The 109,734-nt window shown below is 65.4% G+C and carries 104 protein-coding genes, 2 tRNA genes, 1 pseudogene and 1 riboswitch (1 of these 108 cut by a window edge); of the genes and pseudogenes, 40 read left to right on the top strand and 67 right to left on the bottom strand.

Features of this window, described 5'->3' with window-relative positions:
- The first annotated feature begins 41 nt into the window (after positions 1–41).
- Entirely contained in the window at positions 42–602 is a 561-nt protein-coding gene (locus tag AC3FKG_RS01030; RefSeq protein ID WP_483708936.1) for a DUF1439 domain-containing protein, read from the top strand.
- A 60-nt stretch (positions 603–662) separates the two neighbouring features.
- Entirely contained in the window at positions 663–1,544 is an 882-nt protein-coding gene (locus AC3FKG_RS01025; RefSeq protein ID WP_483708934.1) for an undecaprenyl-diphosphate phosphatase, read from the top strand.
- Between the two features lie 79 nt (positions 1,545–1,623).
- On the opposite strand, the gene trmB is transcribed toward AC3FKG_RS01025, so the two are convergent.
- The 5 genes from trmB to AC3FKG_RS01000 all read right to left on the bottom strand — a co-directional run bounded on the left by trmB (position 1,624) and on the right by AC3FKG_RS01000 (position 5,988).
- Entirely contained in the window at positions 1,624–2,406 is a 783-nt protein-coding gene (gene trmB, locus AC3FKG_RS01020) for a tRNA (guanosine(46)-N7)-methyltransferase TrmB (RefSeq protein ID WP_488742195.1), read from the bottom strand.
- 109 nt (positions 2,407–2,515) lie between these two features.
- Positions 2,516–3,850 (bottom strand): O-antigen ligase family protein, encoded by a 1,335-nt coding sequence (locus AC3FKG_RS01015; protein WP_488742194.1) that lies wholly within the window; start codon positions 3,848–3,850, stop codon positions 2,516–2,518.
- A gap of 54 nt (positions 3,851–3,904) precedes the next feature.
- The gene (locus tag AC3FKG_RS01010) at positions 3,905–4,894 is read right to left on the bottom strand and encodes a glycosyltransferase family 8 protein (RefSeq protein ID WP_488742193.1); all 990 of its coding nucleotides are present in this window, start codon (positions 4,892–4,894) and stop codon (positions 3,905–3,907) included.
- 182 nt (positions 4,895–5,076) lie between these two features.
- Positions 5,077–5,151, bottom strand: a tRNA-Gly gene (locus AC3FKG_RS01005).
- Positions 5,152–5,367: 216 nt separating this feature from the next.
- Positions 5,368–5,988: a hypothetical protein gene (locus AC3FKG_RS01000; protein WP_488742192.1), complete on the bottom strand. Its 621-nt coding sequence runs from the start codon at positions 5,986–5,988 to the stop codon at positions 5,368–5,370.
- A 580-nt stretch (positions 5,989–6,568) separates the two neighbouring features.
- Here AC3FKG_RS01000 and AC3FKG_RS00995 point away from each other — a divergent pair.
- The 3 genes and pseudogenes from AC3FKG_RS00995 to AC3FKG_RS00985 all read left to right on the top strand — a co-directional run bounded on the left by AC3FKG_RS00995 (position 6,569) and on the right by AC3FKG_RS00985 (position 9,006).
- On the top strand, positions 6,569–6,721 hold the full coding sequence (locus tag AC3FKG_RS00995; RefSeq protein ID WP_488742191.1) for a hypothetical protein: 153 nt from the start codon (positions 6,569–6,571) through the stop codon (positions 6,719–6,721).
- A 138-nt stretch (positions 6,722–6,859) separates the two neighbouring features.
- Positions 6,860–7,082 (top strand): annotated as a pseudogene (locus AC3FKG_RS00990) (plasmid related protein).
- Positions 7,083–7,407: 325 nt separating this feature from the next.
- Complete coding sequence (locus AC3FKG_RS00985; RefSeq protein ID WP_488742190.1) at positions 7,408–9,006, top strand: hypothetical protein; 1,599 nt, start codon at positions 7,408–7,410, stop codon at positions 9,004–9,006.
- Positions 9,007–9,627: 621 nt separating this feature from the next.
- On the opposite strand, the gene pgi is transcribed toward AC3FKG_RS00985, so the two are convergent.
- Positions 9,628–11,247 carry a glucose-6-phosphate isomerase gene (gene pgi, locus AC3FKG_RS00980; RefSeq protein ID WP_488742189.1) on the bottom strand — a complete coding sequence of 540 codons (1,620 nt, stop codon included), beginning with the start codon at positions 11,245–11,247 and terminating at the stop codon, positions 9,628–9,630.
- A gap of 191 nt (positions 11,248–11,438) precedes the next feature.
- On the opposite strand from pgi, the gene AC3FKG_RS00975 reads away from it, so the two are divergent.
- Positions 11,439–11,816, top strand: coding sequence for a DUF5594 family protein (locus AC3FKG_RS00975; RefSeq protein ID WP_488742188.1), 378 nt, complete (start codon positions 11,439–11,441; stop codon positions 11,814–11,816).
- Between the two features lie 27 nt (positions 11,817–11,843).
- Here the strand turns inward: AC3FKG_RS00975 and AC3FKG_RS00970 are convergent, their stop codons facing one another.
- Positions 11,844–12,746: an aldose epimerase family protein gene (locus AC3FKG_RS00970; protein WP_488742187.1), complete on the bottom strand. Its 903-nt coding sequence runs from the start codon at positions 12,744–12,746 to the stop codon at positions 11,844–11,846.
- Between the two features lie 73 nt (positions 12,747–12,819).
- The gene (locus AC3FKG_RS00965) at positions 12,820–14,034 is read right to left on the bottom strand and encodes a polyhydroxyalkanoate depolymerase (protein ID WP_483708924.1); all 1,215 of its coding nucleotides are present in this window, start codon (positions 14,032–14,034) and stop codon (positions 12,820–12,822) included.
- Positions 14,035–14,264: 230 nt separating this feature from the next.
- Between AC3FKG_RS00965 and AC3FKG_RS00960 the strand changes: the two genes are divergently transcribed.
- Positions 14,265–14,918 (top strand): glutathione S-transferase family protein, encoded by a 654-nt coding sequence (locus tag AC3FKG_RS00960; RefSeq protein ID WP_483708923.1) that lies wholly within the window; start codon positions 14,265–14,267, stop codon positions 14,916–14,918.
- 20 nt (positions 14,919–14,938) lie between these two features.
- On the opposite strand, the gene AC3FKG_RS00955 is transcribed toward AC3FKG_RS00960, so the two are convergent.
- On the bottom strand, positions 14,939–16,951 hold the full coding sequence (locus AC3FKG_RS00955; RefSeq protein ID WP_488742186.1) for an acetoacetate--CoA ligase: 2,013 nt from the start codon (positions 16,949–16,951) through the stop codon (positions 14,939–14,941).
- A 110-nt stretch (positions 16,952–17,061) separates the two neighbouring features.
- The gene (gene ubiD, locus AC3FKG_RS00950) at positions 17,062–18,591 is read right to left on the bottom strand and encodes a 4-hydroxy-3-polyprenylbenzoate decarboxylase (protein ID WP_488742185.1); all 1,530 of its coding nucleotides are present in this window, start codon (positions 18,589–18,591) and stop codon (positions 17,062–17,064) included.
- Positions 18,592–19,229: 638 nt separating this feature from the next.
- Between ubiD and AC3FKG_RS00945 the strand changes: the two genes are divergently transcribed.
- Positions 19,230–20,288: a transglycosylase SLT domain-containing protein gene (locus AC3FKG_RS00945; RefSeq protein WP_483708918.1), complete on the top strand. Its 1,059-nt coding sequence runs from the start codon at positions 19,230–19,232 to the stop codon at positions 20,286–20,288.
- A gap of 106 nt (positions 20,289–20,394) precedes the next feature.
- Here AC3FKG_RS00945 and AC3FKG_RS00940 read toward each other — a convergent pair whose 3' ends face one another.
- From AC3FKG_RS00940 to AC3FKG_RS00920, 5 genes are all read right to left on the bottom strand, one after another.
- Entirely contained in the window at positions 20,395–21,576 is a 1,182-nt protein-coding gene (locus AC3FKG_RS00940; protein ID WP_488742184.1) for a pyridoxal phosphate-dependent aminotransferase, read from the bottom strand.
- 106 nt (positions 21,577–21,682) lie between these two features.
- On the bottom strand, positions 21,683–22,186 hold the full coding sequence (gene nusB / locus AC3FKG_RS00935; RefSeq protein ID WP_483711527.1) for a transcription antitermination factor NusB: 504 nt from the start codon (positions 22,184–22,186) through the stop codon (positions 21,683–21,685).
- Complete coding sequence (gene ribH / locus AC3FKG_RS00930) at positions 22,179–22,685, bottom strand: 6,7-dimethyl-8-ribityllumazine synthase (protein WP_483708915.1); 507 nt, start codon at positions 22,683–22,685, stop codon at positions 22,179–22,181. Before ribH ends, nusB begins: the two co-directional genes overlap by 8 nt.
- Positions 22,686–22,750: 65 nt before the next feature.
- Positions 22,751–23,860, bottom strand: a complete 1,110-nt coding sequence (ribBA, locus tag AC3FKG_RS00925; RefSeq protein WP_483708914.1) for a bifunctional 3,4-dihydroxy-2-butanone-4-phosphate synthase/GTP cyclohydrolase II — start codon at positions 23,858–23,860, stop codon at positions 22,751–22,753.
- Positions 23,861–24,105: 245 nt separating this feature from the next.
- On the bottom strand, positions 24,106–25,158 hold the full coding sequence (locus tag AC3FKG_RS00920) for a methyl-accepting chemotaxis protein (protein ID WP_483708913.1): 1,053 nt from the start codon (positions 25,156–25,158) through the stop codon (positions 24,106–24,108).
- A 258-nt stretch (positions 25,159–25,416) separates the two neighbouring features.
- Between AC3FKG_RS00920 and AC3FKG_RS00915 the strand changes: the two genes are divergently transcribed.
- A complete protein-coding gene (locus tag AC3FKG_RS00915) occupies positions 25,417–26,253 on the top strand; it encodes an alpha/beta fold hydrolase (protein ID WP_483708911.1) in 837 nt (278 codons plus the stop codon).
- Between the two features lie 40 nt (positions 26,254–26,293).
- Here the strand turns inward: AC3FKG_RS00915 and AC3FKG_RS00910 are convergent, their stop codons facing one another.
- From AC3FKG_RS00910 to AC3FKG_RS00875, 8 genes are all read right to left on the bottom strand, one after another.
- A complete protein-coding gene (locus AC3FKG_RS00910; RefSeq protein ID WP_488742183.1) occupies positions 26,294–26,914 on the bottom strand; it encodes a riboflavin synthase in 621 nt (206 codons plus the stop codon).
- Positions 26,915–27,003: 89 nt separating this feature from the next.
- Complete coding sequence (gene ribD, locus AC3FKG_RS00905) at positions 27,004–28,119, bottom strand: bifunctional diaminohydroxyphosphoribosylaminopyrimidine deaminase/5-amino-6-(5-phosphoribosylamino)uracil reductase RibD (RefSeq protein WP_483708908.1); 1,116 nt, start codon at positions 28,117–28,119, stop codon at positions 27,004–27,006.
- A 47-nt stretch (positions 28,120–28,166) separates the two neighbouring features.
- A complete protein-coding gene (locus tag AC3FKG_RS00900) occupies positions 28,167–28,721 on the bottom strand; it encodes a GspH/FimT family pseudopilin (RefSeq protein WP_488742182.1) in 555 nt (184 codons plus the stop codon).
- Position 28,722: 1 nt separating this feature from the next.
- Positions 28,723–29,190 (bottom strand): prepilin-type N-terminal cleavage/methylation domain-containing protein, encoded by a 468-nt coding sequence (locus AC3FKG_RS00895; protein ID WP_488742181.1) that lies wholly within the window; start codon positions 29,188–29,190, stop codon positions 28,723–28,725.
- Entirely contained in the window at positions 29,187–31,034 is a 1,848-nt protein-coding gene (locus AC3FKG_RS00890) for a pilus assembly protein (protein WP_488742180.1), read from the bottom strand. Before AC3FKG_RS00890 ends, AC3FKG_RS00895 begins: the two co-directional genes overlap by 4 nt.
- An 11-nt stretch (positions 31,035–31,045) precedes the next feature.
- Positions 31,046–31,630 carry a pilus assembly PilX family protein gene (locus tag AC3FKG_RS00885; RefSeq protein ID WP_488742179.1) on the bottom strand — a complete coding sequence of 195 codons (585 nt, stop codon included), beginning with the start codon at positions 31,628–31,630 and terminating at the stop codon, positions 31,046–31,048.
- 8 nt (positions 31,631–31,638) lie between these two features.
- Positions 31,639–32,565 (bottom strand): PilW family protein, encoded by a 927-nt coding sequence (locus AC3FKG_RS00880; RefSeq protein ID WP_488742178.1) that lies wholly within the window; start codon positions 32,563–32,565, stop codon positions 31,639–31,641.
- Positions 32,562–32,933 carry a hypothetical protein gene (locus tag AC3FKG_RS00875; protein WP_488742177.1) on the bottom strand — a complete coding sequence of 124 codons (372 nt, stop codon included), beginning with the start codon at positions 32,931–32,933 and terminating at the stop codon, positions 32,562–32,564. The genes AC3FKG_RS00880 and AC3FKG_RS00875 overlap by 4 nt, the downstream gene beginning before the upstream one ends.
- Before the next feature lie 611 nt (positions 32,934–33,544).
- Between AC3FKG_RS00875 and AC3FKG_RS00870 the strand changes: the two genes are divergently transcribed.
- Complete coding sequence (locus AC3FKG_RS00870; protein WP_488742176.1) at positions 33,545–33,715, top strand: hypothetical protein; 171 nt, start codon at positions 33,545–33,547, stop codon at positions 33,713–33,715.
- Positions 33,716–33,725: 10 nt separating this feature from the next.
- On the opposite strand, the gene nrdR is transcribed toward AC3FKG_RS00870, so the two are convergent.
- The gene (nrdR, locus tag AC3FKG_RS00865; RefSeq protein ID WP_483708893.1) at positions 33,726–34,190 is read right to left on the bottom strand and encodes a transcriptional regulator NrdR; all 465 of its coding nucleotides are present in this window, start codon (positions 34,188–34,190) and stop codon (positions 33,726–33,728) included.
- Between the two features lie 141 nt (positions 34,191–34,331).
- Positions 34,332–35,579 (bottom strand): serine hydroxymethyltransferase, encoded by a 1,248-nt coding sequence (gene glyA / locus AC3FKG_RS00860; RefSeq protein ID WP_483708891.1) that lies wholly within the window; start codon positions 35,577–35,579, stop codon positions 34,332–34,334.
- A 126-nt stretch (positions 35,580–35,705) separates the two neighbouring features.
- A riboswitch (ZMP/ZTP riboswitch) is annotated at positions 35,706–35,807 on the bottom strand.
- 155 nt (positions 35,808–35,962) lie between these two features.
- On the opposite strand from glyA, the gene ybgC reads away from it, so the two are divergent.
- The 11 genes from ybgC to AC3FKG_RS00805 all read left to right on the top strand — a co-directional run bounded on the left by ybgC (position 35,963) and on the right by AC3FKG_RS00805 (position 46,667).
- Positions 35,963–36,367, top strand: coding sequence for a tol-pal system-associated acyl-CoA thioesterase (gene ybgC / locus AC3FKG_RS00855; protein ID WP_483708890.1), 405 nt, complete (start codon positions 35,963–35,965; stop codon positions 36,365–36,367).
- Positions 36,364–37,047, top strand: a complete 684-nt coding sequence (tolQ, locus tag AC3FKG_RS00850; protein ID WP_483708889.1) for a protein TolQ — start codon at positions 36,364–36,366, stop codon at positions 37,045–37,047. The genes ybgC and tolQ overlap by 4 nt, the downstream gene beginning before the upstream one ends.
- Positions 37,048–37,073: 26 nt before the next feature.
- Positions 37,074–37,511, top strand: coding sequence for a protein TolR (tolR, locus tag AC3FKG_RS00845; protein ID WP_483708888.1), 438 nt, complete (start codon positions 37,074–37,076; stop codon positions 37,509–37,511).
- A 19-nt stretch (positions 37,512–37,530) separates the two neighbouring features.
- Positions 37,531–38,667, top strand: a complete 1,137-nt coding sequence (tolA, locus tag AC3FKG_RS00840; protein WP_488742175.1) for a cell envelope integrity protein TolA — start codon at positions 37,531–37,533, stop codon at positions 38,665–38,667.
- 199 nt (positions 38,668–38,866) lie between these two features.
- Positions 38,867–40,231 carry a Tol-Pal system beta propeller repeat protein TolB gene (gene tolB / locus AC3FKG_RS00835; protein WP_483708886.1) on the top strand — a complete coding sequence of 455 codons (1,365 nt, stop codon included), beginning with the start codon at positions 38,867–38,869 and terminating at the stop codon, positions 40,229–40,231.
- A gap of 23 nt (positions 40,232–40,254) precedes the next feature.
- Positions 40,255–40,767 carry a peptidoglycan-associated lipoprotein Pal gene (gene pal / locus AC3FKG_RS00830; RefSeq protein ID WP_483708885.1) on the top strand — a complete coding sequence of 171 codons (513 nt, stop codon included), beginning with the start codon at positions 40,255–40,257 and terminating at the stop codon, positions 40,765–40,767.
- A gap of 23 nt (positions 40,768–40,790) precedes the next feature.
- Positions 40,791–41,549, top strand: coding sequence for a tol-pal system protein YbgF (ybgF, locus tag AC3FKG_RS00825; protein ID WP_483708883.1), 759 nt, complete (start codon positions 40,791–40,793; stop codon positions 41,547–41,549).
- A 123-nt stretch (positions 41,550–41,672) separates the two neighbouring features.
- Positions 41,673–42,353: a 7-cyano-7-deazaguanine synthase QueC gene (gene queC, locus AC3FKG_RS00820; protein WP_483708882.1), complete on the top strand. Its 681-nt coding sequence runs from the start codon at positions 41,673–41,675 to the stop codon at positions 42,351–42,353.
- 32 nt (positions 42,354–42,385) lie between these two features.
- Positions 42,386–43,507, top strand: a complete 1,122-nt coding sequence (locus AC3FKG_RS00815) for a YeeE/YedE family protein (protein ID WP_483708881.1) — start codon at positions 42,386–42,388, stop codon at positions 43,505–43,507.
- A gap of 62 nt (positions 43,508–43,569) precedes the next feature.
- A tRNA-Lys gene (locus AC3FKG_RS00810) sits at positions 43,570–43,645 on the top strand.
- A gap of 187 nt (positions 43,646–43,832) precedes the next feature.
- Positions 43,833–46,667, top strand: a complete 2,835-nt coding sequence (locus AC3FKG_RS00805) for an EAL domain-containing protein (RefSeq protein ID WP_488742174.1) — start codon at positions 43,833–43,835, stop codon at positions 46,665–46,667.
- On the opposite strand, the gene AC3FKG_RS00800 is transcribed toward AC3FKG_RS00805, so the two are convergent.
- The 3 genes from AC3FKG_RS00800 to AC3FKG_RS00790 all read right to left on the bottom strand — a co-directional run bounded on the left by AC3FKG_RS00800 (position 46,664) and on the right by AC3FKG_RS00790 (position 48,024).
- Positions 46,664–47,149 carry a DUF3318 domain-containing protein gene (locus AC3FKG_RS00800; protein WP_488742173.1) on the bottom strand — a complete coding sequence of 162 codons (486 nt, stop codon included), beginning with the start codon at positions 47,147–47,149 and terminating at the stop codon, positions 46,664–46,666. The genes AC3FKG_RS00805 and AC3FKG_RS00800 overlap by 4 nt on opposite strands.
- Entirely contained in the window at positions 47,146–47,526 is a 381-nt protein-coding gene (locus AC3FKG_RS00795) for a phage holin family protein (protein ID WP_488742172.1), read from the bottom strand. The genes AC3FKG_RS00800 and AC3FKG_RS00795 overlap by 4 nt, the downstream gene beginning before the upstream one ends.
- Before the next feature lie 171 nt (positions 47,527–47,697).
- Positions 47,698–48,024: an ElaB/YgaM/YqjD family protein gene (locus tag AC3FKG_RS00790; protein ID WP_483711525.1), complete on the bottom strand. Its 327-nt coding sequence runs from the start codon at positions 48,022–48,024 to the stop codon at positions 47,698–47,700.
- A gap of 233 nt (positions 48,025–48,257) precedes the next feature.
- Here AC3FKG_RS00790 and AC3FKG_RS00785 point away from each other — a divergent pair, with 233 nt between their 5' ends.
- On the top strand, positions 48,258–48,896 hold the full coding sequence (locus AC3FKG_RS00785) for a peroxiredoxin (protein ID WP_488673590.1): 639 nt from the start codon (positions 48,258–48,260) through the stop codon (positions 48,894–48,896).
- Positions 48,897–49,044: 148 nt separating this feature from the next.
- Here AC3FKG_RS00785 and AC3FKG_RS00780 read toward each other — a convergent pair whose 3' ends face one another.
- A complete protein-coding gene (locus AC3FKG_RS00780; RefSeq protein WP_483708862.1) occupies positions 49,045–50,238 on the bottom strand; it encodes an acyl-CoA dehydrogenase in 1,194 nt (397 codons plus the stop codon).
- Positions 50,239–50,456: 218 nt separating this feature from the next.
- Between AC3FKG_RS00780 and AC3FKG_RS00775 the strand changes: the two genes are divergently transcribed.
- Complete coding sequence (locus tag AC3FKG_RS00775; protein WP_483708860.1) at positions 50,457–51,269, top strand: IclR family transcriptional regulator; 813 nt, start codon at positions 50,457–50,459, stop codon at positions 51,267–51,269.
- Positions 51,270–51,290: 21 nt separating this feature from the next.
- On the opposite strand, the gene kynA is transcribed toward AC3FKG_RS00775, so the two are convergent.
- Genes kynA through kynB form a run of 3 tightly spaced genes read right to left on the bottom strand, consistent with a single transcriptional unit; the run spans position 51,291 to position 54,139 of the window.
- Entirely contained in the window at positions 51,291–52,175 is an 885-nt protein-coding gene (gene kynA / locus AC3FKG_RS00770; RefSeq protein WP_483708859.1) for a tryptophan 2,3-dioxygenase, read from the bottom strand.
- Between the two features lie 14 nt (positions 52,176–52,189).
- Entirely contained in the window at positions 52,190–53,446 is a 1,257-nt protein-coding gene (gene kynU, locus AC3FKG_RS00765) for a kynureninase (RefSeq protein WP_488742171.1), read from the bottom strand.
- Between the two features lie 33 nt (positions 53,447–53,479).
- Positions 53,480–54,139 (bottom strand): arylformamidase, encoded by a 660-nt coding sequence (kynB, locus tag AC3FKG_RS00760; protein ID WP_483708857.1) that lies wholly within the window; start codon positions 54,137–54,139, stop codon positions 53,480–53,482.
- 153 nt (positions 54,140–54,292) lie between these two features.
- Between kynB and AC3FKG_RS00755 the strand changes: the two genes are divergently transcribed.
- Positions 54,293–54,781: an Lrp/AsnC family transcriptional regulator gene (locus AC3FKG_RS00755; RefSeq protein ID WP_488742170.1), complete on the top strand. Its 489-nt coding sequence runs from the start codon at positions 54,293–54,295 to the stop codon at positions 54,779–54,781.
- A 30-nt stretch (positions 54,782–54,811) separates the two neighbouring features.
- On the opposite strand, the gene AC3FKG_RS00750 is transcribed toward AC3FKG_RS00755, so the two are convergent.
- Positions 54,812–55,372, bottom strand: coding sequence for a flavin reductase family protein (locus tag AC3FKG_RS00750; protein ID WP_483711524.1), 561 nt, complete (start codon positions 55,370–55,372; stop codon positions 54,812–54,814).
- Positions 55,373–55,701: 329 nt separating this feature from the next.
- Between AC3FKG_RS00750 and msrA the strand changes: the two genes are divergently transcribed.
- On the top strand, positions 55,702–56,244 hold the full coding sequence (gene msrA, locus AC3FKG_RS00745) for a peptide-methionine (S)-S-oxide reductase MsrA (protein ID WP_483708854.1): 543 nt from the start codon (positions 55,702–55,704) through the stop codon (positions 56,242–56,244).
- Positions 56,245–56,267: 23 nt separating this feature from the next.
- On the opposite strand, the gene AC3FKG_RS00740 is transcribed toward msrA, so the two are convergent.
- The 5 genes from AC3FKG_RS00740 to AC3FKG_RS00720 all read right to left on the bottom strand — a co-directional run bounded on the left by AC3FKG_RS00740 (position 56,268) and on the right by AC3FKG_RS00720 (position 63,301).
- The gene (locus tag AC3FKG_RS00740) at positions 56,268–57,326 is read right to left on the bottom strand and encodes a DUF72 domain-containing protein (RefSeq protein ID WP_483708853.1); all 1,059 of its coding nucleotides are present in this window, start codon (positions 57,324–57,326) and stop codon (positions 56,268–56,270) included.
- Positions 57,323–58,558: a class I SAM-dependent methyltransferase gene (locus tag AC3FKG_RS00735; RefSeq protein ID WP_483708852.1), complete on the bottom strand. Its 1,236-nt coding sequence runs from the start codon at positions 58,556–58,558 to the stop codon at positions 57,323–57,325. Before AC3FKG_RS00735 ends, AC3FKG_RS00740 begins: the two co-directional genes overlap by 4 nt.
- Positions 58,559–58,769: 211 nt before the next feature.
- On the bottom strand, positions 58,770–59,408 hold the full coding sequence (gene pdxH, locus AC3FKG_RS00730; RefSeq protein ID WP_488742169.1) for a pyridoxamine 5'-phosphate oxidase: 639 nt from the start codon (positions 59,406–59,408) through the stop codon (positions 58,770–58,772).
- 84 nt (positions 59,409–59,492) lie between these two features.
- Positions 59,493–60,698, bottom strand: coding sequence for an MFS transporter (locus tag AC3FKG_RS00725; protein ID WP_488742168.1), 1,206 nt, complete (start codon positions 60,696–60,698; stop codon positions 59,493–59,495).
- A gap of 248 nt (positions 60,699–60,946) precedes the next feature.
- Complete coding sequence (locus AC3FKG_RS00720) at positions 60,947–63,301, bottom strand: AsmA family protein (protein ID WP_483708848.1); 2,355 nt, start codon at positions 63,299–63,301, stop codon at positions 60,947–60,949.
- A 178-nt stretch (positions 63,302–63,479) separates the two neighbouring features.
- On the opposite strand from AC3FKG_RS00720, the gene tcdA reads away from it, so the two are divergent.
- Positions 63,480–64,352 carry a tRNA cyclic N6-threonylcarbamoyladenosine(37) synthase TcdA gene (tcdA, locus tag AC3FKG_RS00715; protein WP_483708847.1) on the top strand — a complete coding sequence of 291 codons (873 nt, stop codon included), beginning with the start codon at positions 63,480–63,482 and terminating at the stop codon, positions 64,350–64,352.
- Here tcdA and AC3FKG_RS00710 read toward each other — a convergent pair.
- A complete protein-coding gene (locus tag AC3FKG_RS00710; protein WP_488742167.1) occupies positions 64,349–64,927 on the bottom strand; it encodes a P-loop nucleotide/nucleoside kinase family protein in 579 nt (192 codons plus the stop codon). The two genes, tcdA and AC3FKG_RS00710, sit on opposite strands and share 4 nt — an antisense overlap.
- A gap of 157 nt (positions 64,928–65,084) precedes the next feature.
- On the opposite strand from AC3FKG_RS00710, the gene AC3FKG_RS00705 reads away from it, so the two are divergent.
- On the top strand, positions 65,085–65,528 hold the full coding sequence (locus AC3FKG_RS00705) for a bacteriohemerythrin (RefSeq protein WP_483708845.1): 444 nt from the start codon (positions 65,085–65,087) through the stop codon (positions 65,526–65,528).
- A gap of 2 nt (positions 65,529–65,530) precedes the next feature.
- Here AC3FKG_RS00705 and AC3FKG_RS00700 read toward each other — a convergent pair whose 3' ends face one another.
- Together AC3FKG_RS00700 and trxA are read right to left on the bottom strand one after the other, a co-directional pair.
- Positions 65,531–65,914: a cupin domain-containing protein gene (locus AC3FKG_RS00700; protein WP_488742166.1), complete on the bottom strand. Its 384-nt coding sequence runs from the start codon at positions 65,912–65,914 to the stop codon at positions 65,531–65,533.
- A gap of 70 nt (positions 65,915–65,984) precedes the next feature.
- Entirely contained in the window at positions 65,985–66,830 is an 846-nt protein-coding gene (trxA, locus tag AC3FKG_RS00695) for a thioredoxin (protein ID WP_488742165.1), read from the bottom strand.
- Positions 66,831–67,029: 199 nt separating this feature from the next.
- Between trxA and AC3FKG_RS00690 the strand changes: the two genes are divergently transcribed.
- Entirely contained in the window at positions 67,030–68,742 is a 1,713-nt protein-coding gene (locus AC3FKG_RS00690) for a long-chain fatty acid--CoA ligase (protein ID WP_483708841.1), read from the top strand.
- A 25-nt stretch (positions 68,743–68,767) separates the two neighbouring features.
- On the opposite strand, the gene AC3FKG_RS00685 is transcribed toward AC3FKG_RS00690, so the two are convergent.
- Both AC3FKG_RS00685 and AC3FKG_RS00680 read right to left on the bottom strand, forming a co-directional pair.
- Positions 68,768–69,568: an ankyrin repeat domain-containing protein gene (locus tag AC3FKG_RS00685; protein ID WP_488742164.1), complete on the bottom strand. Its 801-nt coding sequence runs from the start codon at positions 69,566–69,568 to the stop codon at positions 68,768–68,770.
- Positions 69,569–69,584: 16 nt separating this feature from the next.
- Positions 69,585–70,373, bottom strand: coding sequence for a gamma-glutamylcyclotransferase (locus AC3FKG_RS00680; RefSeq protein ID WP_488742163.1), 789 nt, complete (start codon positions 70,371–70,373; stop codon positions 69,585–69,587).
- A gap of 225 nt (positions 70,374–70,598) precedes the next feature.
- Here AC3FKG_RS00680 and AC3FKG_RS00675 point away from each other — a divergent pair, with 225 nt between their 5' ends.
- Entirely contained in the window at positions 70,599–70,919 is a 321-nt protein-coding gene (locus tag AC3FKG_RS00675) for a hypothetical protein (protein ID WP_483708836.1), read from the top strand.
- A gap of 45 nt (positions 70,920–70,964) precedes the next feature.
- Here AC3FKG_RS00675 and AC3FKG_RS00670 read toward each other — a convergent pair whose 3' ends face one another.
- From AC3FKG_RS00670 to AC3FKG_RS00640, 7 genes are all read right to left on the bottom strand, one after another.
- Entirely contained in the window at positions 70,965–71,312 is a 348-nt protein-coding gene (locus AC3FKG_RS00670) for an FKBP-type peptidyl-prolyl cis-trans isomerase (protein WP_488742162.1), read from the bottom strand.
- A gap of 85 nt (positions 71,313–71,397) precedes the next feature.
- Positions 71,398–71,946: a YaeQ family protein gene (locus AC3FKG_RS00665; protein ID WP_483708835.1), complete on the bottom strand. Its 549-nt coding sequence runs from the start codon at positions 71,944–71,946 to the stop codon at positions 71,398–71,400.
- Positions 71,947–72,072: 126 nt separating this feature from the next.
- Positions 72,073–72,381 carry a hypothetical protein gene (locus tag AC3FKG_RS00660; protein ID WP_211948713.1) on the bottom strand — a complete coding sequence of 103 codons (309 nt, stop codon included), beginning with the start codon at positions 72,379–72,381 and terminating at the stop codon, positions 72,073–72,075.
- Positions 72,382–72,491: 110 nt separating this feature from the next.
- A complete protein-coding gene (locus AC3FKG_RS00655; protein WP_488742161.1) occupies positions 72,492–73,079 on the bottom strand; it encodes a YceI family protein in 588 nt (195 codons plus the stop codon).
- A gap of 13 nt (positions 73,080–73,092) precedes the next feature.
- Entirely contained in the window at positions 73,093–73,479 is a 387-nt protein-coding gene (locus AC3FKG_RS00650) for an MAPEG family protein (protein ID WP_483708832.1), read from the bottom strand.
- 61 nt (positions 73,480–73,540) lie between these two features.
- Complete coding sequence (locus AC3FKG_RS00645) at positions 73,541–73,783, bottom strand: RNA-binding S4 domain-containing protein (protein WP_483708830.1); 243 nt, start codon at positions 73,781–73,783, stop codon at positions 73,541–73,543.
- Positions 73,783–75,543 carry a glutamine--tRNA ligase/YqeY domain fusion protein gene (locus AC3FKG_RS00640; protein ID WP_488742160.1) on the bottom strand — a complete coding sequence of 587 codons (1,761 nt, stop codon included), beginning with the start codon at positions 75,541–75,543 and terminating at the stop codon, positions 73,783–73,785. Before AC3FKG_RS00640 ends, AC3FKG_RS00645 begins: the two co-directional genes overlap by 1 nt.
- A gap of 257 nt (positions 75,544–75,800) precedes the next feature.
- Here AC3FKG_RS00640 and AC3FKG_RS00635 point away from each other — a divergent pair, with 257 nt between their 5' ends.
- On the top strand, positions 75,801–77,240 hold the full coding sequence (locus AC3FKG_RS00635) for a CoA transferase (protein WP_488742159.1): 1,440 nt from the start codon (positions 75,801–75,803) through the stop codon (positions 77,238–77,240).
- 25 nt (positions 77,241–77,265) lie between these two features.
- Here AC3FKG_RS00635 and AC3FKG_RS00630 read toward each other — a convergent pair whose 3' ends face one another.
- From AC3FKG_RS00630 to AC3FKG_RS00615, 4 genes are all read right to left on the bottom strand, one after another.
- Positions 77,266–77,883: a pyridoxamine 5'-phosphate oxidase family protein gene (locus AC3FKG_RS00630; RefSeq protein ID WP_483711523.1), complete on the bottom strand. Its 618-nt coding sequence runs from the start codon at positions 77,881–77,883 to the stop codon at positions 77,266–77,268.
- Between the two features lie 29 nt (positions 77,884–77,912).
- Positions 77,913–78,773 carry a PhzF family phenazine biosynthesis protein gene (locus AC3FKG_RS00625; RefSeq protein ID WP_488742158.1) on the bottom strand — a complete coding sequence of 287 codons (861 nt, stop codon included), beginning with the start codon at positions 78,771–78,773 and terminating at the stop codon, positions 77,913–77,915.
- A gap of 168 nt (positions 78,774–78,941) precedes the next feature.
- On the bottom strand, positions 78,942–80,567 hold the full coding sequence (gene ggt, locus AC3FKG_RS00620; protein WP_483708826.1) for a gamma-glutamyltransferase: 1,626 nt from the start codon (positions 80,565–80,567) through the stop codon (positions 78,942–78,944).
- A 56-nt stretch (positions 80,568–80,623) separates the two neighbouring features.
- Positions 80,624–81,601 carry a Bug family tripartite tricarboxylate transporter substrate binding protein gene (locus AC3FKG_RS00615; protein ID WP_483708824.1) on the bottom strand — a complete coding sequence of 326 codons (978 nt, stop codon included), beginning with the start codon at positions 81,599–81,601 and terminating at the stop codon, positions 80,624–80,626.
- A 194-nt stretch (positions 81,602–81,795) separates the two neighbouring features.
- On the opposite strand from AC3FKG_RS00615, the gene AC3FKG_RS00610 reads away from it, so the two are divergent.
- A complete protein-coding gene (locus tag AC3FKG_RS00610; RefSeq protein ID WP_488742157.1) occupies positions 81,796–82,680 on the top strand; it encodes a LysR substrate-binding domain-containing protein in 885 nt (294 codons plus the stop codon).
- A 108-nt stretch (positions 82,681–82,788) separates the two neighbouring features.
- Here the strand turns inward: AC3FKG_RS00610 and AC3FKG_RS00605 are convergent, their stop codons facing one another.
- Complete coding sequence (locus AC3FKG_RS00605) at positions 82,789–84,291, bottom strand: tripartite tricarboxylate transporter permease (RefSeq protein ID WP_488742156.1); 1,503 nt, start codon at positions 84,289–84,291, stop codon at positions 82,789–82,791.
- A 13-nt stretch (positions 84,292–84,304) separates the two neighbouring features.
- Positions 84,305–84,766: a tripartite tricarboxylate transporter TctB family protein gene (locus AC3FKG_RS00600; RefSeq protein WP_483708821.1), complete on the bottom strand. Its 462-nt coding sequence runs from the start codon at positions 84,764–84,766 to the stop codon at positions 84,305–84,307.
- A gap of 347 nt (positions 84,767–85,113) precedes the next feature.
- On the opposite strand from AC3FKG_RS00600, the gene AC3FKG_RS00595 reads away from it, so the two are divergent.
- Positions 85,114–86,865 carry a potassium/proton antiporter gene (locus tag AC3FKG_RS00595; RefSeq protein WP_488742155.1) on the top strand — a complete coding sequence of 584 codons (1,752 nt, stop codon included), beginning with the start codon at positions 85,114–85,116 and terminating at the stop codon, positions 86,863–86,865.
- A gap of 4 nt (positions 86,866–86,869) precedes the next feature.
- Here the strand turns inward: AC3FKG_RS00595 and AC3FKG_RS00590 are convergent, their stop codons facing one another.
- The 3 genes from AC3FKG_RS00590 to AC3FKG_RS00580 all read right to left on the bottom strand — a co-directional run bounded on the left by AC3FKG_RS00590 (position 86,870) and on the right by AC3FKG_RS00580 (position 89,732).
- Positions 86,870–87,871 (bottom strand): tripartite tricarboxylate transporter substrate binding protein, encoded by a 1,002-nt coding sequence (locus AC3FKG_RS00590; protein WP_483708819.1) that lies wholly within the window; start codon positions 87,869–87,871, stop codon positions 86,870–86,872.
- A 38-nt stretch (positions 87,872–87,909) separates the two neighbouring features.
- Entirely contained in the window at positions 87,910–88,365 is a 456-nt protein-coding gene (locus AC3FKG_RS00585; RefSeq protein WP_483708818.1) for a DUF2214 family protein, read from the bottom strand.
- A gap of 146 nt (positions 88,366–88,511) precedes the next feature.
- The gene (locus tag AC3FKG_RS00580; protein ID WP_483708817.1) at positions 88,512–89,732 is read right to left on the bottom strand and encodes a CaiB/BaiF CoA transferase family protein; all 1,221 of its coding nucleotides are present in this window, start codon (positions 89,730–89,732) and stop codon (positions 88,512–88,514) included.
- A gap of 291 nt (positions 89,733–90,023) precedes the next feature.
- Here AC3FKG_RS00580 and alaS point away from each other — a divergent pair, with 291 nt between their 5' ends.
- On the top strand, positions 90,024–92,648 hold the full coding sequence (alaS, locus tag AC3FKG_RS00575) for an alanine--tRNA ligase (RefSeq protein WP_483708815.1): 2,625 nt from the start codon (positions 90,024–90,026) through the stop codon (positions 92,646–92,648).
- A 98-nt stretch (positions 92,649–92,746) separates the two neighbouring features.
- On the opposite strand, the gene AC3FKG_RS00570 is transcribed toward alaS, so the two are convergent.
- The 3 genes from AC3FKG_RS00570 to AC3FKG_RS00560 form a co-directional block, all read right to left on the bottom strand.
- The gene (locus AC3FKG_RS00570; RefSeq protein ID WP_483708814.1) at positions 92,747–93,520 is read right to left on the bottom strand and encodes a slipin family protein; all 774 of its coding nucleotides are present in this window, start codon (positions 93,518–93,520) and stop codon (positions 92,747–92,749) included.
- 2 nt (positions 93,521–93,522) lie between these two features.
- The gene (locus AC3FKG_RS00565; RefSeq protein ID WP_488742154.1) at positions 93,523–94,980 is read right to left on the bottom strand and encodes an NfeD family protein; all 1,458 of its coding nucleotides are present in this window, start codon (positions 94,978–94,980) and stop codon (positions 93,523–93,525) included.
- Between the two features lie 93 nt (positions 94,981–95,073).
- Positions 95,074–95,967: a LysR family transcriptional regulator gene (locus tag AC3FKG_RS00560; protein ID WP_488742153.1), complete on the bottom strand. Its 894-nt coding sequence runs from the start codon at positions 95,965–95,967 to the stop codon at positions 95,074–95,076.
- Positions 95,968–96,112: 145 nt separating this feature from the next.
- On the opposite strand from AC3FKG_RS00560, the gene AC3FKG_RS00555 reads away from it, so the two are divergent.
- From AC3FKG_RS00555 to AC3FKG_RS00530, 6 genes are all read left to right on the top strand, one after another.
- Positions 96,113–97,372 (top strand): YbfB/YjiJ family MFS transporter, encoded by a 1,260-nt coding sequence (locus AC3FKG_RS00555; RefSeq protein WP_488742152.1) that lies wholly within the window; start codon positions 96,113–96,115, stop codon positions 97,370–97,372.
- A gap of 91 nt (positions 97,373–97,463) precedes the next feature.
- Positions 97,464–98,237 (top strand): class II aldolase/adducin family protein, encoded by a 774-nt coding sequence (locus AC3FKG_RS00550; RefSeq protein ID WP_488742151.1) that lies wholly within the window; start codon positions 97,464–97,466, stop codon positions 98,235–98,237.
- A gap of 54 nt (positions 98,238–98,291) precedes the next feature.
- Positions 98,292–98,480 (top strand): 4-oxalocrotonate tautomerase, encoded by a 189-nt coding sequence (locus AC3FKG_RS00545; protein ID WP_483708808.1) that lies wholly within the window; start codon positions 98,292–98,294, stop codon positions 98,478–98,480.
- A 28-nt stretch (positions 98,481–98,508) separates the two neighbouring features.
- Positions 98,509–99,543, top strand: coding sequence for a threonine aldolase family protein (locus AC3FKG_RS00540; protein ID WP_483708807.1), 1,035 nt, complete (start codon positions 98,509–98,511; stop codon positions 99,541–99,543).
- Positions 99,544–99,610: 67 nt separating this feature from the next.
- Positions 99,611–100,195: an NUDIX domain-containing protein gene (locus tag AC3FKG_RS00535; RefSeq protein ID WP_483708806.1), complete on the top strand. Its 585-nt coding sequence runs from the start codon at positions 99,611–99,613 to the stop codon at positions 100,193–100,195.
- A gap of 27 nt (positions 100,196–100,222) precedes the next feature.
- Positions 100,223–100,450 (top strand): sulfurtransferase TusA family protein, encoded by a 228-nt coding sequence (locus tag AC3FKG_RS00530; protein ID WP_071014635.1) that lies wholly within the window; start codon positions 100,223–100,225, stop codon positions 100,448–100,450.
- Positions 100,451–100,526: 76 nt separating this feature from the next.
- Here AC3FKG_RS00530 and galU read toward each other — a convergent pair whose 3' ends face one another.
- On the bottom strand, positions 100,527–101,423 hold the full coding sequence (gene galU, locus AC3FKG_RS00525) for a UTP--glucose-1-phosphate uridylyltransferase GalU (protein WP_483708805.1): 897 nt from the start codon (positions 101,421–101,423) through the stop codon (positions 100,527–100,529).
- Between the two features lie 111 nt (positions 101,424–101,534).
- The gene (locus AC3FKG_RS00520; RefSeq protein ID WP_483708804.1) at positions 101,535–104,402 is read right to left on the bottom strand and encodes a valine--tRNA ligase; all 2,868 of its coding nucleotides are present in this window, start codon (positions 104,400–104,402) and stop codon (positions 101,535–101,537) included.
- Positions 104,403–105,059: 657 nt separating this feature from the next.
- Between AC3FKG_RS00520 and AC3FKG_RS00515 the strand changes: the two genes are divergently transcribed.
- The gene (locus AC3FKG_RS00515) at positions 105,060–107,420 is read left to right on the top strand and encodes a UvrD-helicase domain-containing protein (protein WP_488742150.1); all 2,361 of its coding nucleotides are present in this window, start codon (positions 105,060–105,062) and stop codon (positions 107,418–107,420) included.
- Between the two features lie 87 nt (positions 107,421–107,507).
- On the opposite strand, the gene AC3FKG_RS00510 is transcribed toward AC3FKG_RS00515, so the two are convergent.
- From AC3FKG_RS00510 to AC3FKG_RS00500, 3 genes are all read right to left on the bottom strand, one after another.
- Entirely contained in the window at positions 107,508–108,296 is a 789-nt protein-coding gene (locus AC3FKG_RS00510) for a BPSS1780 family membrane protein (protein WP_483708802.1), read from the bottom strand.
- A 5-nt stretch (positions 108,297–108,301) separates the two neighbouring features.
- Positions 108,302–109,297 (bottom strand): homoserine kinase, encoded by a 996-nt coding sequence (locus tag AC3FKG_RS00505; protein ID WP_483708801.1) that lies wholly within the window; start codon positions 109,295–109,297, stop codon positions 108,302–108,304.
- 113 nt (positions 109,298–109,410) lie between these two features.
- Positions 109,411–109,734: the 3' portion of a hypothetical protein gene (locus AC3FKG_RS00500; RefSeq protein WP_483708800.1), read on the bottom strand. The gene runs 78 nt beyond the window's last position; the window shows 324 of its 402 coding nt (coding positions 79–402); its start codon lies beyond the right edge, outside the window; it ends in the stop codon at positions 109,411–109,413.

The raw sequence follows: 109,734 nt of genomic DNA, 5'->3' as shown, positions 1-109,734 counted from the left end.
GCTGCCCGCCGGTCGGCGCAAACCACTCCATCGGAGGCAATATGATCGGGATTTCACGGCGGCGCTGGACAGGCGCCATCGCCGCTGCCGTGGCGACTGTCTGGCTGGGCGCCTGCGGTTCGTTCGGCAACGAATACACCTTCTCGCAGAGCCAGTTGCAATCGGCGCTGGACCACAAGTTTCCGTTCAGCAAGCGCTACCTGGAGCTATTCGATATTCAGTTGTCGAACCCGCGCCTGACGCTCGATCCGGTACGTAATCGTGTCAACCTGCAGTTCGATGCCACCGTTGACAACAAGTTGTTCTTCCGCCAGGCGCTGGCGGGCCGGTTCGCGCTGGATAGCGGGCTGCGTTACGACGCGCCGAGCCATTCAATCGTGCTGCAGGATCCGGAAGTCCAGCAGTTCGACGTGCAGGGACTGCCTGGCCAGTTTTCGCGCCAGGTGAACGCGCTCGGTGGAATCGTGGCTGAGCAGTTCCTGCAGGGCTACGCGCTGTACACCTTCCGGCCGGACCAGTTGCGCCTTGTGGGACGAGAAGTCGAGCCCGGTACAATCACGGTCTTGTCGGACGGCATCAACGTCAAGATCAATCGCCCCTGAGCCATAGAGAGGCATTGCCCGGCCAAGCTCGGGCATGTCCCCGCCTAAACGACCTCATCCATGGATATCGTACTTGCCCTGAAAGCCGTGATACTCGGCATCGTCGAAGGACTGACCGAGTTTCTGCCTATATCGAGCACCGGCCACCTGATCCTGGCCGGCCAGTTGCTCGACTTCAATGATGAAAAGGGCAAGATCTTCGAGATCGTCATCCAGTTCGGCGCCATCCTGGCGGTCTGCTGGGAGTTTCGCCGGCGCATCGGTAACGTATTGGCCGGTCTGACGACGGACCCGAAGGCACAGCGTTTCGCCATCAACGTCATCGTCGCGACGGTGCCGGCTATCGTGCTGGCGCTGGTGTTCGGCAAATGGATCAAGGCCCATCTGTTCAACCCGATCACGGTGGCGTTGGCCTTCATCGTCGGCGGCGTGGTGATCCTGCTGGCCGAATGGCGCGAGGGCCGCCGTGCCGTAGTGAGCAGTCCGCGCGGCAATGCATTGCTGCAAGCCGCCAAGGCCGGTGCGCCGCGCATCGAATCGGTCGATGACCTGAACTGGCGTGATGCCCTGAAGGTCGGTCTTGCCCAGTGTTTTGCGCTGGTGCCGGGCACGTCGCGCTCGGGCGCGACCATCATCGGCGGCATGCTGTTTGGCCTGTCGCGTCAGGTGGCGACCGAGTTCTCGTTCTTCCTTGCCATCCCCGTCATCTTCGGGGCGACGGTGTACGAGCTGTACAAGGCCCGCGCGTTGCTGTCTGCTGACGACCTCGGCATCTTCGGTATCGGTTTCGTCTTCGCCTTCCTGTCCGCATTCCTGTGTGTGCGCTGGCTTCTGCGCTTCGTTGCCACGCACGACTTCAAGCCGTTTGCCTGGTACCGGATTGCGTTCGGCATCATCGTGCTGGCGACGGCGTACACTGGGCTCATTTCCTGGCACGCCTGATACGGTGGAGGCAGGAAACAAAAAGGCGTGGCACTTTGGCCACGCCTTTTTGTTTGTGCCGATCGAGTCGTCGAGTCGTTCAGCCGCGCTTGCGGAACACGACATCCCAGACGCCATGCCCGAGCCGCACGCCGCGGCGCTCGAACTTGGTGATGGGCCGGTATTCCGGCCGCTCCGAAAAGCCATCGGCCGCCGAGGAGGTGTTCTCCAGGGTCGGCTCGCCAGCCAGCACTTCCACCATCTGGTGTGCGTACTCTTCCCAGTCGGTTGCGCAGTGGATGTAGCCTCCCGGCTTCAGACGCCCGGCCAGCAGCTTCACCAGCGGCGGCTGCACCAGCCGGCGCTTGTTGTGGCGCTTCTTGTGCCACGGGTCGGGGAAGTAGATATGCACGCCATCGAGGCAATTCTCGGTGAGCATGTGCGCGATGACTTCCACGGCATCGTGCTGGATGATCCGGATGTTCTCGATTGCGCGTTCGCCGGCGAGCTTGAGCAGGGCACCCACGCCGGGTTCGTGCACTTCGCAGCCGAGGAAATTGTCCTGCGGGCGCAGTTGGGCAATATGCGCGGTGGTCTCGCCCATGCCGAAGCCGATTTCCAGGATAGACGGGGCCTGGCGGCCGAATGCGGCTTCCCAGTCCAGCGGTTCAGGGACGTACGGCACTAGCAGGCGCGGGCCGACTTCATCAATGGCGCGCTGCTGGCCGGTGGAGGTGCGGCCGGCGCGCCGGACGAAGGAGCGGATGCGGCGGGGGTGGGCTACGCCTTCTGGGTCGTTCGTGGACGGCGCTTCAACGTTATGGGCACGCGGAACGCTATCTTCTGGAATCGGTACGGTACTGGTGGTATTTTTGGGAACCATAGCAACAATAAAGTTGACGCGCGAGTCGCAACAGATGATGACCATCAGGCAATTGACATTTGCGGCGCCGCTCAGCTTAAGGGACGGGATACTGAATGTGGGCGGTCGCCTACCTTGATGGCGTCTGCATTGTTGTCAGCGCGGCCTTTCTTTTATCGATGAGTGCTAGGAATGTGGCGATGCCCACTGCATAGAAAGGAAAGATCTCCCACCAAAGGAAGACCACGTCGGTCAGGCCGAGTATAAATATGCCAGCGCACAAGGAGGCGCCCATGCAGGCCGCGGTTCGAACTTCCTTGTCCTGATGTCGGAGTTCTCGCGCAAAGTAATATGCGGGCACCAGGTACAAGGCAAGCAGTGCGGCAATGCCAAATATGCCTAGTCTTGCGGCATTAAACAAGAACTCATTATGCGAGTGGGCAAATTCGGATGCTGCTGGAGTAATGATCCCCCGATTCTTCAGGTCCGCCAGTGCGTCTCGATAATTTTCAACGCCTACGCCGAAAATCGGATGCTCGCGGAAAATCACGACTGAACCGCGCCATAGCTGAAAGCGGAAGCCTATAGAGGTATCGACGTTGGTCCCGCTTACATACTGCTGGATATCGGTGCGAGCGACGGCAATTCGGTCCTTGACCAGTTGGGCCTGGCTCATTGCACCGACAAGCGCAAGCGCTATCAGAAATGCCATGGTCAGCCTACGGCCCTTCGTTAGAATACCGCTGGAGAAAAGTGCGATTCCGCAGAATACCGGTATGGTTATCCATGCTCCGCGTGACTGGGAAAGGTAACTGCCATATAGAATAGCCGTTGCCGCCAGGATTTTCAGTAAGATCTGAACCCTTTCATGCCTTGAATTCCAGGAGAGGGAAAGTACGCTGTATGTTCCCAGCAGCAATGCCATTTCAATGAAAATGGTGATGGGGATGAAGTCGGTCCCATATCTCAACTCACCACCATGGGAGAGTTGGTAGATCTTAATGGTGGATAAGATCGCGCCAGCTATAAACCCCCACTGCACGTGTCGTAGATAACGGGCCGGGATGATGGAAACAGACCAGAGGACCAAAGCAAATAGCGCGAGTCGAGATGGCGCGTCAAGGCTTCGGCTTACGAATCGAAGTCTCGAAATTTCATTTGCGAGTACCGCAAACATTGGACCGCTCATTGCCAGTGCAAGTGGCCAGTAACGCCTGATCTGACTGGCAAGTAGTGCGCTCTGTGATTTCCACCGATAGACGAGTGCCACTAGGCCAAATACAATTAGAAAGCCGTAGAGCACTCCGGCCGCGCGATCGATGATCAACGCTAGGCCGTAAAACGCCACAAGAACGAATGCGGCAAGTCGGGTTATGAGGCGGAACCCCGCGGTGTCCCTTTCCATGGAAACAAAGCCCGACAATGAAGCCGTTGAAGTGAGGCTTTGATCAAGTTGTTGAGTCATTCTCTTCTTGGTCTGCACTGACTTGCGCAAAACTGTAGTTCGTCGGCAAGAGCCTTATGTGGATTTCCGTTTCTGCATCAGCCGCGATTTCAGGTAACGGCAATGCCAGTAGATGCCTTCGGCAATACGGTGTTGTGTGATCAGAAATCTGGAGAACAGTTTCAGTTCCCGCGTGGTTCCGGGATCGTCAAGTGGCGATTTCGCCCATGGCGAACGGGACTGGATTTCCGTGAACAATTCCCGGATGTCATGCAGGCACCAGCTGTGCCACGGCTTTACCGGGCCGGTGAAGTGCATGAAGACGTAAGGCTGTGCAACGTTCAGCTTCGTCTCGCCACGTGTCAGGTAGTCCACGAGGTGATAGCGATAGTTCCACTTCATATCAACATACCTCACCCGGCCATCGAGCGCGATATTGAGGGCATCCTGGTCCGCAAATCGCATGTCCAACGTTGTGAGCGCTTTCAGCGCAACCTGTTGGACGTCAGCGGCAATCCAGTTCTGCACATCGATGTACATGACGCCTGCATTGAAGTAGTGGCCATGTTTGAGACCCAGCGTCGGAATCTGCGTCCTAACAGTCGTGTCCTTCTCATCGGCGACCGCTGCGGCGATGCAGTCTCCGAGGTCGATCGCAATGAGGTCGGACAGGTCGCCAAAGCAAAGCAGATCGGCATCCAGGTACAACACTTGATCCGCAATACTTCTCAGCATGGACGGAATCAGCAAGCGGATAAAGGTACCAAGGGAGTGCTTGCTGAAACACGGGAACTGGCGAAAATCGTCGAGCGTGGCCGTGTCCAGTAGGTGGAGCTGGACGGTGATGCCATACTGCTTCTCTAGCTTCTCTAGCTTCTCCTCATTGTCTGCTGTGATGGAGAAGGCGAAAACATGGAAGACAAAATCCAGTCCGGGGTTGTTTTCCACGACGGACGTGATGGTTACGCCCATGCCGCGATAGTAGCCAGCATCCACGCCGAATGCCACGTGGACCGGCTTCTTGCGGGCGTGCAGGACAGATACATCTTGCAGTTCAGATGGCACTTGGCATCCTTTGGTAATGGACGAGCCGTGTGAAGTATGGGTAGCCCCGATGGGGCGCCCGAGGCTGCGAATGCGGGGAAAAATCACCGCGAGTGAATGAACCGGCAGCAAAGTGGGGTCCCCAACTCTCTGCTACCAATCGGCTTGTCTGGGGCCTGTGACGCACGCCATGGGCTTGGCGGTGGAGCGGGCGATGGGAATCGAACCCACGTCTTTAGCTTGGGAAGCTAAGGTAATAGCCATTATACGACGCCCGCGAACCCGCAATTCTACGCGGGATTCCAAGGGGAATGCAAGCATGTGATGTGTTCGCTGCATGCGAAAGTGTATCCACTACTGCCGTGCATGCTGCATTCGCTTCGCCCGGCAGCGCCCCGTCGTGATCGCGCCGTGCGAAGCGGGTGCGCCTTCGGATGCGCTGCCTCGTCCAGTCCTTCCGGACACCAATACGCTATCGGAGGGCGTCTATCCCGTCATCTCTTATTAATCTCAAGGATGTCATGAACGATGTATCGTTTCACGACACCGTGAGCACTAATGACCTTTGAAACAAGCAGATTCATTTTTCCTTTGCTTTCCTTCTCGTGCTCTTGCATCGACTTGATGGCAAGATCTCGGACTCTGCGATTTTCTCCATCGGCAAAACTAAAAGAAATGACTCTCTCTTCTTCGTCAGAAAACAGTCGCCCAAATACACTGAGTACATTTGATTTGGTTATATTTCCGACTATGTACTCTGTTTCGGTGGATTCCTCTCGCGTCGTTACGTAGTCCAATGTTTCTTTATCAAATGTCAGAATATCGCTAACTTTTGGTCTGTTAATAAATATCTTTACGGTGCTATCGCTGGCTATTGCTTTGTGGAGATGCTGCATGGGAGTTTCCAGAGCATCGGAAATCTCGTCAATCAATACATCCTTCCTTTTTGCCAAAGCTTTAACGTATGCCGTTGTTGGTTCCCATTTAATACCCACGGCACCGTTCCATGTCCACCTCAAATAATCCCAAAAGACATTAGAGAATACTGATGGCCCAACGCTGTTAACAAACTGCTCTTCAAATTTAATGCCAACTTGCTCTTCAAAACATCCCAAGCATCTGGCTGCTCAAAGGAATCATTGCCAGCATCCTCCTGGTGTAATTGTGTAATTTTTTCGCTCATATTATTTTTTGGTCTATCCTATCTGTGCTGAAGCGATATTGCCCCCGCATACGCTACGAGATTTGCTTTGCCTTTAATGCAAGGTCTCTCTTCAGTGAAATGCTATTGCGGGAGGGAACGACCCAATTCTGATACCGTGGCTCCCACTTTCCGAAGTGCTGGCCAGCAACACTGCAAGCCAAGCTTACTCCGCTGGGCAGGGAGCCCACATGGATCTCACCCCCCCCGGAATCGTGTAGATGCTCATCGCTTTTTTCTTTGCGGTTTGACGGATGGGCGTTGACGGGCCCTGCAGGCAGGGGCGGCAGCAAATGCCCGGACTGGACACTGGCTTTTCCTGCAGTGATTCTGCGGTACTACGCACTGTGTTCTCTTCCCCTCGACGGTGGGGCTACACGCTGTGGTTGTTGTGCTGTCCGGTGTGGTCGTAGGAAGGTGCCCGGATGGCTACCTCATCCAATTCCCGCGTTCCCGCATTGTCCGCAGGCCAACAATAGGCGCTTGCGGAGATTGTGAGCGAACACTTCGGGGTCTATCTCTCCTGCGCTGAGTTCATTGACCGGCTGCATTTGCTGTGCGAGGACATCGCCGGCTTCGAAAGAGGGGAACTGGCCGGAGAAATGGTGCAGCGGATCTGGATTGCCTACAGCCGGCAAGGGCAGTAGGTACCCGTGTGAGTGGCCAATCTCACAAGGACGAGTACATCATGTCTTCCGCCAAAAATCCACCATCGAAGATTTCGCCGAAGTCCGGCGGCAGCCGAGTTCCTTCCCCTCGGGCAGATTGTTGCCACACAAGGTGTGATGTCCCACCTGGCTCAGTGCTCAATCCGCCCGGTTCCGTATCTCGCACGGCACGCCCGCGGTGATTGGGGCTTGGTGCCTGCCGAGGACGTGAAAGCGAACGACTTGGCAGTCGCACGGCTGGCGCATCCTATCCGCGTATGACATCGCCGGCGTGCGGGTCTGGATCATCACGGAAGCAGATCGGAGCGTTACCACATTGCTTCTGCCTGATGAGTATTGATGGGCGGCATATCACGGACCTGTACTACCAGCGGTAGAACCCATTAAGGTTTCACGTGAGCATTCACTTGCGACGCTGACCGCGCGCAGTGTGTTTGGATCGCAGTAGTTCCGTGAACTGCTGGACAAAGCTGATCACAAGGGCCCGCTCATCGGCTTCCAGGCCCTCGCAGTGCCGGCTGCATCAGCTTTTTGCCGCTCTCGCCAACCAGCAGGTAGTGCAGGAGCTGCCAAGATGTTCTTTCCGAGCTGCGGTTCGATCCAGCAGGGCAGAAAGTTCCCCTATTACTGCTTGCGACTGGACGGCGCCTATCCACAAGGCGGATGTGCTGACCGAAGATGCCGCTCGCGCAATCCTCGCGCACAACCGTGCCGGCGCGAAGGATGTGCGGATGGCAGCCGAAGGGAAATCCAACGCCATAGTTATAATCCGGCGCATGAAAAATAAGAACGCCCACTATCAGGCCGCCGTCCTGTTCATTCTAAGCACGGCTTTGTTTTCCGTCGCCTTTGGCCTGTACTGCCGCCACCTCGGCATCTCTATTGCATTCCTCCGAGCGGAGAGTGGTTTCTATCTCGACACCGTTTTCTCGGGGTGGAGGCGCATCAAGGTCTTCTGCGACCTATACGTCTTCCGGTCATACAACGGGCACTTTACCCCTCTGGCCTTTCTTGCAGAACTAGCCCAGGCTCGCCTATTCGGAAGCAATGAGACTGCTTGGTTCTGGCGTCAGATCATCGTTTGCGGAACATTGGGCACCGCAGCTGGATGGTTCGCCTTTCGCATCTCCATGGCGGCAGACATCGGGCGGGTGTGTGCCGCTTGGATTGGCGCGTGTGCTGCGGTGTTCCTGCTGTGGCAGCCGCTCATGATCGAGTTGGTGACTTGGCCTTTTATGGTGTTGCAGTTCATCATGCTGGCCGGGATGCTGCTGGCGGCGGCCGCCATGCTGCAGTTTATCCGGACGCCCCAGACGTTCCACTTTGCCGCATTCCTGATGCTGTCCTACGGGACCATGCACGTCTTCGGCGTGGGGGCATCCACCAGCGCCAGTGCGCTAGCAACGGGTGCCGCGCTGCTGTGGTTGCTGCGTGACGATCCGGCGATCAGCACGCGCAACGCGCTGCGCTGGCTGGCCATCTCGACGGCGCTGACGGCAGTGCATGGCGTGATCATGGTGATTGGTGCTAAGACGCCATCACCTACCGGCGCACCGCTCCGTATCGCGGATAACCTGATCCGGTTCGGCTGGATCTTCATGGACTCGGTCTACGCCGGCGCCCGCGCGCTGTGGGCAAACGGCGGTTTCCAATGGCCCGACCTGCGGACCGGCCGCATTGAGTCGGCGTATGGGTGGGGCCTGTTGCTGACTGGCATGTGGGGTGTCGGCGCCATGGCTGCACGGTATCGCGCCACGAAAGACCGGCGCTTCCTGACGGCCTTCGCGTTGCTGGCTTTCCCGTTCTTTGCGCTGGTAATCTACGTTGCACTGGTGACGTTCCGGATGAGGACTGAGCAAAACGATGCGTCGCTGCTGGCTTACTTCATCGGCAATAGGTATGTGATTTTCCCGGCTTTCTATCTCTTCATGCTAGGGGGCGCCGGCGTGTTCGGGTTGGCCATGCTGTTGCGTCGCGGCGTCGCGCCATTGCTCAGTCTAGCGGCGGCCGGGGCTGCTGCAGGGACAACGGTCTTTGTCCTGACCTTCATGCCCCAACTCTGGCCGCACATCAAGCTCAGCACGGAAGACAAATGGACCGCGGCAGTTGAAGCGACTCGGGCTAGCGTGGTATCAGGCGCGGTCGCAAAAGACGCTCAGTTTGCTGATGTGGATCAGGAATTCAAGTTCCCGTTGTCCATGCGCCGCCACCTGCTGGAGCACGATCTTGGCTGCAAGGGATGCGTGCGATTCGAGGGCGAGTGAGGTTCGCGAGAATCGACAGCAAAATAATGATGTGCTTCAAGTTCGACTCCTTCGGCTTTGGCAAGAGCCTATGAGCTGGCGAGAAATATTTTTGATTTGCGGCGGGTGGGTTGGCATCTGCGCGGCGGCTGGCTGGTTTCTGACGACTGCAGTCAACATGCTCGGCTGAGCGGAATCGCCGGAATATCGCGCCCCACCCCGCGAGGCCAGTCTCTACGGAGCATACAAACTCCAAGTCGAAGTCGCCCTCAAAGGGGGCATACCCGATTCCAGTAGACCTCAGTGGCTTCCAAAGGCTTCTCGCGGAAGTAAGCTGTGCGTTGGGAGTGCTCGCGGTGCTGCCACTCTATTGAACGGGCTGGGACCGTCAATGTCACAAAGTATTACAAGCGCCGAACCTGCTTATCCACGCTTCAGCACAAGGGCCCGCCAAAGCCCGCTTCATCCATTTGAGATTGGGGGCGCCCATGGGCAATTATCGACCTCAGTTGGGTGATCGCACAGCCAAGGCTCACTTGAGGTGCTGGCAGTCTTGCTGGTTCTGGGATTGAATGCGCGCAGCGAGTCGACGTAGTTCTAGTCCCATGCTTTTGCCAGCGATGAATGGATGGCGATCGAGGTTTATCCGTCTCGCGCCAGCACGCCGCGGGCCCTGGCAATCAGGGCGGCCGTGGACTCATCGTGCTGACCGGCTTCGGCGCCGTTCAATTCGGCTTCGATAGGGCGAGCCAGGATCTTGCCCAACTCCACGCCCCACTGGTCGAAGGAGTTGATATTCCAGATCACGCCCTGCACGAAGGTCCTGTGCTCATAGAGCGCAATCAGAGCACCCAGCACGTGTGGCGTAAGGTCTTCCATCAGCAGCGTATTGCTGGGGCGATTGCCCTCGAAAACCATATGGGCGATGCGCAACTCGTCGGTCACGCCGGCCACGCGCAGCTCCCCGGCGGAACGGCCGCGCATCAGAGACTCGGCCTGGGCGAAGCAGTTGGCCAGCAGCTTGGCATGATGGCCGGGCAGTTCCCGAGGCGCCATCAGCGGGGCGACGAAATCGACCGGCACGATCTGCGATCCCTGGTGGATCATTTGGAAGTATGCATGCTGGCCATTGGTGCCCGCAGTACCCCACACCACCGGCGAGGTATGCGTAGGCACGCGCCGTCCGTTGAGCTGCACGGACTTGCCGTTGCTCTCCATTTCCAGCTGCTGCAGGAACGCCGGGAATAGCTCCAGCGAAGTGGAGTAGGGCGCCATGCAGCTGGTCGGCAGGTCGAAGAAGTTGCGGTACCAGATGCCGATCATGCCCAGTACGACAGGCATGTTGCGTTCGAGCGGCGCGGTGCGAAAGTGCTCGTCCATGGCGCGGCCACCCGCCAGCAGGTCGGCAAAGGCATTGAAGCCTGCTGCCAGCGAAATCGACAGACCTGCCGAGGACCAGAGGGAGAAGCGGCCGCCAATCCAGTCCCAGAACTCGAACATATTGGTCGGGTCGATCCCGAACGCGCGTACGGCTTCCACGTTCGTCGACACCGCAACGAAGTGTCGAGCCAGCTGGTCTTCGGCCATGCCATCGGCGAGATACCATTGTCGTGCGCTGTGCGCATTGGCCATAGTTTCCAGCGTGGTAAATGTTTTCGAACAGACGATCGTGAGCGTCCGATGCGGATCGAGGCGCTCAAGGGTTTCAGCTAGTTCGGTACCGTCGACGTTCGATACGAAATGCATGCGCGGCCCAGAATGGCCTTTTAGCGCACGGCACACCATCTTCGGGCCCAGGTCAGAGCCACCGATGCCGATGTTCACGACATCTGTGATGCGCTCGCCGGTGGTGCCGGTCCACGCGCCACTGCGGACCGCCTCGGAAAACGTGCGCATGCGGACCAGGACGCTCTGGATGCGGGACATCACAGGTACGCCGTCAACTTTAAAGCCGGCACCGGCGGTAGCGCGAAGTGCAACATGCAATGCGGCGCGGTCCTCCGTCGAGTTGATATGCTGACCGGCGAACATGGCATCGCGACGAGCCGGGACACCTGCCTCATCGGCCAGTTGCAGCAGCAACTGCATGGTCCGCGGGGTGATCCGGTTCTTGGAGTAATCCAGATACAGGCCGGCCGCTTCCAGCGAAAACTGCCTGACGCGACTTTCGCCGCCCTTGGCAAACCAATCTCGCATCTGGTGATCGCAAATGGCATCGTGATGCTGCAGGAGGGAGTTCCAGGCGTGAAGGTTGGTGGGCATGCGGGGCACAGATTCGTTGCAGGAGCTTTGATGCCCGGGAATCTCCGAGCCTTGCAAGTATAAAGCGTGTCATGTTTCGATCACGCCTAGTCGCGGCGTTATCGTGACGCCGGCTGGCGTATAGTTGCTGACATTCGGCACGTGGGTGGCCTATGCCATTGCCGTCAACCCTCAACGCCAGGACCCCTACCTTGACCCCGGACGTCTTCGCCCGCTTCGAAGTCGAATGCCTGCCGCGCATCGTCGGCACCATTGGAGGGCTGTACAGGCGGGTGCAACTCCACACCTTGCCCGCCGATTCGCCCGATTGCCCCGCGCGACTGCAATTAACGGGCGAAGGGCCTCCGGAGTTGCAGCGCCATCGGTTTACGCTTGATATCACGCTGGCCTGGGACGGACTGGAAGTCCAGCGCCTGTTCGGTGCCGGGGGCGAGGCGCGCTTTCTCGCCTACCTGGCGGCGCTACCCGGCAAGCTGCGAGCCTGGCAGGAGCCGCGCGGCATCGACTTTGACTCGCTGTCGCAGGTGGAGCTTTCGATTCTGATTGGCGGCCTGGACTTCGAGCATTGAGCGCCGTCGCCGCCGGGGCCTGGCCTGTCATCCGGTCACGCGCAACCGGCAAACCGCGTTTTCTGTCTGCCCGGGCTCGATCCAGCGCAGAGCCTGCCGATGGTGGATCGCATCGGGCAGTCCCACCCACGGTTCGACGCAATAGAAGTCTGAGTCCTCGCTTTCGGACCAAGTCGTCACGGCGTGCCATGGTGCGCCGCCGGATAGATCGAGTTCGAAGGCGATAGTGCGGCCAGAGATTGTCATCGTGGCGCCAGCGGTGCCATGGAATACGTGGAAGGTGTCCTGCAGGCGCGGATCGTTGAGCCGGTATGTGGCCTCGCCGGCTTCGGCCGGACTGGGCCGGCCATCGGGCAACTGCCGCACGCGGTCGGCCGGTGGCAGCGTCAGCGAGGCTGAGGCGCGCTGCGTGTGCGGCAGCGCGAAGTAGAAGTGGTGGCCGGGGTAGCACGGCAGCCGCTGGGTACCTGTGTTGGTGGTGCGCAGTGTGACTTCCAGTCCATCGGGCAGCAGGGCATAGATTGCGTCGAAGGCGAACGCAAAAGGAAATCCAGCCCGTGTTGCATCGCTGTCGCGCAGCGTCATCGTGATCGCGGTGTCTGCATCGATGGTGGTGATGTCGAAGGGCAGATCGCGTGCGAAGCCATGCTGGGCGAGCATGTGCAAGGTGCCGTGCGAATCGCGCCATTGACCGGGACTGCCATTGACAAAGTGCCGCCCGATAAACGGAAACAACAGCGGATTTCCGCCGCGGATCTTCGCTGCGCGGCTCCAGTCGGCCTGGTCTGGCCAGTACAAGATGTCCTCCCCGCACAACACCCAGCGCACCAGCCGTCCGCCATGCCGCGGCGCGAGCAACAGGTAGTTTTCATCTTGCCCGATGCGGACCAGGTCCTGGTCCTGAAAGCGTTCGATGGGTAGCGAGGCCATGCTCTTGTCCGATGTTGGACTGCGCATTGTATGCGCCGTGGCTGCCCGCCGTGCTGCGGCGCCCCTATCCGCTTCAATCCCGCATATAGATCGTGTCGCGGACCAGCGGATAGACCTGGGTCTCCCACCGCCTGCCATTGAATACGCCATAGTGCCCCACGCCGGTTTGCACATGGTGCATGCGCAGGGTCGGGCGCAGGCTGCTACATAGGTCCTGGGCGGCCATGGTCTGGCCGATGGCGCAGATGTCGTCGCGCTCGCCTTCCACGGTCAGCAGTGCCGTGCGGCGGATGGCGCGCGTGGATACGAGGCGTCCGCCCACTTCCAGCAGTCCCTGCGCCAACAGGAAACGCTGGAATACCAGACTGACAGTCTCAAGGTAGAACTCCGCCGTGAGGTCCATGGTGGCGAAGTACTCAACGTAGAAGTCCTGGATAGCGTCAGCCTTTTCATGTTCGCCGCGCGAGCGCAGCGCGTGCATCTCGCGCAGCGCCTGATCGTGCCGTTCCAGGTTCATGCTCATGAAGGCCAGCAGTTGGACAAAGCCCGGGTAGACGCGGCGCAGTGCGCCGGCAAAGCGCAGCGGGACGAAGCCGATCAGCCTGCTCTCGAACCACTCGATCGGGCGGGCCATGGCCAGTTCGTTGACCTTGGTCGGATTGACGCGCGCGTCGATCGGACCCGCCATGAGCGTGAGGCTGGGCGGCTGGTCCGGGTCGTCGTCCTCGGCCATCAGCGCGGCAGCGGCCAGCGCGGCGACGGTTGGCTGGCAGACGGCGACCAGGTGCGTGTGTCCGCCAAGTGTGTGCATGAAGGCAATCAGGTGCCCGACGAACTCGTCGAAGCCAAAGCGGCCGGCAAGCAGCGGGATATCGCGCGGATTGTGCCAGTCGGTAATGTAGACGTCATGGTCGGCCAGCATAGTCTGCGCGGTGCCGCGCAGCAGGGTGGCAAAGTGGCCGGACATCGGCGCAACCAGCAGCACGCGGGGCTGCCCGCCGATGCCGTGGCGGCGGAAATGCAGCAGCGAACAAAATGGCGTACGCGCGACGACTTCCTCGGAAACCTGCACGGGCACGCCATTGACGACTACGCTGTCAATACCGAAGTCGGGACGGTGGTGGGTCAGGCGTGCCAGCGCCAGGATCTCGCAGGCTGCCCATAGCGAACGCATGGAATCGGTACCGGCGGCACTCGGGTTGGTGGCAAGGATGGATGCAGTGAGACCGGCCAGCGTACAGCCTGGGTGCATCATGTCCGCGTAGGTCTGGTACGCCTGGTACAGCATGGCTCGCCTCCCGTGAATCCGTGGCCCCGCTATGCGCAATATATATGCCATCCGCATCAATGGTGGCACAAGCTTTGCACGCCGCTTGGCCAGGTTGACCCGAATGGAATGCTGGTGGCGTGGCAGGCGCATAGGCTTCACGCTGGTGCTGGTCCGCTGCACTGCATGGGTGCGTAGAGCCGGATGGCCGGTATCGTGCTGATCGCCGCGACGGGCGACAAGGAGGCGAGATGGGCAAGACCACACTCACCATCAGCAGCAAGACCTACTCTTCATGGTCGCTGCGCGGATGGCTGCTGGCGCGCTTTGCAGGCCTGGAGTTCGAGGAGGTGCTGGTGACGCCGGACGACCCGGCCGTGCGCGCGGAGATCCTGCTCCTCTCGCCATCGATCCTGGTGCCGTGCCTGCGCCATCAGGGCGTGACCGTTTGGGACACGCTGGCGATTGCCGAGTACCTTAACGAGATCTCTCCCAAGGCGGGGCTGCTGCCAGACGACCGCACCGCGCGCGCACATTGCCGCGCGATCTGCGGCGAGATGCATTCAGGGTTTGCCGCCATGCGCGCGGCATTGCCAATGAACCTCAAGGGGCAGTTCCCCGGCCTGAAAGTCTGGTCGCGCGCGCAGGCCGATATCGACCGCATCACCGCAATCTGGACCGAATGCCTGGAGCGGTATGGCGGCCCTTACCTGTTCGGCACCCGCACGATGGCCGACGCCATGTATGCGCCGGTGGTGACGCGCTTCGTCACGTATGGGGTCATGCTGGACCCGGTGCCCGTTGAGTACTGCAAGCAGATCCTGGCCATGCCGGAACTCCAGGAATGGATTGCCGCAGCCCGCGAGGAGCCCGACGAAATCAGCGAACTCGATGTCGAGTTCTGAGTTCGGCGGGCTCGTGCGGGTCAGGCGGCGGCCTCCGCCTGCCGCGCCGCCAGGTATCGCGCGGCGTAGCCGAAGTACCAGTCCAGGCTGTCCGGGTTGGCCATGGCGTCGCGGTTCGCGATGCTGTCCGGCGCATGTCCAAGCAACAGCTTCTTGATCGGCACTTCCATCTTCTTGCCGGACAGCGTGCGCGGCACGGCCGGCGCCTGGAGAATCTCATTGGGGACGTGGCGGGACGACAGCGCGTCCCGGATGCGGCCGCGCAGCGTTTCGCGCAGCGCATCGTCCAGCACAACCCCGTCGCGCAGAACCACAAACAGTGGCATGTACGACTCCCGCCCCAGGTACTCCAGGTCGACCACCATGCTGTCCAGCACCTCGGGCAGTTCTTCCACCACGCGGTACAACTCGCTGGTGCCCATGCGGATGCCGTGCCGGTTGATGGTGGCGTCCGAGCGGCCGTAGATGATGGCGCCGCCGCGCGCCGTGATTTTGATCCAGTCGCCGTGCCGCCAGACACCGGGATAGGTGTCGAAGTAGCTGTCGCGGTAGCGCTTGCCATCGGCATCGCCCCACAGGAACAGCGGCATCGACGGCATGGGCTCGGTACAGACCAGCTCGCCGACCTGGTCGATCAGCGCCTTGCCGCTGTCGTCGAAGGCTTCCACCCTGGCGCCGAGGCAGCGGCACTGCATCTCGCCCGAAACCACCGGCAGCAACGGGCAGCCAGCGACGAAGGAACCGGCGAAATCGGTGCCGCCCGACATCGGTGCCAGCCAGATATCGCTGCGCACGTGGCGGTAGATCCAGTCATAGGCTTCCACCGGCAGCGGCGAGCCGGTCGAGCCCAGTCCGCGCAGCCGCGACACATCGACGATGCGCGCCGGCTCGACACCGGCCTTCATGCAGTTGGTGAAGAAGGCGGCGCCGGCGCCGAAGACGGTGACGCGCGCGTCGTCCACGAAGCGCCACAGCACGCCCGCATCGGGCCACGCCGGATTACCGTCATAGAGCGCGATGGTGGTGCCCAGCAGCAGCCCGGCGACCTGCGCATTCCACATGATCCAGCCACTGCTGCTGTACCAGTGGAAGACGTCGTCGGGGCCGAGGTTGTTATGGAACGCCATCAGCTTGAGCTGCTCGATGACAATGCCGCCGTGGCCATGCACGATCGGCTTGGGCATGCCGGTGGTGCCCGACGAATAGACGATCCACAACGGATGGTCGAACGGCACGGACTCGATGGCCAGCGGGACGCCATGGGACAGCACGTCGTGCCAGGCATGGGCGCTTACACCGTCGCGCGCCCGGACCGGGTTGCCCGTGTGCGGGACGATGACCACGTCTGTGAGCGACGGGAGGGCGGCAACGAGGTCCGCCACGACCGGCGCGCGGTCATAGTGCTTGCCGCCATAGCCGTAGCCATCCACCGCGATCAGCACCTTCGGTTCGATCTGGCGGAAACGGTCGATTACGGCGACCTGGCCCATGTCCGGCGCGCAGCCCGACCATATCGCGCCTAGACTCGCCGTGGCGAGGAAGGCAATGATCGTCGCGGGAATATTCGGCAGGTAGCCCGCCACGCGGTCGCCACGGCCGACGCCCATCTCGCGCAGGGCATGTGCGAGCGACGCGACTTGTGCTTCAAGCACATCCCAGCTCATGTCTTTAAGCGGACGATTCTCGCCCGCGTGGCGGATGGCTGCACGCTGGCGGGCCGGTCCGCTGCCGGCGTGGCGGAACACCTGCTGCACATAGTTCAGGCTGGCGCCTTCGAACCAGCGGGCGCCGGGCATGACGCGCCGGTCCAGCACGCGCTGCGCGGGCGTGTCGAAGCGCACGTCGAAGTACGCGCGCACCGCTTCCCAGAAGGTTTCGATCTCGGTGACCGACCACTGCCAGAGGCTGGCGTAGTCATCGAACGCGAGTCCTCGCTCACGCTGCAGCCAGCGCATGAACTGCGCGAGCTGGCTGCCGTCGCGGAATGCGGCGGGCGGCGTCCACATCAATTTCCCTTCTGCGAGGGTGGTCATGTCTCCTCCTGGCACCGTCTGTCGCGGGCATCGGATGGTGAGGTCGATCGGGGGCGGGTGCATCTCGCGCCTCCCCGAGGTTCAGCCTGACAGGATACTCGCCCCCGGCGTCATGCGCCGGCAGGGCGGTCGAAGAGGGTGGCCATCATGCCGTCCACCCTGGCCTTGACGGCCGGGTCCATGCTGATCGTGCGGCCCCATTCGCGCGTGGTTTCCCCCGGCCACTTGTCGGTGGCGTCGATGCCCATCTTGGAGCCCAGCCCGGACACCGGCGACGCAAAGTCCAGGTAATCGATCGGCGTGTTCTCCACCATGACCGTGTCGCGCGCCGGATCGACCCGCGTGGTGATGGCCCAGATCACCTCCTTCCAGTCGCGCACGTCGATGTCGTCGTCGACGACCACGATGAACTTGGTGTACATGAACTGCCGCAGGAAGCTCCACACGCCGAACATCACGCGCTTGGCGTGGCCGGCGTACTGCTTCTTCATGCGCACCAGTGCCATGCGGTAGCTGCAGCCTTCGGGCGGGAGGTAGAAGTCGGTGATTTCCGGGAACTGCTTTTGCAGCAGGGGCACGAACACCTCGTTGAGCGCTACGCCGAGCACCGCCGGTTCGTCTGGCGGCTTGCCGGTGTAGGTCGAGTGGTAGATCGGATCGCGCCGCATCGTGATGCGATCGATGGTGAAGACCGGGAACCAGTCCTGCTCGTTGTAATAGCCGGTGTGGTCGCCATACGGTCCTTCGAGGGCGTGCTGATAACCCGACGGATGCGCCGGATCTGGCTGGATATGGCCTTCCAGCACGATCTCGGCCGAAGCCGGCACGCTCAGTTCGGACAGCGTCGGCGTCAGGCATCCGGCCAGCGCCGTGCGGCTGCCGCGCAGCAGGCCGGCAAACTGGTATTCGGATAGCGTGTCCGGTACCGGCGTGACCGCGCCGAGGATCGTGGCCGGATCGGCGCCGAGCGCCACGGCGATCGGGAACGGCTTGCCGGGATTGGCCAGCGCGTGCTCGCGGAAATCGAGCGCGCCGCCCCGGTGGGCCAGCCAGCGCATGATGACCTGGTTGCGGCTGATTACCTGCTGGCGGTAGATGCCCAGGTTCTGCCGCTTCTTGTGCGGCCCCCTGGTGACCACCAGCCCCCACGTGATCAGCGGCGCGGCATCGCCCGGCCAGCAGGTCTGGATCGGCAGGCGCGCCAGGTCCACGTCATTGCCCTCCCAGACGATCTCCTGGCACGCGGGGCTGCCGACGCGCTTGGGCGCCATGTCCCAGACGGATTTGGCCAGCGTGAAGAGCTTGCCAGCCTCGCGCAGTCCGCGCGGCGGCTCTGGCTCCTTCAGGGCCGACAGCACCCGGCCGATGTCGCGCAGGTCTTCCAGTGATTCCGCGCCCATGCCCAGTGCCACCCGTCGCGTCGTCCCGAACAGATTGGCGAGCACCGGAACGCTATAGATACCGTCCTGGCCGCCCGCGCCTGCCGGGCGCTCGAACAGGACGGCCGGCCCGCCGGCACGCAGCAGGCGGTCGCAGATCTCCGTCATCTCCAGGTCGGGAGACACCGGCGTGCCGACGCGCCGCAGTTCCCCTTGTTGCTCAAGCTGGTTGATGAAATCGCGCAAGTCTTTGTATTGCATAGTGAATTCTGGTCCTGATGCGGCGTCGCCGCGGCGCCGGTGGCGGCATGCGATGTGTGCCACGATACACACGCACGGGCATCACGGCAAAAAAAACGATTGTTTGCGTCAACGCAAATTGTAAGTTTTTTGCCTGCCCAAGCGTCGTCAGAATCGGGGCAGGCCTAGGCGTGGCCTACGAATCCCGGCATTCGGGTGGCGTATGCGCGGCCTCGCATGGCTTGTTACTAATAACTGAAAGTATGGTTATAAACAATCGTTATGCTTGACTGGTTATAAAACGGTTCCTACAATCGCGTCTGCTCGATGGAATGTTGTGTTGCAACATGGAATCTGCCCTTGTGTCAAGGGGCGCACATAAAAATTTGTGAGCAAAAGATTCCTCCATCCAGACCGGTTGCGCGGGCCCGCGAGGCCTGACCGGTCGCCCTCTGGCGGCTCGCCGGAGCGTTTGAGTTGTCCGTGGCAGGGCGTGCTCCCCCAAGAGCGTGCCCTGTTTCTAGTTGGGCGCATGGGGAGCGCCCACCAACAGGTGCTGGTTGCCACTGCTAGGCAGCGCAGCATCCTTACTTGAGTACGTTGAGATCGGGTGCGTGCCGCTGTCTGGCGCGCGCAGCGGGCAACGGATGGAGGTAAGCATGAGCGGTTGGAAAACCCTTCATCTTCCCGGCATCGGGCGGGCATTGCAGGTCCGCCTCCGAACGCCGGTACCCGGAGTGAATCGGGCATTTCAGTTCCGATTTGCGCATCCGGTCGCGGGCCGCGCCTTGCGCGGGGGCCGCACAACTTTGAAGTACGCCCTGAACTGTCTGGGCGTGGTATCGGTCGTTTCGGCCGTCTCGCTGTCGCTGAGCCAGGAATGGCGCACCACGCTGGCGGCCATGCTGGCCGGCGACGAAGCGCCGGCCGTGCTGGTGGGTGCCGCGGCTCCCGCGCCTGTGCCGGTCATCGCCAGCACTGCCGTGCCTTCGAGTTCGGCGGACGTGGCGGCGGCCAAGCTCGGTCGCGGCCGCGTTGGCCTGCCGAGCGTCTCGGGCGTGGATGAATGGAGCGTGGCGTCCGCCGCCAAGGTGCCATCCGTGGCCCACCTGGCGGCCCAGATCCCGGTGACCCGCGTGGCGCTCGACGCCCGCAGCACCAGCGCGCTCGGCACCGCGCGCGAACAGGCGGCCGTGGCCGACTACATCGCGCGCAAGTACCGCGTGGCGGCGCAGGCCACCGCGCAACTGGTCAAGGCCGCCTACATGACCGGCCGCGAGGTCGGCATCGACCCGCTGCTGATCCTGGGCGTGATCGCGATCGAGTCCAGCTTCAACCCGTATGCCGAAAGCGGCGTCGGCGCGCAGGGCCTGATGCAGGTCATGACCAAGGTGCACCAGGACAAGTACGAAGCCGTCGGTGGCGTGGCCGCCGCACTGAATCCGTACGCCAATATCAAGATCGGCGCGCTGGTGCTGAAGGACTGCATCGCCCGTGCCGGTTCGATCGAAGGCGGCCTGAAGTACTACGTGGGCTCCACTACCAATACCGACGGCGGCTACGGTGCCAAGGTGCTCGCCGAGCGCGCGCGCCTGCGCCAGCTGCTGGGTGTGCGCGTGGCTGACACGCAGGCCGAGAAGGCTGGCGACGGCAAGGCGGAGCACCGCCCGAACGGCGATAAGCTTGAGGCGGCGAGCAATACGCAGCAGAGCGCCTGAGGCGTCGTTTGCCCTTCACATGAAAAAGCACCCCGCGGGGTGCTTTTTCTTTTGCCGGCGTCGTCGGAGCGGCGCCGCTGATCCGAGGGATCAGCGGGTCAGCGGATCAGCGGAACAGCTTCTGCAGCCTTGCGATGGCTTCCTCGATGTTCCGGCGCGAGGTTGCGTACGAGATCCGGATGTAGTCGCGCGCTGTATGGGGCCCGAAATCCTGGCCCGGCACCAGGACCACGCCGGCGTCATGGAGCATCGCCTGCGTCAGCTTGTCGGCATCGCCGGCGGCCGCATGGTTGACGCCACGGCAATCCGCATAGACATAGAACGCGCCGTCGGGCATGACCGGCACGTGCAGGCCGAGCGATTCCAGCGCCGGCACGATCAGGTCGCGGCGGCGGCGGAATTCGGCCTTGCGCTCGTCATAGATCGCCATGGCCTCGGGCGTGAAGCAGGCCAGCGCGGCATGCTGGGCCACGGCCGAAGCGCAGATGAACAGGTTCTGCGCCACCTTCTCGAAGTCGGCCACGAGCGCGTCCGGCACCACCAGCCAGCCCAGGCGCCAGCCGGTCATGTTGAAGTACTTCGAGAAGCTGTTGACCGTCACCACGTTGTCGTCGAGGCTCAGTGCCGATACCGGCGGCGCGTCATAGGACAGGCCCTGGTAGATCTCGTCGAGGATGGCAAAGCCCTGGCGCGCGCGCACCGCCTGCAGGATGCGCGACAGTTCGTCGGGCAGGATCGAGGTGCCGGTCGGGTTTGACGGCGACGCCAGCAGCACGCCGCGCGTGCGCTCGTTCCAATGCGCTTCGACTTGCGCGGCCGTCAGCTGGAAGCGCTCGGCCGGGCCGCTCGGGATCATGCGCGCGGCGCCATTGAACGCCGCGACGAAATGCCGGTTGCAGGGGTAGCTCGGGTCCGGCATCAGCACCTCGGCGCCGATTTCCACCAGCACCGCGCAGGCCAGCAACAGCGCGCCCGACGCCCCGGCCGTGACGATCACGCGCCGTGCGGGGATGTCCAGGCCGTACATCGTCTTGTAATAGCCGGCGATCGCCTCGCGCAGCGCATGGATGCCCAGCGCGCCGGTGTATTGCGTGACGCCGCGCCGCATGGCGGCTTCCGCGGCGCGCACGACCGGCTCGGCGGCGGTGAAGTCGGGCTCGCCGATCCCCATGTGGATGATATGGCGGCCGGCGCGTTCGAGCTCATTGGCCTGCTTGGCCAGCTCCATGACGTGGAAGGCCTCGATATTGGCAAGGCGGGAGGCGGTGGCGAGGCGCTGCAGGTCCATGGCGGTTTCGGCGGAGCCCTTTTCGGGCAGGCAGTGGTTGGAAGCAAAAACACCCGCGTGAGCGGGTGTCGTTTCGAAGCAGGGCAGGGCCCGCGGGCCCGATGCTTCAGCGGCGCGCGGCGACCTCGGTCGAACGCACCTGGGCGGCGAGCTTGTCCAGTACGCCGTTCACGTACTTGTAGCCCTCGACACCGCCAAAGGTCTTGGTCAGTTCAACGGCTTCGTTGATGACGACCTTGTAGGGGATGTCGATGCAATGCACGAGTTCATAGCTGCCGACCAGCAGGGCAGCGCGCTCCACCGGCGACAGTTCATCGACCGTACGGTCCAGGAACGGCTCGAACGCGGCGGTCAGGCGGGCTTCTTCGCGCACGGCGCCGTTCAGCAGCGCGTCGAAGTGCTCGCGGTCTGCCTTGTTGAAGCCCTGCGCATCATGCAAGTGGGCCTGGATCGCGCCGATGTCGTTGCGGTTCAGCAGCCATTGGTAGAGGCCCTGCAGGGCCAACTCGCGCGAACGGCGGCGCGCGCTCTTGGGCGGTGCCTTGGCTTCGGTGCGGGCGGCGGGCTTGGCGCCAGCTGCCGGCTTGCCGGTTTCGGGCGTGTCACTCATCATCGTCCTCGTCTGCATCGCCGCCTTCGTTTTCGCGCAGCGAATCGAGGGCGACCACCAGGTTGGCCATTTCCACGGCGGTGCGGGCGCAGTCACGGCCCTTCTCGCGCGTGCGGGCATGGGCCTGCTCGTCCGTGTCGACGGTCAGGATGCCGTTGGCGACCGGCACGTTGAAGTCCAGGCCGACGCGAGTGATACCGGCGCCCGACTCGTTCGAGACCAGCTCGAAATGGTAGGTTTCGCCACGCACCACGGCGCCCAGCGCGACCAGTGCGTCGAACTGGCCGCTTTCGGCCATCTTCTGCAGAGCCAGCGGTACTTCCAGCGCGCCCGGCACGGTCACCACCAGGGTGTCTTCGCCTTCGACGCCGAGCTTTTCCAACTCGGCCACGCAGGCTTCGAGCAGTTCGGCGCAGACCGGCTCGTTGAAGCGGGCCTGCACGATGCCGATACGCAGGCCTTCACCGTCGAGGTTGCTGGGGTAGAAGCCGTGATCCATTGTTCAGTTCTCCAGAGTTCGGGGTTGGCGGCCACGGCCAGGCGCGGCTGCCAGGGTATTCAGTCTCAGTCGGCCAGCCCGTTCATGGGCTGGTAGCCGGTCACTTCCAGGTCGTAGCCGGTCATGCTGGGCATGCGCTGCCGGGCCGCCAGCACGCGCATCTTGCCCACGCCCACATCTTTCAGGATCTGTGCGCCCATGCCGTAGGTGCGCAGGTCCGGCTTGCGGCGCGGACGGTTTTGCGGTTCGTCCAGCGCGGTGAACTGGGTGAACAGCTGTTCGGCCGAGTCGCCGCAGTTGAGCAGCACCATCACGCCGCTTTCGGCCTGGGCGATTGCCTCGAGGGCGGCCGGCATGCTCCACGAGTGGGTGGTGCGGGACACTTCCAGCAGGTCGAGCACGGACAGCGGCTCGTGCACACGCACCAGGGTTTCCTGCGTCGGCGTCGGCGTGCCCTTGACCAGCGCCAGGTGGGCGTTGCCGGTGGGCTTGTCGCGGTAGACGATGCTGTGGAAGGTACCGTAAGGCGTTTCCATCGACCGCTCGCCCACGCGCTCGACGATGCTTTCGGTGCGGCTGCGGTAGTGGATCAGGTCGGCGATGGTGCCGATCTTCAGGTCGTGTTCCTGCGCGAATTCGATCAGGTCCGGCAGGCGTGCCATGGTGCCGTCGTCCTTCATGATCTCGCAGATCACGGCGGCGGGCGTCAGGCCGGCCAGGGCGCCAAGGTCGCAACCGGCTTCGGTGTGGCCGGCGCGGATCAGCACGCCGCCGGGCTGGGCGGTCAGCGGGAAGATGTGTCCCGGCTGCACCAGGTCGGACGGCTTGGCGTCGCGCGCGACGGCGGCTTCGACGGTGCGGGAGCGGTCCGCCGCGGAAATGCCGGTGGTCACGCCTTCGGCGGCCTCGATCGATACCGTGAAATTGGTGCCGTGCTGGGTACCGTTGCGGCTGACCATCGGCTGCAGGTTCAGCTGGCGGCAGCGTTCGGCGGTCAGCGTCAGGCAGATCAGGCCGCGACCGTGTTTGGCCATGAAATTGATGGCCTCGGGTGTGACGAAATCGGCAGCCAGGACCAGATCGCCTTCATTCTCGCGGTCTTCTTCATCCACGAGGATGACCATGCGGCCGGCACGGATGTCGGCAATGATGTCTTCGGTACGGGCGATTGTCATGGCTGCTGGGCGGCAAAAAGGGGCGGAAAAGCGGCCAGCCGGCGGGCGGGCGGCTCAAACATGCGCGGACTGCTGCGAGGTGTGCGCCAGGCCGGCCATGGGGCGACAGCCAGGGGCTCGCATCGTCAAACCGGATATTGTACGCCAAGGCAGGCAATGCGGGAGCGTGACCGTACCCAGGAGGCGGACAGCCGGGTGCCGGCGCGGCGCCTGCGGCACCGCGGCCGCGGATTGGCGCCTGCGCTTCAGTGGCGGGCAGGCTGCCCGTCGTCGTGGACGATCACGCCATACCACCCCATGCCCGGGTAGGTCTCGTAGCCCGGCGTACGGGCGAAAGCGATCAGCCGGCCGGCCTTGTCCGTATAGAAGCCGGACGGTGCGTTGCCATCCTGCAGCGGGAACACTTCATCGAGCACGCCGGCACCGTCCGAGGCGGCGATAACACGGCGCCCGGAATCCAGCAGCAGGCAACGGGTGCCACGCCATTCGTCCTGCGACAGCCGCACGTTTTTCACCACCGCGGCGGCCTGTGGCGCCCAGTCGAAGAAGATGGCCAGCACGCCGATCGGCTCGCCATCGGCCTTGCCGTCGGCGCGGATGGCGGTGGCATAGGTGGCCACTTCGGACTGGTTCAGGAAGCGCGACACGGCAACATCGTGCGCGATATAGTCCTGGCCCGACGCGGTGCCCATGGCGCGGCGGAACCAGTCCACCCCCGACACCATGCGCCCGGCCACGCCGCCGTAGGTGCCCGGGCGGCCGTTGGCCAGCACGCGGCCTTGTGCATCGATGACCCACAGGTCCAGGTAAACCGTGTAGCTGTCCAGGATAATGCCGAGCCGCTTGCTGGCCCAGGCGCAGGCCGCCACATCTGCCTGCGCGGCTGCGGCGACGATGGCCGCATCGGTGGCCCACCAGCGCACGTCGCACGAGCGCTCGTACAGGTTGCGGTCGATCAGTTCGATCATGTTCAGCGCCATGTCGGCGAGGCGCTGGCCCTGGTGATCGCGCATCTGCCGGATCATGGCATCGCCGAGCTGCGTGAGTTCGGCGATCGAGCCAGCAAGTTCGCTGTTGAGTTCCCCGGTGATGGCCGAGATGCGCTCGGACACCTGCTTGACCTGACTTGCCACCACACTGAAGCCGCGTCCGGCATCACCGGCACGCGCAGCCTCGATCAACGCATTCAGGGCGAGGAATTTCGTCTCGCGGTTGATCTCCGCAATGCCCGAGATCTTGTGGTCCGCTACGCGGCCGACATGGTGGGACAGTTCAACGATGCGGTTCGCGCTTGCCAATTCTTCTTCCTCCGGTTCATTGTTTTCGCGGGTGCCGGGGATAGGGGCCGTGCGCCCGGACTTGCATCCCGGTCTTAGCAAGATTTGTGCCAATAATCGTGCACTTTCTGGTGCATGGAGGCTGGCGCTATGCGTTATAGGGTGCGTGGCGGGCTATAGTCTGTCTGTCTGTCTGTCTGTCTGTCGGCCGCGCCATCTGCTGCAAGCGCCGCGTGCCGACGCCACTCCAACAAGCAAGAAGAAGGGCGGAGAATGACAATGAAAGCACTCGTGGCAGCCCTGATCCTTGGTGCGGGAATTCCAGCCGGCGCGCAGGACGCCGTCGGGCTGGAGGAATCCGTCTCGACCGTGGCCCTGCAAGGTGGCTCAGAACTGAGCGTGGTGGTCAGCCAGCAACCCGGCAGCAAGCCGGCGGTGGCCGCGCTGTTGTTCCCCGGCTATCCGGGCGTGCTGCGAGTCCAGAGCGATGCCGGCAAGCCGACCTATCAGCTGCGTGGAAATTTCCTTGTGCGTGCCCGCCGGCACCTGGTCAGCGACAGGATACTGACCGTCATGGTGGACTGCCCGAAGGCGCGCTGGGAGAACTGTGACGATGCTTACCGGATCTCTGACCAGTACGCGCAAGACATTGGCGCGGTGATCGACAAGGTCAAGGCCGACTACGGCGTGAGCAAGATCTACGTGGTCGGCACCAGCTATGGCACCGTGTCGAGCGCTTTCCTTGCGCTCAGGCTGGGCGGGCGCATTGATGGCGCCGTGCACACGGCCACCTTCACCGATCCGCGCATCGGCCGCCTGGCGCACGGCATGCCGATGCGCGACTTCAACTGGAGTGCTGTGACGGTGGACCAGCTCTTTGTCCATCACAAGGACGACCCGTGTCCGCTGACGCAGTACCGCAGCATTGTTGCGCGCAAAGGCAACGCGCCGCTCGTGACCGTGCAGGGCAGCAAGGGCGCGCGCGGCGAGCCGTGCGAAGCGTTCTCGGCACACGGCTTTGTCGGGCGCGAGCGGCCGGTGATGCTGGCGATTTCCGACTGGATCCTGGAGCGGAAGGTGCAAGAAGCGGTCGGCGCTGAGAACAGTGAGGATTAGATGCCGGAAAAAGGGGCGCTGAGCGCCCCCACAAGCAACCTTACTGTTCCGACGCCGATGCCGACAGCATCCGCTCCACATACCGCGCGATCAAATCGATCTCGAGGTTCACGCGGCTGCCCGGCTTGAGTTCCTGCAACGTGGTGACTTCCACCGTGTGCGGAATCAGGTTGATCGAGAACACGCAGCCATCGGCCTCGTCGTTGACGCGGTTGACGGTCAGCGACACGCCGTTGACCACGACAGAGCCCTTGTACGCCAGGTAGCGGCCCAGTTCCCGCGGGGCGAGCACGCGCAGTTCATGCGATTCGCCGACCGGGGCAAAGTGCACGACTTCGCCGAGGCCGTCGACGTGGCCCGAGACCAGGTGGCCGCCGAGCCGGTCCGCGAGTCGCAGCGCCTTTTCCAGGTTGACGCGGCCGGTGCGTTCCAGGCCGACGGTCTTGTCCAGCGACTCGCGCGAGACGTCCACGTCGAAGCTGTCGGCAGTCATGGCGATCACCGTCATGCATGCGCCCTGGATGGCGATGCTGTCGCCAATGACCACGTCCGTGAGGTCCAGCCCGCCGGCGGCTACGTGCAGGCGCACGCCGGCATCGCCAGCGCCGAGCGGGGTGATGGTCTCGATGCGGCCGACGGCCGCCACAATGCCAGTAAACATGATGCGTTCTCGAAAGTTCGGGGTTTGGTATCCGGCGCGGCAGCTGCGCCGTCGGCAAATGTCAGGTTGTCAGGCGAAGTCAGGCGAAGTCAGGCGTCGTTGCGGCGCGCGATCAGGCGCAGGTCCTCGCCGATCTGGCGCACGTCGTGCCAGCGGAACGTCGCGGCATCCTGCAGCCGGGGCAGTGGCGGCAGGTTGAACATGCCCTGGGCGTCGCCGAGTAGCTTGGGCGCCAGGTAGATCAGCAATTCGTCGGCGCAATGCTCGCGGATCAGCGAGCCATTGAGTTTGAAGCCAGCTTCGACATGCAGTTCGTTGATGTCGCGCCGGCCCAGTTCTTCGATCATCTTGCGCAATTCAACCTTGCCGTGCGGATTCGGCAGTACCACCACCTCGGCGCCGCGGGCCTCGAGCGCCTGGCGTCGTTCGCGGTCGTCCACTGCGCAGAACACCAGCACCGGCTTGGCAAAGTCGCCGCTGTCCGGCGTCAGGATGCGCGCGTCAAGCGGCACTTCCAGGCGCGAGTCCACCAGCACGCGCTGTGGCTGGCGCGGCGTCGGGATGGCGCGCACGGTCATCTGCGGATTGTCATCGCGTACCGTGCCGATGCCGGTCATGATGGCGCAAGCGCGCGCGCGCCAGGCGTGGCCGTCGTCCCGCGCAGCCTGCCCCGTGATCCACTGGCTGGTGCCGTCATGCAGGGCCGTGCCGCCGTCCATCGATGCCGCCACCTTGACCCGCACCCACGGCAGGCCGCGCGTCATGCGCGACACGAAGCCGATATTCAGGTCGCGCGCCTCCTTTTCCAGCAGTCCGCACCGCACGTCGATGCCGGCATCGCGCAGTCGTTGCAGGCCGCGGCCCGATACGGAGGGGTTGGGGTCTTCCATCGCCGCCACCACGCGCGCAATGCCGGCCCGCACCAGCGCGTCGGCGCAAGGGGGCGTGCGGCCGAAATGGCTGCACGGCTCCAGCGTCACGTAGGCGGTCGCGCCGGCCGGGTCGATGCCGCGCGTCTGCGCGTCTTTCAGCGCCTGGATCTCGGCATGGTCCTGGCCTGCTGGCTGGGTAAAGCCCTGCCCGATGATCTGTCCGTTCTTGCTCAGCACACAGCCGACGCGTGGATTTGGGGTGGTGGTGAACATGCCTCTCGCGGCGAGCGCGAGCGCTTGCTGCATGGCGGCGTGGTCGGAATCGGAAAACATTTGGCCGGTGACTCTTGTTCGCTGGGCGTTTGGTGTGCGTGCCGCTGTCAGGGCGGGGCGGGTTCGCCCGATGCCTCGCAGTCCTTGTCATGCCCAGGCGTGCAAAGGCGGATGCGTCCTTGCGCTCCCATGCGAACCTGGCGCTGCTCGCCGCGGCAGCTGAGCGTGAAAGTGGCGGCCTGAAAACCGCCCTGCTCAGACCGAGAGTATCCCACAGCTGCGAATCGCAGGACGTTGCTGGCGCGCGTGGTCTGGCGCAGGGCGATGGACAGGCACGGCGCATCGAGCTGGACGACCGACAGGACGGCGTCCTGCCCCGATCGTCGGAGCTCGCTTGTGGTCGTCAGCTGCCACCCGGGGTCCAGCGCGAGGTGACCGTCGAGCGGCTGCAAGGCGACTTCCACCCGTCCAGCCATGGCCGCGCTGCGCGCCAGGGCGAGCGACGCGGCCAGCCGGTCGGCGGCAATCGTCACCTGCTGGCGGGCCATCAGGACGGCGGCGGCGTGATAAGTGAATGCCCCCACCGCCGCAATGACTGCCAGGCAAACCAGCAGTTCAGCAAGGATGATGCCTTTTTGACGGAAAAGTGCTGATTCGAGCATATCAACATTCCGATCCCGATTGGGCGGCTTGCGTCGTGTCCTCCGGTAGGTTCAGTCGCTGACCTGTGCTGCGCAGGATGAGCACGCCGCAGCGATGGTCCGGCACCACCGGCGTCGCCCGGATTTCGACGCAGGCATCCAGGCTGGCTTGCGGGCAGGCTGCAGCCGTGAGGAGGTGGCGGGGACGGGGGCCGGGCGGCACTGGCCGGGGCCAGTTCCCGGCGGCGATGTCACTCCCCGGCTGCCGGGCGAATGTCGTGGCCGCCATCGCGTGCTGCTCAAGCTCCAGCATCGCCGCGACCAGTTCCGCGCGCGCCTGCGCGCGCCAGCCGCGAGCAAGGTACTGGTCCCATGTCGGTACGGCAATGGCTGCAAGGATCGCCACGATGGCGAGCGTGATCAATAGCTCGACAAGGCTGAAAGCCCGTTGCGCCGAGGTTTTGTGCTCCGGGGCAAGTGCGGGCTTCATGGAGCCTCCTGCTGAATGGGCGCAATGATCTCCCGCCAGCTGATGCGGCCCGTTCGGCGCGTTGCGACGGTTGTGGACAGCGGCCGGGCGGACGACCGGTCCACCGACCACAGCGTGACGGTGTGAGCTTGCGCGCCACTGGTGCCAGCGGACTGGCGCGGGCCCGGTCGAGGGGTACTCGTCAGGACGAAGTCGCCTTCAGGGGCGCTGGCCTGTCCGGTCACGTATGCCTGCAGAGGCCCGCCTTCCCGGGTACGGCCCGCGGATTCGCCTGTCGACGCCAGCACAAGGTAGGCCCGCTGAAGACCGTCGGCGGCACGGGTCGTGAAGTGGAGATAGCCGGGAAACACGTCACTCAGCACCTCAAGCTTTTCCCCGGCATTCGGCAGCGTCAGCTGCCAGCCGGCCTGGCCGCTCGTGCCGGCCTGGCTTTGGGACGCGCGCAGCAGGAATCCTCCGTTCGCGGGCTCGGCCACGATGCGGGTCGGGATTCCGCCCGGTCGGGCCGGGATGGCCACGATGTCGCTGCCCTGGCCATATACGATAAGCCCAGACGTGGACCCGCCCAGCAGCAACGGAGGCTCCGCGTGGTCCGTCCTGATCGTCACCGGCAGCCTGTGCCGGCAACTCGGGGTTCCCGGCCTGGGACGTCGCGTGGCATCGGCCAACGGGAAGTGCCAGAGCTGGCCACTGTCGTCGGTGGCATAGATGGCCAGCGTCCCGCCGGTCATGTCGCTCAGGACGCTGACGCCCGCAAGTGCCGACGTCACGGGTGCGCCGGTGCAATCGCGTTCGGGCAGCGGCCAGGTCAGCGCGGAATCCCCGGCGGCCCGTTCCAGCGGTATGAGGGCCAGGCCCGGACGGGATGCCGGGCTGTCGGCGCGCGCTTCGACGGTCGTGACGGCGAACCACCGGAGCCCTTCGTCCCCGGCAAAGGCCGCGGCGCGAACGGGCCCACGGGCGGAAAGCGGCAAGGCAGCCGTTGCCGTCATTTCCCACAGAAGAGCGATTGGCGCGAGGTGCGTTGGCGCGGTGATATCCAGCGCGAATATGCCGGGCGCGCTATCGCTATCACCTTGGGTGGTGACCGGGATGGCGCACAGCAGTACGGTGCGCCATTCCCGATGGATCATGACGTCGGCGGCCTCCGGGCGTGGGCAGGGTACGGGTGCGAGCGCAGCCTTCGGGTCGGCCAGGGCGACCGCCTGCGACAGCAAGGTCCGCGGCAGGTAGGCGACAAGTTCCTCGCCGTCGATGGCATTGAATCCATGCAGCCACGCGTCCGTGGTGCCAAGCCAGACCATGTGTGGCCGCGTGCGATATCGCTCCCGGAACGCGGCATGGCCGGCCTTGCCGGGTTGCCATGCCGGCGGGGGAACTACGAGAACGCGTGCACCGCGGGCGTTGGCCATGCGGGTCTCGCGCGGACGCAAGGCGGCGTTGGTGCGCTCGCCGCGCAGCCACGCCAGCTTGTCCTGTCCGGATACGCCGTTTCCCGAGTCCGGTGCCGCCGCTGGCTGGCTTGCCACATCGAGTGCGGACCACTGCAGCGGTACCAGGCGTTCCGAATCCGGGCCGGTTGGGGCGATTGAGGTGTAAAGACGCCGGGAAGCCACCGGGTTCGCGTCGAGCAATGCGCCGGCCTCCCAGAGCGCGAGGGGTGCCGTATCTGTGGCCGACTGCTCGGGGCTCCATCCGATCGCGTACAGGCGGCCGGTCCAGGGGAAATTGCCGCCCTGGGGCAGATATGCCAGGGGGAGGTTGCCGGCGGGGACGTCCACAGTCGTGCCGGCCCATGCTGCCCAGGACAGCGGCAGGATCCAGGCCAGGACGAAGGTGATCATGCTTTGCGGGCTCATGGTTGGATCACGCTCTGGACCACGGCCGTCGTATCCCGGCTCCGGCCAAAGCCGATTGCCGTGATGCGGAAGCGCGGGGCGGCCGGCGGCAGGCCATATCCGCGGGGGGAGGCTGCTATGTCGCCGATCATCTCGGCGACATAGCGCGGCGCGACGGATGTACCGGCAATGCCCTCCGGCAACCTTGGCATGGCATTGCCGGTGAACGTGCCGAACGGCACGCCGACATCATCAATGGGCCCCGTGCCCGACAGCCACGCTTGCCATACGGGCATGTTATCGGGGGCCGGAACGCAGACCCCGGCCTGCGTGCCTGTGCCGCAAGTCCCGCTTGCCGGAAGCGGATCGAGTCGGCCGGACGGGCCGCTGCCCGCGGCTGCAGTCAACAGGTCCGCCTCGCCATCCAGCAGCGCCACTTCGGCAGCCCGGAAGGCGATTTCGCGATCGAGCTGCAAGGTGGCGAGCTGGCGGGTGGAGAGCAGGAACTGCAGCACGGCGGCGGTGGTGAAAACCGCGAGCAGCAGGAGCGTCGCGGCGAACAGCAGCGTCGCGCCGCCATGCGTCCTGCGGATGCGGGCCATGGGCGGGGCTAGCACAATGTCTCCTGGCAGAGCGGGATGTTTCGCAAGCGGATTGTCGTGGCGAAGATCCGCCACGTGTGCCGGCTATCTGCAGGGAGCCTGTCGACAAGGTCGGCCATGGCATTGTCGACGCGAGCAGCAGTAGTCTGCATGCCGGCCGGTGTGGCGCCGCGCCGTGTCAACCGGAAGGCCAGCGCTACCTGCACTGCCACCACACGGTGCCATGCGTCTTCACCCATGGCGTTGACCTGGTCCGCACGCAGGAACGTGTCGGGTTGCCTGCCGTCGCGCTTGTCCATGCCGTAACGAATCTGCATCGACTCCACGCCTCGCACCATCGCGCCGGATGTCCAGCCGCTGCCGTCGATGCGCCCGTTGCGGCGCGCCGGGTAACGGCATAGCAATTGGGGCTCGCCGTCGCTGGCGGTGGCCGCGTAGACGAGATTCGCCGCAACGTAGTTCGCATCGGCGGAAGCGTCCAGGTTCCGTGCGGCAACGGCATGGCCGCTGCAGTCGATCATCGTCTGGTCGGGCATCGTGGCTTCGCGCGCGTGGCTGCTGCCGCTGAAGCGGACCAGCAGAGCGTCACTGCCTGCAATACCGGGTTTGGCGCAGCCTGGTATGGCTGCTATCGATGGCTGGCCGCAATCGTCCGCACCGCTGATTGCGGGCTGGGCCGGCGCCTTGGCTGCCGGATCGGGACGCCAGCCGCCTTGTCGGATCAGCAGGGAAAGAATACTCAGTGCGCGCTGTCCGCGTTCCTCCAGCATGACCCGCTCCGCGGCGGCGAGATAGGCTGCGCGGCATAGCAGGAACGCAGTGCCGGCAATGGCTGTGACCACCAGCCCGAGCGCTAGGCCGACCATCATCTCCGTCAGCGTGAAGCCATTCGCTGGCAGATTGTGGAAATGGCCACGTGCAAGGCGGGATCTCATGGCTGCATCCACAGAGCGATGCCGCGCAACGTGGCCGCCGCACCCGGCTCTCCAGTCGCCAGTCTGGCAATAGCCAGCTTGCCGCCAACCGGGCAAGCTGGTTGCCCCGTGTCTTGAAGCAGGGAACAGCCTTCGGCCGAGACCGGATCGGACCGGTTCATGGGCGCAACGCCCAGCTCCTCGATCTCCGTGAATTCTCCGGCGGCTCGCATTGCATGCGCGAGTTGCTCATGGCCGCGCAGCCGCGCCAGTGCTGCGGTCCCCCCGCTGGCCAGGGGGATCAGGCCGACGCTGACGATCAGCAGGGCGCAGAGCGACTCGGCCAGGGCATGGCCGCAAAAATGGACAGAACGAAAGCAAGGCTGCATGGCAGGCGGAGATGGTGGCGGTGAGGCCATCAACGTAACGTGCTACAGGTCGCCGATCCGTGGGCAAACGTAGCGAGACTGGCAAATTTGGTTGCGCGACGAAGGCGTTGCATGAAATGGGCAGCGGGCAGCGGCAACGCGCTCGGCAGTCCGGAATTGGTGTATGACACCAATCTCACCATCCAGGCGGCTTACGCGGCGCGTCGCGCACGCTGTACACGCTCACCGGCAATATGGTGGACTACACCAGTCAGAAGGGTTGGCGTATCGACCCGCTGACGCAGGGCGAGCGCGTGGTCGTGAAGCCGAAGGCGGATGCGGAGCACCCGGTGATCACGAGGCTGACGCCGTCCACGGACGAGTGCCCGGCAGGATCAGTTCCAACCTGCTGGACTTTTCCGCACTGAATGGCTCGGCATTGAGCTACTCGGTGCCCGGCGTCAACAGCGACGGCAAGATCGATGCCTCGGACAAGGTGACTGGCACCAACGACAAGGTTCTTGTCGTATCGGGCGTGTCCCGCCAAGGCAATTTCGGCTCGACCATCTTCCCGGGCGTTGGTGGTGGAGGGGGAGGCAACCACCTGAAGGTTGCCAGCGCGACGACCCGCGATGTCATCAGCGATTGCCAACTCGCTGACTGCAAATGGCTATGTCCTGCAAGCCGTTCCCGTGGATGCCGCAGATGCCTGCGGCACCTGCACGCTGGACCAGGCCGGCACGCGCCTGAATACCGTCGGCGCGAACCCGGCGGCGTATCTGCAGAACTGCCGGGAACGCTGAGCGTGTGGCGCTAGCGCTTGCTGTTTCCTGCCGTTACCTCGGCCAGCACATCGGAAAACTCGGCGACGTCCTCGAAACTCCGGTACACCGAAGCAAAGCGTATATAGGCGATCTTGTCGAGCTTGCGCAGTTCGCGCATGACGAGTTCACCGACCTGGCTGCTCGGAATTTCCTTCTCGCCGAGCGCCAGCAGCTTTTCTTCAATGCGGGTGATGGCTTCGTCGATGGCTTCGGCGGAGACCGGGCGCTTGCGCAGCGCCAGGCGCATCGAATCCTTCAGCTTGGCGCGGCTGTAGTCCACGCGCGAGCCGTTCTTTTTGACGATGGCCGGGAAGAACAGTTCGATCCGTTCGTAGGTGGTGAAGCGGCGGTCGCAGGCTTCGCAGCGTCGGCGCCGGCGCACGGCGTCGCCGTCTTCCGACATGCGCGTGTCGAGCACCTGGGTATTGGAATGTCCGCAAAAGGGGCATTTCATGCCTGACCACCTTCAGAGTAAAGCCCCGTCGCCTTGGTATCTTGTCCTTCTGCGGCAACCGGGCGGGTTGGCGAGGCCCGCAAGCGGCACGATGGCGCGCCCGCGGGGCTGCCGGCCGCCCTCGCGGGCGGCCTTGCGTCATCAGCCGTAGACCGGGAAACGCTTGGTCAGTGCCGACACCTGTTCGCGCACGCTGGCGATGTTGCCGGCGTCGTGCGGGTTGTCCAGCACGTCGGCGATCAGGTTGCCGACAATGCGCGCTTCTTCTTCCTTGAAGCCGCGCGTGGTCATGGCCGGCGAGCCAACGCGGATACCCGAGGTCACGAACGGCTTTTCCGGATCGTTCGGGATGGCGTTCTTGTTCACGGTCAGGTGCGCTTCGCCCAGGATGCGCTCGGCTTCCTTGCCGGTGATGTTCTTGGCGCGCAGGTCGACCAGCATCACGTGGCTTTCGGTACGGCCCGAGACAATGCGCAGGCCGCGCGCGATCAGCGTTTCGGCCAGCACGGCGGCGTTCTTGACCACCTGTTCCTGGTAAGCCTTGAATTCCGGCGTCAGCGCTTCCTTGAACGCCACGGCCTTGCCGGCGATCACGTGCATCAGCGGACCGCCCTGGATGCCCGGGAAGATCGACGAGTTGATGGCCTTCTCATGCTCGGCCTTCATCAGGATCACACCGCCGCGCGGGCCGCGCAGGCTCTTGTGCGTGGTGGTGGTGACGAAGTCGGCGTGCGGCACCGGGTTCGGGTAGACGCCCGCGGCGATCAGGCCGGCGTAGTGGGCCATGTCGACCATGAAATAGGCACCGATCGCCTTGGCGACCTTGCTAATGCGCTCGAAGTCGATGCGCAGCGCGAAAGCGGAGGCGCCGGCGATGATCAGCTTCGGCTTCTTTTCGTGGGCGAGCTTTTCCAGCGCGTCGTAGTCGATGTCTTCCTGTGCGTTCAGGCCGTAGCTGACCACGTTGAACCACTTGCCGCTCATGTTCAGGGCCATGCCGTGGGTCAGGTGGCCGCCTTCGGCCAGGCTCATGCCCATGATGGTGTCGCCCGGCTTCAGCACGGCGAAGTACACGCCCTGGTTGGCCTGCGAACCCGAATTCGGCTGCACGTTGGCGGCTTCGGCGCCGAACAGTTCCTTCACGCGGTCGATGGCGAGCTGTTCGACGATGTCGACGTACTCGCAGCCACCGTAGTAACGCTTGCCGGGATAGCCCTCGGCGTACTTGTTGGTCAGTTGCGAGCCCTGCGCGGCCATCACGGCCGGCGAGGTGTAGTTTTCTGAGGCGATCAGCTCGATGTGGTCTTCCTGGCGCTGGTTTTCCTTCTGGATAGCGGCAAAGACCTCGGGGTCGATCTGGTCGATCGTATAGCGGCTGCGTTCGAACATGGCGAAACTCGTCTGAAAAAAGGGAATCCGATTACTGCATCGGGGTAGGGCGCGCGGGGAAAGCGATTGGCGGCCGGCACCGGCGGAACCCAACGAACCGTCGGCGCAGGGCGCACCCTGCTTCCCATTCGCTGCCCAGGCGAGCGGCAGGCGCTTGAAACTTCACGCCAGAGAACTTGCGCTTCCTCGTGGTAGTACCCACTGACATCGCCAGTCGCGCAAGATGGAATGGTTGGGCGCAGTGTAGCGTGAGGCGGGGATTTGCCGCAAGCCGCGCCCCATGGCCCGTAACGCCGCGCCCGGCGCGGCCCGCAACTTGCTGTTGCAAACTCGTCCTGCGGGTTAACACCGAAGCTGTCTCGCTGTCCGTTACAATCCCGGCCATGACAAACTTTGCCTGGACCCTGCGGGTGTACTGGGAAGACACCGACGCCGGCGGCGTAGTGTTCTACGCCAACTATCTCAAGTTCTTCGAGCGCGCCCGGACCGAGTGGTTGCGCTCGCTTGGCATCGAACAGCAGGCGCTGGCCGATGAGGCCGGCGTGGTCTTTATCGTCCGCAGCACGGCAGTGGACTACAATGCGCCCGCCCGGCTCGACGACCAGCTTGAGATCCGCACGCGCATTGAACGTGTAGGGCCGGCCTCGGTGCAGTTCGCGCAAGAGGCCTGGCGCGCCGAGACTTTGCTCGCCAGCGGCCAGATTCGCGTTGGCTGTGTCGATCGAAGCACTTTCCGTCCGTCTCCCATTCCCGCCCCTGTCCTGGCAACCATCAAGACCGCCCGATGAATCCCGTGACCGTCACGCAAGACCTGTCGATCATTACGCTGGTGCTGCACGCCAGCCTGCTCGCCCAGGCCGTCATGGCGCTGCTGCTCGTCATGTCGCTGTTCTCCTGGACATATATCTTCCGCAAGCACCTGGCGCTGCGCTCGGCGCGCACGCAGACGGAAGGTTTCGAGCGCGACTTCTGGGCCGGCGGCGACCTGCAGGCGCTCTATAACAGTGCGGCGAACAACCGGCACAACACCGGCGCGCTCGAGCGGATCTTCGAATCGGGCATGGGCGAGTTCCTCAAGGCACGCGAGCGCGGTAATGAAGCGAGCGCGCTGCTCGACGCCGCCCGCCGCGCCATGCGCGCGGCCTATCAGCGCGAAATGGACGTACTGGAATCGCACCTGCCGTTCCTGGCCTCGGTCGGCTCGGTCAGCCCCTACATCGGCCTGTTCGGTACCGTGTGGGGGATCATGAACGCGTTCCGCGGCCTGTCGAATGTGCAGCAGGCGACGCTGGCATCGGTGGCGCCCGGCATTGCCGAAGCGCTGGTGGCCACCGCCATCGGCCTGTTCGCGGCGATTCCGGCCGTGATTGCCTACAACCGGTACGCCACCGAGATCGATCGGCTGGCGATCCGGTTCGAAAGCTTCATGGAAGAATTCCTGAACATCCTGCAGCGGCAGACCCGCTGACCGACTGAACGACCAGGAGCCCAGCAATGGCAGCCATTCAGCGCCGCGGCGGATCCCGCCGCCGGGCCAGCGCCGAGATCAACGTCGTACCGTATATCGACGTGATGCTCGTGCTGCTGGTCATCTTCATGGTGGCGGCACCGATCGTCAGTCCCGCCGTCGTCGACCTGCCCACCGTGGCCAACGCCACGCCGCAACAGAAGGCGCCGCCGATTGTCGTGACCGTGCACGAGGACGGTGCGCTGACGGCGAGCGGAAAAGACAACGCCGGCAATTCGTTCGAGCGCAAGCTCGACAAGAACGGCTTGCTCGATTTCGTCCACCAGCGCCAGAACGAGAACCCGGACCAGCCGGTGGTGATCGCCGCGGACCGCTCGGTCAAGTACGAGTCCGTACTCGATGTCATGTCCGTGCTCAAGGCCGACGGCATCAAGCGTGTCGGCCTGATGGTGAAGTCCAAGTAGAACGCGCCCGCTGCGTGAAATGCCTGTCCGAATGCCGCGCCCCATGACGACCGCTGCCGCCATTCCTTACCAGCCGGTGAAGGAGCGCGGAACCCTGCGTTCCTTCCTGCTCGCGCTCTTCATGCACCTGCTGCTCGGCATCGTGCTGTACTACGGCGTGCATTGGCAGAGCAGCACCCCGGTCGGCTCCGAAGCGGAGCTCTGGGACGAGATTCCCGCCACCCCCGCACCGCCGCCCGCGCCACCGGCACCACCTGAGCCGGTGGTCCAGCCGCGCCCGGTGCCGCCGGCGCCCGAAGTGAAGAGCAAGGTCGAGGAAGACGCCGATATCGCGCTCGAACGCCAGAAGCGCCGCGCCGCCGAGCAGGCCGCGCGCGAAGAGACTGCGCGCAAGGACGCCGCCCGCAAGGAAGCCGAGCGCAAAGAGGCGGAGCGCAAGGAAGCCGAGCGCCAGGAGGCGCAACGCAAGGACGACGCCAGGAAAAAGGCCGCCCAGCAGGAGCAGCAGCACCGCGAGCAAGCCGAGCGCGAACGTGAACGCGAGCGCAAGGAAGCCGATGCCAAGGCCAGGGCGAAGGCCGATGCCGAGGCGAAGGCCAAGGCCGACGCGCAAGCCAAGGCGAAGGCTGAGGCGGATGCCCGGGCCAAGGCCGAAGCTAAAGCCGAAGCCAGGGCGAAGGCGGAAGCGGATGCCAAGGCGAAAGCCGAATCGCAAGCGAAGGCCAAGGCGGACGCCGATGCCAAGGCCAAGCGCGAAGCCGCGGCCAACGCGCAACGCAAGGGCGAACTGGCGCGTCTGCAGGCCATGGCCGGTGGCGGCGCCGGTGGCCAGGGCGGTGGCGGCGTGGGCAGTTCTGCCGGTGCGGGCGCCGGCGGCGGTGGCAAGGCCTCGCCGGGCTATGCCGATCGGGTGCGCCGCAAGGTCAAGCCAAACATCGTGTTCACCGAAGACGTGCCGGGCAACCCGACCGCCGTGGTATCCGTGCAACTGGCGCCGGACGGATCGCTGATGTCGGCGCGGCTGAGCAAGTCCAGCGGCGATTCGGCCTGGGACAACGCCGTGCTGCGCGCCGTCGAGCGCTCGGACCCGCTGCCGCGCGACGAGAACGGCAAGGCGCCTGCGAGCTTCACCATCACTTTCCGTCCTAAGGATTAAGTGACGCAGGCACCATGACTTGCAACATAATGCAACCTTCATTAACCGGTGCCAGTCCCACCGCTACCATGACAGGTTGCCTGAGGCGGCCGGCAGCGTGCCATGCGCGCGCGGAACGGATATGCGCCATGCGCATCGACGCCTGTTCTGCTGTCTGCCTGCCGTGCCCGACGAAACCTGAAATCGACTGAGGAGCAGCATGCGAAAGCTTTGGGCCCCCAACTGGCTGTCCGCGAAGCGGCACCAAGCAAACCAGGCCGCAAACCGGGCGGCGAACCGGCTCATCGGCCGCCATGCGCTGATGGTCTGGCTGGCCGCCGCGCTGGCCATGTCCGCCGGTGCCGCACAAGCACAACTGAACGTAGAGATCTCCGGGGTCGGCTCGAGCCAGTTCCCGGTCGCCACGGCTAATTTCCAGGGCGAGGCGCAGGCCCCGCAGAACCTGACCGCGATCATCCGCAGTGACCTGTCGCGCAGCGGCCGTTTCCGCAACGTCGACCCCGGCGGCGCCACGGTGGCCGAGTCGGCCAACGTCGATCTCGGCAGCTGGAAGAGCCGCGGCGCCGATGCCTTCGTCGCCGGCAGCGTGACCCCGTCCGGAAACGGACAGTACGAAGTGCGCTTCCGCCTGTACGACACCGTCAAGGGCCAGAGCCTGGGCGGCCTGGCGTTCAACGTCAACCAGGGCCAGCTACGCGTGACGGCCCACAAGATCGCCGACTACATCTACGAGAAGCTGCTGGGCGAGCGCGGCGTGTTTGCCACGCGCCTGTCCTACGTGTCGCGCGTCGGCGGCCGCTACCAACTGCTGATCTCCGACTCGGATGGCCAGAATTCACAGGTCGCGCTGACCAGCAACGAGCCGATCATCTCGCCGTCGTGGTCGCCGGATGGCCGTCGCGTGGCTTACGTCTCGTTCGAGAGGAAGAAGCCGGTGGTGTACGTGCACGATCTGTCCACCGGCAAGCGCACCATGGTGTCCGACCAGAAGGGGAACAATAGCGCGCCGTCGTGGTCGCCGGACGGTCAGCGCCTGGCCGTGGCCTTGTCGAAGGACGGCAACACCCAGATCTACATGATCAATGCGGACGGCTCCGGCCTGCGCCGCCTGACCCGCAGCAGCGCGATCGATACCGAGCCGCAGTTTGCGCCGGACGGCAAGAGCATCTATTTCACCAGCGACCGCGGCGGTGCTCCGCAGATCTATCGCATGCCGGCGGGTGGCGAAGAGGCGGGCGGCGCGCAACGCGTGACCTTCAAGGGCAGCTACAACGTCAGTCCGCGGATTTCGTCGGACGGCAAGTACCTGGCGTACATCACGCGCTCGGGTGGCTTCAAGCTGCAACTGCAGGACCTGACCAACGGCGACGTCACCTCGCTGACCGATACGTCGAATGACGAGGCGCCAAGCTTTGCCGCCAATGGCAAGTACATCCTTTACGCCACGCGCGTGGGCGGCCGCTCGGTGCTGGCTGCGGTATCCACTGACGGGCGTACCCGGCAGGTTCTGTCTCTCCAGTCCGGCGATGTCCGCGAGCCGTCCTGGGGTCCTTTCATGCAATAACGCAATCACAGGAGTCTCTCGCCATGTCCCAACTGATGACCAAAACCCTTGCCGTTGCCGCCCTGCTGGCCCTGGGTGCCTGCAGCTCCGGCGTGAAGCTGGACGATGCCGCCAATGCCGGCGCCAACAAGGGTGGCACCGGTGCCGATGCCCGCACTGTCCAGCCCGTTGACGTTTCGCGCGATCCGCTGAACGATCCGAACAGCCCGCTGGCCAAGCGCAGCGTGTACTTCGATTTCGACAGCTACAGCGTCAAGCAGGACTACCAGGGCATGCTGGGCGATCACGCCAAGTACCTGAGCGCCAACAAGGGCCGCAAGATCCTGATCCAGGGCAACACTGACGAGCGCGGCACCAGCGAGTACAACCTGGCGCTGGGCCAGAAGCGTGCCGAGGCCGTGCGCCGTTCGCTGGCGACCATGGGCGTGCCCGACAACCAGATGGAAGCCGTGAGCCTGGGCAAGGAAAAGCCGAAGGCAACCGGCCACGACGAGGCTGCCTGGGCTGAGAACCGCCGCGCCGACATCAACTACTGATCTGATCCGCGTACAGGCCATCCATGAAAGCACGCGTTTCCACCCTGTTGTGGCTCGCCGCCGTTTCGGGCGCGGCCATGCTGCCCCTTGCGCAGGCCCGTGCCGGCGTGTTCGATGATGACGAGGCGCGCAAGGCGGTCCTCACCCTGCGTGACCAGTTCAACGGTTTCCAGGCGACCGCCACGCAGCGCATCGAGCAGAACAGCCGCACGACGATCGACATCCAGAACCAGCTGGAAGGCCTTCGCCAGGAGGTGGCTCGGCTGCGCGGCCAGAACGAGGTGCTGCAGAACACGGTGGATTCGCTGCAGAAGCAGCAGAAGGACTACTACGCGGACCTGGATGCGCGCCTGAAGAAGTTCGAGCCGCAGCAGGTCACCGTCGATGGCCGCGAGGGCACGGTGCAGCCGAACGAGAAGCCCGAGTACGACGCTGCGCTCAAGCAGTTCCAGGCCGGCGACTTCAAGAGCGCTGGCAATTCCTTTGCCTCGTTCGTGAAGAAGTATCCGCAAAGCCCGTACCTGCCGCTGGCGCAATACTGGCTTGGCAACTCGCTCTATGCGCAGCGCGACTACAAGGGCTCCACCGCGGTGCTGCAGAACATGCTGCAGGCGAACCCGACGCACCCGAAGGCGCCCGATGCCATGATCGCCATCGCCAACAACCAGCTCGAATCCGGCCAGAAGGCTGCGGCCAGGAAGACGCTGGAACAGGTGGTGTCGAAGTATCCTGGTACCGAAGGAGCGCAGGCCGCCACCAACCGGCTGAAGACGCTGAAGTAAGCCGGCCGCAACCGGACTGAGATTGCAGGGCCCGCGGAATGCGGGCCCTTTTCGCTAGTCGCGCTAAAATACGCGATTCGCCTGCAATTTCCTTGCGCCGCGTGTGCGGCGCCACTGCCACTCATGACCAAACGCGCCATTGTCCTGCTTTCGGGCGGGCTTGATTCCGCCACCGTTCTCGCCATGGCCAAGGCCCAGGGTTTCGAGACCTATGCGCTGTCGATGCGCTATGGCCAGCGCCATTCGTCCGAACTTGAGGCCGCCCAGCGCGTGGCGAGCACGCTTGGCGCCGTCCGCCATGAAATTGTCGACCTGGACCTGCGCCGCTTCGGCGGTTCCGCGCTGACCGACGACAAGTTCGACGTGCCGACTGACGGGGAGTCGTCCGGTATCCCGATCACTTACGTGCCGGCGCGCAACACCATCATGCTTTCTCTGGCGCTTGGCTGGGCCGAAGCCGTCGGCGGACGCGACCTGTTCTTCGGTGCCAATGCGGTCGACTATTCGGGCTACCCCGATTGCCGGCCCGAGTATGTCGCGGCCTACGAGACGCTGGCCAACCTCGCCACCAAGGCGGGCGTGGAGGGCGATCGGTTCCGCGTGCATGCGCCGATCATCGACATGACCAAGGCCGAGATCATCCAGGCTGGCATTCGCCTGGGCGTGGACTACAGCCTGACGGTGTCGTGCTACCAGGCCGACGACAAAGGCCGTGCCTGCGGCGTCTGCGATTCCTGCCGCATCCGCCGCGCCGGCTTCGAGGCGGCCGGCGTTGCCGACCCGACCCGCTACCAGAACGCCTGAGCGCGCCCCCGCCTCCCATTACCGCCCCCGACATGCCAGAGATCGATATCGCCGCGCTTTCGCGCACCGTGCTGCTGAGCACGTTTGCCCTGACCTTCCTGTTCGGCGCCATCCTGCAGCGCACGCATTTCTGCACGATGGGTGCGGTCTCGGACATCGTCAACATGGGCGACTGGAGCCGCATGCGCATGTGGGGGCTTGCTGTCGGCGTGGCGATGATCGGCACCGGCGTGCTGGCCTCGGCCGGGTTGATCGATCCGACCAAGACCATCTATACGGCCAGCAAGCTCAGCTGGCTGTCGGCGCTGGCCGGCGGGCTGATGTTTGGCTTCGGCATGGTGCTGGCCTCGGGCTGCGGCAGCAAGACGCTGGTGCGCATCGGCGCGGGCAACCTCAAGTCGCTGGTGGTGTTCGTCTTCCTGGGGCTGTCGGCCTACATGACGCTGCGCGGCCTGTTCGGCGTGGTGCGCGTCAATACCGTCGATGCCGTCTCGATCACGCTGCCGGCCACGCAGGACCTGCCGTCGCTGCTGTCGCAGGGTACCGGTGCGGCCCGCGGCGCGTTGCAGCTCGGCCTCGGCCTGCTGCTCGGCGGGGCGCTCGTGGTGTGGGCGCTGGCCGCGCGCGGCTTCCGTACGTTCGACAACCTGCTCGGCGGCATCGCGGTGGGCCTGATCATCGTTGGCATGTGGTACGTCTCTGGCCATCTCGGCTACGTGGCGGAAGATCCCAATACGCTGGAGGAATTGTTTGTCGCCACCAACAGCGGCCGCATGGAAAGCCTGAGTTTCGTGGCGCCGTATGCCTACACGCTCGACTGGCTGATGATGTTCAGCGACAAGAGCAAGGTACTGACCGTCGGCATCGTCAGCGTCTTCGGCGTGATCGCCGGTGCGGCGGTGTACGCGCTGGCCACGCGCACCTTCCGCTGGGAGGGGTTTGGCAACGCGGAAGACGTCGCCAACCACATGATCGGCGGCATCCTGATGGGCGCCGGCGGCGTGACCGCGCTCGGCTGCACGGTGGGGCAGGGGCTGTCGGGGGTTTCGACGCTGGCGATCGGCTCGTTCATCGCGCTGGGCGGCATCGTGGCGGGCGCGGTGCTGGCGTTCCGCTACCAGATATGGCGCCTTGAGCGCATGGCATTTGCCTGAGATGGCGCCTTACGCTTGACACAACGGGAAGCGTCTCACTATAATCGCGGTTCTGTTTTTTCGGGTCGTTAGCTCAGTCGGTAGAGCAGCGGACTTTTAATCCGTTGGTCGCGTGTTCGAGTCACGCACGACCCACCAGCATTTCGAAGGGCCTGTGGCGCAAGTCACGGGCCCTTTTTGTTTTTTTTCGCGCGGGCTGCCGCTGCAACGGTCCGTATTAACCACTTCGAGTTAGAGACATCACCGGGGCTGCAACGGACAATGAATCCGCTCCCGGTACTGCTGGCGCCGCCACGCCGGCAGCGCTCCAACCGTCGGAAGTCCTATGCGGCAAGCAGGCAGGTCTTTGCCGGGCGATGTGCATGCACTGCGCGTTATCTGGCCGTTCGTTCCCGTGGTCGTTGCGCTGGCGCTGTTCACCATCGCCAGCGTCGACGTCCTGTCGGCCGTGCGTGCGTTTGTCGCGGGCGAGAGCGCATGGTCCAAGGGCCAGAAAAACGCAGTCATGCACCTGCTGCGTTATGGCGAAGACCGCAACGATGCCGATTTCCTGGCCTACCTGGCGGATATTGCGGTGCCGATGGGCGACCACCGCGCCCGTATCGAACTCGACCGCGAGACGCCGGATGACGAGCGCGCGCGAGCGGGCTTCCTCGCCGGCGCTATCCATCCCGATGACATCGCGGGGATCATCCGTCTCTACCGCAACTTTCGCCACGTCGAAGAGGTCGATGCCGCGATCCGGATCTGGGCGGAGGGGGATCGCGAGATCGCCGCGCTCCATGAGCAGGCGATGGTGCTGCGGCAACTGGCCGTCCAACCGGGCTGCGGCGTGGCGTGTACAGAGCCGGTGCTGCAGGGCATTCTCGCCATCGATGCGCGGCTGACGCCGCTGGAGTCCGCGTTCTCGCACGAGTTGGGCAAGGCATCGCGGCGCGTCACGCAAGCACTCATCGTGGGGGCCATGGTGGTGGCGGTCGCGTTGCTGCTCTGCGCCATCCTGCTGTCACACCGGCGGCTGCGCCGCGAGCGCCGCCTGCGCGAGGCGCTGGCCGGGAGCGAGGAGCGCCTGCAACTAGCCGTGGGCGGCAGCAACGACGGCCTGTGGGACTGGGATGTGCACAGCGGCCGGCTGTATTTCTCGCCGCGCTGCGCGCAGATGCTCGGCTTCGCGCCGGACGCGTTGCCGCAGGCGCGCGAGACGCTGCTGGGCCTGCTCCATCCGGCTGACGTGAATGTGCTCGACGACAAGCTCTCGGCCCATCTACGCCGTAGCGAACCTTACGATGTCGAGTTCCGCCTGCGTACGCGCGGCGATGGCTACCTGTGGGTGCGCGCGCGCGGGCGGCTGGTCCGTGGCGATAACGGGCGGGTCAGGCGCATGGCCGGTTCGCTCACCGACATCTCGGAGCAAAAGCGCTACGAGGCCCAGCTGTTCGCCGAAAAGGAGCGTGCCCAGGTTACGCTGCAGGCGATCGGCGATGCCGTGGTCACCACCGACGTCTGGGGCCGCATCGAGTCGCTGAATCCCGCGGCCGAAGCCCTGACCGGCTGGAGCGAGGCCGAGGCCTGCGGACGCCCGCTGGAACAGGTATGCGCCTTGTGCGAGGAGGGAAGCCAGGCACCGCTGCGCAAGCTGGTCGCGCTGGCGCTGCAGCAGCGCTGGCCCGGCGTGACGGCGTTGCTGACGGGCCGTGGCGGCCGCACGGTGGCCGTCAAGCCTTCGGTGGCGCTGATCCGCGACCGCGCGGCGCAGGCGAGCGGTGTCGTGGTGGTTCTGCATGACGTCAGCCAGGAGCGCGAGCATGCGGCCCGGCTGGCCCATGAGGCCAGCCATGACGCGCTGACCGGGCTGGTCAACCGGACCGAGTTCGAGCGCCGCCTGACCGCCGCCATCGCGCGATTGCGGGATGCCGGTGGCACGCACGTGCTGATGTACCTTGACCTGGACCAGTTCAAAGTCGTCAACGACACCTGCGGACATGCAGCGGGCGACGAACTGATCCGGCAGATCGCCGCGATCATGCGCGGCCAGTTGCGCCAGGGCGATACACTCGCGCGCCTGGGTGGCGACGAGTTCGGCATCCTGCTGGAACGTTGCGCGGCGCCCGATGGCGAGCAGCAGGCCGAGGCCTTGCGGCGCGCGGTGGCGGGGTTTCGCTTCACGTATCGCCAGCGCACGTTTGCCGTCGGGGCCAGCATCGGGCTGGTGGCGCTGGACGCCGGCACTGCGGGCGTGGCGGAAGCGCTCAGCGCCGCCGATGCCGCCTGCTATGTGGCCAAGGAAAATGGCCGCAACCGCGTCCAGGTCTACCATCCGAGCGACAGCGTGGTACAGGCGCGGCATGGCGAGATGGAATGGGTCAGCCGGGTGCATGCGGCGCTGGCGACGGGCCGGTTCTGCCTCTACGCGCAGGACATCATCCCGCTGCGGGGCGAGTTGCGTGGCGGGCGCCATATCGAGTTGCTGCTGCGCATGGTGGACGAGCGCAACCAGCTGGTGCCGCCGATGGCATTCGTGCCAGCTTGCGAGCGCTACAACCTCATGCCGATGATCGACCGCTGGGTGGTGGAAACCGCGTTTGCCGCGCTGGCGCGCCGGCGGGCGGAACATGGCGAGTCCATTGCGCAGTGCGCGATCAACCTGTCCGCGTCGTCACTGGCCGATGTCCGGTTCCCGGCCTTTGTCCGCGAACAGGCGCAACGTGCCGGTATTGCATTGAGTGGGATCTGCTTCGAGATTACCGAGACTGCGGCGATTGCCGACCTGACGCAGGCCACGGCGTTTATCGAGCAGATGCAGCGGTTGGGGTGTGCATTTGCGCTGGACGACTTTGGCGCGGGGATGGCGTCATTCCCCTACCTGAGGCACTTGCCGGCAACGTATCTGAAGATCGATGGCAGCTTCGTGCGCGATATGCTCGAAGATCCCGTCAAGCAGGTGATGGTGGAAGTCATCCAGCGCATCGGCCAGGCCACGGGCAAGAAGACGATCGCGGAATATGTGGAGAGCGAAGCCGTCCTTGCGCGGCTGCGCGAGCTTGGCGTGGATTTCGCGCAAGGATTTCACATTGCGATGCCCAAGCCGTTCGCTTCAGGATCGCGGCAGGGCGGTGCGATGATGATCGGCCAGGGCCAGGCGGCCCTGATGCCAGGCTAACGTACGAGTGGGTCGCGGAAGCCGGTGTCCTGCGGCCCCTGGGCGCCACCGGTGTCAGGCGGGGCCACTGCCTCGCTCTTGGCCTGGCGCCACGTCTTGTAGACCCAGTAGGCAGCGCCGGCGATGACGCCAAGCTTGGACGCCTTCCATGTCCAGCGCAGCAGTGGCGTGCGCCGCAGCAGGGGCAGGGCAAGCGTGGCGGCCGTGCTCAGCAGCGGATAGTCCTGGGCCAGGCCCAGCACCTTCACCCACGAATGGGGACGGACTGCGCGCGGCAGCCAGTTGGCGAAGCTGCCCAGGCGCCGGGCGCCGCCTTTGACCTCGTGCAGGGCCTTCAGCAGGTCATGGCGCTCGAGTTCGGCGCGGGTCAGCAGCAGCTCCTTGCGGACCTCGAGCGGCAGGCGTATTTCACGCGCGTAGCGCACGGGGCGTGGATGTTCGCGGCGGGGAGCCTTGCCGGCGTCGGATTCCGGAGTAGTCATCGGCGCAGGGTCTCCCGGTCTTTGTCGATTTCCGCCAGCGTGGCCTCGAACATGGGCGGGGCACTGCGCACCATGTGACGGGCGGTGGCCAGGCAGCCTGCGGACAGTACCAGGTAGGTGACCACCAGCGCGACCAGGGCCTGCCAGCGGTAGGTGTCCCAGAACAGGATGGCGATCAGGGCGGTGAAGGTAACCAGCGCAATACCGAAGAAGACAAGGCCGAAGCAGGCCAGCAGGCCGACCTTCATTAGCCGCGAGCGTTCCTCGGCAAATTCGACACTGGCCAGTTCCAGGCGCGTCTGGACCATCGCAACCAGCGAACCGAACAGGTTGCGCACGGACTCGAGCAACTTTGGTGAGGAAGGGGATTCGCTCATGCGGCTCCGGCGAGGAAGCGGCGCGGCGGCACTGGACCGGCCGCGCCTTTCAGCGTGCAAAGCCCGGTAGGCACAATCCATCGTGCCCGCGCCGGGCCAACGGCATGCCCGTACGCGATGACAGGCAATGCCAGCGTTGTGGCGGCGCAGGGCGCCGCGACCGGGGCAGTCTTACTTGCGGTTAAGCAGCAGACCGATCAGCAGGCCGACGCCGGCGGCTGCGCCAACGGCGCGCCACGGATGGTCGTGCACGTAGTCATCGGTAGCGCGTGCGGCGGCCTTGCTCTTGGTAACCACGGCGTCTTGCAGGTCCTGGGCTTTTTCCTTGGCTTGCTTCAGCAGGCCCATGCCACGCTCGCGCAGTTCGGCAGCCTTTTCGCCGGTGGTCGACGCCGCTTGCTTCAGCAGTTCTTCGGCGTCGGACAGAACGGTCTTGACATCGCTCATCAGTTTCTCCTGTTTGCGGGCGGTTGGTTCGGTTTGTGCGGTTTCTGACATTTTGCCTTCTTGCGAGAGTAACGGCACGCGTTGTCTGTTACTTAGCATATGTGGCGGGTACCTGTGGTTTCAAGACCACGACGGCGATAAGGGCAAAATCGCGTCATATTTGCAGCGCCCGCCCTCGGCACCGCGCTATATGACTTGGAGTGATTTTGTAGTGACTTTATATTCGTTTGGGTTCGATCGCAATGCGGATACTCTGGTTCCACGCATTTTTCAGGAGACAAAGCATGGCATTGCGCCTGGGCGATCTCGCCCCCGACTTCGAGCAGGATTCCAGTGAAGGCCGTATCCGTTTCCATGACTGGCTCGGCGAAAGCTGGGGAGTGCTGTTCTCGCATCCGGCGGACTACACGCCGGTGTGCACCACGGAACTGGGCCTGACCGCAAAGCTCCGGGACGAATTCGCGCGCCGTGGCGTGAAGGCCATTGCACTGTCGGTGGACGGTGTCGAGTCCCATAAAGGATGGATTCAGGACATCAACGAGACGCAATCCACCACGGTCAACTTCCCGATCCTGGCCGATGGCGACCGCAAGGTGTCCCAGCTTTACGACATGATTCACCCGAACGCGAACGAGACCCTGACGGTGCGCTCGCTGTTCATCATCGACCCGAAAAAGAAGGTACGCCTGATCATCACGTATCCGGCGAGCACAGGGCGCAATTTCAACGAGATCCTGCGCGTCATCGATTCGCTGCAGCTCACGGACAACCACAGTGTGGCCACGCCCGGCAACTGGCAGGACGGCGATGACGTGGTGATCGTCCCGTCGCTGAAGGACGAGGCGGTGATCCGCGAGAAATTCCCGAAAGGCTACAAGGCCGTGCGGCCCTATCTGCGGCTCACGCCGCAACCGAACAAATGAACCCGGCCCCGCTTGAGGCGGGGCCGCGGTTCAGGACAGGTGTTTTATCGACGGGGGCAGCCTCGTCGTCTCCTTGGTAGTGTGTTTCGCCCGGCCTCGCAGCCGGGCTTTTTTTATTATGGAGTGCCTGTCGGGCGTGAGGCTTCGATCAGAAGAAGGCCTGCAGGCCGGTCTGGGCACGGCCCAGGATCAGCGCATGGATGTCGTGCGTGCCTTCGTAGGTGTTGACCACTTCCAGGTTCACCACGTGGCGGATCACGCCGAACTCGTCCGAGATGCCATTGCCGCCGAGCATGTCGCGCGCCACGCGGGCGATATCGAGCGACTTGCCGCACGAGTTGCGCTTCATGATCGAAGTGATCTCGACCGCCGCGGTGCCTTCGTCCTTCATGCGGCCCAGACGCAGGCAGCCTTGCAGGCCCAGCGTGATCTCGGTCTGCATGTCGGCCAGCTTCTTCTGCACCAGCTGGGTCTGCGCCAGCGGGCGGCCGAACTGCTTGCGGTCCAGCGTGTACTGGCGCGCGGTATGCCAGCAGAATTCCGCGGCGCCCAGTGCGCCCCAGGCGATGCCGTAGCGCGCCGAGTTCAGGCAGGTGAACGGACCCTTCAGGCCCTTCACGCCCGGCATGAGGTTCTCTTCCGGCACGAAGACCTGGTCGAGCACGATTTCGCCGGTGATCGAGGTACGCAGGCCGACCTTGCCGTGGATGGCCGGGGCGCTCAGGCCCTTCCAGCCCTTTTCCAGGATGAAGCCGCGGATGTCTTCCTTGCCGTCTTCACCCATCAGCTTGGCCCAGACCACGAACACGTCGGCGATGGGCGAGTTGGTGATCCACATCTTGGCGCCGCTCAGCTCGTAGCCGCCGTCGACCTTCTTGGCGCGGGTGACCATCGAGCCCGGGTCGGAGCCGTGGTTCGGTTCGGTCAGGCCGAAGCAGCCGATCCATTCGCCGGTGGCCAGCTTGGGCAGGTACTTCTGCTTCTGGGCTTCGCTGCCGAATTCATAGATTGGCACCATCACCAGCGACGACTGCACGCTCATCATCGAGCGGTAGCCCGAATCCACGCGCTCGACTTCGCGCGCGACCAGGCCGTAGCTGACGTAGTTCAGGCCCGGGCCGCCGTATTGCTCGGGGATGGTCGGACCGAGCAGGCCCAGTTCGCCCATCTCGCGGAAGATTTCCACGTCGGTCTTTTCATTGCGGAACGACTGCAGGACGCGCGGCATCAGCTTGTCCTGGCAATACGAGGCCGCGGCGTCGCGGATCATGCGCTCGTCGGCGGTCAGTTGCTGGTCCAGCAGCAGGGGATCGGCCCAGTGGAATTCGGCGTTGGCAGCCATGCAGGTCTCCTTCGGTAGAGCAGGGCACCGCTGCCAGGCGCTGTGTGGCGCGCCCGTCCCAGCGGTAATCCGGGGAATCGGTGGAATTTTCAGGTTCCGCATTGCGGAACTGTGTTCCGTTCGATTAGTATATCGCAATGCGTTCGCCATGCAAGCGGCTGGAACACTAGGGTGTTCGATTGTCGCGCGTTGCGCCGGACCTCCAACAGGAGCCAGCCTTGAGCAGCCTTTCTCCCGACATCCCGCCCGCTGTGTCCGCCCCGGCGGCGCGCGACAGCGATCCCAATTTCGTCACCGCACTGGCGCGCGGCCTGGAACTGCTGCGCTGCTTCCGCACTGGCGAAGCCATGCTGGGCAACCAGGATTTCGTGCGCCGCACCGGCTTCCCCAAGGCTACGGTGAGCCGGCTGGCCGGTACGCTGGTCCAGCTCGGCTACCTGCGCTATGACGAAAGCCTGGGCAAGTACGCGCTCGATGCGGGCGTGCTGGCGCTGGGCTATGCCTACCTGTCGGCGTCGGACGTGGTGATGCTGGCGCGTCCGCACATGCTGGCATTCGCGCAGTCGTATGGGGTGTCCGTGTCGCTCGGCAAGCGCGAGCGCATGGAGGTGATCTACCTGGAGTCGATCCGCAATGATGCCGGCGTGATGCTGGGGCTGGGCGTGGGGTCTCGGCTCTCGCTGGTCTCCAGCTCGATGGGGCGCGCGTATCTGTCGGCGCTCCCGGCGGGTCGGCGGGAAAGGGTGCTGGCGGAGTTCAGCCAGGCCTTTCCCGAGCAGTGGAAGCTGCAGGAGGCGCCTACGCGCGCGGCGCTGGAGGAAGCGGAGCGCCGCGGCTATTCGTCATCGTTCCGCGACTGGCATCCGGCCATCCATGCCTGTGCGGTGGCTTTCCGGCCGGTGGGGGAGAAGGAGCTGCATATGCTGAGCTGCAGCGCGTCCTACGGAACCGTGGAGGAGTCTGTTTTCCACGCGACCCTGGCGCCCGCATTGAAGGCGCTGGCCGCGCGGCTGTCGGACCCGGCCGGTTGAAGCGGGGGTCGGCGGATCGTTTCAGAGGTCCGTGCGCAGCTTCCACAGTTCCGGGAACAGCACCACGTCGAGCATCTTGCGCAGGTAGCTCACGCCCTCGGTGCCGCCGGTGCCGCGCTTGAAGCCGATCACGCGCTCGACCGTGGTCACATGGCGGAAGCGCCATTGGCGGAAAGAGTCCTCCAGGTCGACAAACTTCTCGCCGAGTTCGTACAGTTCCCAGTGCGCGTTCGGATTGCGGTAGACCTCGAGCCACGCCGCCTCGATCGAAGCGTTGTAGGCAGTCGGCCGGCTCCAGTCGCGCTCGACGCAGTCGGCGTCGATGGCAAAGCCGCGGCGTGCCATCAGGCGGATCGCTTCATCGTACAGCGAAGGCGTCTTCAGCGCCGTCTCCACCAACGCCAGGTGTTCAGCGCGGTGCGCATGCGGACGCAGCATGGCCGCGTTCTTGTTGCCCAGGATGAATTCGATCTCGCGATACTGGTACGACTGGAAGCCTGACGACATGCCCAGGTAGGGCCGCATCGCCGAGTACTCCGGCGGCGTCATGGTGGCCAGCACGTTCCACGCCTGCACCAGCTGGTCCATGATGCGCGACACGCGCGTCAGCATCTTGAAGGCCGGCGGCAGCGTGTCTTCCCGCACCGAGGCACGCGCCGCGCGCAGCTCATGCAGCATCAGCTTCATCCACAGCTCGGTGGTCTGGTGCTGCACGATGAAGAGCATCTCGTTGTGGTCCGGCGAGAGCGGATGCTGCGCGCTCAGGATCTGGTCCAGGCCGAGATAGTCGCCGTAGCTCATGTCCTTGGCGAAGTCCATCTGCGCGCCATGCCATCGGTCGCCTTGCTTGTCCTGGGCGTCCCGCCCTGCGGTGCCCGACATCGGGCATCCCTTGAATTCGCTCATGGTTGGCTCCGCTTTCAGGTCACCGCGCCGCGCGCATGGAAGCGCGCATCGCGGTAGGTTTCGGTATCGAGGACGTCGCGCAGCGTTTCCACCGCGTCCCACACCTCGGTAAAGCTCGTGTACAGCGGCGTGAAGCCGAAGCGGATGATGCGCGGCTCGCGGTAGTCGCCGATCACGCCGCGCTCGATCAGCGCCTGCATCACGGCATAGCCTTCCGGATGTTCGAAGCTGACCTGGCTGCCGCGGCGTGCATGCTCGCGCGGCGTGACCAGCGTCAGCGGATGGTGGCGGCAGCGCGCTTCCACCAGTGCGATAAACAGGTCGGTCAACTGCAGCGACTTGGTGCGCAGGGCGGACATATCGGTCTGCGCGAAGATGTCCAGGCCGCATTCGACCATGGCCATCGACGTGATCGGCTGCGTGCCGCACAGGAAGCGGCGCACGCCGTCGACGGGGCGGTATTGAGGATCCATCGCGAACGGCGCGGCATGGCCCCACCAGCCCGACAGCGGCTGCCAGAAGGCATCGCGCAGCGCGGGTGCGACCCAGACGAAGGCCGGCGAGCCCGGGCCGCCGTTGAGGTACTTGTAGGTGCAGCCGATCGCGTAGTCGGCCTTCGACGCGTTCAGCGCCACCGGCACGGCGCCGGCCGAATGGCACAGGTCCCACACCGTCACCGCGCCGCGCGCATGGGCCAGCTCGGTGAAGGCCGCCATGTCGAGCATCTCGCCGGTCTTGTAGTTGACGTGCGTGAGCATCAGCACGGCGGTGTCGGCGCCGACGGCCGCTTCGATCTCGGCCGGCGAATTCACCAGGCGCAGCGAATAGCCGTCCTGCAGCAGGTCGGCCAGGCCCTGGGCGATGTACAGGTCGGTCGGGAAATTGCTCGCTTCGGACACGATCACCTTGCGCGACGGATCGCATGCGGCCTGCACGCGCAGCGCGGCGGCCAGCACCTTGAACAGGTTGATCGAGGTGGTGTCGGTGACGACCACTTCGTTCTCGCCGGCGCCGACAAGCGGCGCCACCATATTGCCCAGCCGCTGCGGCAGCTCGAACCAGCCGGCGGTGTTCCAGCTGCGGATCAGGCCGGTGCCCCATTCCTCGCTGACGACTTCGGCGGCGCGCGCGGCGGCGGCACGCGGACGTGCGCCCAGCGAATTGCCATCGAGATAGATCACGCCATCAGGCAGCGCGAACTGGTCGCGCAGGGCGCGCAGGGGGTCTTGCTGGTCGAGCAACAGGCATTGCTCGCGGGTGAGTGCGGTCATGTCGGCGTGGGGCAAGGGATTGCGGAAAGGTGTTTAGTCAAGGCTGCGCAGCACGGCGCGCACCGGGCTGGCGTCGAGCCCGGCAAAGCGCAACGGCAGCGCGATCAGTTCGTAGTCGCCTTCGGCGACGGCATCGAGCACCAGACCTTCGAGGATGGCGAGCCCGTGGCGGCGCACGGCACGGTGCGCGTCCATGGTCTTGGATTCCTGCGGGTCCAGCGACGGCGTGTCGATGCCGATCAGCTGCACGCCGTGCGCGGCAAGTAGTGCGATGGTTTCCGGCGCGACGGCGCAGAAGCCGGCGTCCCATTGTTCAAGCGGAGCGCGCGCGTAGGTGCGCAGCAGCACGCGTGGCGGCAGGGCGTCCAGCGCGTGCTCCAAGTGGTGCGGCGCGACCACCGGCGTGGCGCCCACGCAGTGAATCACGCGGCAGCGTCCGAGGTAGGGCGTCAGCCCTACGGCCCCGATGGGCGCGCCATCCGCGGCATAGTGCAGCGGCGCATCCGCATGCGCGCCGGTGTGCGGAGACAACGTGATGCGGCCCACGTTCACGGGGCAGTGTTCATCCATCTGCCAGGCGGCTTCCTGCTGGAACGGCGTGTCGCCCGGCCAGACAGGCGTGGCGGGCGAAAGCGGTGGGCTGATGTCCCACAGCCTGCGGCTGTCGGCGGGCGGGGCGGGGCGGTTGGTCATGTCTGCACGGCTGCCGCTGCGCGGTGCCTGTGTCGTCGTCGATGACGGCATGATAGTCAAAAAAACCGGCAAGAGGCTTGCGAAATCACGGTAGAATCCGCGTGATTTCGCATAAAATTCGATTTAAGTGAGAAATAACGCTGGAATATTCGAATGAATCTCGATCCCATCGATCTGCGCATTCTCGAGTGCCTTCAGGAGCACGGCCGCATCAGCAACCAGGACCTGGCCGACCGCGTGGCGCTATCGCCGTCGGCGTGCCTGCGGCGCGTGCGCTTGCTGGAAGATTCGGGGGTGATCGGCGGCTACCGGGCCTGGTTCGATGCCGAGCGGCTGGGACTGGAACTGGAAGCGATCGTGCAGGTCTCGATGCGGCACGACGTGGAAGGCTGGCATGACACCTTCATCGCGGCCGTGCAGGCGTGGCCCGAAGTGCTGTCGGCCTACATCATCACCGGCGACAGCAATTACATCCTGCGCGTGCAGGCGCGCAACCTGAAGCACTACTCGGATTTCATCGTGAACCGGCTGTACCGCACGCCCGGTGTGATGGATATCCGCTCCAACATCGTGCTGCAACGGATCAAGACCGACAGTTCGCCGCTGGCCGTGCTGAAGTCCGCGGATACTGCGGGAACCTGAGCGGGCAGCGCCAGGGCGGCGCCGCTGCCGTCAGTCTTCGAGGGGCGAGGTGGTCGAAAAGGCGCCGTTCTGGAACACCAGCGGCGGTTCGTGGCTGCCGAGCACGCCGCAGCGCTCGACTTCGCCGACGAAGATGATGTGGTCGCCTTCGTCATAGCGGCTGCGATTGTGGCATTCGAACCACGCGAGGGCATTGCCAAGGATCGGCAGGCCATTCTCCGACAGCCGGTAATCAACGCCCGCGAAGCGGTCGCCCTTGAGCGTGGAGAAGCGTTTGCACAGGTCGAGCTGCGAGGCTGACAGCACGTTGACGATGTAGTGCGAGCCGTCGCGGAACATCGGCAGGCTGTTGGCGCGCGTGGCCATGCTCCACAGCACCAGCGGTGGATCCATCGACACGGAATTGAAGGAACTGGCCGTGATGCCGATGAACGGCGGCGCCCCGGCGGCCACGGATGCGGCGCTTGCGCGCGTCGTGATGACCGTCACGCCGGTCGCGAACTGCGACAGCGTGCGGCGGAAATGGATCGAATCGAAATCCGGCGATGCGGCCTGGCCGGTCTCCCGCGGCGGGGCTTCAGGCATGCCCATCGCAAGGGCTCCACTGGCGGTCATGATGATTCATAGTTGGGGTCGCGGCGACAGGGACAAGATCCGCCCGGCTGTGCGCTGGCGTCGGTGTGGCAGGCAACGTTGGCGGCAAGGAATTTAGGGGCTGCGCCTCGATGTCGCGCTGCGCAACGATGTGCCCTATCGTTGGCAGATTCTTGAGAATTGTAGCGGGTTTGGCCATACGCTGCGTCGCGAGGGCCGCAATACGGTTCGCCCGCTACGGAGAAGCCGCAGGCAGATTGCCTTATCTGCGCTTATGCTTAAGACCGTCAGGTCGACAAACGCATGGATCCCGGGGGGCGGCGAACATGGAACACGAACTGGAGACGGCGACGCTGGGTGGAGGGTGTTTCTGGTGCCTTGAGGCGGTGTACCAGCTAGTGAACGGCGTGCGCGCCGTGGAGTCCGGCTATACCGGCGGGCATGTCAGCCATCCGACCTATCAGCAGGTCAGCGAGGGCGATACCGGTCATGCCGAAGTCGTTCGGGTGACCTTCGACCCCGCCGTCATCAACTTCCGCGAGATCATCGAGATCTTCTTCGCGATCCACGATCCGACCACTATCAACCGGCAGGGCAACGACGTGGGGCCGCAGTACCGCTCCGTCATCTTCACGCACTCCGAGGCGCAGCGTGCCGTGGCCGAGTACGTCATGCGGGAACTGGTCGCCAACAAGACCTTCGACGCACCTATCGTGACGCAGATTGAGCCGGAACAGCCTTACTGGCGTGCCGAGGCCAGCCACCAGAATTATTTCCAGGACCATCCGAGCCAGGGGTACTGCGCCTTTGTCATCTCGCCGAAGCTGGCGAAGTTCCGCGAGCGCTTCGCGGACAAGCTGCGCCGCTAGCGTTCGTTTAGCGGCTGGCGGCTTCACAGGCGCTCAGCGATCGCCTCGGCCAGCCGCGCGCATGTCAGGGGCGCCGAGCCCTCCGCCTTGTTGCTGATGATGACGGTCGCGCTCTGGCCGGCACGCAGGGTCCGCACGACCAGGTCCGCGATGGCCTCGCGCGTTTCGGGGTCTTCATCCACCAGGCGATTGAACGGCGAATAGATCGATTCAGCGACTTCGTACGGGCGGCCGGCATGCAGCATCCAGCGCAGCACCAGCGGGCCGGGCGCGTCGGCATCCATCAAGGCTTGCGCCGAGGCCTGGCGATGCACGGGCGGGAGCCGGTCGCGCGCCGAGAGGCAAAAACGCACGCCGTGCCGGCGCAGCAGCTTGATGTAGCGCGGCGTCAGCAGGACCGGGTCGCGCATCTCCACCGCATAGCAGGCATGCGGCGTGATGGAGGGGTCCAGCCGCGGCAACGCGCCAAGGAAGCTGTCGAGCCGTTCGAGGAAAGCCGCGCCGTCATTGGCCAGGCTGCCCAGCGGCGAAAGCTGGAACAACAGCGGGCCGCACCTGGCACCTAATCCGGTGGTGGCTGGCGTGATGAAATCACGGATGGCGATTTCGGCGTCCAGGAAGGCGGCATTGGCCAGCCGGCCGACACCGTCCGACCCGCGCAGCCACGCATCGCACACGCTGGCGGGCGCCTTCACCAGGAAGCGAAAGGACTCGGGAACCTGCGCGGCGTAAGACAGGTAGTCCGCCAGCGGGATCGGGCCGTAGAAGCCGCGGTCGATGCCGGCTGCGCGCAGCAGCGGATGTTTCGAGTACGCGGCCAGGCCCTTGCGCGAGAGCAGGCTGTCGCCGTACTCGCCGTCATAGACCAACCCGTTCCAGCCGTTGTAGGACCACGACGAGGTGCCGAGATAGAGATTGGACGGCAGCTGTTTTCCGAGTGCATCGAGCGCGGGATCGGGCCGTGCCGGCAGGACGGATTTGCCGCGGGAGGGCTTGCTTGCGGTGTCCGCGTCACCGCCGTCGGCGGCGCGCGGGGGCGGCGAAACTGGCGGAAGCAGCTCGCCGAACAGGTCTTCAGTCAATCGTTCAGGCCAATCGGATGGTCATAGATATAGCGGCGCGACCACGGTATCGCGGACGAGGCCTCGCCCGCCTTGTGGCACACGACCTGGTAGATCGACATCTGGTCCGCATCGAAGGCGTGCGCGCAGCCAGCCAGGTAGACGCGCCAGATACGGTACTTTTTCTCGCCCACCATGTCGCGGATGGCGCCGGAATGGGCTTCGAAGTTCTCGGCCCAGTGCCGCAGCGTCTGCGCATAATGGCGGCGCAGCAGCTCCACGTCAAATGCTTCGAGGCCGCCTTCCTGCATGGTCTTCAGCACCAGCCCGATATGCGGCAGCTCTCCCTGCGGAAATACATAGCGGTCCATGAACTCGGACCCGTCCATCGGCGCATCGCTGGGATCGGGCACCGTGATGCCGTGGTTCATGGCGACGCCGTGGTCGGCCAGCAACTCGCGCATGCGACCGAAATAAGCGGGCAGGTTCTTCTTGCCCACGTGCTCGAACATGCCGACGCTGGTGATGCGATCGAACGTGCCCGTGATATCCCGATAGTCCTGCAGGCGGATCTCGATCCTGTCGGACAGGCCTGCCGCCTTGACGCGCGCGGTAGCCAGGTCGAACTGGTTCTGCGACAGCGTGATGCCGACGCATTGCGCGCCGAACTTCTGCGCGGCGCGTAGCACGAGCGCACCCCAGCCGCAGCCGATATCCAGCAGCGTCTGCCCCGGTTGCAGGCGGATCTTGGTCAGGATGTGATCGATTTTCTTGCGCTGCGCCGTGGCAAGATCTTCATTGCCGTGTTCAAAGTACGCACAGGAATAGACCATGTTCGGGTCCAGCCACTGGCTGTAGAACTCGTTGGACACGTCGTAGTGGTACTGGATCGCGTTCTTGTCTTCCTGCTTGGTGTGCGTGAAATGATGCGCCACCTTGGCCAGCGCGCCGCCGGCGCGCCGCTTGGCCGCCGCCGAGAAGCGGTAGCCGACGTCGATGATGTCGGTGAGCTTGCCGTCCAGGTCGATCTTCTCCTGGACATAGGCTTCGCCCAGGTTGTCCAGGCTGGGTGTGAGCAGCAGGGGCAGGGCACCTGCCTCGCGCACCGTCAGCGTCACGTCGGGCTTGTCGTAGCGACCCAGCGGATATTCGCTGCCATTCCACAGGCGTAGCTTGACGGGCAGGTTGGCGTGCTCGCGCAGATCGGCGATCCAGCTGTCCAGTTGCTTGTCGAGTGCTTGCTTGAAGAACATGCGCGTTACCTCCTGTCGTTGCGGCACACGTTGCGGAACGAAGGCGCAGAGCGATAACAAGCAGGGTCGTCTTTGCCCGGCGCAGCCCGGTCGCGGTAACGGGCGTGTTCAAGGCCGCCGCGTGAGCATGGCGCTACGCGGTGCCTGACACACTCCCAAAGCGACGCTTATCCCACTTTAGGACAATTCGCCGAAATGTGCTGTGCACCCATCAGGGAGACAGCCGCACGATCTTCCAGCCGTCGGCAGCGTCCAGCCGGTACGCGATGCGGTCATGCAGGCGCGACGGCCGGCCCTGCCAGAATTCGAGCGCGGTTGGAACCAGGCGGTAGCCGCCCCAGTGTGCCGGGCGGGGCGGGTTCTCGCCAAACTTGGCGCGGTACTCGGATTCGCGCTGCTCCAGCACATCGCGTCCAGGCACCTCCCGGCTTTGCTCAGAGGCCCAGGCGCCAAGCCGCGAGCCCAGCGGCCGCGAGGCGTAGTACGCGTCGCTCTCGTCGTCCTCGACCTTTTCCACGCGCCCTTCCACTCGCACCTGGCGCTCAAGCTGCACCCAATGGAACAGCAGCGCGGCGCGCGGGTTGGCGGCGAGGTCAAGCCCTTTGCGGCTCTCGTAGTTGGTAAAGAAGGTAAAGCCCTTCTCGTCCATGCCTTTGAGAAGCACGATGCGTGCCGAAGGCTGGCCGTCGGCGCCGACGGTGGCCAGCGTCATCGCATTGGGCTCGGGGAGCTTGGCGGTCACGGCCTCGTCGAACCAGCGTTTGAACTGGGCCATCGGGTCGGCCGCCACTTCCGATTCGTTCAGGGAGCCCAGGACATAGGTACGGCGGAGGTCAGCGAGTTGAGTCATGTCGCATTCGGTTGGAATCAGCCGGAAAGCCGGTTGATTTCAGTATAGCGAATGCGCTGCAAGCCGCATTTGTGTGCCGGCAAATCAATGCGACGGCGGCGCAAGTTTCGCTGGCGCGGGGCGTGACTGCCGCCGTGAATAGAGGCCCGCCATGCCCATGGCGCCCGCCATGGACAGGAAGATGGGCAGCATGCCCAGCGCCGTGCCGACCACGCCGAACGTGAGCGGCCATACCACCTGGCTGGTGTTGAGTACCGCCGAGCGCAATCCCAGCGCCTCGCCGGCACGGCCGCTGGGCGAGGCCGTGTGAAGGATGTTCATGACATTGGGCTGGGCACTGCCCAGGGCCAGGCCAAGGATGAAGGCCAGGCCGCACATCATCCAGAATTGGGCGACGAACGGGTAGGCCAGGTAGGCCGATGCGCCCACCATCAGCGCGATACGGATGATCTTCCACTCCGACAGGCGGCGCGACACCATCGGCATGGCCACGCGAATCGCGAACGTGGCGATGGCGAACGCGCCCAGCACCCAGCCGATCGCCGATGGCGACAGGCCGATGCGCGAGCCCTGGATCGGAATCAGGAACGCGTGCAGGTCCCAGGCGGCCGACAGGACCGCGCTGGCGACAAAGACGGCGCGAAGTTCGGGATGCTGCAGCAGGTCCAGCGTGGAGCGGCGGCTGCCATCTTCGATGGCGATGCGACCGGCGTTGCCACCCTGCGGGGGCAGGCGTGGGCGCACCCATTGCAGTCCGGCCTGTCCGGCCAGCGCGACCGCGACCAGCACCAGGAACGCAGGCCGGAATCCCGCATGCTCGATCACGTAACCCATCACCACCGGACCGAGCGTGCCCGACACCGACATGCCGAGCGCGTGCAGCGTGTAGTTGCGCAGGCGCGTGTCATTGGTGGAAACCTGGCCGATCAGCAACTGCATCGCCACCTGGACGAGCATGAAACCCACGCCGATCAGCGCGCAGGAAACGTAGAGCGCGGCAATCTCCTGCCATACCGCCGGCAGCAGCGTGCCCGCCACGACCATCAGCGAGCCCGCCATCATCGGCTTGCGCGGACCGATCTCGTCAATGCGCTTGCCGGCACGGATCGCGAGCAGCATGGGCAGCAGCGCGTAGAGCGACATCAGCAAGCCCAGCGTCACGGTCGACGCCTTCAGGGAAATGGCAAACAGGGACACCACCACGCGGCTGGCATTGAACGCCACGTGGTTGCACACCGTCAGTGCGATCAGCCAGCTGATCGGCGGGACGGCGGCATGGGGCAGCGTCATGGGGCGGGCGGCGAATTCGGCTTTTTGTTGCCGGTTGCAGCAAGCAACAAAAAAACAAGGGCGGCCATGGGCCGCACCTTCGGAAGGGCGCCGTCGCCGGCACCCGGAGTGTGCCATTTGTTTGATACATCTTGTAAATGGCCGTTTAATTATGCGCCCACTGTGGGCGTGGCACAACGCAGAATCGACCTTTACCGAAAATTCACGCCAGGATTGTTGTGAATTTGCAGCGATGAAGGCCGAGTGCGTCAACCGCCCTTGTAGAGCTCGGTGTCGTTGGCGGGGCGGTTGACCGGCGGCGCCGCAGGCTGGCGCGCCGGTGACCGGGCTCCGTCGGCGGCTTGCTGGGCCGGCGGGGTGGTAGCCGACTGCGCCTGCTCAGCCTGCTTGGCTTGCCCCTTCGCGCTGTCTGGCTGCCCCGGCTTGCGCAGTTCCGCGGCCACGGCACTGGCCGCGTTGGGCGCCTTCGGGTCGCGGTAGGTCTTGCCCGGCGGCGGTGCGCTCGGCCGATCGTGCAGTTCCGCCAGCAGGCGGCCGCATTGGTTTTCCTTCGAGGACGACAGGTCCACCAATGGCACCACGGCTGTAGCTACGGGCGCAGCGAGCGCCAGGGCCAGCGCACCGCCGGCCCGCAGCGCGAGTATGCCGATGTCCGGGCTGACGCGCGGCTTCTTCAGCGTACCGCCGACATAGAGCGGCGAGCGCAGCGAGAAGATTCGCATACCCTTCGAGTCAGGGTGGATCGTCATCGCCAGCTTTTCACTGTTCAGGTCGATTGCGCCGACGGCATTGATTTCGGCGTCCTGCGTATCGAGTGTGAACGTGCGCGCGCGCGCGATGCCGTTGGTGAAGGCGAAATCGCCGACGCCGCAGTTGATCTGCACGGGTTTGTCGCCGAACAGCTTCGAGATGATGACGCTCCCCACGTTAAGGCCCATCGCTTCCAGCAGGAACTTGCTCACCGTGCCGTTTTCCACCAGCAGCTTGGCTTCGCCGTTGGAGGATGCCAGCAGCGCACCCACCGAATTCCCGGCTGCCGACAGCTTGGCGCTGCCGTTCATTTCGCCGATGCTGGCGCGCATCGACTGCACCGTCGGGAACAGCTGCTTGAGCTTGAGATGACGCGCGCGCATGTCGATCTTCGCGCCCATCGGCTCGCGCTTGCCGTCGAGCTGGATGGTGGACACGAGGTTGCCGCCGGCCACGCCGAAGTTGAGCGGGTCGAGCAGCAGCACGGCATCCGTGAGCTTCACGTGCGTCACCAGGTCGGTAATCGGCAGACGTTCATCGCGGATGATCCGCTTGCCGGTGAAGTGCACGTCGGCATCGATGGCGTCCCAGCGCTCGGTGCGGAAGGGAGCCACCGGCAGGGCCTTGTCGGCTGGCTGCCGCACGTTGCTGTCCGGCGCCGCCTTGCCCGGCTTGGCGTTGGCGCCGATCAGCGGCGCCAGGTCGGCGAAGCGCAGCTCGTTGGAGACCAGCTTGCCCTCCAGCAGCGGCCGCGGCGCGCGTTGCGTGTAGGTCAGCGTGCCGCTCAGGTCGCTGCCGCCGACACGGCCGGTAAAGCCGCGGTACGCATAGACCGAGGCACCCTTGTGGATCGTCCCCACCAGGCGGCCGCGCGTTTCGTACGGCGGCGTGGACGGGAGCACGATGCCTGTCAGCGCGTACAGCTTGGCCATGCTGTCGCCCTGCAACTGCAGGTGGACATCGAGCGCAGCGAGATGCGCTGGATCGGTCAGCGTGCCTTCGACGACAGCCCGGGTCGCGCCGACGCGCACATCGGCCAGCAGCGGGAATGGTACGTTGATATTGCGCAGGCTCAGCACGTTGCCGGCTTTTCCGCTGGCATTGATGGTGGCTTCGTTATAGCGGCCCGTAGCCTTCCAGCGCAGGCCATAGCGCTGGTTGCCGGCTACGGCATTGGCCGGTGGACCGGACGCGGAAGGGACGCTTGCGGCCGATGGTGCAGGTCTGCCGGCCGGCGCGGAGGCGCTCGGCACGACCAGATCGCCGTCGCGCGCCTTGTCGTACACCGCTTCATTGCCAATGGTGTCGACCGTCGCCTGCAGGTCGATTTTCTGCGCCTGGTCGGACAGCGCCAGGTTGCCGCGAGAGAGCACGACTTCACCGATATCCAGGTGCCAGGAAGAAGGTTTTTTCTTGGGGCCGGTATCAAAGGTCCAGTTGTTGCGGTTGTCGGCCAGCCGTTCGAGCCATACCGCCGGGCTGTCGATGACGATGGTCGGCACCGCGATCTCGTGGGACAGCAGCGGCAATGGGCGCAGCACGAAGATCAGCTCGCGTACGGTCGCGATGTTCGGCGACTGGGTCCAGTCCGGGTTGCCGACGGTGATGTCGCGCGCCGACAGCCGGGGCCACGGGACAAACGTATGCCAGCCGGTCTCGCCTTCGGCGGAGCGCCAGGTGACGGTGAGGTCGCCGTTGATCGCGAACGGGCGACCAATGGCGTCCGATACCCGCTCGTTCAGCCAGGGCTTGAAGCGATTCCAGTCGAAGGTCAGGATCAGGACGAGTAGCAGGGCAATCAGCAGGATCGGCGTCAGCGCTGCCCAGAGAATGACCTTGCGGCGCACCGGCATGGGTAGTCTCCTGTGGGAGGGCGCCCGGCAACGGCAACCTGTGCGGCGGACGGGCCACTACGTCTATTGTATAGTTGCGCGCTTCGCTTACCTGTCGGGGGATGGCTGACACGGTGGCGTGCGCGCCATGCCACGCCAGCATGCTTTTCCACCCGCGTTGCCCGCACTGACTGCCAGCATGAACGACGCTGTCTCCCCCTCCCGCCAGCCCGGATTGCCCGAGCCGCTGATCCACGAAAGCACGGCCGATGACGATTACCACCGGCGCTTCGGTGGCGTGGCCCGGCTCTACGGCGCTGCCGGTCTGGCGCGGCTGGAAGCCGCCAGTGTCTGCGTGGTGGGCATCGGCGGCGTCGGCAGCTGGGCCGCCGAAGCGCTGGCGCGCAATGCGGTCGGGCGCATCACGCTGATCGACCTGGACCATATCGCGCTGTCCAATACCAACCGGCAGATCCACGCGCTTGGCGATGCCTACGGGCGTGCCAAGGTCGAGGCCATGGCCGAACGCATCCTGGCAATCAATCCGCGCTGCCGCGTCACGCAGGTCGATGACTTCGTCACGATCGACAACGTGGCCGGGCTGCTGGGCAGCGGCCATGACTACGTGATCGACGCCATCGACGCCGTGCGCGTCAAGACCGCCATGCTGGGCTGGGCGCGCCGCGAGGGCGTGCCCGTCATCACCTGCGGCGGAGCGGGCGGACAGTTCGACCCGACGCGCGTGCGCATCGACGACCTCGCCCGCACGATCCAGGATCCGCTACTGGCCAAGGTGCGCGGGAACCTGCGCAGGGACTGGGGCTTTCCACGCGACCCGAAGAAGAAGTTCGGCATTGCCGCGGTCTATTCGGACGAGCCGCTGCAATATCCCGAACCCGAGCAGCAGGCGTGCGAGATCGACGAAGCGCCGCCGGCAACGGCCGTGGCGCCGGCCTCGGGTCCGCAGGGGCTGGCCTGCGCGGGCTTTGGCTCCTCGGTGGCCGTGACCGCGGTGTTCGGCTTCGTGGCGGCGTCGGCCGTGATCGGCGCTATCGCCAGAGGCGGCGTCTAAGCGCTCAATGCGCGCAGCAGTGCGTCCATTTCCGCCTCGCCGGGCGCGAGGTTGTTGAAGTAGACGAGTTCGGGGTATTCCGCCGGCGCGGGCATAAAGCGGCGCGTGCGGTACGCATCCCAGTGCGCCAGCTTGTAGGCGTCATTGGGGTTGCCGCGGCGGACGATGCGGTCGTGCGCCTCGTCTTCCGGCAAGTGGACCCACACGATGTGGACGGCGGTTCCGGCCGGTACCTTGAGCCAGGCCGGATCATGAAGCTGGTGGGCTTTCACCTCGCGCGACAACGGGCCGATCACCAGCACGCTGATGCCAAGGGCCAGGTTTTCGCGCGCGGTGTCGAGCAGCCCCTGGTATTCCGGGTCGCGCAGGTTTTCCAGGTAAGCCGGGCTGTCCCGGTCATTCGGGTCGCCGGTGATGGCGGCCATGGCCGCTGCGCTGTAGCGGCCGTACAGCGTGTCCTTGTCGAGCAGGCAGAACGGCTCGCCGGTGGCCTGCATCAGCGGGCCGATCAGGCGATGCGCCAGGGTGGTCTTGCCGGTGCCGGCATGGCCGCAGAAGAAGATCAGTCGTGGCATCTGGGAAGTCTTGGCTCGGAGGGCCGCGGGGGCGGCGCAACGGGAAGCATAACCTCCCGCGCGTTCGGGGAGGATTTGCGCAACATCAGATGCCGCGGGACTGAATTCGGTATCCTTTCCGTTTCTTTTCGTGCCGCCCGCCGTGCCAGCCCCATCCATGGATACCAAAGACCAGCTTTCCACAGACGGCCTGCCCGCCCACCTCATGCTGGGCGAACCGGTCACCGATGCCACCCATGCGGAATTCGTGCAGTTGCTGGATGCCGTCGCGCGCGCGGACGACGCCGGTTTCCTGCCGGCCATGGACGAATGGATCGAGCACACGCGGCATCATTTCGCCCAGGAAGAAACCTGGATGGAGGCCATGGACTTCGGCCCGCGGCATTGCCATGCCGGCGAACACAAGCAGGTCCTGGCCGTGGCCCAGGCCGTGCGCGACAAAGTCGTCAGCGACGGGGAACTGGATCTTGGCCGCCGCCTGGTGGCCGAGCTGTCCGGCTGGTTCGACCACCACGTCAAGTCGATGGACACCATGATGGTCGAGCACATGCGCGAAAACGGCTTCACGCTGATCGAGGCACCGGCCGGCCAGCCGGCCTGAATTCATGCGGGGCGCGCCGCCTCGCGGTCGATCACGACGAAATACTTGCGCACCGGTTCGAGCACTTCGAACAGGCCGGTGAAACCGGCGGGAATCACGCAGGCATCGCCGGGGCCGAACTCGCTGGCCGCGCCGGCATCGTCGCTGATGCGAATGCGCCCGCTGATCACGTGGAAGAATTCCTCCTTGCCGGCCGGAAAGGCAATGCGCCAGGATCCCGGCTCGCACGCCCACATGCCACAATCGAAATCGCCATGCCGGGCGCTGTAGTGCGTCCAGGTGGTACGGTCGGGGTTGCCCGCGACCAGGCGGTCAGGGCGAGGGCGGTCGTGGCTCGGCGCGGGCGCGGCGGCTTGGAAATCGATCAGGCGCACGGAGGCAGTCATGGCGGGTTTGGCGGGCGCAATGCCGGAAATCAGGGCCGCCAGTTTACCGCGCCACGTCGTCCAGAGGCCGTCAGTTGAGCGAGGTGCTCAGTTGCCGGCGCCAGCGCGACACCACGTCGGGCTGGTCGGCCAGCATGTCGAATACCGAGATCATGGTCTTGCGGCCGATATCGTCCTCGAAGCCGCGGTCAGCGCGCACGATTGCCAGCAACTGCTCCAGCGCCGGTTCGTACTGCTGCCGCGCGATCAGCAGCCGTGCCAGGTCAAGGCGGCCGGAAAGGTCATGCGGGTCGGCCGCGACGCGGTTCGTCAAGGTCTGCTCGTCGGGCAGGTCGGCCACGCCCTTCATGGCGTCCACGCGCGTGCGCAGGGCGGTGTAGGCGTCGTCCTGCGAAGCTTGCGCGGACAACTTGCCGAATTCGGCTTCCGCCTCGGCAAGCGCATTGCCGTCGAGCAGGAAGCTGATATATGCGAAGCGCGCCGCATCGGAACCGGGGTCCAGCGCCAGCGCCGCCGTGAAGGCATCACCGGCAGCTTGCCGGTCGCCCGCCGCGGCCAGGTTCCGGGCCTCGTCCAGTGCCAGTAGCGCGGGGTTTGGCGTGAGGCGCGACAGGAACTCGCGCAGGCCCGATTCCGGCAGCACGCCGGTGAACTGGTCGACCGCCTGCCCGTCGGCGAAGGCCACCACGTGCGGAATGCTGCGCACGCCGAAATGCCCGGCCAGCTCCTGGTTTTCGTCCACATTCACCTTGACCAGCTTCCACTGGCCGTCGGCTTCCGCTTCGAGCTTTTCCAGCATCGGGCCCAGCGTGCGGCAGGGGCCGCACCACGGCGCCCAGAAATCCACGAGAACCGGCGCGTGGCATGAGGCCTCGATCACTTCCGGTTCAAAATTCTGCAAGGTGACGTCGCTCATGGCTGCGGGGCCTGTCGGGCAGGCGTGGAGTTCTGTAATACAGCGATTGTGAGGGCAAGGGCGCCAAATGCAACCGTGCCAGCCCGACATCAGGAGCGTGATTGGGGAAAGCCATTGATTGAAAATAGAACGATCGTTCGGTTATAGTCGATGACACCCTTACAAACAGGTCGCCAAAGACCGTCCAGGAGACTCTTCGATGCAGACCCTTGCTCGCCCGCATTTCCAGTTCTGGCCCAAGCGCGTGCCAACCGCGATCGTGCTGCCGGAGACGTCGCTCTGGTACAACCTGGAGGTTTCCGCACGCCGCTATGCGGACAAGGCGGCCATTCGCTACTTCGGCAAGACTGTCACGTTCCGCGAACTGGAGGCGCAGGCCACCGCGCTGGCGGGCTGGCTGCAGCAGAAGGCCGGCGTGAAGAAGGGCGACCGCGTGCTGCTGTACATGCAGAACTGCCCGCAGTTCCTCATCAGCTACTACGCGATCCTGCGCGCGGACGCCGTGGTGGTGCCAGTCAACCCGATGAACCGGGCCGAAGAGTTCAAGCACTACGTCACGGACGCCGGTGCGCGCGTGGCCATCTGCACTGCCGACCTGGGCGCCGGTGTCGAGCAGGCCCAGTCCGAGCTGGCGCCGGCCGACCGGCTGCAGCATTTGCTGGTGTCGCAGTATGCGGACGCCTTGCCGGCGACCCACGAGCATCCCGAAGACGCCCCGGCCGCCTGGCTGACGACGCAGCATCCGCTGCCGGCCGGCGCCACGCCGTGGGCCGAAGCGCTTGGCGCAGGCTTGCAGCCGGGTCCGCATACGGCCGGCCCCGACGACATGGCGGTGATGCCCTATACCTCCGGCACCACCGGCTTCCCGAAGGGCTGCATCCACACGCACCGTTCGGTCATGCACAACATCATCGGCGGCTCGACGTGGTCGGGGAGTGGCGCGGAATCGGTGATCCTGTCGGTGCTGCCGCTGTTCCACGTGACGGGCATGCAGTACGGCATGAACGGCCCGATCTACAGCGGCGCCACGGTCGTGATGCTGCCGCGCTGGGACCGCGAGGTGGCCGGGCGCCTGATCTCGCGCTACCAGGTCACGCACTGGACCAACATCCCGACGATGGTGATCGACTTCCTGGCCAGCCCCAACCTGCCGGAGTTCGACCTGTCCAGCCTGCGCTACATCGGCGGCGGCGGCGCTGCCATGCCGCAGGCCATTGCCGAGCGGCTGCGCGACCAGTTCGGGCTGAACTACCTGGAAGGCTATGGCCTGTCGGAGACCATGGCGCCGACGCACAGCAATCCGGCGGATCGCCCCAAGCTGCAATGCCTGGGCGTGCCGACCTTCAATACCGATGCCCGCATCGTCGATCCGGTCACGCTCGAGGAACTGCCGCCCAACGAAGTCGGCGAGATCATCGTGTCGGGCCCGCAGGTGTTCAAGGGCTACTGGGGCAAGGAAGATGCCACGCGCGACGCCTTCATCCAGTTCGACGGCAGGACTTTCTTTCGCACCGGCGACCTCGGTCGCATGGACGAAGAGGGCTACTACTTCATCACCGACCGCCTCAAGCGCATGATCAATGCCTCCGGCTTCAAGGTGTGGCCGGCCGAGGTGGAAAACCTGCTGTACAAGCATCCGGCGGTGCAGGAGGCCTGCATCATCGGCACGCGCGACGCGTATCGCGGCGAGACCGTGAAGGCGGTGGTGGTGCTGCGCGCGCAGGCCAAAGGCAAGACCACGGCCGAGGACATTGTCGAGTGGGCCAAGGAAAACATGGCGGCCTACAAGTACCCGCGCGTGGTCGAGTTCGTCGATGCCTTGCCCAAGTCCGGCACGGGCAAGGTGATGTGGCGCCAGCTGCAGGAAACCGAGAACGCGCGCACGGCCGACACGCAGACGCCGGCCGCCTGAGGCGGCGGAACAGAGCGCGCCGCGGTCAGTGACCGCGTGCGCGCATGAGGATCTTGACCATCGACTTGTAGCCGCGCTCGCGCGCATGGCGCGTGGGCGACACGCCTTCGCGGTCCGCCAGGTTGGCGTCGGCACCGGCGTCGATCAGCAACTGCACGATTTCTTCATAGCGCGCGCTGCCATCGCCGAGGATCACGGCCTCGAGCAGGGCCGTCCAGCCAAGCTGGTTGACGTGGTCCACGGCAATGCCTTTCTGCAGCAGCAGCTTCACCACCTCGACATTGCCGTGCTGGCAGGCGGCGATCAGCGCGGTGCCATCGTAGCGGTCCGTGCTGGCGAGGTCCGCGCCATGCGACAGCGAGAGCCGCACCACCTCGACCTGGCCCGTGGCGGCCGCCAGCAGGAACGGGCTGTTCAACTCGGCGTCCTTGCGATTGACGTCGGCGCCGGCCAGAGTCAGCGTCCTTGCCACGTCGCCGCGCCGGTTGTAGACCGCCGCCAGCAGCGCGCTGCGACCCCGTTCGTCGACAGCCTGCGCCGAGGCGCCGGCTGCCAGCAAGCGGTTGACGAGTTCCAGATCGCCGCCGGTCGCGGCGGTGATCAGGTTGCGGTCCAGTGCGGTGATCCCTTCCGAGTGATTCGGGACGTGTGCGCCGTTGCTGTGTGGGCCGCGTGACGAGCCCGCTTCCTCCGAACTGCGGGCGGGGCGTGCCGCCAGCGTCTGGCCACCCTGGCCGGCCAGCAGGGCGCCACAGCTCAGCAGGCCCATCAGTCCCAGCATTTCGGCAAGCGCGTGGCGGCGGGTGCGGACAAAGGGGCGCGTCATGGCGTTCGCTCCTGGGTCAGACGGTCTCGTGCGGGCTTGCCGGCGCGGGCAGCGGCGCCTCTTCGCTACCAGACTGCGACGGATGGGCCGACCCGCCATGACCGCGTTGCGCATCGGCGGCATCATGGTCCTGCAGCTGGCGCCAGAGCCGGCCAAGGTAGGGGTCGTCGACGCCATGGGTGGCCAGGCCCAGCAGCGTTTGCTGCAGATACTCGCGCGCCGGGCCGTAGAGGCCGACGGCGTGACGCAGCCGCTCCACCACGCTGGCGTCGGGCAGGCGCCCGGCATAACCTTCGTGGTCGCGGTTCATGACGAAGGCCAGCGCACGCTGCTCGGGACCATCGGAACCGGCGCCCGGGCCGGTGCGGATGCGCAGCCAGCGCGGATGGTAGGCGCCTGTCAGCATCTCGCGGCGCCACAACAGCCGGAATTCCTGCTCCACCACGTGGCTCGGAATACGGAACACCATGCCATGGCAGCAGCCGCCGCGGTCGAGGCCAAGCACCAGCCCCGGGTTATCCCAGGTGCCGCGGTTGATACGGGAGTAAAGATAGAAGCCGCGATGGTATCCATGCACGGTGGCGCGCTGGCGATCGGTATGCACCACCATCGGGTTCCAGATCAGCGAGCCGTAGCCGAAGACCCAGACATCGCCATGGAGGGCGCAGTCGTCGGGGCGGCTGGCCAGTGCCTCGTGCAGGGAACGCTCGAAGGCTTCCACGGGCAACAGGGCGGACGCGACCGGCGTGCTGCACAGCGAGGTGCGCAGCCGATCCGTTTCGAGGTCCTGTCGGGTGATGGCCATGTTGCCAGCATAATGCAAAGTCGGCCGACGGGCGGGGCCAGGAAGCGGCACGAGCGCCATATCGGGTCGATGGCAGGCAAGGGTGTGGGCGCCAGGCAACGCTCGATCCGCAACGGCCGCCTTGTTCTCGATCAGGCCAGCTCGTGTTGAGGCCGGTTCGGACTGGCTTAGCCTGCCGCCTAGTCTCTACAATGGCGGCATCATCCCGACCTTGGAGAACCGGCAATGGCGCGTACGCTTACGGTGGTGTTCGGCAACGGCAAGGAGTTCGAATTCTCGATCAGCCAGGCGGAGCTGGCGGCCGTCGGGGAAGAGGCGGCGTGGCGCTGGTTCGACAAGGAGTACACCGAGCTGGACTGCCAGGCGTCGAGCCCGGTCGGCAAGGTGCTCGTGATCGACAAGATCCTGAACGTGGCCAAGTTTTCAGGGGAATCGCGCTTTGCCGGCGATACCGCGTGGGCGCAGGACTATGCCCGCCACGCGGCGCGCCTGCTGGACCGCGACAAGGTCCGGGTCGATGTCGGCAATGCCGCCATCGGTTTCTGAGGCCATTCACAAGCGAAGCGGGCAGCGCCCGCTTCGCGGCCGGTGTCAGACGCCCAGCAGTTCCACTTCGAACAGCAGCGTGGCGTTGGGCGGAATCACGCCGCCGGCGCCGCGCGCGCCATAGCCAAGGTCGGCCGGGATCACCAGGCGGCGCACGCCGCCAACCTTCATGCCCTGCACGCCTTCATCCCAGCCGCGGATGACATGGCCGGCGCCCAGCGGGAACACGAACGGATCGTTGCGGTCCTTGCTCGAATCGAACTTGCGGCCGGCCTGGCCGTTTTCGTACAGCCAGCCGGTGTAGTGCACGGTCACGTGCTTGCCGGCAACGGCTTCGGCGCCGGAGCCGAGGGCGGTGTCTTCGTACTGCAGGCCAGACGGGGTGGTTTGCATGGTGTGATTCCTTGCGGTTGGTGCAAAAAAATGCGGTTGGAGCGGGGGAGCGGGCAGGCCGGTGCGCTGTGCGTCCCGGGCCTGCTCAGCTTGCGGCGCGCTGCAGCACGTCCAGCGTCAGTTGCACATTGCGGTCATCGTCGCTGACCCAGATTTCGCCGTCCTGGATCGTCACGGACAGGCGCATGGCACGTTGGGCCAGCGCGGCCAGCGCGTCGACCGCGTCAGTCGGCACATTGTAGATCGTCACATTGCGCAGCTTGCCCGCCTTGCCGGCCATGCCCTTCCACCACTCGCGCGCGCTGGCGCCGTTGTAGGCATAGACCGTGACGCGGTCAGAGCGGGCCGCCGCGCGCTTCAGGCGCGATTCGTCGGGCTGGCCGAGCTCCACCCAGTGCTCGATCTCGCCGGTCAGCTTGCGGTCCCACAGGTCGGGTTCGTCGGGTTCGTCCAGGCCGCGCGTGAAGGCGAGGGTCTCGCTCGCTTCGCAGGCAAAGGCCAGCAGGCGCACCATCATGCGCGCGTCGTTTTCGGACGGGTGCTGGGCGATGGTCAGCGTATGGCTGCCGTAGTACGGCCGGTCCATGTCGGACACCGACAGTTCGGCTTTGAAAATGGTGGATTTGAGCGCCATGGAGAAAGGGATACGGCACGCGTCGTGCGACGCGAAAGGCCGCATCATACGTGAATCGGGCGGTCGGCCATATGTCCGGGCCCGACTCCGGCGCAGGCGGGCTGGCGCCTGGCCACCCGGCGGGTGTCAGCGTTTGCGGTAGTCGCTGAGGTAGAAGCGCAGCAGCGCCGACATCAGCACCGTGGTCAGGAAGGCCGCCGCGACCACCATGGCGTTCCCGGCAGGGCTGTCGAGCTGGCCGGCCAGCGTGAGGCGGAACAGCCAGGTTCCGACCGTCATGGCCAGGAACGGCAGCAGCAGCGCGCCGCGGCCGTAGGTGCGCACTGCCCAGAGCGGGAAGCGCCGCAGGAATTCGAGGGGGATGGCGCACAGCAGGCAGGCGCCGGACGCCGCCAGCGCGGCGGCCACGATGTCGCCCGAGTGGATATCGATCATTGTCTGTCTCGCGTCGCCGGCACGCAGGATGCGACGCGCGGCAGGCAATTGTAGGGAAGCCAACTGCCGATTCTACAAAAAAATCCCGGCGTAAAGGTGATCGGATGCCGTCACGGCGCAGCCGAATCCGCGGGCGACGCCTCGACGGAGATCTGCAGGCTTACGTTATCGCCCACTTCCGGCAGGAAGCGCGTCATGCCGAAGGTGCTGCGCACCACGGTGGCGTGGAAGTCGCCGCCGCAAACCTTGCGGCGGATGCCGAACAGCGAGATTTCGCCGCAGCTGAAGCGATCGACCTCCAGCCTGAGCGGCCGCGTCGTGCCGAGCAGGTTGAGTTCGCCTTCGACTGCCACAAGCTTGCCATTCTCGACGACGAAGCGGTCGGCCCGCAGCCGCGCCACCGGGGAATTGGCGGCATCCAGGAACTGTGGCGAACGAAGCACGCCGTCGAGGCTGCGGTTGCCGCTGTCGACCGAAGCCGTTTCCACGGTGAAGTCGATGCCCCCGGCGCCCGTGGCGGGGTCATAGACGATCCGCCCGTCGATCTTGCCGAACCGCCCGCGCACCGTGGTGCGGTCGAAGTGGCTGGCGGCGAAGTAGACGCTCGTATGCGTCGGGTCGACGGTGTAGGCGACCGGGGCAGCGACAGTCGCCCCGCTCAGGGCGGCCAACAGCCACGCAAGGCAACGCGTGCGCATGGCGGGGCGTTCCTTAGTTATGCACGAAGACGGGCAACAGGAAGATGCCGACCACCGACAGGAAGCCGATGGTCCAGCACAGCGTGCGCAGCGTGGCGCGATCGGTCAGGTAGCACACGGTGTACAGCACGCGCGCAACGATGAAGACCATCGCCAGTTCGTCGATGCGAGCCTGGGGCGCCTGCAGATGGGTGGCTACCAGCACTGCCGCGGCAAAGAAGGGGAACGCTTCGAAATGGTTGCGGTGCGCCAGGTCGGCGCGGCGCGCGCGGCCGCTCTGGCGCTCCAGCCAGCCGCGCGGGTCGTGGTTGTCAAAGGCCTTGCCGCCGGCCTTGGCAACAGCCACCGTCACGACAGGCAAAATGCCCGCCACGAGGACACACCAGAATGCGATCGGCATGGTTCCGTCCTTCCGTGAAGCTGCATTCCTGGCAGCGGCGGCGCCGCTGCCGACCCAGCCGTCAGGCCGCGACCACCCGGATGTCGATACCGGGCAGGCTGACGACCTGGCCGGCGCGAATCTTCGCAGTCTTGCGCGATTCGGGCTCCCCGTCCACCGACACTTCACCGGCGGCGACCAGCGCCTTGCCGGCGCCGCCGCTGTCGCACACACCCGCCAGCTTGAGCAGGTCGTTGAGCGCAATGAACTCGCGATCGAGCGGGAACGTGATGACCTGCACCTGGGATTTGCCTGCCTTTGCCATCACTTGCCCCAGCTGTCCTTCAGCCCGACGATGCGGTTGAAGACCGGCTTGCCCGGCTGCGAATCGACGCGGTCGGCGACGAAGTAGCCGTGGCGCTCGAACTGGAAGCGGTCTTCCGGCGCGGCGTCGCGCAGGCTCGGCTCGAGGTAGGCGGTGATGACCTGCTTCGAGTCCGGGTTCAGCGCTTCCAGGAAGTTCTTGCCGCCGGCATCCGGGTTCGGGTCGTTGAACAGGCGGTCGTACAGGCGCACTTCGCATTCATAGGCCGCTGCGGCGCTGACCCAGTGGATCACGCCCTTGACCTTGACGCTGTCCGCGCCCGGCGTGCCGCTCTTGGTGTCGGGCAGGTAATTGGCATGCACCGCCACGACGTTGCCGTCGGCGTCCTTGTCCACGCTGGTGCACTCGATCACGTAGCCGTACTTCAGGCGCACCTTGTTGCCCGGGAACAGGCGGAAATAGCCCTTCGGCGGGGTCTCGTTGAAGTCCTCGCGCTCGATCCACAGCTCGCGCGAGATCGGGAACACGCGCTTGCCCAGCTCCGGCTTCTTCGGATGCACGGGCGCCGAGCATTCCTCGGTCTGGCCATCGGGGTAGTTGTCCAGGATCAGCTTGAGCGGGTCGAGCACGGCCACGCCGCGCGCGGCGCGTCCGTCCAGGTCGTCGCGCACCGAGCCCTCGAGCGTGCTCATGTCAATCCAGCTATCGGCCTTGGCCACGCCGACGCGGTCGCAGAACAGCTGGATCGACTCCGGCGTATAGCCGCGGCGGCGGATGCCGACGATGGTCGGCATGCGCGGATCGTCCCAGCCCTCCACGCGCTGCTCGTCCACGAGCTGCTTGAGCTTGCGCTTGCTGGTGATGGCGTAGGTGAGGTTCAGGCGCGCGAACTCATACTGGTGCGGCAGCGGATCGCTGAACACGCCGCAATCGCGCAGGTGTTCCAGTACCCAGTCGTACAGCGGGCGGTTGTTCTCGAACTCGAGCGTGCACAGCGAATGCGAGATGTTCTCGAGCGCATCGGAAATGCAGTGCGTGAAGTCGTACATCGGATAGATGCACCACTTGTCGCCGGTACGGTGGTGGTGCGCATGGCGGATGCGGTACAGCACCGGATCACGCATGACGATGTTGGGCGCGCTCATGTCGATCTTCGCGCGCAGCACATGCTCGCCGTCCTTGTACTTGCCGTCGCGCATGTCGCGGAACAGCTGCAGGTTTTCCTCGACGCTGCGGTCGCGGAACGGCGAAGGCTTGCCCAGTTCGGAGAAGTTGCCGCGGTTGGCGGCAATCTGCTCGGCGCTCTGGCTGTCGATGTAGGCCGCGCCGCGCTCGATCAGCTTCTCGGCGAACGTGTAGAGCTGGTCGAAGTAGTCGCTTGCGTAGTGCAGGTGCGGCTGGCCGCCCGGGGTCCTGTTGTCCCAGGAGAAGCCCAGCCAGTGCACCGCGTCGATGATCGAGTCGACGTATTCGGTGTCTTCCTTGACCGGGTTGGTGTCATCGAAGCGTAGGTGGCAGCGGCCGCCGTAGTCGCGCGCCAGGCCGAAGTTCAGGCAGATGCTCTTGGCGTGGCCGATATGCAGGTAGCCGTTCGGCTCCGGCGGGAAGCGGGTGATGACGGTCGGCAGCGGCTCGCCCTGGCTGTCCTGGCGGCCGGCATAGGTGCCGGCGGCGAGGTCGTGGTCGATGATGCTCCGCAGGAAGTTGGAAGCTGCGGGCGAGGCGGGCGTGCTGTCGGTAGGCTTGTTGTCGTGGCTCATGGTGGCGCCGTGTGGCGGCTGGATGGACCGCTCGGTCTTCAGTGTTGCGTGGCGGATTGCCAATTTCGTGATTTTACCGTGCCAGCGGCGCCACCCGGCGCGAGCATGGCGGAATTGTGCTCGCTTTTTGTGTACGACGCTGCCCCGGGCAGTTCCGCCAGGGCAGCCGAAAGTGACGTCCGGGGGTAGCATGTAGGCCGGACGTTCACCGGCCGGCTGCCCTCGCGCCAGCCGCCATCTTTCCGGGGTTTGTCGCCATGACTGCCAGTCTCGATACCGCTTCCGTTCCCGCCGCGCCCGCCAACGTCGTCGCCGGCTTGTGGCAAGACGCCGGCCTGCCCGCCGACGCGCTGGGCCATCTTGCCCTGACGGGTGTCGATCCGGTGCTCCCGTCCAGCTTTGCCGTCGGCACGGCGGCGCAGGCCAGCCTGGCAGCTTCGGCACTGGCCGCCGCGGCGCTATGGCAGCAGCGCACCGGACGCTGGCAGCAGGTGGCCGTGGACATGCGCCACGCCATCACAGAGTTCCGCAGCGAGCGCTACTTGCGCGTCGACGGCGGCGCGGCGCCCGAATTGTGGGACAAGATCGCCGGCGTCTACCGCTGCGGCGATGGCCGCTGGGTCCGCCTGCATACCAATTTCCCGCACCACCGCGACGGCGTGCTGCGCCTGCTCGGCTGCGCCCATGACAAGGCCGCCGTGCAGGCGGCGCTGGGCAAGTGGGAAGCCGAGGCATTCGAAGCCACGGCCTCCGATGCCGGCCTCGTGGTCGCCGCCATGCGCAGCTTCGATGAGTGGGACCGGCACCCCCAGGCCGAGGCGTTGCGCGGGCTGCCACCGGTCACGCTGGAGCGGATCGGCGAAGCGCCGCCGCAATCGCTGCCCGCGCCGCCGGCGGCCGAAGGGCGGCCGCTTTCCGGAGTCCGGGTCCTGGATTTCACGCGGATCATCGCGGGTCCGGTAGCCGGACGCACGCTGGCGGCACATGGCGCCGACGTGCTGCTGGTCACGGCGGCACACCTGCCGTCGATTGCGCCGCTGGTCATCGATACCGGCCGCGGCAAGCGCAACTGCGAGCTCGACCTGCGCGATCCCGACGACAAGCGCACGCTGCACAAGCTGCTGCACGGCGCCGACGTCATGATCCAGGGATACCGGCCCGGCGGGCTCGCCGACCTCGGTGTAGGCCCTGAGGCCGCGGTTCGCGCGCGGCCTGGCCTGGTCTATGCGTCGCTGAGTGCCTATGGCCATGTCGGCCCGTGGTCGGGCAAGCGGGGATTCGATTCGCTGGTGCAGACGGCCACAGGCTTCAACCATGCCGAAGCGCAGGCTGCCGGGGAGGATGCGCCACACCCGCTGCCGGCCCAGGTGCTGGACCACGCAGCCGGCTACCTGCTGGCGTTCGGCGCCATGGCGGCGCTGCACCGCCGCGCCACGGAAGGCGGCAGCTGGCACGTTCGGGTTTCGCTGGCGCAGGTCGGGCAGTGGTTACGCAGCCTTGGCCGTGTGCCGGCAGGGCTGCAGGCACCGGAGCAGAAAATCGATGATGTGGCCGATCTGCTGGAAGTTCTGCCATCAGGCTTTGGCATGCTGACCGTGGTGCGCCACGCAGCGCAGTTGTCCGAGACGCCAGCCCGTTGGACCCTGCCATCGGAGCCGCTCGGCACCCACGTGGCCGAGTGGCTGCCGCGCGCCTGACGCTGCATCAGGCGCCGGTCTGTTCCTAGTAAAGCGTAGTGCGCAGCCGCTCGGGCAGTTCGCGGTCATAGGCTTTCCCGTCGATCGCGTTGCGGCTCAGCGCGGCCAGAATTTCGCCATTGCTGGGCAGCGTGCTGCGCGCACGCCGGGAACCGGCGTCCCACACCTTCGAACGCAGCAGCGCGCGGGCGCACTGGAAGAACACGGCCTGCACGTGGATGACCAGTACCGAGACGGGAGGCTTGCCATCGACCGCGCACCTGGCAAGCAGGTCCGGATCGACCGATATCCGCGCCGTCCCGTTGACACGCAGGGTCTCGTCGATGCCCGGGATCACGAACAGCAATCCCACGCGCGGGTCGGCGACGATATTGCGCAGGCTGTCGATGCGGTTGTTGCCGCGCCGGTCGGGCATCAGCAGCGTGCGTTCGTCCAGCACCTGCACGAAGCCGGGCGTGTCGCCGCGCGGCGAGCACTCGGCGGCGTCCTTGCCGACCGTCGAAAGCAGGCACAGCGGCGCTGCTTCGACAAAGGCGCGGTAATACGGATGCAGGTAATCGACTTCCTTGGCAAGCGATGGCGCAGCTGGCTGCGCATACAGCGCTTCGAGTTCGGCGAGCGTGGCGATGGTGTGCGGATCCATGGGGGCGATCATGAGAGAGCAGGCTCGCGTTACAGCGTGACGGTGCCGCGGCCGATTTCGATCACGCGGCCGCCGACACGGATTGCGCCCGCGGCGGTAACGGCCAGTCGCAGCGTACAGGGGCGGTCGACAGCGGCGCCCTGATCAATTTCGTACTCGGCCGGCAGCACGTGCGCATTGGCCAGCAGCCAGCCGCCAAGATTGGCGCATGCGGAACCGGTACCCGGATCTTCCGCCACCCCGCCACCTTGCTTGCTGAAGAAATACCGCGCGAGCACGCGGCCCGGTCGGGTCGGATCAAAGGCGAACACATAGGCGGTCTTGCGGCCCAGGCTGCTTTGCGGCCATTGCTCCAGCCGCGCGGTGTCCGGCCGCGCCCGCTGCACTGCATCCGTGCTGCGGACCGCAACCAGCAACTGGTCCGCACCGGTATCGACCCACATCGGCGCGGTCAGCAGGTCGCGCGCTTCCAGTCCCAGCAGTGCCGCCATTTCCGCATCGGTGAGGTCCACGGCGGCGGTCCTGGGCGCTCCGACGTGCGGGGCCGTGAAAGTCCAGACATCGCCGCTGGCCTCGACGGGCACGACGCCAGCCTTGAACTCGAGCGTCAGCCGGTCGCCGCTGGCGACCAGGTCGCGCACGACATGCGCGGTGCCGAGCGTCGGATGCCCCGCAAAGCGCATTTCATAGCCGGGCGTGAAGATCCGCACCTGCGCATGCGCCTGTTCCGAAGGCAGGATGAAGGTGGTTTCCGACAGGTTGAACTGCAGCGCCAGCGCCTGCATGGTGGCGTCGTCCATGCCGCGGGCATCCTCGAAGACGCATAGCGGGTTGCCGCCGAACGTGGATTCGGCGAAGACGTTGAGCAGGCGAAACGCGTAAGTCGTCATGATGGTCTCGGCAGGGAAGTGCACCACAGTGTAGCCGCCCGATATCGTGGTGCCATGGACAGTTGCGCTGCCGGCCGGCGGGCCAGTTCGCATATGCGAAACGCGTCCAACAAAAAGGGCGCTGCCCGTATCCGGAAGCGCCCTTCGTGCTGTGGCGGGGGACGGCGGTCAGTAGCCGACGGCCTGTCCATCGCGCCGGCTGTCGCTGGCGGCGACATAGCCATGCTCGGCGTCTTCCGACAGGCGCCAGATGAACTGGCCCGAGCCAAAGTCCATGTACGGATCGTCCACCGACTTGAGCTGGTGGCCGCGTGCCTTCAGGCCTTCGACGGTGGCCGGGTCCATGGTGCTTTCCACGTCCAGCGTGAAGTCGCGGTTGACCTTCCAGCGCGGCGCGCAGCAGGCCGCTTGCGGCTGCTGCTTGTAGTCGAGCATGCGGACCACCGTCTGCAGGTGGCCTTGCGGCTGCATGTCGCCGCCCATCACGCCGAAGCTCATCACCGGCTGGCCGTCGCGAGTCAGGAATGCCGGGATGATGGTGTGGAACGGCCGCTTGCCGCCCGCGACCACGTTGGCGGACTTCGGATCCATCGAGAAGCCCACGCCACGGTTCTGCAGGCTGATGCCGGTGCCCGGCACCACCACGCCCGAGCCGAAGCCCATGTAGTTCGACTGGATGAAAGAGATCATCATGCCGTTCTCGTCGGCCGCGGTCAGGTAGATGGTGCCGCCAACCTTGGGCATGCCGAAATCGAAGTGCGTGGCGCGCTGCATGTCGATCAGCTTCGCGCGCGACTTCAGGTAGGCGTCATCGAGCATCTGCTCGGGCGTGACCTCCATGCTGCGCGGGTCGGCCACGTAGCGGTAGAGGTCGGCGAACGCCAGCTTCATCGCTTCGATCTGCAGGTGCTGCGAATCGACCGAATCCACCGGCAGGGCGCTCAGGTCGAACTGGTCGAGGATGCCCAGCGCGATCAGCGCCGCGATGCCCTGGCCGTTCGGCGGGATCTCGTGCAACTCGTAGCCGCGATAGGACTTGCTGATCGGCTTGACCCAGTCGGGCCGGTAATTGCGCAGGTCGTCCAGCGTCATCGCGCCGCCGCACTGCTTGCTGAAGGCGGCGATCTTTTCGGCGATCTCGCCTTCGTAGTACGAGCGGCCACGCGTCTCGCCGATCTTGCGCAGCGTCTCGGCGGCGGCCTTCATGGTGAACTTCTCACCGACCTGCGGCGCGCGGCCGTTGGGCATGAAGGTCTCGGCAAAGCCCGGCTGGTCCTTGAGTTCCGGCACCGCGGCGGCCCATTTGTGCGCCACCACGGGCGGCATCGCGTAGCCACGTTCAGCGATCTCGATGGCAGGTTCCATCAGGTCGGCGAACGGCAGCTTGCCGAAGCGCTCGTGCAACGCGGCCCAGCCCGCGACCACGCCGGGAACCGTGACCGAGTCCCACCCGCGGATCGGGCGGTTCGCCAGTCCGTTGGCATCGGTGCCGTACTTGCTCTTGAAATACTCTGGGTTCCAAGCGGCCGGCGCGACGCCGGACGAGTTCAGGCCGTGCAGTTCCTTGCCGTCCCACAGAATGGCGAAGGCATCGCTGCCCAGGCCGCAGGACACGGGCTCGACGATGGTGATCGCCGCCGCGGCGGCGATGGCCGCATCCACGGCATTACCGCCCTTGAGCAGCATGCGCAGGCCCGCCTGCGCAGCGAGCGGATGCGAAGTCGACACGACGTTGCGCGCGAACAGCGGAATGCGCACGGAGGGGTAGGGGTTGGTCCAGTTGAAGTTCTGCATGGTCTTGTCCGTTGTCTCGTGGCCGCCGGCCAGGCGGGGCCGGCCGCGGCATCACGTCATTCTGCCGTGATCTTGCGATCCTTGATGAGCTTGCCCCAGCGGGCGCTGTCCTTCTTCACCATCGCCGCGAACTGCGCCGGCGTGCCGCCGACGGGCTCGGCGCCGAGCTTGGCCAGGCGGTCCTTCACGTCCTGCGACTGGATGGCCTTGTTGAATTCGGCATTGAGCCGGTTGACCATGTCGGCCGGCATGCCCTTGGGGCCGTAGATGCCGAACCAGGTATCGGATTCAAAGCCGGGCAGGCCCGATTCGCTGGCCGTCGGGATCTCCGGTGCCAGCGGCGAACGCTTCAGGCTGGTCACGGCCAGCGCCTTCAGCTTGCCGTCCTTCACGTGGGGCAGGCCGGACACGATGCTGTCAAACAGCACCTGCACCTTGCCCGAGATCAGGTCCGGTACAGCCAGCGCCGTGCCACGGTAGGGGATGTGGGTGATGAAGACGCCGGCCTGGGCCTTGAACGCCTCGGCGGTCAGGTGCACGACGGTGCCGTTGCCGCTGGACGCGTAGTTCAGTTCGCCCGGGTGCTTCTTTGCGTAGTCGATCAGCTCGCGCACGTTCTTCACAGGCAAGCTGTTGGGCACCACCAGCACATTGGTGGCAATCGCGACCTGGCCGACCGGCGTGAAGTCAGATTCGGTGTTGTAGGGCAGGTGGGTGTTGATGTACGGGCCGATCGAATGCGTGCTGGTCGTGGCGATCAGCAGCGTGTAGCCGTCAGGGGACGCCTTCGCCGCCATGTCCGAGCCGATGGCACCGCCCGCGCCGGGCCGGTTGTCCACCACGATCTGCTGGCCGATGTTGGCACCAACCTTTTGCGCGATCGCGCGCGCGAGCAGGTCGGTGGCGCCGCTGGCCGGGAACGGCACGATCAGGCGGATCGGCTTGCTGGGGTAGTTGTCGGCCAGGGCCGGCGTGGCGGCCAGGCAGAGGCCAGAGGCAAGGCAGAAGCCGAGCAGGCGCAGCCAGGATTTCATTCGGTTCTCCGGAATCGGGCGAATCAGGTCGGCGGAACAACGTCAGGGCCGGCAGACCGGATGCGCGCAGCATCAGGTTGCCTGCGCATTATTATTCCGCGCCCGATATCACAAAGAAAGCTAATATTTCTTTTCCTTGACACAAGTTTCCCTTGTGATTCGCGCCTGTCCAATGGCGCTTTGCCGGTTTCCCGATGAGCACGATCCGATTCCTGCGTACCTTTGTTGCCGTGGCCGAACATGGTTCCTTCGCCGCCGCCGCCGGCCATGTCGCGCTCACGCAGGCCGCTGTAAGCCTGCAGATGAGATCGCTGGAAACCGAGCTGCGCCGCGAGCTGTTCGACCGCAGCGGTCGCGTCGCCGTCCTCAATGCCGACGGACGCGAGCTGTTGCCGCGCGCGCGGCACCTGCTCGCCCTGTATGACGAGATGCGCCTGCCGCAGACCCAGCCAGAGGCCATGGCCGGCGCGGTGGCGGTGGGGGCGGTGGTGTCGGTGATGGGTGGCCTGTCGCATGTCGTGGCGCGCATGAAGCGGGCCTATCCGGCGCTGGAAGTCAGGCTGGTCGGGGCCAAGTCCATCGAGCTCGCGGCGATGGTCGAGTCGGGCGAGCTCGATGCCGCCATCCTGGTCGAAGGCGCCGCGCGGATACCCGGCACGCTGCGCTGGACGCCGCTCTACGATGAACCGCTGGTTGCCGTTGCAGCACAGGGCAGTGCCGGGGAGGACGTGCGCGAAGCGCTGGCGGCCAATCCCTACCTGCGTTTCGACCGCAGCCAGCGCACCGGCATGCTGGTCGATCGCGCGCTGCGGCGCGGACACCTGCGGGTCAACGAATTCCTCGAACTGAATTCGATCGAGGCACTCGTCGAACTCGTGAGGCAAGAGGTGGGCGTGACCGTGGTGCCGCTGCTGCAGCGCGCACGCTGGCGCGATGATGCTGCGCTGCGGATCTTGCCGCTGCTGGTCAATGACGAGCCCGTCATGCGGACCATCGGCATGCTGGAGCGGCGTGATCATGGCCGGGGCCATGTGACCAGCGCGGTCAGGACGGCCTGCTCCGAGTTATTTGGCGGCTGAGCGGCAAAGCGGTGGCGACGGACGTCGACGCTCAATGAAAAAAGGGGCGTCTCGCGACGCCCCTGGCATTGCACTGCATTGCCGGCCAATGGCTGGCGGTCTTGCTTTCTATTCTTCCTGGAACGCTTCCTCGCGCTTGGCCTTGATCGACGGCGAGGCCACGATCAGCACCAGCACCGCGGCGGCGATCAGCAGGCCCATCGACAGCGGACGGGTCACGAACACGCTGAAGTCACCACGCGACAGCAGCAGCGAGCGGCGGAAGTTCTCTTCCATCATCGGCCCCAGCACGAAGCCCAGCAGCAGCGGCGCCGGTTCGCACTTGAGCTTGATGAACAGGTAGCCGATCACGCCGAAGGCCGCGGTCTGGAACACGTCGAAGGTGGTGTTCTGGACCGAGTACACGCCGATGCAGCAGAACACCAGAATGGCCGGGTACAGGTAGCGGTAGGGCACCTTCAGCAGCTTCACCCAGATACCGATCAGCGGCAGGTTCAGCACGATCAGCATGAAGTTGCCGATCCACATCGAGGCGATCAGGCCCCAGAACAGCGCCGGGTTGCTGGTCATGACCTGCGGGCCGGGCTGGATGTTGTGGATGGTCATCGCACCGACCATCAGCGCCATCACGGCATTGGGCGGAATGCCCAGCGTCAGCAGCGGAATGAACGAGGTTTGTGCCGCGGCGTTGTTGGCCGATTCCGGACCTGCCACGCCTTCGATCGCGCCCTTGCCGAACTCGTGCGAGTACTTCGAGGTCTTCTTCTCCAGCGAGTACGCCGCGAACGAAGCCAGCGCCGCGCCGCCGCCCGGCAGGATGCCCAGCGCCGAGCCTAGCATCGTGCCGCGCAGCACGGCCGGGATCATGCGCTTGAAATCGTCCTTGTTCGGGAACAGGTTGGTGATGTGGTCCGTGAAGGTTTCGCGGTTTTCCTTCTGCTCCAGGTTCGCGATGATTTCCGCGAAGCCGAACACGCCCATGGCCACCGACACGAAGTTGAGGCCGTCGGTCAGTTCCGGCACGTCGAACGAGAAGCGCGCGGCGCCCGAGTTCACGTCGGTGCCAACCAGGCCCAGCAGCAGGCCCAGCACGATCATCGAGATCGCCTTGACCAGCGAACCCGAAGCCAGCACCACGGCGCCGATCAGGCCCAGCACCATCAGCGAGAAGTACTCGGCGGGGCCGAACTTGAACGCCAGTTCCGACAGCGGCGCGGCAAACGCGGCCAGGATCAGCGTGGCCACGCAGCCGGCGAAGAACGAGCCCAGGCCCGCTGTGGCCAGCGCGACCCCCGCTCGCCCTCGTCTGGCCATCTGGTAGCCGTCGATGGTGGTTACCACCGACGACGATTCACCGGGCAGGTTCACCAGGATGGCGGTGGTCGAACCGCCGTACTGGGCGCCGTAGTAAATACCGGCCAGCATGATCAGCGCGGCCACCGGCGGCAGGGTGTAGGTCACCGGCAGCAGCATGGCGATGGTGGCCAGCGGCCCCAGGCCCGGCAGCACGCCGATCAGCGTACCCAGCACGCAGCCCAGGAAGGCGTAGGCCAGGTTCTGGAAGGAGAGGGCGGTAGCAAAGCCCAGTCCCAGGTTAGAGAGCAGTTCCATGTTGGCGGTCTCCTTAGCTAGCCAGGAAGGCCGGCCACACCGGCATCTGCAGGTTGATGCCGTACACGAACGCGCCCAGGCTGATCACCACCAGGATGATCGAGTTGAGCACGGCGCCCTTCCAGCTGAATTCATGGCTGGCCATCGACGACACCAGCACCAGCGCCAGCACCGACAGCACCATGCCCAGCGGCTTGAGCATCAGGCCGAACAGCACGACAGCACCCAGGATCCACAACAGCGACTTGATATCCCAGCGGGCCAGGTGGTCCTCTTCCGCCTTGGCGGACAACGACCCCCACAGCACCAGCGCGCCCAGCAGGGCGAGCACGACGCCGAGCCAGAATGGGAAATATCCCGGGCCCATCTTGGCGGCGGTTCCCATGGAATAGCCGCGTGCGACCCAGGAAAAGCCGAATCCGACCAGGATGAACATCAGGCCGGAGGCAAAGTCCTTTTGGCTACGTATGCGCAAAATGATTCTCCTCGATAAGACTGCTTGAAATCTGCCGGGAGCCGGTGGTGCGGTGCAATACAGCTGGCGCCTGCCGGCCCTTCTCTCGGGCAGGGTGCAAGGTAAGGGTGCGACCTTTCAGCTACCTTTCAGATGTCTGCAATATTGGTCATGCTGAGGGTATCTCCTAATGAGATCGCGCTTAAAAGCGGCAAAGCGAGACTGGAGGCGGTCTGGCGGGTGATCGGACAAGAGTCCGCGCGCAGGCTTGCGAGGTGCTGCGCTATCATCAGACAGGCTCCGCCCGGCTCGGTCGGGTGGCTGTAACGACACTCGCTGTAAGGTACCGAAAGGTAGAAAGGCACCGCTTGGAAAGTGTTGACCACGTCATCCTGATTGGCGCCGTCGTGATGTCGCTGGGCATCGTGGTGGGTGCCTTCTCCGCACGCGCCGGCGTGCCGTTCCTGCTCGTGTTCCTGGCGGTGGGCATGCTGGCCGGGGTCGACGGCCCTGGCGGAATCCGCTTCTCCAATACCTGGCTCAGCTTCCTGGTCGGCAACCTCGCGCTGGCCGTGATCCTGCTCGACGGCGGGCTGCGTACCGGCTACGCGACCTTCCGCGTAGCCCTGCGGCCCTCGCTGGCGCTGGCTACCGTGGGCGTGCTGATGACGGCCGGGCTGGTCGGCCTGTTCGCGGCGTGGATCCTGGAAATCGACTGGAAGCTCGGCCTGCTGCTGGGCGCCATCGTCGGCTCCACCGACGCCGCCGCCGTGTTTTCGACGCTGCACAGCAGCGGCATCCGCCTGAAGGACCGCGTCGCGAGCGTGCTGGAGATCGAATCGGGCATTAACGACCCGATGGCGATCTTCCTGACGCTGACGCTGATGGAGTGGATTGCGGCGCCCAACGGACTGACGCCGGTGGCGCTGGCGATGCGGCTGGGCGTGCAGTTTGGCGTTGGCGCCGTGTTGGGGCTCGGACTTGGCTACTGCCTCGCCCATGTGCTTGAGCGCATCGAGGTCGCGGAAGGCCTGCACGCCATTCTGATCTGCTCCGGCGGCGCGATGATCTTTGCCATCACGCAGACCTTGAGCGGCAGTGGCTTCCTGGCGGTGTACCTGGCCGGCATGCTGGTCGGCAACCGCGAACGCGCCGTGACGTCCGACACCATGCGCGCGATGGACGGTATGGCCTGGCTGGCCCAGTCGGCCATGTTCCTGCTGCTCGGCTTGCTGGTGGCGCCGCACCGGATCTGGGAGATCGCGCTGCCCGCGATAGCTGTGGCGGCCTTCCTGATGCTGGTGGCCCGGCCGGCGTCCGTGTTCCTGGCCTTGCTGCCGTTCCGGCTGAACGTGGGCGAGAAGGGCTTTATCGCCTGGATGGGCCTGCGCGGCGCGGTGCCCATCGTGCTGTCGCTGTTTCCCTTGCTGCGCGGCTTGCCGGAGTCCGGCCTGATCTTCCGCGTGGCGTTTGCTGTGGTGCTGGCCAGCCTGCTGCTGCAAGGCACGACCGTGAAGCCGGCCGCACGCCTGGCCCGGGTGCTGCGTCCGGGGTTTCCGGAGCCGCTGGCGCGCTCGCGCCTGCGTGGGGTCCATGGGCCGACACTGGAGGTCATGCAGTTCCGCGTCAGCATCAACGCGCCGGTCGAGAACGTCCGGGCCGACCAGCTGGAGTTGCCGCCCAGGTGCCGGCTGTTGACGGTCGCCCGCGACGACGCGCTCGCGCCGCTCGACCAGACCGTGCTGCGCGCCGGCGACACGGTGGCGGTGATGGCGCCCGCCACGGTGCTGCCGCGGCTTGCGGCGCTGTTCCAGGCGCCTGGCCCGGCGCCGGCGTGGGAGCAGGTGACGCACGATTTCCTGCTCTCCGGCGACGCGTTCCTGCGCGATGTGGTGCGGCTTTACGGCGAACGGGAGCTGACGGCCGCCGAGTCGCCGCTGACGCTCGGCGATGCCATGCAGGCCAGCTTCGACTCGCCTCCCGTCGAGGGCGACAGCGTCGTGATCGCCGGCCTGCACCTGACAGCGGCGCGCATGGAAGGGCCGCGCATCATCCAGGTCGGCCTGCTGCTGCCCCGCACCGAAGGCGCGACGGGCATCCGCCGCAAGCGCCAGGCTTAACTGCTCAATCGACCTTCGCGCCCGACACGCGCACGATCTGCGCGTACTTCTTCAGCTCGCGCTGCACCAGCGCGCCGAACTGTTCCGGCGTGGTGGGCGCAGGCTGCGCGCCGATCCGGGCCAGGCGCGCCTTCATATCGTCGGTCTTCAGGATGGCGACGATGTCGTGGTTGAGGCGGTCGACAATCTCGCGCGGGGTGTTGGCCGGCGCGAACACGCCGAACCACGTGGAGATATCAAAACCTTCGAGCCCCAGGCCCTTCCCGGCTTCCGCGATGGTCGGCAGTTCCGGGAACGCCGCCGCGCGGCTGGCGGTGGTCACCGCGAACGCCCTGAGCTTGCCGGCCTTGATATTGGCCGAGGCCGAGGCCAGGTTGTCGAAGATCAGGTCGGTCTGCCCCGACAGCACCGACAGCTGCGCGGGCGATGCGCCGTTGTACGGGATATGGACCATGCTGACCTTCGCCATGCTCTTGAACAACTCGCCCGAAAGGTGGCCGGCGCTGCCGTTGCCGCCGGACGCGTAGTCCAGCTTGCCGGGGTGCTTGCGCGCGTACTCGACCAGCTCGCGCACATTGTTGATATGCAGCTCCGCGGCCTTGCCCGGATGCATCACCAGCACATTGGGCACGTCCGCCACCAGCGTGACCGGCGCGAAATCCTTCACCGGGTCATAGGGCATCTTGCTGAACAGCGTCGGGTTGATGGCGTGCGTGGCCACCGCGCCCATCACGATGGTGTAGCCGTCGGCCGGCTGCTTGGCGACGTAGTCCGCGCCAAGATTGCCGCCGGCGCCCGGCTTGTTCTCGACCACGACCGGCTGCCCGAGGCTGTCGCGCAGCTTCTCGCCGATGGCGCGCGCCACCGTGTCGAGCGGGCCGCCGGCCGGGTAGGGCACCACGAACTTGACCGGCTTGGTCGGATAGGCGGCCGGGGTGGCTGCGATGGCGGCTGCGGCCGGCAGCATGGCCGCGACGACAGTGGCGGCGAGCAGTTTCTTCAGCATGACGATTTCAGGGGACACGAAAACAGGTTTGCAGCGCCTTACCTGGCCCCGATGCCGCGCGCCATCATCACGGCGCACAGGGGCAGCAGGATCACCAGGTGGGCTTCGATCATGACCCAGCGGCGGGCCTTCTTGATCTCGGATGGCGATGGAACGAAATCGGGCAGCTTGCGGCTCTGCTTGCGCCAGCGAGCGATCGCGAACGTCGGCGGCAGCGAGCACAGCGCGATGATGACGAACACCGTCACCTTGGCGTGGAACCACGGGTTGTGCAGGTAAAAGTCGGCGCCCTTGGCGCCGTAGAACAGGCGCAACAGGCCGGTCGCCAGCACCGCAAGCGCGGACGCGAAATACACGCCATCGTAGATCGACAGCCGGCGCACCGTGGCTGGCGTGATATCGGGGCGCAGCACCACGGCCTCGGCGGCCATCAGCGTGATCAGCAGGAAGATGGCCAGGAAGTGGAAGAAGGCCAGCAGGGCATCGGTCAGCATGGAGTCTCCGGGTGGGTCCACCGACGTGAACAGTCGGGGCCCCAGACCCGCTGGGGCATCGGGCGCAGGCAGTGCCGGCCGCGCGGAACAGCTTCGGGGGACGACTGATCAACAACTGCTTGCGCCGGTTCCGGCGCAAGTGGCTCTTATACCACGCCCTTGGCGCGCAGGACCGCGATCTGTTCGGCGCTATAGCCGAGCGACTCGGTCAGCACCGTGTCGGTGTGCTCGCCGAGCAGCGGTGGATGGCGCAGCGCCTCGGGCGGCGTGACGCTCATCTTGATCGGGCTGCCCACCAGCTTGACCTCGCCGGCGCTCGGGTGGGGCAGGTCCACGCGCAGGCCGCGTGCCTTGACCTGCTCGTCCTCGAACACTTCGTCGAGCGAGTTGATCGGCCCGCATGGCACGCCGGCCGCTTCCAGGTCGCTGATCCACTGCGCGCGGGTGCGCGTGCGGACCATCTCGGCCAGGATCGGCACCAGCACGTCACGGTTGGCCACGCGCTGCGGGTTGGTGGCAAAGCGCGGATCGTCTGCCAGTTCCGGCTGGCCGCCGTCGTTGACGAACTTGCGGAACTGCCCGTCGTTGCCGACCGCGACGATCAGCCAGCCGTCGGCCGCCTGGAAAGTCTGGTAGGGCACGATGTTCGGGTGCGCATTGCCCCAGCGGCGCGGCGCCTGGCCGCTGGCCAGGTAGTTGGTGTTCATGTTGGCGAGCATCGCCACCTGCACGTCGAGCAGGGCCATGTCGATGTACTGGCCTTCGCCCGTGCGCTCGCGGTGCGCCAGCGCGGCCAGCACGGCGATGGTGGCGTACTGGCCGGTCATCAGGTCGGAAATGGCCACGCCGGCCTTCTGCGGACCGCCGCCCGGCAGGTCGTCGCGCTCGCCGGTCAGGCTCATGAAACCGCCCATGCCCTGGATGATGAAGTCGTAGCCGGGCCGGGCCGCATACGGGCCGCTCTGGCCAAAGCCGGTTACCGAGCAGTAGATGATGTCCGGCTTGACCGCCTTCAGCGATTCGTAGTCCAGGCCGTATTTCTTCAGCTGTCCGACCTTGTAGTTCTCGAGCACCACATCGCTCTGGGCGGCCAGTTCGCGCACCAGCTTCTGGCCTTCGGGCGACGAGATGTCGCACGTCACGGAGCGCTTGTTGCGGTTGGCGGCCAGGTAGTAGGCGGCTTCCGCGGTGTCGCTGCCGTCCTCGGCCTTGAGCCACGGCGGTCCCCAGGTGCGGGTGTCGTCGCCGGCGCCGGGCCGCTCGATCTTGATGACGTCAGCGCCGAAATCGGCAAGGTTCTGGGCGCACCACGGCCCCGCAAGGACACGGGTCAGGTCGAGAACGCGAAGATGGCTTAAGGCTCCCATGGCAGTGAGGGCGCTCCGGATGCAGGGTGTAAAGGGGGATTGCCGGACCGGCGGCATGGCCGGCGCAGGCAGCCTGCAATGTACCACCGGGGTCCGCGCGGGCGCGTTCTAGGGTGCCTTATGCGACGCTTAACTCCACCGGAAATGGGCGATAGCCGGCCGGCTCGGGGTCGCTCTGTCCTGCTCGGCTGCCATGTCCTTTTGCAGCTGGCTTGCCCGTATAATCAACGGTTTGCAAATCCAACACTGATTCGTCGCGCCCTGCACGCCGCGGGCAGCGTCCGCCATCCCATGAAAGTCTCCGACATTCGCAGCAAGTTCCTGCAGTACTTCGAATCGAAGGGCCATACCGTGGTCCGCTCGTCCAGCCTGGTGCCGGCGAACGACCCGACGCTGCTGTTCACCAATTCCGGCATGGTGCAGTTCAAGGACGTGTTCCTCGGCACCGACAAGCGCCCGTACAGCCGCGCCACCTCGGCGCAGCGTTCGGTGCGTGCCGGCGGCAAGCACAATGACCTCGAGAACGTGGGCTACACCGCCCGCCACCATACGTTCTTCGAGATGCTGGGCAACTTCTCGTTCGGCGACTACTTCAAGCGCGAAGCCATCCAGTACGCGTGGGAACTGCTGACCAAGGTCTACCAGCTGCCGGCGGAAAAGCTGTGGGTGACGGTCTACGCCGAGGATGACGAGGCCTACGACATCTGGGCCAAGGAAGTCGGCGTGCCGGCCGAGCGCATCGTGCGCATCGGTGACAACAAGGGCGCGCGCTACGCCTCGGACAACTTCTGGCAGATGGCCGACACCGGCCCGTGCGGCCCATGCTCGGAAATCTTCTTCGACCACGGCCCGGACGTGTGGGGCGGCCCGCCGGGATCGCCCGAGGAAGACGGCGACCGCTACATCGAGGTGTGGAACCTGGTGTTCATGCAGTTCAACCGCGACGAGCAGGGCACCATGACGCCGCTGCCCAAGCCGTGTGTGGACACCGGCATGGGCCTGGAGCGCATTGCCGCGGTGCTGCAGCATGTGCACAGCAACTACGAGATCGACCTGTTCCAGGCGCTCATCAAGGCCGCCGGTCGTGAAACGCATTGCGACAACCTGAACCAGAACTCGCTGAAGGTCATCGCCGACCATATCCGCGCGTGCTCGTTCCTGATCGTCGACGGCGTGATTCCCGGCAACGAAGGCCGCGGCTACGTGCTGCGCCGTATCGTGCGCCGCGCCATCCGCCACGGCTACAAGCTGGGCCAGAAGACCCCGTTCTTCCACAAGCTGGTGGCCGACCTGGTCGCGCAGATGGGCCAGGCCTATCCGGAACTGGCGGAAGCCCAGGGCCGCGTGACCGAAGTGCTGAAGGCCGAGGAAGAGCGCTTCTTCGAGACCATCGAGAACGGCATGTCGATCCTCGATGCCGCGCTGGCCGAGCTGAAGCTCAAGGGCGGCAAGACGCTCGACGGCGAACTGGCATTCAAGCTGCACGACACCTTCGGCTTCCCGCTGGACCTGACGCAGGACGTCTGCCGCGAGCAGGAAATCGCCGTGGACGAGGCCGCGTTCGACGCCGCCATGAATCGCCAGCGCGAGCAGGCCCGCGCCGCCGGCAAGTTCAAAATGGCGGCAGGCCTGGAGTACTCGGGCGACAAGACCGTGTTCCACGGCTACGAGACGCTGGAACTGCCGCAGGCCAAGGTCATCGCGCTGTATGTGGACGGCGCCGCGGTCGACGCCATGCAACCGGGCCAGACCGGCGTGGTGGTGCTCGACAACACGCCGTTCTACGCGGAATCCGGCGGTCAGGCGGGCGACCAAGGCGTGCTGAAGGCCGGCAATGCCGTGTTCGCCGTCGCTGACACGACCAAGATCCAGGCTGAAGTGTTCGGCCATCAGGGCACGCTGGAAGGCGGCGCGCTGAAGGTGGGCGACGCCGTGCAGCCGCAGGTGGATGCACTGCGCCGCGCGCGCACCGTGCGCAACCACTCGGCCACGCACCTGATGCACAAGGCGCTGCGCGAAGTGCTGGGCAGCCACGTGCAGCAGAAGGGCTCGCTGGTCGATGCCGACAAGACCCGCTTCGACTTTTCGCACAACGCGCCGATGACGGACGAGCAGATCCGCCGCGTCGAAGAGATCGTCAACGCCGAGATCCTTAGCAACCAGGACACGCATGCCGAAGTCATGCCGTTCGATGACGCGGTCAAGAGTGGCGCCATGGCGTTGTTCGGCGAGAAGTACGCCGATGACGTGCGCGTGCTGTCGATCGGTACTTCAAAGGAACTGTGCGGCGGCACCCACGTGCACCGTACCGGCGACATCGGCCTGTTCAAGATCGTGGTGGAAGGGGGTGTGGCCGCCGGCATCCGCCGCGTGGAAGCGATCACCGGCGACAACGCGCTGCATTACCTGCAGAAGCTCGACGCCAAGCTGAACGAAGCCGCCGCCGCGCTGAAGGCCCAGCCTTCGGAACTGGTGCCGCGCATCGGCCAGGTGCAGGAACAGGTCCGCGCGCTGGAGAAGGAGCTGGAGCGCCTGAAGAGCAAGCTGGCTTCCTCGCAGGGCGATGAGCTGGCCGCGCAGGCGGTCGACGTGAAGGGCCTCAAGGTGCTGGCCGCCCAGCTCGACGGCGCTGACGTGAAGACGTTGCGCGAGACCATGGACAAGCTCAAGGACAAGCTGCAGAGCGCGGCCATTGTGCTGGCGGCGGTGGCCGATGGCAAGGTCAGCCTGATCGCTGGTGTCACGGCCGATGCCACGGGCAAGGTGAAGGCGGGCGAGCTGGTCAACTTTGTCGCGCAGCAGGTCGGCGGCAAGGGCGGTGGTCGTCCTGATATGGCGCAGGCTGGTGGTACCGATCCGGCCAATCTGCCGCAGGCGCTGTCCGGCGTGGCGGAGTGGGTGTCGGCGAAGGTTTGAGGGTTTCCCGACTTTGACAAAAGGGCGCTTCGGCGCCTTTTTGTCGCTTTTGGAACTGGCCTGCGGCACGCCTCCCGCACCACGAGCCCGGGTTTGAGCTAGCCCCGCCCCTCGGAATCCGCCGCCGTCTTGCCCATCAACGCCGACAACAAATCCATCGGCAGCGGAAACACAATGGTCGAACTCTTGTCCCCCGCAATCTGCGTCAGCGTCTGCAGATACCGCAACTGCATGGCCTGAGGCTGGCGTGACAGCATCCGGGCAGCCTCCAGCAATTTCTCCGAAGCCTGCAGCTCGCCTTCCGCATGGATCACCTTGGCGCGCCGCTCGCGCTCGGCCTCGGCCTGACGTGCAATCGCGCGGATCATGGTTTCGTTCAGGTCGACGTGCTTGATCTCGACGTTGGACACCTTGATGCCCCAGCCGTCCGTCTGCGCATCCAGCGCCTGCTGGATGTCGAGATTGAGCTTCTCTCGCTCGGCCAGCATTTCATCCAGCTCATGCTTGCCCAGCACCGAGCGCAGCGTGGTCTGCGCAAGCTGGCTGGTGGCCTCGAGGAAGTTTGCCACCTGGATGATGGCGCGCTCGGGATCCACCACGCGGAAGTAGACCACCGCGTTGACCTTCACTGAAACGTTGTCGCGCGAAATCACATCCTGCGGGGGCACGTCCATCACCACGGTGCGCAGGTCCACCCTGACCATCTGCTGCACGGCCGGAATCAGCAGTACCAGTCCCGGACCCTTGACCCGCCAGAAGCGCCCGAGCATGAACACCACGCCGCGCTCATATTCGCGCAGCACGCGGAACGCCATGATCACCAGCAATGCCAGCAGGAAGATCACACCGCCGAAGCTGAATCCGTAGGCCATGGTCAGGCTCCCTTGTCTGGCACCGGTTGGTTGGGCGGCGCGACGCGCGGCGGGGCGTTGCCAGCTGCGACCACCTCGAGCAGCAGGCCGTGCCGTGCGGTGACGAGCACCGGCGTGCCGCGCGCCAGCGGCCTCGCGCTGCGCACCCGCCAGTTCTCGCCGCGCACCTGGGCCCAACCTTCCTCATGCAGGTCGTCGAGCACTTCGCCGCGGCTGCCCACCAGGGTATCGGCGCCGCTGACCACGGGCCGCCGGCGCGCGCGCAGCAGCATGGCCGACATGCCGAACAGGAACAGGGCCGATATGGCCGACAGCGTGGCGATCAGGGCGATCGGCACGCCGAATCCAGGAACCTCGGTGTCGATCAGCATGACGGCGCCAAAGGCAAACGCGACGATGCCGCCCACGCCCAGCGTGCCGAACGAGGGCAGGAACAACTCGGCCACCATGCAGCCGATGCCCAGCGCGATCAGCCCCAGCCCCGCATAGTTGACCGGCAGCATATGCAGGGCGAACGCCGCGACCAGCAGGCAGATGGCGCCGGCCACGCCGGGCACGACCATGCCGGGTGTCGAGAATTCGAAGATCAGGCCGTAGATGCCGATCATCATCAGGATCAGCGCCACGCTGGGGTCGGTGATCACGGCCAGGAAGCGGCTGCGCCAGTCGGGTTCAAGCGTGACGATCGTGGCGTGGCTGGTCTGCAGCGCGCGCTCGGCGCCTGCCGCTGTCACGCGCTTGCCGTTTACCTGGCGGAGCAGATCGGGCAGGTCCGTGGCCACCATGTCCGCCACGTGCTGCGCCACGGCTTCGTTCGCGGACAGGCTGACGGCTTCGCGCACCGCGCGCTCGGCCCATTCGGCATTGCGGCCGCGCAATTGCGCGAGGCCGCGGATGTAGGCCGAGGCATCGTGCATCTGCTTGCGAGTCATGGTGTCCTGTGCCGCGGGCTCGCTGGCGGGCGACGAGGCCGGCGAGGGGGTGGGGAGCGCCTCCGGCTTCTGTGGGCCGCCGATGCCGATCTGCACGGGGCTGGCCGCGCCCAGATTGGTGCCGGGCGCCATCGCCGCGATATGGCTGGCGTACAGGATGTAGGTGCCGGCGCTCGCGGCACGCGCACCACCGGGAAAGACATAGCTGGCCACCGGCACGGGCGAGGCCAGGATCGCCTGGATGATCTCGCGCATCGACAGGTCGAGCCCGCCGGGCGTGTCCATTTCCAGCACGACAAGCTGGGCGTTGCCCTGGCGCGCGCGTTCCATGCCGCGCATCACGAAGCCCGCGCTGGCCGGGCCGATGGCGCCCTTGAGCGGAATGACATACACGGGACCGGCACCTGCGCCGGCCGTGGCCGGGACAGGGCCGGGCGGCGCCGCTGCCAGCACCGCGAGCGCGAAGCCGGCCAGGAGCAATCCGATATAAAGCCATGGGTGCGCGAGGCGCGCAATGGCGAATCTCATCGCAAAGGGCGTGGCACAGGGGGTGCCATGGTGGCGCCACATTCAGTGTAGGCGACCGGGCACATCCTGCACGCCTGCGCCGCGCCTGTTGAATCAGGCCGCAGCGGGCAGGGGTGGGTTGCCGGCCGGTGCGCCAGGCACCGGCAGGGCCTGGACGAGCGCGTCGAGCGCCGCGCTGGCCATGGCCGGATGCCAGGCCAGCAACGTGCGCACGCGGCCAGCGTCGCCCAGCCCGTGCACGCTGATCGCGGGCAGGTCTCGATACAGGCCAAGCACCGAGCGCGGCACGATGGCGGCGCCGATGCCCGCCGCCGCGCAGGCGACGATGGTGTGGTAGGACCCCAGTTCCAGCACGCGAGGCGGCGCGCCGCCGCCCGCCGCGTGCCAGGCTTCGAGCCGCGCGCGGTAATTGCAGCCCGGCTCGAACCCAAGCAGCGTGGCGGTTTCCAGGTCGGCGGCGCTGCGGATCGGGCGGTGGCCGGCGCGCGCGATCACGACAAGCTCCTCCTCGAAAGCGGGCCGCGATGCCAGCGCTGGGTTGTCGAGCGGCTCGGCCACGAAGGCGCAGTCGGCGTCGAAGCGCTCCAGTGCCTCGAACGCCTGGCGGGTCGTGAGCGTGACCAGCTCGAGCCGGACCTCCGGCCAGGCCTGGTGATAGGCGGCCAGTATGGCCGGCAGCCGGCTGGCGGCGGTGCTTTCCATCGACGCGATGCGCAGTCGTCCGTGCGGGCGTGATGGCAGCACCGCGTGGCGCGCCTCTTCGGCCAGGCGCAGCATGCGGCAGGCGTAGTCGAACAGCGTCTGCCCGGCCGGCGTGAGTACCATGCGCTTGCCGTCGCGCAGGAACAGCTCGACCCCGAGCGATTCCTCCAACTGGCGAATGCGCGTGGTGACGTTGGATTGCACGCGGTGCAGGCGTTCGGCGGCGCGCGTGACGCCGCCTGCCTCCACCACCGTGCGGAAGATTTCAAGCGTGGCGAGGTCCATGGCGGCTCCGATGGGGGGTCTCTCTAGTCATCTCAAACGAAGATGAGCGGCATCTAAATAATTCATTTTTGAAGATGATCGTCAAGGCGTAGCATAGGTGAATCCAGGCGGGTTTGCCACCGGCCGCGACACAGGGAACGACAACATGCCCCATGCGAATATCAAGCTGAGCCCGACACCGGCGACCGGCGCCGAGGCGCACCGGGTGCGGCGCGAGCCGGGAGCCTGGGCAATTGCGCTGGCCGGGCTGGCCGCGCTGGCCGTGGTCATGGGGATCGGCCGCTTCGCCTTCACGCCGCTGCTGCCGATGATGCTGCGCGACGGCACGGTCACCCTGCATGAGGGCGGCTGGCTGGCCACGCTGAACTACATCGGCTATTTCGTGGGCGCCGCGGTCTGCCTGTTCATCCGGCCCGCTCCGGCGCGCATGATCCGGCTCGGGCTGGTGGCCACGGTCTTGCTGACACTCGGCATGGCACTGCCGGGCGGCATGCCGGCGTGGTCGCTGTGGCGCGCGGCCGCGGGCGTGGCGAGTGCGCTGGTCATGGTCTACACCGCGGGCTGGTGCATGCAGCGGCTCGCGGAACTAGGGCAGCCGGCGCTGGGCGGGCTGATCTTCTGCGGGCCGGGCCTCGGCATCGTGGTCACGGGCGTCTCGGTGTTTGCCATGGTCGGCGCCGGCTGGCATGCGGTGGCGGGGTGGATCGCCTTCACGGTGATGGCCGCCGTGCTGGTGCTGGCGGTATGGCGCATCTTCACCCCCGGCGACGGTGCGCCGCATGCTGACGCCACGCGCCCGGAAACCCATCCTGCCCATGGCGCGCGGCTCGGCGGCGAGGCCTGGGCGCTGACGCTGGCCTATGGCCTGGCCGGATTCGGCTACATCATCACCGCGACCTTCCTGCCCGTGATCGCGCGGCAGGCAATGCCCGGCTCGGTGTGGGCCGACCTGTTCTGGCCGGTCTTCGGGGCTGGTGTGTCGATCGGCGCGTTCCTGGCCACGCGCGTCGGCATGGCACACGATAACCGCCGCCTGCTTGCGTGGTCCTACGCCATGCAGGCGCTGGGTGTCGCGATCGCCGTGGTGTTCCCGACGGTTGCCGGATTTGCCGTCAGCAGCCTGCTCGCGGGCCTGCCATTCACCGCGCTGGTGTCGTTTGCGATGCGCGAGGCGCGCCGTTTGTGGGGGCCGCAGGCGCCCCGCCTGATGGGCCTGATGACCGCGTCCTACGGACTTGGGCAGATCGCCGGGCCGCCGCTGGCGACAGCGCTGGTGGCGCGATCGGGCGGCTTTGCCAGCTCGCTCGCCTGCGCCTCGGCCGCCTTGCTGGCCGGTGCCGTGATGTTCGTCTGGATGCGCCGCGCATGGCCGATGCAGGCGCCGCGGCAGACTGCGCTACAGTAACGCCTTCGCCGCCCTTTTGCGGATTCCCAGATTCACCAAGCCGGGACCACACCGGCACCACGAACACCGGGCGGCGCTGGAGCGACCCCCCATGTCTTTTTCATTGCAGCCGGCGCGTGCCGCCGGCGCACCCAGTCCCACTACGCCAGAAGAGCAGCGCGTCCGCGTAGACCTGGCCGCCGCCTATCGGCTGTCGGCCCTGCAGGGCTGGGATGACCTGATCTACACGCACATTTCGGCCACGGTGCCCGGTGAGCCGGATCACTTCCTGATCAATCCGTTCGGCTTCGCCTTCGAGGAGATCCGCGCCTCGGACCTCGTCAAGATCAATGGCCGCGGCGAGGTGGTCGGCGAAACGTTGCATCCGGTCAACGTGACCGGCTTCGCGCTGCACGGCGCCGTTCATGTGGCGCGTGCGGACGCCATGTGCGTCATGCACCTGCACAACACCGCTGGCATTGCCGTCTCCGCGCAGGCGGAGGGGCTGCTGCCGTTGTCCCAGCATGCCATGCGCTTCCATGGCCGCATTGCGTACCACGACTACGAGGGGCTCGCGTTCTCGCCGGCGGAGGGTTCGCGGCTGACGGCATCGCTGGGCCAGCAGCAGGCCATGCTGCTGCGTAATCACGGCACACTGACCGTCGGCCGCACCGTCGCCGAAGCCTATGTGCTGATGGCGACGCTGATCAAGGCCTGCGAGATCCAGATCGGTGCACAGGCTGGCGGCCGGCTGGTGCGGCCTGCGCCTGGCGTGGCCGACAAGGCGTCCGAACAGCTCTACGACAACGGCGCCATCGAAGGCGCGCTGGAGTGGCCGGCGCTGCTGCGCAAACTCGATAGAATCGATCCCTCATATCGGGACTGATCGTCCCTGTTCACCCGATCCCACTACACGCAAAGACAACACAAGGAGCCATCCATGCCGACTTTCCACGTAGAGATGTTTGAAGGCCGCACCGTCGAGCAGAAACGCAAATTCGTCGAGGCCGTGACGCGCGTCACCTGCGAGACGCTGGGCTGCACCGCTTCGGCGGTCGACATCATCATCACCGACGTCAAGCGCGAGAACTGGGCCACCGGCGGCGAGCTGTGGTCCGACAAGCCGTAATCCTCGATACGCCATAGCCCAGATGACCATGCAGCATTTCGCCTCGGACAACTACGCCGGCTTTTGCCCGGAATCCCTGAAGTATTTCCTGGAGGCCAACGGCACCGGCCATGAACAGGCCTACGGCGACGACTCCTGGACGCAAAAAGTCTGCGACCGGATCCGCGACCTGTTCCAGACCGATTGCGAAGTGTTCTTCGTCTTCAACGGCACCGCGGCCAATTCGCTGGCGTTGTCGGCGCTGTGCCAGTCGTACCATTCGGTCATCTGCCACGAGCTGGCGCATATCGAGACCGACGAGTGCGGCGGGCCGGAGTTCTTCTCCAACGGCTCGAAGCTGCTGACCGCGCCGGGCGAGAACGGCAAGCTCACGGCCGATGCGGTCGAGGCGCTGGTTACGCGGCGCTCGGACATCCACTACCCGAAGCCCAAGGTGGTGTCGCTGACGCAGTCCACCGAGGTCGGCACGGTCTATACGGTGGAAGAGGTGCGCGCGATTGCCGCCATCGCCAAGCGCCGGCAGCTTCGCGTGCATATGGACGGCGCGCGTTTCGCCAACGCGGTGGCCTCGCTCGGTGTGCATCCGTCCGAGATCACGTGGCGCGCCGGCGTCGATGTGCTGTGCTTCGGCGGCACCAAGAACGGCTTGCCGGTGGGCGAGGCGGTGGTGTTCTTCGACCGGCGCCTGGCCGAGGACTTTGCCTATCGCGTCAAGCAAGCCGGGCAGCTTGCATCGAAGATGCGTTTCATTTCGGCGCCGTGGCTCGGGCTGCTGGAAAACGATGTCTGGTTGTCGAACGCCCGCCACGCCAACGCCATGGCGCAGCTGCTGCAGTCACGCATCGCCGACATTCCCGGTGTGCGCATCATGTTTCCGACCGAGTCCAATGCCGTGTTTGCCGAGCTGCCATTGCCGGCGATCGAAGCGCTGCGCGCGAAAGGCTGGCGCTTCTATACGTTCATCGGCGCGGGCGGCTGCCGCTTCATGTGCGCGTGGGACCTGCAGCCGGAGACCGTCGAGGCCCTGGCGGCCGATCTGCGCGCGGCCTGCGCCGCCTGCTGAAACGAGCCGGCAGGCGTAAGATACCGGGCGGTAGCAGAACATAACGAGACACACCCAGGAGCCCCTGATGCAATACCGATTCTGCCCGCAATGCGGCGCGCCGCTCGAGGTGCTGCCGCTGTCGGGGCGCGAACGCCACGCCTGTGTCCAGTCGGACTGCGGCTTCGTGCACTGGAACAACCCGCTGCCGGTGCTGGCCGCGGTGGTCGAGTACGAAGGCAAGCTGCTGCTCGCGCGCAATGCGGCGTGGCCGGAACAGATGTTCGCGCTGGTCACCGGCTTCCTGGAGCGTGACGAGACCCCCGAGCTTGGCGTGGCGCGCGAGCTCAAGGAAGAAACGAATCTCGACACCGAAGCCGTGTCGCTGATCGGCGTTTACGAGTTCATGCGCAAGAACGAGCTGATCATCGCTTATCACGTGAAGGCGAGCGGCAATATCGCACTGTCCGAAGAACTGGCCGAGTACAAGCTGGTGGCGCCCGAAAAAATGCGCATCTGGTCCGCCGGCACCGGGTTCGCGGTGGCCGACTGGCTGCACGCCCGAGGGTATCCGGTACGCTTCTTCGATCGCCGCACGGGCGAAGACATCCCCGACCCGCGCCAGCCGAGTGACTTCAGCGTCCTGAGCGGTTCGCTACAATACCGGGTCTGAAGACTGATAAAAGCAAGGAAGAGAGGAATGGAGTTCCAGAAAGAAGTGGATGCGCGCGGCCTGAACTGCCCGCTGCCGATCCTGCGTACCAAGAAGGCCCTGGCCGACATGGCCAGCGGCGAGGTGCTCAAGGTGCTGGCCACCGACCCCGGCGCCACGCGCGATTTCCAGGCGTTTGCCAAGCAGACCGGCAACGAATTGCTGTCGCACCAGGAAGTCGACAAGGTGTTCGTGTTCTACATGCGCCGCCGCTGAACGCTGCGGCCAGACGGCCGGAAAGCAGAAAAGCCGCCCAAGGGCGGCTTTTTTACTGGCGCGTGCCGACCTGTTGTCAGGCCGCCGTGCCGTCGGCCAGGTACGTGCCGCGGTGTTCCAGGTAGTCGCGGAAGCCCGTGCCGACTTCGGGGTGCTTCAGCGCGTACTCGACGGTCGCCTTCAGGTAGCCGAGCTTGCTGCCGCAGTCGTAGCGGGTGCCCTGGTAGCGGTAGGCCAGTACCTGTTCCTGGCTGAGCAGCGACTGGATCGCGTCAGTCAGCTGGAACTCGCCGCCCGCGCCCGGCTTCAGTTCGCGCAGGTGGTCGAAGATGCGCGGCGTCAAAATGTAGCGGCCGACCACGCCGAGGTTCGACGGGGCCTCTTCCGGCGCCGGCTTTTCGACGATGCCCGACATCTTGATGACGCCTTCGTCCCATTCGCGGCCATCGACCACGCCATAGGAGCGGCTTTGTTCCGGGGCGATCTCTTCGACGCCAAGCACCGAGCAGTTGTAGTGGTTGTACAGGTCCACCATCTGCTTCATCACCGGCGGGGTGCCGTCGATCAGGTCGTCCGCCAGCATCACCGCGAACGGGGCTTCACCCACGAGCTTCGCGGCGCACAGCACGGCGTGGCCCAGGCCCAGCGCTTCGGGCTGGCGCACGTAGTAGCACTCCACATTGGCGGGCTTGATTGAACGCACCACATCGAGCAACGCCTGCTTGTTCTTGGCCTCAAGCTCCACTTCCAACTCAAAGGCCTTGTCGAAGTGATCTTCGATGGCGCGCTTGGAGCGGCCGGTGACGAAGATCATTTCGGTGATGCCGGCGGCCATGGCTTCTTCCACCGCGTACTGGATCAGCGGTTTGTCGACCACGGGCAGCATTTCCTTGGGGCTGGCCTTGGTGGCCGGCAGAAAACGGGTGCCCAGGCCCGCGACCGGGAAGACGGCCTTGGTAACGCGATTTTCCATGTCTGGTATTCCTTCGGTTTCGATTTATAACCGTGCCGGATCGTGCGGGGCCCGTCTGTCGGTCTCTGTCCGACGCAAGCCGGAACAGAGGCCGATGCACCCTCAAATAGTTTAGGCCGGCAGGCGCTGCAACTGGTCCTGGAGCTTGACCAGCGTCTGTTCGAAATCGGTCAGGCGCTGGGTTTCCTGTGCCACCACGGCGGGCGGCGCCTTGGCGACAAAGCTCTCGTTCGACAGCTTGCCACGGCACTTTCCGATCTCGCCGGCGATGCGCTCGATCTCCTTCGACAGGCGCACGCGCTCGGCGGCAACGTCGATCTCGATCTTCAGCAGCAGGTGGTTGCCACCGACGATGGCTACCGGCGCGCCGGCGCCTTCGGTCTGCAGGGTGGCGTCGTCTTCGAAGATGCGCACCTCGGATAGCTTCGCCAGTGCCTGGATGTGCGCGCTGGCCTCGCGCAGGAAGGCGTTGTCGCCATGCGCATAGAGCGGAATACGCTGGGCCGGCGAGATATTCATTTCGCCGCGCAGGTTGCGGCAGGCGTCCACCATGGCCTTGAGCTGCGCCACCCATTGCTCGGCGGCTTCATCGATCTTCGCCATGGCCGGCAGCGGGTAGGCCTGCTGCGCGAGGCTTTCGCTGCCATCGCCCTTGGCGCGGCCGGCCAGCGGCGCGACCTTTTGCCACAGCTCTTCCGTGATGAACGGGATGATCGGGTGCGCCAGGCGCAGCACGGTTTCCAGCACGCGCAGCAGCGTGCGGCGCGTGGCGCGCTGCTGGGCTTCCGTGCCGGTCTGGATCTGCACCTTGGCCAGTTCCAGGTACCAGTCGCAGTACTCGTCCCAGACGAACTTGTAGATGGCGTTGGCGACGTTGTCGAAACGGTACTCGGCAAAGCCCTTTTCGACCTCGGCTTCCACGCGCTGCAGCAGCGACACGATCCAGCGGTCGGCCTGCGAGAAGTGCAGGTAGCCGTCCGGGCCACAGTCGTTGTTGCACGGGCCCATGCCGCAATCATGGCCTTCGGTGTTCATCAGCACGAAGCGCGTGGCGTTCCACAGCTTGTTGCAGAAGTTGCGGTAGCCTTCGCAGCGGCCGGTGTCGAAATTGATGTTGCGGCCCAGCGTCGCCAGCGAGGCAAAGGTGAAGCGCAGCGCATCGGCGCCAAAGGCGGGGATGCCTTCGGGAAATTCCTTCTTCGTCTTCTTCTCGATCTTCGGTGCGTCCTTCGGGCGGCGCAGGCCGGTGGTGCGCTTCTTCAGCAGCGTGTCGAGGTCGATGCCATCGATCAGGTCCACCGGGTCGAGCGTGTTGCCCTCGGACTTGCTCATCTTCTTGCCTTCCGAGTCGCGCACCAGGCCGTGCACGTAGACGGTATGGAAGGGGACCTGGCCGGTGAAGTGCTTGGTCATCATGACCATGCGCGCCACCCAGAAGAAGATGATGTCGTAGCCGGTCACCAGCACCGACGACGGCAGGAAGTGCTTGAGTTCGGGCGTTTGCTCGGGCCAGCCCAGCGAGGAGAACGGCACCAGGGCCGACGAGAACCACGTGTCGAGCACGTCTTCCTCGCGGCGCAGCGCGCCGGTGCTGCCGGCGGCCTTGGCCTTGGCAAGCGCTTCTTCTTCCGTGCGCGCGACGAAGCAGTTGCCGGCGTCGTCGTACCAGGCCGGGATCTGGTGGCCCCACCACAGCTGACGCGAGATGCACCAGTCCTGGATATTGGCCAGCCACTGGTTGTAGGTGCTGTTCCAGTTCTCGGGCACCAGCTTGATCTCGCCGCTTTGCACGGCGTCGAGCGCCACTTCGGCGATCGAGCGGCCCGGGTGGAAGGTGCCTTCCGGCGCCGGCTTGCTCATGGCGACGAACCACTGATCGGTCAGCATCGGTTCGATGGCGCTGCCGGTGCGTTCGCTGCGCGGCGTCATCAGCTTGTGCTTCTTGGTCTCGACCAGCAGGCCTTGGGCGTCGAGGTCGGCGACGATGGCCTTGCGCGCGTCGTAGCGATCCTGGCCGGCATAGTGGCCGGGCGCGTCGGCAGTGATCTTGGCGTCCAGCGTGAGGATCGAGATCTGCGGGAGATTGTGGCGCTGGCCGACGGCGTAGTCGTTGAAGTCATGCGCCGGCGTCACCTTGACCACGCCGGTGCCGAATTCGCGGTCGACGTATTCGTCGGCAATCACGGGGATGCGGCGGCCGGTCAGCGGCAGTTCCACTTCCTTGCCGATCAGGTGGGCGTAGCGCTCGTCCTCGGGATGGACCATGACGGCCACGTCGCCGAGCATGGTTTCGGGGCGGGTGGTGGCGACGGTCAGGTGCGTCAGGCCGCCCTTGGCGTCGGCCTCGACCAGCGGGTAGCGGATATGCCAGAGGAAGCCTTCTTCCTCGACGCTGTCGACTTCCAGGTCCGACACGGCGGTGCCCAGCACCGGATCCCAGTTCACCAGGCGCTTGCCGCGGTAGATCAGGCCCTGTTCATGCAGGCGCACGAAGACCTCGGTGACCGCCTTCGACATGTCGGGCGACATGGTGAAGTACTCGCGGGTCCAGTCGATCGACGCGCCCATGCGGCGCACCTGGCGGGTGATGGTCGAACCCGACTCTTCCTTCCAGGCCCAGACTTTCTCGGTGAATTTTTCGCGGCCCAGGTCGTGGCGGGATACGCCTTGCGCTTCGAGCTGGCGCTCGACCACGATCTGCGTGGCGATCCCCGCGTGGTCCGTGCCCGGCACCCAGAGCGTATTCGCGCCCAGCATGCGCGCATGGCGGGTCAGGCCGTCCATGATGGTCTGGTTGAAGGCATGGCCCATGTGCAGCGTGCCGGTCACGTTCGGCGGCGGCAGCTGGATGGCGAAATCAGGCTTGGCCGGGTCGAACGTCGGCTGGGCGATGCCGCGCTTCTCCCACTCGGGGCCCCACTTCGCCTCGATGGCGGCGGGTTCGAAGCTCTTGGCAAGGGATTGGTCTTGGGCGGTCATGCTGGGATGTCGAGGTTTTGCGTCGGGGCATGTCGCAGGCGGGGTGCGCTAGGCCTGCGGCTGGCGGGGGCATTGTGCATTGCGCCAGTAAAACCCCAAATTATACGGAACGTCGCCGGACGGGGAGGAATTCGTTCGCTTCGCGGGGTGGGGGGTCGGTATAATTTGGGGTTTGAATTTGATTGTGTGGCGGGTTTTGGGGTTGGACTGGCCTTGGCGTGCTTGGCAATAGCTGCTGTTTCGCCGGCGTAGCCGGCGAGTCACTTTTTGTCCGAGCCAAAAAACGCGTTTACCGGCGGGCACAAGCCCAAGCTCGTAGGGACCACCTCCTTCGAAATCGCTGAGCTGGGAGTGGCCCCCGGTGGATGCTCTCGGGTGAGCAGCCTCGGCCTCTTCGAGTCTTTCCACCGAGAGTTGTCGCTGCGGCGTCGAATTGCTCCGCCCTTTCCAGGGGGGGACCACTCAGAGAGTAGCGGTTTCGAAGGAGGTGGCTTTATCGGGCTTGGGCTTATGCCCGCCGGTAAACGCGCTTTTTGGTTACTTTTTGTCGCTTGGACAAAAAGTGACCCGCCCGCTACGCCGGCGGAACCGCAGCGCCTCCACGAGCCCAGACCCGTAAACAACCAACCACCCATCCGCCTAATCAGAACATCCCTGATGTCCGACCTGCTCGCCAACCTGAACGCCGAACAACTCGCCGCCGTCACGCTACCTGACGAGCCGGCCCTGATCCTGGCCGGCGCGGGCAGCGGCAAGACGCGCGTGCTGACCACGCGTATAGCCTGGCTGATCCAGAACGGACGCGTATCCCCTGCGGGCATCCTTGCAGTGACCTTCACCAACAAGGCCTCCAAGGAAATGCAAACGCGCCTGTCGTCCATGCTGCCGATCAACACACGCGGCATGTGGATCGGCACGTTCCACGGCCTCTGCAACCGCATGCTGCGCGCGCATTTCCGCGATGCCGGCCTGCCGCAGACCTTTGCCATCCTTGACAGCCAGGATCAGCTTTCAGCCCTCAAGCGGCTGCTAAAAGCCCTCAATGTCGACGACGAGAAGTACCCCGCCAAGAACCTCCAGTACTTCATCAACAACGCCAAGGAACAAGGCCTGCGCCCGGCCGACGTAGAGGCCAACGACGACTTCAACCGCCGCTTCGTCGACCTCTACGCCGCCTACGACCAGCAGTGCCAGCGCGAAGGCGTGGTGGACTTTGCCGAGCTGCTGCTGCGCTGCTACGAACTGCTGCGCTACAACGACGCCATCCGCCAGCATTACCAGCACCGTTTCCGCCATGTGCTGGTGGACGAGTTCCAGGACACCAACGTGCTGCAGTACCAGTGGCTCAAGCTGCTGGCCGGCCACGGCACGCAAAATCCGGCCGCGGTGTTCGCCGTGGGCGACGATGACCAGAGCATCTACGCGTTCCGTGGCGCGAACGTCGGCAATATGCGCGACTTCGAACACGAGTTCCGCGTCCGCAAGATGATCAAGCTGGAGCAGAACTACCGCTCGCACGGCCATATTCTCGATTCGGCCAACCACCTGATCTCGCACAATGCCCGCCGCCTGGGCAAGAACCTGCGCACCGATGCCGGCCACGGCGAGCCGGTGCGCGTATTCCAGGCCGGCTCGGACCAGCAGGAGGCTGCGTGGATGATCGAGGAGATCCGCGACCAGATCGCGCAGGGCATGAGCCGCTCGGAAATCGCGATCCTCTACCGCAGCAACGCGCAGTCGCGCGTGATCGAGCATGCGCTGTTCTCGGCCGGTATCGCGTACCGAGTGTACGGCGGCCTGCGCTTCTTCGAGCGCGCCGAAATCAAGCACGCGCTGGCCTACCTGCAACTGCTGGAGAACCCCCGCAACGACGCTGCCTTCGGCCGCGTGGTGAACTTCCCCGCGCGCGGCATTGGTGCGCGCTCGCTCGAACAACTTCAGGACGCCGCCCGCCAGTACAACTGTTCTCTGTCAGAGGCCGTGGCCTATGTGGCCGGCGCGGCGGGCAGCAAGCTGGCAGCATTCGTCCGCCTGATCGAGCAGATGCGCGCCGAGACGCGGCGCATGACGCTGGCCGAGGTGGTCGAGTACGTGACCAACACCAGCGGCCTGATCACGCATTACCAGGGCGAGAAGGAAGGCCAGGACCGCATCGAGAATTTGCAGGAACTGGTGACCGCGGCGCAGGCGTTTGTCGTGGAGGAAGGCTACGGGCTGGACGCGCTGGCCGCGGTGATCCCGGTCGGCTTCGAATCGCGCGTGGCCCAGGCCGTGCCGCAACTCGCCGACGGCGATCAGGCGCAGCAGGTGCTCGACCCCGAAGCGCTGCCGGTGGTGATGACGCCGCTGGTGGCCTTCCTGACCCACGCTTCGCTGGAGGCCGGCGACAACCAGGCCCAGGCCGGCCAGGACGCGGTGCAGATGATGACCGTGCATGCGGCCAAGGGCCTTGAATTCAACGTGGTGTTTATCACGGGACTGGAAGAAGGCCTGTTCCCGCATGAAAACAGCGCGATGGAGCCGGACGGGCTGGAGGAAGAGCGTCGCCTGATGTACGTGGCGATCACGCGTGCGCGCGAGCGCCTGTACCTGTCCTTTGCGCAAAGCCGCGTGTTGCACGGCCAGATGCGCTACCACGTGCGCTCGCGCTTCTTCGAGGAACTGCCCGATGGCGCGCTGAAGTGGCTGACGCCGCAGCAGCAGGGCTATGGCGGCGTCAGCCGCCAGGAACGCGACACCGCGTGGGGCCGCGAGTGGTTCCGCAAGCCCGAGGATGTCCCGTACTCCGGCAACAAGCCCACCGGCGGCATGGACACCGGCAACGGCTACGCCGATGCAAAGCGCGAGGCCGGCACGGGCTTCCGCGTCGGCCAGCAGGTCTTCCATACCAAGTTTGGCGAGGGCAAGATCAAGGCGCTGGAAGGGGATGGCGCGGATGCCCGCGCCCAGATCGATTTCAAGCGCCACGGCACCAAGTGGCTGGCCCTGGCGGTGGCGAAGCTGGACCCGATCAACTGAGCGGGGCCGGCTTCGTGGCGGATTCAGGGGAGGGGTGGCCGGAATTCGGCGGTCCTTTGCCGCCGCGCCGACCGTTGCCTTGGCCGCTCAGGTTGGCGTGGCTTCTTCCGCGGGGACGACATTGAAGCAGCCCCGGTACGTCGCATAGAACGAGCAGTACAGGATGGCCAGCATCAGCAGCGAATACGGCGTGACCAGGAACGACAGCACGGTCTCGGCGCCGAACGCGCTGAAGAGGAGTTCAAGGAAGAACGGAATCGCCACCAGCAGCACGGCGAACAGCACCACGTAGGTGAAGAAAGCCCCGCGGTTGCGCCAGCACGCGGTCCAGCTGAAGAACATCGCCTTGACGGGCGGCACGCCATGCCACGCTGCCAGCAGCGGCGCGAACCAGAACATCATCGCGATCGGCGTGTAGAGCAGCGCGCCAATCAGCAGCGCATAGTAGAGCTGGCGCACGGCCTCGGCCGTCAGCGTCTCTTCCTTCAGCAGGATCGGCAACAGCGCGCTCATGTCCACCAGTGCGCCGGCGATCAGGCTCAGCAGGAACACCAGCCCCGCATAGACCCCGCCGAGCACCAGCAGGTTGCGCGTGGCTTCCTTGCCGTTGGTGCGGAATCCGGCCAGTAACACCGTCGGCAGCACGCGCTTGTTCTGGATGACTTCACGGCAGGCTGTCATCACGCCCACCGACAGGCCGGGCGTCACGACCAGCAGCGCGATGATGCCGATCAGCGGTACCACGATGGCCAGTTGCGCCGCGATCAGGTAGATGAACAGCAGCATCAGGAACGCAAGCGGATTCTTGCGGAACAGCCAGATGCCCTGGCGGAACCAGACGTAGCCTTCCTTGGCGGGGACTTCCAGTAGTTGCATACCAATCAGATCCAGGCGAGCGCGGCGGCGTCCGCGGTCATGGCAAGGCGCCGGCGCAGAATGCGTTCGAAATGGGTCGGGTCATGCGGCTGAAGCATGTCGGCTTCGCGCGGGAGGTAGAAGTCCCACAGGCGCGACACCCAGAAGCGCAGCGCGCCCGCGCGCAGCATGTTGCGCCAGTGCGTGGTTTCAGTGTCGGTCAGCGGCCTGACCGCATGATAGGCCCGCACCAGTGCCTGCGCCCGGGCGTTGTCCAGCTCGCCGGTGGCCAGGTCGATGCACCAGTCGTTGACGGTCACGGCCAGGTCGAACAGCCACTTGTCGTTGCCGGCGAAATAGAAATCGAAGAAACCGCCCAGGCGGTGGTGGCCCTTGCCGTCTTCCTCGAACAGCGCGTTGTCGCGGAACAGGTCGCAGTGGCACGGCCCGCCCTGCAGCACCGCGTAGTCGGCACTGCCGAAGAACGCCGTCTGGTGCGCGATTTCCTGCTGCAGCAGCGTGCGCTGCTGCGCGTCGAGGAACGGCACGATCTCGGCTTCGGTCTGCTGCCACCAGGACAGGCTGCGCAGGTTGGGCTGCTGGCGCGGGTAGTCCTCGCCGGCCACGTGCATGCGCGCGAGCATGTCGCCGACCTGCGCGCAGTGCTCGGCGTCGGGCTTGAGCTGGGATGCGCCCGGCAGGCGCGTGACGATGGTGGCGGGCTTGCCCTTGAGCGTGCGCAGGATCTCGCCGTCGCGCGCCGGGATGGGCGCGGGCACGGTGATGTCGCGTGCGGCAAGGTGCGCCATCAGGTGCAGGTAGTAGGGCAGCTGCGCGAACGTCAGCCGCTCGAAGATAGTCAGCACGTACTCGCGCGTGCAGCCATCCTGCTCCATGGTCAGAAAGAAGTTGCTGTTCTCGATGCCGGAGGCGATGCCGCGCAATGCGCGGACTTCGCCAAGGTCGTAGTCAAGCAGCCAGCGGGCGATCTCGTCCTGCGAGACCGTGGTGAATACGGCCATACTCGTCGTGTGATGCGAAACGGAAAGCGGCGGCACGAAGGGGGCCGCCGCCGCGGCAATACTGCCGGAGGACCGGCGCGGCCCGGGCATGCCCGGGCCGTGGGTAGTCGGAATCAGAACTGCAGATTGACCGAAGGCACGCGATTGACGTCATGCTCGCGGATCTTGGGCGAGCTGTCTTCCGGCTTGCTCATCTGGTACTTGGTGCCGAACCCGGACTTTACCTGGATATCGGTGGCACGGCCCTTGTCGCGGTACTCACGCACTTGCGTGCCATCGCGCTCATTGAGCTGGAAGCTCGGCTCGCGTGGCTTGTTGATCTGCGACTTGGCGGCCGGGGCAATCGGCTGGTTGTTGATCCGGTTCAGTTCCTGCTGCGTCAGGGCGTTGCTTTCCTCGGCGGGCTGCGCAAGCGTGACGCCGGGCAGTGCCAGCGC

The organism is Cupriavidus sp. 22TCCZM04-2 (assembly GCF_057798895.1).
Note: the sequence above shows the minus strand (reverse complement) of the source record. Positions and strands in the feature narration are given on the sequence as shown.

Excerpts from the sequence above, each read along its gene's own strand:
- AC3FKG_RS00805 (WP_488742174.1), top strand. The coding sequence starts at position 43,833 with ATGCGGCAAGCAGGCAGGTCTTTGCCGGGCGATGTGCATGCACTGCGC.
- AC3FKG_RS00900 (WP_488742182.1), bottom strand. The coding sequence starts at position 28,721 with ATGCTCGAATCAGCACTTTTCCGTCAAAAAGGCATCATCCTTGCTGAA.
- AC3FKG_RS00915 (WP_483708911.1), top strand. The coding sequence starts at position 25,417 with ATGAAAGCACTCGTGGCAGCCCTGATCCTTGGTGCGGGAATTCCAGCC.
- AC3FKG_RS00870 (WP_488742176.1), top strand. The coding sequence starts at position 33,545 with ATGTCATCAGCGATTGCCAACTCGCTGACTGCAAATGGCTATGTCCTG.
- AC3FKG_RS00710 (WP_488742167.1), bottom strand. The coding sequence starts at position 64,927 with ATGCCACGACTGATCTTCTTCTGCGGCCATGCCGGCACCGGCAAGACC.
- AC3FKG_RS00720 (WP_483708848.1), bottom strand. The coding sequence starts at position 63,301 with ATGCCGGTGCGCCGCAAGGTCATTCTCTGGGCAGCGCTGACGCCGATC.
- ubiD (WP_488742185.1), bottom strand. The coding sequence starts at position 18,591 with ATGCAATACAAAGACTTGCGCGATTTCATCAACCAGCTTGAGCAACAA.
- AC3FKG_RS00580 (WP_483708817.1), bottom strand. The coding sequence starts at position 89,732 with ATGGGAGCCTTAAGCCATCTTCGCGTTCTCGACCTGACCCGTGTCCTT.
- AC3FKG_RS00670 (WP_488742162.1), bottom strand. The coding sequence starts at position 71,312 with ATGCAAACCACCCCGTCTGGCCTGCAGTACGAAGACACCGCCCTCGGC.
- kynU (WP_488742171.1), bottom strand. The coding sequence starts at position 53,446 with ATGACCGCACTCACCCGCGAGCAATGCCTGTTGCTCGACCAGCAAGAC.
- AC3FKG_RS00955 (WP_488742186.1), bottom strand. The coding sequence starts at position 16,951 with ATGACCACCCTCGCAGAAGGGAAATTGATGTGGACGCCGCCCGCCGCA.
- trxA (WP_488742165.1), bottom strand. The coding sequence starts at position 66,830 with ATGAGCGACGTCACCTTGCAGAATTTTGAACCGGAAGTGATCGAGGCC.
- AC3FKG_RS00615 (WP_483708824.1), bottom strand. The coding sequence starts at position 81,601 with ATGAAATCCTGGCTGCGCCTGCTCGGCTTCTGCCTTGCCTCTGGCCTC.
- nrdR (WP_483708893.1), bottom strand. The coding sequence starts at position 34,190 with ATGAAATGCCCCTTTTGCGGACATTCCAATACCCAGGTGCTCGACACG.
- AC3FKG_RS00970 (WP_488742187.1), bottom strand. The coding sequence starts at position 12,746 with ATGGCCTCGCTACCCATCGAACGCTTTCAGGACCAGGACCTGGTCCGC.
- glyA (WP_483708891.1), bottom strand. The coding sequence starts at position 35,579 with ATGTTCGAACGCAGCCGCTATACGATCGACCAGATCGACCCCGAGGTC.
- AC3FKG_RS00570 (WP_483708814.1), bottom strand. The coding sequence starts at position 93,520 with ATGGCCTACGGATTCAGCTTCGGCGGTGTGATCTTCCTGCTGGCATTG.
- AC3FKG_RS00815 (WP_483708881.1), top strand. The coding sequence starts at position 42,386 with ATGCCAGAGATCGATATCGCCGCGCTTTCGCGCACCGTGCTGCTGAGC.
- ribH (WP_483708915.1), bottom strand. The coding sequence starts at position 22,685 with ATGGATCACGGCTTCTACCCCAGCAACCTCGACGGTGAAGGCCTGCGT.
- AC3FKG_RS00545 (WP_483708808.1), top strand. The coding sequence starts at position 98,292 with ATGCCGACTTTCCACGTAGAGATGTTTGAAGGCCGCACCGTCGAGCAG.
- galU (WP_483708805.1), bottom strand. The coding sequence starts at position 101,423 with ATGGAAAATCGCGTTACCAAGGCCGTCTTCCCGGTCGCGGGCCTGGGC.
- AC3FKG_RS00605 (WP_488742156.1), bottom strand. The coding sequence starts at position 84,291 with ATGGAACTGCTCTCTAACCTGGGACTGGGCTTTGCTACCGCCCTCTCC.
- ribD (WP_483708908.1), bottom strand. The coding sequence starts at position 28,119 with ATGTTTTCCGATTCCGACCACGCCGCCATGCAGCAAGCGCTCGCGCTC.
- AC3FKG_RS00540 (WP_483708807.1), top strand. The coding sequence starts at position 98,509 with ATGCAGCATTTCGCCTCGGACAACTACGCCGGCTTTTGCCCGGAATCC.
- AC3FKG_RS00650 (WP_483708832.1), bottom strand. The coding sequence starts at position 73,479 with ATGCCGATCGCATTCTGGTGTGTCCTCGTGGCGGGCATTTTGCCTGTC.
- kynB (WP_483708857.1), bottom strand. The coding sequence starts at position 54,139 with ATGACCAACCGCCCCGCCCCGCCCGCCGACAGCCGCAGGCTGTGGGAC.
- AC3FKG_RS00965 (WP_483708924.1), bottom strand. The coding sequence starts at position 14,034 with ATGCTGTACCAGGCGTACCAGACCTACGCGGACATGATGCACCCAGGC.
- AC3FKG_RS00940 (WP_488742184.1), bottom strand. The coding sequence starts at position 21,576 with ATGGACCTGCAGCGCCTCGCCACCGCCTCCCGCCTTGCCAATATCGAG.
- AC3FKG_RS00785 (WP_488673590.1), top strand. The coding sequence starts at position 48,258 with ATGGCATTGCGCCTGGGCGATCTCGCCCCCGACTTCGAGCAGGATTCC.
- AC3FKG_RS00645 (WP_483708830.1), bottom strand. The coding sequence starts at position 73,783 with ATGGCAAAGGCAGGCAAATCCCAGGTGCAGGTCATCACGTTCCCGCTC.
- AC3FKG_RS00780 (WP_483708862.1), bottom strand. The coding sequence starts at position 50,238 with ATGGCTGCCAACGCCGAATTCCACTGGGCCGATCCCCTGCTGCTGGAC.
- AC3FKG_RS00665 (WP_483708835.1), bottom strand. The coding sequence starts at position 71,946 with ATGGCGCTCAAATCCACCATTTTCAAAGCCGAACTGTCGGTGTCCGAC.
- ribBA (WP_483708914.1), bottom strand. The coding sequence starts at position 23,860 with ATGACAATCGCCCGTACCGAAGACATCATTGCCGACATCCGTGCCGGC.
- AC3FKG_RS00885 (WP_488742179.1), bottom strand. The coding sequence starts at position 31,630 with ATGGCCCGCATCCGCAGGACGCATGGCGGCGCGACGCTGCTGTTCGCC.
- ybgC (WP_483708890.1), top strand. The coding sequence starts at position 35,963 with ATGACAAACTTTGCCTGGACCCTGCGGGTGTACTGGGAAGACACCGAC.
- alaS (WP_483708815.1), top strand. The coding sequence starts at position 90,024 with ATGAAAGTCTCCGACATTCGCAGCAAGTTCCTGCAGTACTTCGAATCG.
- AC3FKG_RS00560 (WP_488742153.1), bottom strand. The coding sequence starts at position 95,967 with ATGGACCTCGCCACGCTTGAAATCTTCCGCACGGTGGTGGAGGCAGGC.
- AC3FKG_RS00640 (WP_488742160.1), bottom strand. The coding sequence starts at position 75,543 with ATGAGCCACGACAACAAGCCTACCGACAGCACGCCCGCCTCGCCCGCA.
- kynA (WP_483708859.1), bottom strand. The coding sequence starts at position 52,175 with ATGAGCGAATTCAAGGGATGCCCGATGTCGGGCACCGCAGGGCGGGAC.
- ggt (WP_483708826.1), bottom strand. The coding sequence starts at position 80,567 with ATGCAGAACTTCAACTGGACCAACCCCTACCCCTCCGTGCGCATTCCG.
- AC3FKG_RS00690 (WP_483708841.1), top strand. The coding sequence starts at position 67,030 with ATGCAGACCCTTGCTCGCCCGCATTTCCAGTTCTGGCCCAAGCGCGTG.
- AC3FKG_RS00910 (WP_488742183.1), bottom strand. The coding sequence starts at position 26,914 with ATGTTTACTGGCATTGTGGCGGCCGTCGGCCGCATCGAGACCATCACC.
- AC3FKG_RS00585 (WP_483708818.1), bottom strand. The coding sequence starts at position 88,365 with ATGCTGACCGATGCCCTGCTGGCCTTCTTCCACTTCCTGGCCATCTTC.
- AC3FKG_RS00530 (WP_071014635.1), top strand. The coding sequence starts at position 100,223 with ATGGAGTTCCAGAAAGAAGTGGATGCGCGCGGCCTGAACTGCCCGCTG.
- AC3FKG_RS00875 (WP_488742177.1), bottom strand. The coding sequence starts at position 32,933 with ATGCAGCCTTGCTTTCGTTCTGTCCATTTTTGCGGCCATGCCCTGGCC.
- pal (WP_483708885.1), top strand. The coding sequence starts at position 40,255 with ATGTCCCAACTGATGACCAAAACCCTTGCCGTTGCCGCCCTGCTGGCC.
- AC3FKG_RS00610 (WP_488742157.1), top strand. The coding sequence starts at position 81,796 with ATGAGCACGATCCGATTCCTGCGTACCTTTGTTGCCGTGGCCGAACAT.
- AC3FKG_RS00960 (WP_483708923.1), top strand. The coding sequence starts at position 14,265 with ATGGGCAAGACCACACTCACCATCAGCAGCAAGACCTACTCTTCATGG.
- tolR (WP_483708888.1), top strand. The coding sequence starts at position 37,074 with ATGGCAGCCATTCAGCGCCGCGGCGGATCCCGCCGCCGGGCCAGCGCC.
- tcdA (WP_483708847.1), top strand. The coding sequence starts at position 63,480 with ATGAACGACGCTGTCTCCCCCTCCCGCCAGCCCGGATTGCCCGAGCCG.
- AC3FKG_RS00795 (WP_488742172.1), bottom strand. The coding sequence starts at position 47,526 with ATGAGCGAATCCCCTTCCTCACCAAAGTTGCTCGAGTCCGTGCGCAAC.
- pdxH (WP_488742169.1), bottom strand. The coding sequence starts at position 59,408 with ATGACTCAACTCGCTGACCTCCGCCGTACCTATGTCCTGGGCTCCCTG.
- AC3FKG_RS00625 (WP_488742158.1), bottom strand. The coding sequence starts at position 78,773 with ATGACGACTTACGCGTTTCGCCTGCTCAACGTCTTCGCCGAATCCACG.
- AC3FKG_RS00635 (WP_488742159.1), top strand. The coding sequence starts at position 75,801 with ATGACTGCCAGTCTCGATACCGCTTCCGTTCCCGCCGCGCCCGCCAAC.
- AC3FKG_RS00725 (WP_488742168.1), bottom strand. The coding sequence starts at position 60,698 with ATGACGCTGCCCCATGCCGCCGTCCCGCCGATCAGCTGGCTGATCGCA.
- pgi (WP_488742189.1), bottom strand. The coding sequence starts at position 11,247 with ATGCCCACCAACCTTCACGCCTGGAACTCCCTCCTGCAGCATCACGAT.
- tolA (WP_488742175.1), top strand. The coding sequence starts at position 37,531 with ATGCCTGTCCGAATGCCGCGCCCCATGACGACCGCTGCCGCCATTCCT.
- AC3FKG_RS00655 (WP_488742161.1), bottom strand. The coding sequence starts at position 73,079 with ATGCGCACGCGTTGCCTTGCGTGGCTGTTGGCCGCCCTGAGCGGGGCG.
- AC3FKG_RS00755 (WP_488742170.1), top strand. The coding sequence starts at position 54,293 with ATGAATCTCGATCCCATCGATCTGCGCATTCTCGAGTGCCTTCAGGAG.
- AC3FKG_RS00565 (WP_488742154.1), bottom strand. The coding sequence starts at position 94,980 with ATGAGATTCGCCATTGCGCGCCTCGCGCACCCATGGCTTTATATCGGA.
- AC3FKG_RS00550 (WP_488742151.1), top strand. The coding sequence starts at position 97,464 with ATGTCTTTTTCATTGCAGCCGGCGCGTGCCGCCGGCGCACCCAGTCCC.
- AC3FKG_RS00630 (WP_483711523.1), bottom strand. The coding sequence starts at position 77,883 with ATGGATCCGCACACCATCGCCACGCTCGCCGAACTCGAAGCGCTGTAT.
- AC3FKG_RS00945 (WP_483708918.1), top strand. The coding sequence starts at position 19,230 with ATGAGCGGTTGGAAAACCCTTCATCTTCCCGGCATCGGGCGGGCATTG.
- AC3FKG_RS00705 (WP_483708845.1), top strand. The coding sequence starts at position 65,085 with ATGGATACCAAAGACCAGCTTTCCACAGACGGCCTGCCCGCCCACCTC.
- tolB (WP_483708886.1), top strand. The coding sequence starts at position 38,867 with ATGCGAAAGCTTTGGGCCCCCAACTGGCTGTCCGCGAAGCGGCACCAA.
- msrA (WP_483708854.1), top strand. The coding sequence starts at position 55,702 with ATGGAACACGAACTGGAGACGGCGACGCTGGGTGGAGGGTGTTTCTGG.
- AC3FKG_RS00895 (WP_488742181.1), bottom strand. The coding sequence starts at position 29,190 with ATGAAGCCCGCACTTGCCCCGGAGCACAAAACCTCGGCGCAACGGGCT.
- AC3FKG_RS00505 (WP_483708801.1), bottom strand. The coding sequence starts at position 109,297 with ATGGCCGTATTCACCACGGTCTCGCAGGACGAGATCGCCCGCTGGCTG.
- AC3FKG_RS00555 (WP_488742152.1), top strand. The coding sequence starts at position 96,113 with ATGCCCCATGCGAATATCAAGCTGAGCCCGACACCGGCGACCGGCGCC.
- queC (WP_483708882.1), top strand. The coding sequence starts at position 41,673 with ATGACCAAACGCGCCATTGTCCTGCTTTCGGGCGGGCTTGATTCCGCC.
- AC3FKG_RS00680 (WP_488742163.1), bottom strand. The coding sequence starts at position 70,373 with ATGGCCATCACCCGACAGGACCTCGAAACGGATCGGCTGCGCACCTCG.
- AC3FKG_RS00750 (WP_483711524.1), bottom strand. The coding sequence starts at position 55,372 with ATGGGCATGCCTGAAGCCCCGCCGCGGGAGACCGGCCAGGCCGCATCG.
- AC3FKG_RS00535 (WP_483708806.1), top strand. The coding sequence starts at position 99,611 with ATGCAATACCGATTCTGCCCGCAATGCGGCGCGCCGCTCGAGGTGCTG.
- AC3FKG_RS00515 (WP_488742150.1), top strand. The coding sequence starts at position 105,060 with ATGTCCGACCTGCTCGCCAACCTGAACGCCGAACAACTCGCCGCCGTC.
- AC3FKG_RS01015 (WP_488742194.1), bottom strand. The coding sequence starts at position 3,850 with ATGACTCAACAACTTGATCAAAGCCTCACTTCAACGGCTTCATTGTCG.
- AC3FKG_RS00590 (WP_483708819.1), bottom strand. The coding sequence starts at position 87,871 with ATGCTGAAGAAACTGCTCGCCGCCACTGTCGTCGCGGCCATGCTGCCG.
- ybgF (WP_483708883.1), top strand. The coding sequence starts at position 40,791 with ATGAAAGCACGCGTTTCCACCCTGTTGTGGCTCGCCGCCGTTTCGGGC.
- trmB (WP_488742195.1), bottom strand. The coding sequence starts at position 2,406 with ATGGTTCCCAAAAATACCACCAGTACCGTACCGATTCCAGAAGATAGC.
- tolQ (WP_483708889.1), top strand. The coding sequence starts at position 36,364 with ATGAATCCCGTGACCGTCACGCAAGACCTGTCGATCATTACGCTGGTG.
- AC3FKG_RS00890 (WP_488742180.1), bottom strand. The coding sequence starts at position 31,034 with ATGATCACCTTCGTCCTGGCCTGGATCCTGCCGCTGTCCTGGGCAGCA.
- AC3FKG_RS00700 (WP_488742166.1), bottom strand. The coding sequence starts at position 65,914 with ATGACTGCCTCCGTGCGCCTGATCGATTTCCAAGCCGCCGCGCCCGCG.
- AC3FKG_RS00660 (WP_211948713.1), bottom strand. The coding sequence starts at position 72,381 with ATGATCGATATCCACTCGGGCGACATCGTGGCCGCCGCGCTGGCGGCG.
- AC3FKG_RS00520 (WP_483708804.1), bottom strand. The coding sequence starts at position 104,402 with ATGACCGCCCAAGACCAATCCCTTGCCAAGAGCTTCGAACCCGCCGCC.
- AC3FKG_RS00735 (WP_483708852.1), bottom strand. The coding sequence starts at position 58,558 with ATGTTCTTCAAGCAAGCACTCGACAAGCAACTGGACAGCTGGATCGCC.
- AC3FKG_RS00790 (WP_483711525.1), bottom strand. The coding sequence starts at position 48,024 with ATGTCAGAAACCGCACAAACCGAACCAACCGCCCGCAAACAGGAGAAA.
- AC3FKG_RS01025 (WP_483708934.1), top strand. The coding sequence starts at position 663 with ATGGATATCGTACTTGCCCTGAAAGCCGTGATACTCGGCATCGTCGAA.
- AC3FKG_RS00800 (WP_488742173.1), bottom strand. The coding sequence starts at position 47,149 with ATGACTACTCCGGAATCCGACGCCGGCAAGGCTCCCCGCCGCGAACAT.
- AC3FKG_RS00675 (WP_483708836.1), top strand. The coding sequence starts at position 70,599 with ATGGCGCGTACGCTTACGGTGGTGTTCGGCAACGGCAAGGAGTTCGAA.
- nusB (WP_483711527.1), bottom strand. The coding sequence starts at position 22,186 with ATGAGTGACACGCCCGAAACCGGCAAGCCGGCAGCTGGCGCCAAGCCC.
- AC3FKG_RS00685 (WP_488742164.1), bottom strand. The coding sequence starts at position 69,568 with ATGACGCGCCCCTTTGTCCGCACCCGCCGCCACGCGCTTGCCGAAATG.
- AC3FKG_RS01030 (WP_483708936.1), top strand. The coding sequence starts at position 42 with ATGATCGGGATTTCACGGCGGCGCTGGACAGGCGCCATCGCCGCTGCC.
- AC3FKG_RS00510 (WP_483708802.1), bottom strand. The coding sequence starts at position 108,296 with ATGCAACTACTGGAAGTCCCCGCCAAGGAAGGCTACGTCTGGTTCCGC.
- AC3FKG_RS00880 (WP_488742178.1), bottom strand. The coding sequence starts at position 32,565 with ATGAGATCCCGCCTTGCACGTGGCCATTTCCACAATCTGCCAGCGAAT.